The 115343-nt window shown below is 61.7% G+C and carries 84 protein-coding genes (1 of these 84 running past the window's edge); 50 read left to right on the top strand and 34 right to left on the bottom strand.

The annotated features are described in order from the left end of the window. Nucleotides 1–461: the 3' portion of a pyridoxine 5'-phosphate synthase gene (gene pdxJ, locus MC381_RS04030; RefSeq protein WP_251976450.1), read on the top strand. Its footprint begins 361 nt before the window's first position; 461 of the gene's 822 nt are visible here — the last part of the coding sequence; the start codon falls outside the window, past its left edge; it ends in the stop codon at nt 459–461. On the opposite strand, the gene MC381_RS04025 is transcribed toward pdxJ, so the two are convergent. After that, a complete protein-coding gene (locus tag MC381_RS04025) occupies nt 449–3049 on the bottom strand; it encodes a response regulator (protein ID WP_251976449.1) in 2601 nt (866 codons plus the stop codon). The two genes, pdxJ and MC381_RS04025, sit on opposite strands and share 13 nt — an antisense overlap. A gap of 272 nt (nt 3050–3321) precedes the next feature. Here MC381_RS04025 and cysM point away from each other — a divergent pair, with 272 nt between their 5' ends. The 9 genes from cysM (at nt 3322) to MC381_RS03975 (ending at nt 15815) form a co-directional block, all read left to right on the top strand. After that, on the top strand, nt 3322–4218 hold the full coding sequence (gene cysM / locus MC381_RS04020; RefSeq protein ID WP_251976448.1) for a cysteine synthase CysM: 897 nt from the start codon (nt 3322–3324) through the stop codon (nt 4216–4218). A gap of 2 nt (nt 4219–4220) precedes the next feature. After that, nucleotides 4221–5630, top strand: coding sequence for a TRAM domain-containing protein (locus tag MC381_RS04015; RefSeq protein WP_251976447.1), 1410 nt, complete (start codon nt 4221–4223; stop codon nt 5628–5630). A 1-nt stretch (nt 5631) separates the two neighbouring features. Next, nucleotides 5632–7890 (top strand): GTP diphosphokinase, encoded by a 2259-nt coding sequence (relA, locus tag MC381_RS04010; protein ID WP_251976446.1) that lies wholly within the window; start codon nt 5632–5634, stop codon nt 7888–7890. Then, nucleotides 7890–8777, top strand: a complete 888-nt coding sequence (mazG, locus tag MC381_RS04005) for a nucleoside triphosphate pyrophosphohydrolase (RefSeq protein WP_251976445.1) — start codon at nt 7890–7892, stop codon at nt 8775–8777. Before relA ends, mazG begins: the two co-directional genes overlap by 1 nt. Before the next feature lie 378 nt (nt 8778–9155). Further along, on the top strand, nt 9156–11834 hold the full coding sequence (ppc, locus tag MC381_RS04000) for a phosphoenolpyruvate carboxylase (RefSeq protein WP_251976444.1): 2679 nt from the start codon (nt 9156–9158) through the stop codon (nt 11832–11834). Nucleotides 11835–11980: 146 nt separating this feature from the next. Beyond that, nucleotides 11981–12991 (top strand): DnaJ C-terminal domain-containing protein, encoded by a 1011-nt coding sequence (locus MC381_RS18245; RefSeq protein ID WP_286009640.1) that lies wholly within the window; start codon nt 11981–11983, stop codon nt 12989–12991. Next, nucleotides 12988–13305 (top strand): chaperone modulator CbpM, encoded by a 318-nt coding sequence (locus MC381_RS03985; RefSeq protein ID WP_251976443.1) that lies wholly within the window; start codon nt 12988–12990, stop codon nt 13303–13305. The genes MC381_RS18245 and MC381_RS03985 overlap by 4 nt, the downstream gene beginning before the upstream one ends. A gap of 349 nt (nt 13306–13654) precedes the next feature. Then, a complete protein-coding gene (locus MC381_RS03980; RefSeq protein WP_335342003.1) occupies nt 13655–14335 on the top strand; it encodes a nucleoside/nucleotide kinase family protein in 681 nt (226 codons plus the stop codon). A 58-nt stretch (nt 14336–14393) separates the two neighbouring features. Further along, the gene (locus MC381_RS03975) at nt 14394–15815 is read left to right on the top strand and encodes a sugar porter family MFS transporter (protein WP_251976442.1); all 1422 of its coding nucleotides are present in this window, start codon (nt 14394–14396) and stop codon (nt 15813–15815) included. A gap of 93 nt (nt 15816–15908) precedes the next feature. Here MC381_RS03975 and MC381_RS03970 read toward each other — a convergent pair whose 3' ends face one another. From MC381_RS03970 to MC381_RS03960, 3 genes are read right to left on the bottom strand one after another with little or no spacing between them, the layout of a single operon-like run. Continuing rightward, nucleotides 15909–16820, bottom strand: a complete 912-nt coding sequence (locus MC381_RS03970) for a ketopantoate reductase family protein (protein ID WP_251976441.1) — start codon at nt 16818–16820, stop codon at nt 15909–15911. Then, nucleotides 16817–18868 carry a DNA topoisomerase III gene (locus MC381_RS03965; RefSeq protein WP_251976440.1) on the bottom strand — a complete coding sequence of 684 codons (2052 nt, stop codon included), beginning with the start codon at nt 18866–18868 and terminating at the stop codon, nt 16817–16819. Before MC381_RS03965 ends, MC381_RS03970 begins: the two co-directional genes overlap by 4 nt. A gap of 4 nt (nt 18869–18872) precedes the next feature. After that, nucleotides 18873–20786, bottom strand: a complete 1914-nt coding sequence (locus MC381_RS03960; protein ID WP_251976439.1) for a hypothetical protein — start codon at nt 20784–20786, stop codon at nt 18873–18875. Between the two features lie 121 nt (nt 20787–20907). On the opposite strand from MC381_RS03960, the gene MC381_RS03955 reads away from it, so the two are divergent. Continuing rightward, complete coding sequence (locus tag MC381_RS03955; protein WP_251976438.1) at nt 20908–22728, top strand: tetratricopeptide repeat protein; 1821 nt, start codon at nt 20908–20910, stop codon at nt 22726–22728. 28 nt (nt 22729–22756) lie between these two features. Here the strand turns inward: MC381_RS03955 and MC381_RS03950 are convergent, their stop codons facing one another. Then, complete coding sequence (locus MC381_RS03950) at nt 22757–24148, bottom strand: AmpG family muropeptide MFS transporter (protein ID WP_251976437.1); 1392 nt, start codon at nt 24146–24148, stop codon at nt 22757–22759. Nucleotides 24149–24440: 292 nt separating this feature from the next. Between MC381_RS03950 and rfaH the strand changes: the two genes are divergently transcribed. Then, entirely contained in the window at nt 24441–24977 is a 537-nt protein-coding gene (gene rfaH / locus MC381_RS03945; protein WP_251976436.1) for a transcription/translation regulatory transformer protein RfaH, read from the top strand. 69 nt (nt 24978–25046) lie between these two features. Further along, complete coding sequence (locus MC381_RS03940) at nt 25047–25553, top strand: FKBP-type peptidyl-prolyl cis-trans isomerase (RefSeq protein ID WP_251976912.1); 507 nt, start codon at nt 25047–25049, stop codon at nt 25551–25553. Nucleotides 25554–25668: 115 nt separating this feature from the next. On the opposite strand, the gene MC381_RS03935 is transcribed toward MC381_RS03940, so the two are convergent. Beyond that, on the bottom strand, nt 25669–26271 hold the full coding sequence (locus MC381_RS03935) for a transglycosylase SLT domain-containing protein (protein ID WP_251976435.1): 603 nt from the start codon (nt 26269–26271) through the stop codon (nt 25669–25671). Nucleotides 26272–26293: 22 nt separating this feature from the next. Next, nucleotides 26294–28003: a proline--tRNA ligase gene (locus tag MC381_RS03930; protein WP_251976434.1), complete on the bottom strand. Its 1710-nt coding sequence runs from the start codon at nt 28001–28003 to the stop codon at nt 26294–26296. Nucleotides 28004–28430: 427 nt separating this feature from the next. On the opposite strand from MC381_RS03930, the gene MC381_RS03925 reads away from it, so the two are divergent. The 3 genes from MC381_RS03925 (at nt 28431) to MC381_RS03915 (ending at nt 30891) form a co-directional block, all read left to right on the top strand. Next, the gene (locus MC381_RS03925) at nt 28431–29036 is read left to right on the top strand and encodes a Yip1 family protein (protein WP_251976433.1); all 606 of its coding nucleotides are present in this window, start codon (nt 28431–28433) and stop codon (nt 29034–29036) included. A 197-nt stretch (nt 29037–29233) separates the two neighbouring features. Continuing rightward, a complete protein-coding gene (locus tag MC381_RS03920) occupies nt 29234–29668 on the top strand; it encodes a hypothetical protein (protein ID WP_251976432.1) in 435 nt (144 codons plus the stop codon). 167 nt (nt 29669–29835) lie between these two features. Continuing rightward, complete coding sequence (locus MC381_RS03915) at nt 29836–30891, top strand: zinc-binding metallopeptidase family protein (protein ID WP_251976431.1); 1056 nt, start codon at nt 29836–29838, stop codon at nt 30889–30891. A gap of 129 nt (nt 30892–31020) precedes the next feature. Here MC381_RS03915 and MC381_RS03910 read toward each other — a convergent pair whose 3' ends face one another. Both MC381_RS03910 and MC381_RS03905 read right to left on the bottom strand, forming a co-directional pair. Next, nucleotides 31021–32019, bottom strand: a complete 999-nt coding sequence (locus MC381_RS03910) for an alpha-E domain-containing protein (protein WP_251976430.1) — start codon at nt 32017–32019, stop codon at nt 31021–31023. 4 nt (nt 32020–32023) lie between these two features. After that, entirely contained in the window at nt 32024–33478 is a 1455-nt protein-coding gene (locus MC381_RS03905; RefSeq protein ID WP_251976429.1) for a circularly permuted type 2 ATP-grasp protein, read from the bottom strand. 390 nt (nt 33479–33868) lie between these two features. On the opposite strand from MC381_RS03905, the gene MC381_RS03900 reads away from it, so the two are divergent. The 3 genes from MC381_RS03900 (at nt 33869) to MC381_RS03890 (ending at nt 40898) form a co-directional block, all read left to right on the top strand. Beyond that, nucleotides 33869–37222, top strand: coding sequence for a transglutaminase family protein (locus tag MC381_RS03900; RefSeq protein WP_251976428.1), 3354 nt, complete (start codon nt 33869–33871; stop codon nt 37220–37222). Between the two features lie 222 nt (nt 37223–37444). Continuing rightward, entirely contained in the window at nt 37445–39976 is a 2532-nt protein-coding gene (locus MC381_RS03895) for a circularly permuted type 2 ATP-grasp protein (protein ID WP_251976427.1), read from the top strand. A 58-nt stretch (nt 39977–40034) separates the two neighbouring features. Further along, nucleotides 40035–40898: a transglutaminase family protein gene (locus tag MC381_RS03890; protein ID WP_251976426.1), complete on the top strand. Its 864-nt coding sequence runs from the start codon at nt 40035–40037 to the stop codon at nt 40896–40898. Nucleotides 40899–41018: 120 nt separating this feature from the next. On the opposite strand, the gene MC381_RS03885 is transcribed toward MC381_RS03890, so the two are convergent. Continuing rightward, nucleotides 41019–42200 (bottom strand): benzoate/H(+) symporter BenE family transporter, encoded by a 1182-nt coding sequence (locus MC381_RS03885; protein ID WP_251976425.1) that lies wholly within the window; start codon nt 42198–42200, stop codon nt 41019–41021. 460 nt (nt 42201–42660) lie between these two features. On the opposite strand from MC381_RS03885, the gene MC381_RS03880 reads away from it, so the two are divergent. Next, a complete protein-coding gene (locus MC381_RS03880; RefSeq protein WP_251976424.1) occupies nt 42661–43239 on the top strand; it encodes a helix-turn-helix domain-containing protein in 579 nt (192 codons plus the stop codon). Nucleotides 43240–43307: 68 nt separating this feature from the next. On the opposite strand, the gene MC381_RS03875 is transcribed toward MC381_RS03880, so the two are convergent. From MC381_RS03875 to MC381_RS03860, 4 genes are all read right to left on the bottom strand, one after another. Further along, on the bottom strand, nt 43308–44234 hold the full coding sequence (locus MC381_RS03875; RefSeq protein WP_251976423.1) for an N-acetylmuramoyl-L-alanine amidase: 927 nt from the start codon (nt 44232–44234) through the stop codon (nt 43308–43310). Then, nucleotides 44231–44977 (bottom strand): DUF3307 domain-containing protein, encoded by a 747-nt coding sequence (locus MC381_RS03870; protein ID WP_251976422.1) that lies wholly within the window; start codon nt 44975–44977, stop codon nt 44231–44233. The genes MC381_RS03875 and MC381_RS03870 overlap by 4 nt, the downstream gene beginning before the upstream one ends. Continuing rightward, nucleotides 44974–45573: a hypothetical protein gene (locus tag MC381_RS03865; RefSeq protein WP_251976421.1), complete on the bottom strand. Its 600-nt coding sequence runs from the start codon at nt 45571–45573 to the stop codon at nt 44974–44976. Before MC381_RS03865 ends, MC381_RS03870 begins: the two co-directional genes overlap by 4 nt. A 366-nt stretch (nt 45574–45939) precedes the next feature. Continuing rightward, the gene (locus tag MC381_RS03860) at nt 45940–46875 is read right to left on the bottom strand and encodes a GGDEF domain-containing protein (protein ID WP_251976420.1); all 936 of its coding nucleotides are present in this window, start codon (nt 46873–46875) and stop codon (nt 45940–45942) included. A gap of 633 nt (nt 46876–47508) precedes the next feature. On the opposite strand from MC381_RS03860, the gene MC381_RS03855 reads away from it, so the two are divergent. The 18 genes from MC381_RS03855 to MC381_RS03770 all read left to right on the top strand — a co-directional run bounded on the left by MC381_RS03855 (nt 47509) and on the right by MC381_RS03770 (nt 75677). Continuing rightward, nucleotides 47509–47889 carry a histone-like nucleoid-structuring protein, MvaT/MvaU family gene (locus tag MC381_RS03855; protein ID WP_251976419.1) on the top strand — a complete coding sequence of 127 codons (381 nt, stop codon included), beginning with the start codon at nt 47509–47511 and terminating at the stop codon, nt 47887–47889. A gap of 806 nt (nt 47890–48695) precedes the next feature. Beyond that, nucleotides 48696–49025 (top strand): hypothetical protein, encoded by a 330-nt coding sequence (locus MC381_RS03850; RefSeq protein ID WP_251976418.1) that lies wholly within the window; start codon nt 48696–48698, stop codon nt 49023–49025. Between the two features lie 326 nt (nt 49026–49351). Then, nucleotides 49352–51118: an SLC13 family permease gene (locus MC381_RS03845; RefSeq protein WP_251976417.1), complete on the top strand. Its 1767-nt coding sequence runs from the start codon at nt 49352–49354 to the stop codon at nt 51116–51118. 97 nt (nt 51119–51215) lie between these two features. Beyond that, a complete protein-coding gene (gene cysN / locus MC381_RS03840) occupies nt 51216–53129 on the top strand; it encodes a sulfate adenylyltransferase subunit CysN (RefSeq protein ID WP_251976416.1) in 1914 nt (637 codons plus the stop codon). A gap of 22 nt (nt 53130–53151) precedes the next feature. Further along, on the top strand, nt 53152–55008 hold the full coding sequence (gene glmS, locus MC381_RS03835; protein WP_251976415.1) for a glutamine--fructose-6-phosphate transaminase (isomerizing): 1857 nt from the start codon (nt 53152–53154) through the stop codon (nt 55006–55008). 108 nt (nt 55009–55116) lie between these two features. Next, nucleotides 55117–56190 (top strand): non-hydrolyzing UDP-N-acetylglucosamine 2-epimerase, encoded by a 1074-nt coding sequence (wecB, locus tag MC381_RS03830; protein ID WP_374708159.1) that lies wholly within the window; start codon nt 55117–55119, stop codon nt 56188–56190. Nucleotides 56191–56226: 36 nt separating this feature from the next. Further along, a complete protein-coding gene (wecC, locus tag MC381_RS03825; protein WP_251976413.1) occupies nt 56227–57510 on the top strand; it encodes a UDP-N-acetyl-D-mannosamine dehydrogenase in 1284 nt (427 codons plus the stop codon). A gap of 29 nt (nt 57511–57539) precedes the next feature. Continuing rightward, nucleotides 57540–60905 (top strand): glycosyltransferase family protein, encoded by a 3366-nt coding sequence (locus tag MC381_RS03820; protein ID WP_251976412.1) that lies wholly within the window; start codon nt 57540–57542, stop codon nt 60903–60905. After that, nucleotides 60898–63051 carry a glycosyltransferase family protein gene (locus tag MC381_RS03815; protein ID WP_251976411.1) on the top strand — a complete coding sequence of 718 codons (2154 nt, stop codon included), beginning with the start codon at nt 60898–60900 and terminating at the stop codon, nt 63049–63051. The genes MC381_RS03820 and MC381_RS03815 overlap by 8 nt, the downstream gene beginning before the upstream one ends. Nucleotides 63052–63071: 20 nt before the next feature. Then, nucleotides 63072–64709: a heparinase II/III family protein gene (locus MC381_RS03810; RefSeq protein ID WP_251976410.1), complete on the top strand. Its 1638-nt coding sequence runs from the start codon at nt 63072–63074 to the stop codon at nt 64707–64709. Between the two features lie 62 nt (nt 64710–64771). After that, nucleotides 64772–65674, top strand: a complete 903-nt coding sequence (locus MC381_RS03805; protein WP_251976409.1) for a hypothetical protein — start codon at nt 64772–64774, stop codon at nt 65672–65674. Between the two features lie 186 nt (nt 65675–65860). Then, nucleotides 65861–67573, top strand: a complete 1713-nt coding sequence (locus MC381_RS03800) for a hypothetical protein (RefSeq protein ID WP_251976408.1) — start codon at nt 65861–65863, stop codon at nt 67571–67573. Between the two features lie 20 nt (nt 67574–67593). Next, nucleotides 67594–68844, top strand: coding sequence for a glycosyltransferase family 4 protein (locus tag MC381_RS03795; protein WP_251976407.1), 1251 nt, complete (start codon nt 67594–67596; stop codon nt 68842–68844). Further along, on the top strand, nt 68841–70052 hold the full coding sequence (locus MC381_RS03790; RefSeq protein WP_251976406.1) for a glycosyltransferase family 4 protein: 1212 nt from the start codon (nt 68841–68843) through the stop codon (nt 70050–70052). The genes MC381_RS03795 and MC381_RS03790 overlap by 4 nt, the downstream gene beginning before the upstream one ends. Beyond that, nucleotides 70042–71313, top strand: coding sequence for an exopolysaccharide biosynthesis polyprenyl glycosylphosphotransferase (locus MC381_RS03785; RefSeq protein WP_251976405.1), 1272 nt, complete (start codon nt 70042–70044; stop codon nt 71311–71313). Before MC381_RS03790 ends, MC381_RS03785 begins: the two co-directional genes overlap by 11 nt. Continuing rightward, nucleotides 71310–72659, top strand: coding sequence for an O-antigen ligase family protein (locus tag MC381_RS03780; RefSeq protein WP_251976404.1), 1350 nt, complete (start codon nt 71310–71312; stop codon nt 72657–72659). Before MC381_RS03785 ends, MC381_RS03780 begins: the two co-directional genes overlap by 4 nt. An 81-nt stretch (nt 72660–72740) precedes the next feature. After that, nucleotides 72741–74096 (top strand): UDP-glucose dehydrogenase family protein, encoded by a 1356-nt coding sequence (locus tag MC381_RS03775; RefSeq protein WP_251976403.1) that lies wholly within the window; start codon nt 72741–72743, stop codon nt 74094–74096. A 165-nt stretch (nt 74097–74261) separates the two neighbouring features. Next, complete coding sequence (locus tag MC381_RS03770; RefSeq protein ID WP_251976402.1) at nt 74262–75677, top strand: mannose-1-phosphate guanylyltransferase/mannose-6-phosphate isomerase; 1416 nt, start codon at nt 74262–74264, stop codon at nt 75675–75677. 38 nt (nt 75678–75715) lie between these two features. Here the strand turns inward: MC381_RS03770 and MC381_RS03765 are convergent, their stop codons facing one another. From MC381_RS03765 to MC381_RS03755, 3 genes are all read right to left on the bottom strand, one after another. Further along, a complete protein-coding gene (locus tag MC381_RS03765; protein ID WP_251976401.1) occupies nt 75716–77173 on the bottom strand; it encodes a mechanosensitive ion channel family protein in 1458 nt (485 codons plus the stop codon). A 160-nt stretch (nt 77174–77333) separates the two neighbouring features. Next, nucleotides 77334–78317: a Bug family tripartite tricarboxylate transporter substrate binding protein gene (locus MC381_RS03760; RefSeq protein WP_251976400.1), complete on the bottom strand. Its 984-nt coding sequence runs from the start codon at nt 78315–78317 to the stop codon at nt 77334–77336. A 142-nt stretch (nt 78318–78459) separates the two neighbouring features. Further along, nucleotides 78460–79425, bottom strand: a complete 966-nt coding sequence (locus MC381_RS03755) for a LysR family transcriptional regulator (RefSeq protein ID WP_251976399.1) — start codon at nt 79423–79425, stop codon at nt 78460–78462. 184 nt (nt 79426–79609) lie between these two features. On the opposite strand from MC381_RS03755, the gene MC381_RS03750 reads away from it, so the two are divergent. Together MC381_RS03750 and MC381_RS03745 are read left to right on the top strand one after the other, a co-directional pair. Beyond that, nucleotides 79610–80884: a CaiB/BaiF CoA transferase family protein gene (locus tag MC381_RS03750; protein ID WP_264297422.1), complete on the top strand. Its 1275-nt coding sequence runs from the start codon at nt 79610–79612 to the stop codon at nt 80882–80884. Further along, nucleotides 80884–81831: a hydroxymethylglutaryl-CoA lyase gene (locus MC381_RS03745; protein WP_251976397.1), complete on the top strand. Its 948-nt coding sequence runs from the start codon at nt 80884–80886 to the stop codon at nt 81829–81831. The genes MC381_RS03750 and MC381_RS03745 overlap by 1 nt, the downstream gene beginning before the upstream one ends. A gap of 34 nt (nt 81832–81865) precedes the next feature. On the opposite strand, the gene guaD is transcribed toward MC381_RS03745, so the two are convergent. The 4 genes from guaD to xdhA are packed head-to-tail and all read right to left on the bottom strand — an operon-like array spanning nt 81866 to nt 88290. Continuing rightward, complete coding sequence (guaD, locus tag MC381_RS03740; protein WP_251976396.1) at nt 81866–83179, bottom strand: guanine deaminase; 1314 nt, start codon at nt 83177–83179, stop codon at nt 81866–81868. Continuing rightward, a complete protein-coding gene (xdhC, locus tag MC381_RS03735) occupies nt 83176–84150 on the bottom strand; it encodes a xanthine dehydrogenase accessory protein XdhC (RefSeq protein WP_251976395.1) in 975 nt (324 codons plus the stop codon). The genes guaD and xdhC overlap by 4 nt, the downstream gene beginning before the upstream one ends. Continuing rightward, nucleotides 84147–86702, bottom strand: coding sequence for a xanthine dehydrogenase molybdopterin binding subunit (gene xdhB, locus MC381_RS03730; RefSeq protein WP_251976394.1), 2556 nt, complete (start codon nt 86700–86702; stop codon nt 84147–84149). The genes xdhC and xdhB overlap by 4 nt, the downstream gene beginning before the upstream one ends. Further along, entirely contained in the window at nt 86686–88290 is a 1605-nt protein-coding gene (xdhA, locus tag MC381_RS03725) for a xanthine dehydrogenase small subunit (RefSeq protein ID WP_251976393.1), read from the bottom strand. The genes xdhB and xdhA overlap by 17 nt, the downstream gene beginning before the upstream one ends. Before the next feature lie 457 nt (nt 88291–88747). Here xdhA and MC381_RS03720 point away from each other — a divergent pair, with 457 nt between their 5' ends. Next, nucleotides 88748–89401, top strand: a complete 654-nt coding sequence (locus tag MC381_RS03720; protein ID WP_251976392.1) for a TetR/AcrR family transcriptional regulator — start codon at nt 88748–88750, stop codon at nt 89399–89401. A 454-nt stretch (nt 89402–89855) separates the two neighbouring features. Here MC381_RS03720 and modC read toward each other — a convergent pair whose 3' ends face one another. From modC to MC381_RS03690, 6 genes are all read right to left on the bottom strand, one after another. After that, nucleotides 89856–91019 carry a molybdenum ABC transporter ATP-binding protein gene (gene modC / locus MC381_RS03715; protein WP_286009648.1) on the bottom strand — a complete coding sequence of 388 codons (1164 nt, stop codon included), beginning with the start codon at nt 91017–91019 and terminating at the stop codon, nt 89856–89858. A 5-nt stretch (nt 91020–91024) separates the two neighbouring features. Continuing rightward, nucleotides 91025–91720 carry a molybdate ABC transporter permease subunit gene (modB, locus tag MC381_RS03710; protein ID WP_251976390.1) on the bottom strand — a complete coding sequence of 232 codons (696 nt, stop codon included), beginning with the start codon at nt 91718–91720 and terminating at the stop codon, nt 91025–91027. A 13-nt stretch (nt 91721–91733) separates the two neighbouring features. Next, complete coding sequence (gene modA / locus MC381_RS03705) at nt 91734–92528, bottom strand: molybdate ABC transporter substrate-binding protein (RefSeq protein ID WP_251976389.1); 795 nt, start codon at nt 92526–92528, stop codon at nt 91734–91736. A 76-nt stretch (nt 92529–92604) separates the two neighbouring features. Then, on the bottom strand, nt 92605–93069 hold the full coding sequence (locus MC381_RS03700; RefSeq protein ID WP_251976388.1) for a winged helix-turn-helix domain-containing protein: 465 nt from the start codon (nt 93067–93069) through the stop codon (nt 92605–92607). Nucleotides 93070–93211: 142 nt separating this feature from the next. Beyond that, complete coding sequence (locus MC381_RS03695) at nt 93212–94633, bottom strand: PepSY-associated TM helix domain-containing protein (RefSeq protein ID WP_251976387.1); 1422 nt, start codon at nt 94631–94633, stop codon at nt 93212–93214. A gap of 129 nt (nt 94634–94762) precedes the next feature. Next, entirely contained in the window at nt 94763–95185 is a 423-nt protein-coding gene (locus tag MC381_RS03690; protein ID WP_251976386.1) for a DUF2946 domain-containing protein, read from the bottom strand. 251 nt (nt 95186–95436) lie between these two features. Between MC381_RS03690 and MC381_RS03685 the strand changes: the two genes are divergently transcribed. After that, on the top strand, nt 95437–95958 hold the full coding sequence (locus MC381_RS03685; RefSeq protein ID WP_251976385.1) for a 2-thiouracil desulfurase family protein: 522 nt from the start codon (nt 95437–95439) through the stop codon (nt 95956–95958). Nucleotides 95959–95967: 9 nt separating this feature from the next. On the opposite strand, the gene MC381_RS03680 is transcribed toward MC381_RS03685, so the two are convergent. From MC381_RS03680 to MC381_RS03650, 7 genes are all read right to left on the bottom strand, one after another. Beyond that, nucleotides 95968–96660 (bottom strand): response regulator transcription factor, encoded by a 693-nt coding sequence (locus tag MC381_RS03680; RefSeq protein ID WP_374708160.1) that lies wholly within the window; start codon nt 96658–96660, stop codon nt 95968–95970. A gap of 437 nt (nt 96661–97097) precedes the next feature. Then, nucleotides 97098–98792: a methyl-accepting chemotaxis protein gene (locus tag MC381_RS03675; RefSeq protein WP_251976383.1), complete on the bottom strand. Its 1695-nt coding sequence runs from the start codon at nt 98790–98792 to the stop codon at nt 97098–97100. Between the two features lie 245 nt (nt 98793–99037). After that, nucleotides 99038–99571, bottom strand: coding sequence for a methylated-DNA--[protein]-cysteine S-methyltransferase (locus MC381_RS18240; RefSeq protein ID WP_286009638.1), 534 nt, complete (start codon nt 99569–99571; stop codon nt 99038–99040). After that, entirely contained in the window at nt 99568–101019 is a 1452-nt protein-coding gene (locus tag MC381_RS03665) for an AlkA N-terminal domain-containing protein (RefSeq protein WP_319022832.1), read from the bottom strand. Before MC381_RS03665 ends, MC381_RS18240 begins: the two co-directional genes overlap by 4 nt. A 41-nt stretch (nt 101020–101060) precedes the next feature. Further along, nucleotides 101061–103196, bottom strand: a complete 2136-nt coding sequence (locus tag MC381_RS03660) for a YjbH domain-containing protein (protein WP_251976382.1) — start codon at nt 103194–103196, stop codon at nt 101061–101063. A gap of 9 nt (nt 103197–103205) precedes the next feature. Then, a complete protein-coding gene (locus MC381_RS03655) occupies nt 103206–104030 on the bottom strand; it encodes a capsule biosynthesis GfcC family protein (protein ID WP_251976381.1) in 825 nt (274 codons plus the stop codon). 135 nt (nt 104031–104165) lie between these two features. Further along, nucleotides 104166–104849: a YjbF family lipoprotein gene (locus MC381_RS03650; protein WP_251976380.1), complete on the bottom strand. Its 684-nt coding sequence runs from the start codon at nt 104847–104849 to the stop codon at nt 104166–104168. A gap of 1171 nt (nt 104850–106020) precedes the next feature. Between MC381_RS03650 and MC381_RS03645 the strand changes: the two genes are divergently transcribed. The 8 genes from MC381_RS03645 to MC381_RS03610 form a co-directional block, all read left to right on the top strand. Beyond that, nucleotides 106021–107190, top strand: a complete 1170-nt coding sequence (locus MC381_RS03645) for a polysaccharide export protein (RefSeq protein WP_251976379.1) — start codon at nt 106021–106023, stop codon at nt 107188–107190. 1 nt (nt 107191) lies between these two features. Further along, complete coding sequence (locus MC381_RS03640; protein WP_251976378.1) at nt 107192–107629, top strand: low molecular weight protein-tyrosine-phosphatase; 438 nt, start codon at nt 107192–107194, stop codon at nt 107627–107629. A gap of 19 nt (nt 107630–107648) precedes the next feature. Continuing rightward, entirely contained in the window at nt 107649–109853 is a 2205-nt protein-coding gene (locus MC381_RS03635; RefSeq protein WP_251976377.1) for a polysaccharide biosynthesis tyrosine autokinase, read from the top strand. A gap of 73 nt (nt 109854–109926) precedes the next feature. Further along, a complete protein-coding gene (locus MC381_RS03630; protein WP_251976376.1) occupies nt 109927–111687 on the top strand; it encodes an SLC13 family permease in 1761 nt (586 codons plus the stop codon). Between the two features lie 15 nt (nt 111688–111702). Continuing rightward, a complete protein-coding gene (locus MC381_RS03625; protein ID WP_251976375.1) occupies nt 111703–113043 on the top strand; it encodes a lipopolysaccharide biosynthesis protein in 1341 nt (446 codons plus the stop codon). Between the two features lie 34 nt (nt 113044–113077). Further along, nucleotides 113078–113908: a 3'(2'),5'-bisphosphate nucleotidase CysQ gene (gene cysQ, locus MC381_RS03620; protein WP_251976374.1), complete on the top strand. Its 831-nt coding sequence runs from the start codon at nt 113078–113080 to the stop codon at nt 113906–113908. Between the two features lie 54 nt (nt 113909–113962). Beyond that, a complete protein-coding gene (gene cysD / locus MC381_RS03615; protein ID WP_251976373.1) occupies nt 113963–114913 on the top strand; it encodes a sulfate adenylyltransferase subunit CysD in 951 nt (316 codons plus the stop codon). A gap of 186 nt (nt 114914–115099) precedes the next feature. Then, nucleotides 115100–115343, top strand: a 244-nt coding sequence (locus MC381_RS03610; protein ID WP_251976372.1) for a GTP-binding protein, incomplete at its 3' end; no start/stop codon positions are given.

Here is a 115343-nt window from a genome sequence, read left to right as displayed (position 1 = left end):
CCTGCCGCCGTCTGCGTGCGGCGGGCTGCCGTGTGTCGCTGTTCATCGACCCGGACCCGGTGCAGATCCAGGCAGCCTGGGAAGCCGGGGCGCCGGTGGTCGAGCTGCATACCGGTGCCTATGCCGACGCGACGGGGGACGCGGTCGGCGTCGAATACGAACGTCTCGCAGCCGCAGCGGAGTGCGCCAGTGAATTGGGGCTGGTGGTCAATGCCGGTCATGGCCTGCATTACCATAATGTGGAAGGGATCGCCGCCATCGCCGGCATCCACGAACTCAACATCGGTCACGCCATTATTGCTCGCGCGCTATTCGTCGGGCTCAAGGACGCCGTGGGGGAAATGAAACGCTTGATGATCGCCGGGCAAGAGTCGGGATTGGTGGCGCAGATCGAGTCCTTCGAGCACGATCACGAACATCCTGACGCCCATGACGCGGACGGCTGCGATCACGGGCACTGAGCTTCGGTCAGGCGCCGATCCTCGATCCAGGCGGCCAGACGATCGCAAGCGGCCAGGGTTTCACGCAAGGCCTCCGCGCAGCGCGAGATATCATGGGCATGACAGCCCTGCTCGAGCTGCTCGCAAGCGGTCGATAGCTGCGGTACGCCGCAGTAGCGGCAACCGCCGGCGAGCTGGTGTGCCGTCTCGGCCAGCGCCGCCAGGTCGCGCGCCTGCCAGTTCTGCTGCAGGCGCTCGCGATGGCTGGGTAGCTCGGCGAACAGCAGCTCGCGCATCTCCGCGATCAGCGCCTGTCGGCCGCCGGCGATGCGCCAGGCCTCGGCTTCGTCGACGACGGCGAGGTCACTCAAGCGCGTTGGGGTGTCGGGCGCGGTCGGGACGTCGGCCGGCGGCGTCCCGGCGGCCAGCCCTGGCGTTGTCCCCGCGGGTGTTGCGTGTTCCGGCTGAGGCGGCGTCAGGTCTGGCGAGACCGCCGGGGCAAGCCCGGTCGGCAGGTAGTGTCTCAGGAGGTCACGCAGACGCTGGGCATCCAAGGGTTTGATCAGCAGCTCGGCGATGCCGTAGGTGGCCAGTGGCTGCGGCGGGCGTGTATCGGGGCTGGCGGTCATGGCCACCAGGGGGACCGCCGGCCAGTTACCTTCCAGCCGCGTCAGTCGCTGAGCGAGCTCGAAGCCGTGAGCATCGGGCAGGTGGAGGTCGAGCAGCACGAGGTCCGCCGGCGCGCGCGCGGCTTCAACGAGCGCTTCGGCGGCGTTGGCCGCGACCAGCGTCTCGGCGCCCGTGAGCGATAACAGGGCATCGAGGTAGCGCTGGGAGATCTCGTCATCGTCGATGATCAGGACTCGCGGACGACGTGGCTGATCGGGGCGTTGGTGAGCCAGCATGGTTGCCAGTGTTCGACCGAACATATAGCGGGACATCGGCAGTCGTAACACGCGGCTGCCCGGCGGCAGTTGCCAGGGCAGCGCGTGCGTCGGGCTGGCGTCCACCAGCAGCAGGCAGGGCCTGTCCACCGCATCGAAGCGCGCCTGCCAGATTTCCCGCATCGCTGGCGCCAGGGCATCTCGATCAATCCCCACGATCACCAGGCGGTCGCTGGCTGCGAGCTGCGTCATGCCATCCGCATGTTTGAGCGCCCGAGGGCGGGCATGCCAGCGGGCGAGGGCATGATCCAGCAGGTAGGCGAGCCGTACGTGTGGCTGCCAGATCGCGACACCGGCCCCCTCGAGATCGAACTCGGCCGGCCGTACGAAGGGCGGTGACGCTTGCAGCGTGAGATTGGCGACGACGGTGTTGCCGCGGCCTTCTCGCCCGGCCAGTGACAGCGTGCCGCCGAGGCGGGCGGCGAGGCGATGGCAGATATCGAGCCCGAGGCCGTGTCGGCCCTCGCGGCCCTTGAGCGCGTCTTCGCAGCCAGCGGATGCGTCGTTTTCAGGGGCGCACGGGCAAAGCGCCTGGCGCAGGCGTGCATGGTCGGCGGGGTCGCGGCTGCCGGGGTCGCTGACACTCAGGCGCAGGCGAATCTGGTTTTCACAGCGTGCGTCGAGCACGGCACGGACGACGATATCCCCCGGTTGGCCATACTTGATCGCGTTGTTGACCAGGTTGGTCATCAACTGGCGCAGTACCACCTTGGGGCCAATCAAGCGCGGCGGCACATCGTCGTAGACAATCGACAGCAACATGATGCCACGGGATTGGGCCAGCGGCGCCTGCACGCAGAGCACTTCCCACAGCAGATCGGTGATATCGAAGACGCTGTTGCTGTCGTCGCCGCGGGTATCACCGAGGATATGGTCGACGGTGTCCAGCAAGCCGTTGGAAGCGAGGTGAATATGATGCAGCCACTCGCGCTGCTGCGTATCCAGCGGTGTGTTTTCCAGCAGGCGACAAAACCCTAGCACGCCGGACAGCGGGGCTCGCAGCTCGTGACCGACCTGGGCGACTTCGCCGAGGGGGGCGGGGTGGGTTTCCGGGACGTCGGGTTCGGCCGGTGGCTGCGATGCGGCAGCTGTCTTGTTGGGATCGGGCGAGACAGGCTGGGATGCCGATCCACTGGGGCGTCGACGGCCGAACCAGAGCGTCGCTGGGGTGGCCAGTGCAAACAGGAACAGTGCCAGTGGCAGCAGTTCACGCCGCCGTTCGCTACCTTCGGCAGCGCGACTCGGGTCCAGGCGCAGGTCGAGCCAGTAGGCCGGGGTCGTCTCGCCGTCATGTGCCGCCAGTGGCTGCAACCAGCGTCGGTTGTCGCCCTCGCGACGGCTGGTGGTGGCCGTCGGCAGCTCCCGCGGCGGTGGCGAAGGTGCCGCACCGGCGTGTGCCTTGACCCGGCCATCGGCATCACGCAGCGTGGCATTGAGGATGGCCGGGTCGCGCACGAGGCGTGCGAGCAGCTCGTCGATGTCGGCGGTGGTCATCTGCCGCGTCGCCGCGACCAGAGATGGCGTGAAGACGCGGTTGATGCTCTGTAGCCGCCGCTCCAGCATCTGGTCACCATCCTGACGCCACTGCCAGGTTTGCCAGCCGGTAAACGCCAGCAGCAGCGTGGTGACCAGAAGCGTCAGGGTTGTCAGCCAACGTAGGGCCATGAAAACTCCGGAGCGGTACGAATCAGCCGGAACTATCGGCGGGTGGCGGAAAAACCGTAGGTCAATCCGGTCTGGACCGACTGCCCGGACACGTTATCAGAGTTTGTGGGCGTTTGGCTCTCTGTTCCGCTTGCCGTCCGCGCGATTGATCGGCGCTGTCACCTCCCCCGATGGCTTCGATATACTAGATAGATTCTCTTCGGTCTTCGCCGGTCGTGGTGGTGTGGATTCCCCACCGCGACCGGACCGGCCTCGGCATTAGGAATTTCGCTATGGCATTTCCCACGCTTGCGCAAACCGTCGGTCATACGCCGCTGGTTCGACTCGCCCGTATCAACGCCGGACGTGACAATACGATCCTGGCCAAGCTGGAGGGCAACAATCCCGCCGGTTCGGTCAAGGACCGGCCGGCGTTGTCGATGCTGCGCGAAGCGGAAGCGCGGGGGGATATCGCCCCGGGTGACACGTTGATCGAGGCCACGTCCGGCAATACCGGCATCGCGCTGGCGATGGCCGCGGCCGTGATGGGCTACCAGATGATTCTGATCATGCCCGAAAATGCCTCGAGCGAGCGCAAGCAGGCAATGGCCGCCTACGGTGCCAAGCTCATCGGCGTCAGCAAGGAGGCAGGCATGGAAGGGGCCCGCGATCTGGCCGACGACATGATCGCGCGTGGTGAGGGCAAGCCGCTCAACCAGTTTGCCAATCCGGATAACCCGCTGGCGCACTATCGCTCCACCGGCCCGGAGCTTTGGGAGCAGACGGCGGGGCGTATCACTCACTTCGTCAGCGCCATGGGCACCACCGGTACGATCATGGGGACCTCGCGCTATCTCAAGGAGCGCAATCCGTCGATTCAGATCGTCGGTCTACAGCCGGCCGATGGTGCCAGTATCGCCGGCATCCGACGCTGGCCGGCGGCCTATCTGCCGGAGATCTTCGAGCCGGCGAGAGTCGACCGCGTGCTCGATATCGATCAGGCGGAAGCGGAAACGCACATGCGGCGCCTGGCGCGTGAAGAGGGCATCCTGGCAGGCGTTTCCTCGGGCGGCGCCCTGGCCGGTGCGCTGCGTGTCGCCGAGCAGGTCGACAATGCGGTGATCGTGTTCATCGTCTGCGACCGCGGCGACCGCTATCTTTCCACCGGTCTCTATGCCCCGGACGCCTGACCATGGCCATGCTGGGAAAACGACGCGTGCCGCGCGAACGTCGTGCCAACGAGCGCGGCGTGCCGCGCTCGTCGCGGCCGACAACAGATGAAGCACTGCTGATCGAGCGCCTGGCCCACGATGGTCGCGGCGTGGCGCGCAGCGCCGAGGGCAAGACGGTTTTCGTCGAGGCCGCCCTGCCGGGGGAGCGGGTCGAGGTAGCGATTCATCGCCAGCGGCGGCGGTTCGACGAGGCGCACGTGCGCCAGCTTCTCCAGACGGCCGAGACGCGTGTCACGCCACCCTGCCGCTATGCCGCCCGCTGCGGCGGCTGCGATCTTCAGCATCTCGACGTGCACGAACAGCGTACGCACAAGCGGCAGGTGCTCATTGAGCTGCTTCGGCGCCAGTCGATCACCCCGCCCGAGGACATACCGATACTGTCCGGCCGTGAGGGGGGCTATCGCCGTCGGGCCCGTCTAGGTGTCAAGTGTGATGCCAGCGGCCAGGTTCACCTTGGCTTTCGCGCGCGTGGCAGCGATCAACTGGTGGATATCGACGACTGCCATGTACTGGCGCCGGCGTTGGCTGCGCTGCTCGCGCCGTTGAGAGCCCAGCTCGAGGCGCTGGAAGCCCCGCGTCAGGTGGGCCATCTGGAACTGCTCGAGACCGAGGCCGCCATGCCGGTTGTCGTGGTGCGTCAGCTGCGAGCGAACGCCGCTGACGCCACCCGCTGGCGTGAATTCGCCCGCGCCCGGGGCGTTGCGGTGGCCCTTAGGGTGGGGAGGGAATCGCCGACGCTCGAATGGCTCGACACGCCGCCGGCGCTTGCTACCCATATTCAGGCCGGTTCCCGGTCCCTCTCTCTGGCCTTCGAGCCGGGCGATTTTCTGCAGGTCAACGCCGAGGTCAATCAGCAGCTGATCGATACCGTACGCGCCTGGCTGGCGCCGACCGGCGACGAGCGGTTGTTGGACCTGTTCGCCGGGATCGGCAATTTCTCGCTGGCGCTGGCGCTGGCCGTTGACGTTCACAGTGTCACGGCGGTCGAAGGTAGCAATGCGATGGTCGAACGACTCGCCGATAATGCTCGTCGCAACGGGCTCGAGGTCACCGCTCTGCAGGTGGATCTGGCGCGCGTCGGCGCGTCACTCGCGACGTTGTTGGCCGAGCATGACAGCGTGCTGCTGGATCCGCCGCGAGAGGGCGCGGAGGCGCTCTGCCGGCAGCTCGCATCGGGCGGCGCCGGGCGTGTCCTGTATGTCTCCTGCGATCCCGCATCGCTGGCGAGGGATGCCGTTCATCTGCTCGAGGGTGGGTTTTCACTGACGCGGTTGGCGGTGGCCGACATGTTCCCGCACACCGCGCATCTGGAGTCGCTGGCGCTGTTCGAGCGTGCGAAGCATCCGGTTCGCAAAGGAGGCGAGCAATAGCATGGTCAAGGTGCGCGAGGATCAACCGAGGATCGATGCCGGTGGCATCGATCTCGATCTCTGGCTGCAGCGCTTGCAGGAAGAGGTGACGCTGAAGTCGCCCGAACGCATGCGCCTGGCCTGCGACCTGGCGCTGCGCGCCGGCGAACGGGCGGCGCCGGGCGCGGTCGAGGCGTTGGCCGACAAGACACTGCTGACCGGGCTCGAGATGGCGGATATTCTCAGCCAGCTCAAGCTGGACCAGCCGACGCTCGAAGCGGCGGTGCTCTATCGCAGCGTGCGGCGTGGTCTGCTGAGCCTGGAGAGTGTCGCCAAGCAGATGGGGCGCGAGGTCGCGCAGCTGATCGAGGGCGTGCTCAGTATGGCGGCGATCAGCCAGCTGCAGGCACCGAAGCACGGGCTTTCCCAGCACAATCAGCAGGAAAATCTGCGCAAGATGCTGGTGACCATGGTCGACGACGTGCGCGTGGCGTTGATCAAGATCGCCGAGCGGACCTGCGCGCTGCGCCAGGTCAAGGATGCCTCGCGCGAGAAACGCCTGCGCGTGGCGCGCGAAGTCTTCGACATCTACTCGCCGCTGGCACACCGGCTTGGCATTGGCCAGATCAAGTGGGAGCTCGAGGATCTGGCATTCCGCTACCTCCATGAGGAGGAGTACAAGTCGATTGCCAAGCAGCTGGCCGAGAAGCGCCTGGATCGCGACCGTTACATCCATGACGTGGTCGGCACGCTGGAAGCGCTGCTCGAGCAGCAGGGTATTCTGCGCTACCAGGTCGACGGTCGGGCGAAGCATATCTATTCGATCTGGCGCAAGATGCAGCGCAAGCAGATCGACTTCTCGCAGGTCTACGACGTGCGGGCGGTGCGGATCCTGGTTCCGGAGATCGCCGACTGCTACACCACCCTTGGCGTGGTGCACTCGCGCTGGCATCACGTGCCCAACGAGTTCGATGACTACATCGCGAATCCCAAGAAGAATGGCTACCAGTCGTTGCACACTGCGGTGATCGGCCCCGAAAACAAGGTACTGGAGATCCAGGTGCGCACCTTCGCCATGCACGAGGAGGCAGAGCTCGGCGTCTGCGCTCACTGGCGTTACAAGGGCACGGACATCGATCCCAAGAGCCGCAGCTACGAGGAGAAGATCGCCTGGCTGCGTCAGGTGCTCGAGTGGCAGGAGGAAGTCGGTGACGTCGGCGACTTTCGCGAGGGCCTGGCCAGCGACGTCGCGCCGGATCGTATCTACGTGTTCACGCCGGACGGCCACGTCATCGACATGCCGCAGGTCGCGACGCCGATCGACTTCGCCTACCGCGTGCACACCGAAATCGGACATCGCTGCCGCGGGGCCAAGGTCGACGGTCGTATCGTGCCGCTGACCTATCTGCTGCGCACGGGCCAGCAGGTGGAAATTCTCACCGCGACCAAGAGTGCGCCCAGTCGTGATTGGCTCAATCCCAATCTGGGCTATGTGCGCACTTCGCGTGCGCGCTCCAAGATCCAGGCGTGGTTCAAGCAGCAGGCCCGTGAGCAGAACCTCGACGACGGCAAGGCGATCTTCGATCGTGAGTTTCGCCGTCTCGATATCGAGGGGGTGGATTTGCCGCGACTGGCCGAGGCGGTCAATTATCAAAGTGTCGACGACATGTACGCGGCGATCGGCGCGGGCGACCTGCGGATCGGTCAGGTGCTGCATCAGGCGCAGCAGCTGTTCGGCGAGAGCGACGATCAGGAGCAGCTCGATCGACTGCTGACCCGACCCAAGCGGCAACCGTCGCGGGAGTCGGACGACGGCATTACCGTACTCGGTGTCGGCAACTTGAAGACCACCATGGCCAACTGTTGCCACCCGGTGCCGGGCGATCAGATCATCGGCTACATCACCCAGGGGCGTGGCGTCACCATTCACCGTCAGGACTGTTCCAACGTGCTGACCCTGCGCAGCGACGAGCCTCGGCGCATCGTCGATGTCGAATGGGGCCAGAAAGCGCGGGCCCAGTATCCGGTGGATGTCGAAGTCGAAGCCTGGGATCGTTCGGGGTTGCTGCGCGATGTCACCCACGTGCTCTCCAGCGACCGGGTCAACGTCACCTCGGTCAATACCACGACCAACAAGCAGGACAATATCGCGCGCATGCGCATCACGCTCGAGGTCGAGGGGCTGGAGGCGCTCGAGCGCATCTTTTCGCGTATCCAGCAGTTGCCCAACGTGATCGACGTCAAGCGACTGCGCCAGGGGCAGCACGGGAGCGGCGTCTGATGGCCGATACGTCACGATCCGGTCTGGCAGCCTCGCCGGCGGCCGGCGGGGAGGGGCGTTACGCCCTCGACGACCTGCTGACGCTGATGGCGGTGCTACGCGACCCTGAGGCCGGTTGCCCGTGGGACCTGCGCCAGCGCTGGGAGACGATCGTCCCGCATACGCTTGAGGAGGCCTACGAGGTCGCGGATGCCATCGAGCGACAAGCGTTCGACGAACTCCCGGGGGAACTGGGCGACCTGCTCTTCCAGGTTATCTACTACAGCCAGTTCGGCCGCGAAGAGGGGCGGTTCGACTTCGACGATGTCGTGCACACGCTGACCGCCAAAATGCTGCGACGGCATCCGCATGTCTTTCCGGATGGCACGCTCGCCTCACGCCGCAGCGACGGCGAACTGCCCGAGTCGGAGATCAAGGCACGCTGGGAAGCGCTCAAGGCGGAGGAGCGGGCGGCGCGTGGGGCGGAACCGGTGGCTGCCTCGGCGCTCGATGATGTCCCCGTGACGCTGCCCGCATTGAGTCGTGCCGCCAAACTGAGCAAGCGGGCGGCGAGCCAGGGCTTTGACTGGCCGGACGAGCGCGGCGTGATCGACAAGATTCGCGAGGAGCTCGGCGAGGTCGAAGCCGCGCTGGCCGAAGGGGACCGTGAGCACGCACAGAGCGAAATCGGCGATCTACTGTTTGCCACCGTGAATCTCGCTCGCCGTCTCGGCTGTGACCCCGAGCAGCAGCTACGCGGGACCAACGCACGCTTCGAATCGCGCTTCCGCCACGTCGAACGCGAACTGGTTGCCGCCGGTCTGACGCCGGTCACGGCCTCGCTCGAGACCATGGAAGCCCACTGGCAGGCAGCCAAGCGCCGCGAGCGCGAGGTGGATCAGGACTGAGTTCGGCCGACAAGCCGCCGCCGTGGCCCAAGGGCTTCTTCACCGAGGCTTATTTTCCAAGGGCCTCTCTTCCAGGGCTTCTCTTCAACAACGCCTTATCGATGGCGCCTCTCCAGGGCGTGTCGTGACCGCCCTGTCCCGGCAGCGCCGCTGGCTAGGGCCTGATATGTCAACGATTCATCGCCGGAAGGCGCGTTCGCGCAGTTGCTTTGCCCCTTTCTTCACGATCTCCTTTTCTCGCAAGTAGAGTGTCGCTGAGGCGATGCTCGCGGGCGCGTTGCCGTTCGACGCCAGTGCCAGGCTCGCTATGCTGAAACCTGAATCATCTTTCGCCGGCTCGCGCACGGGGTCGGCTTCATCTCTTTTTGGGAGAGCGCCATGAGCCCGGAACAGGCCTCCGCTTTGCACGACTCCTCCTTGCATGAATCGCTGCGCGACAATGTCCGGCTGCTGGGTGATAGCCTCGGTCGCACGATCGCGCGAGATCTGGGCGATGCCTTCGTCGAGCGTATCGAAACGATACGCGCGCTGGCCAAGCAGGGGCGACAACAGGCCGAGGAGGCGGACCGGAGAGCGCTGATCGATTACCTGCGTGCGCTGCCGGAGTCCGAATTGCTGCCAGTGACGCGCGCCTTCAACCAGTTCCTGAACTTCTCCAATATCGCCGAGCAGCACTACCGGGCGCGCTATCGGCGCGTCGAGGACTACAAGCCAGGTCTGCAGCCGGACCTCTCCGAGCTGCTGGCGCGGATCGCGGATGCCGGTCACGGCCCTCGGCAACTGGTCGACGCGATAGCCGGCATGCACGTGGATCTGGTGCTGACCGCGCATCCGACCGAGGTCATCCGGCGTACGCTGATCCAGAAATACGACGCCATTGACCACTGCCTGACACAGATCGAGAACAGCGAGGATCACCCCGAGATGCGCCGTCGGGCCCAGGGGCGGCTGGAGGAGCTGATCGCCCAGTCCTGGCATACGGACGAGATCCGCCACGAGCGGCCGACGCCAGTCGACGAGGCCAAATGGGGCTTCGCGGTGATCGAGAATTCGCTGTGGCAGGCGGTACCGACCTTTCACCGCGATCTCGACGCGCTGCTGCTGGACCAGACCGGTGAGCGACTGCCGCTGGACGCCTCGCCGCTACGTTTCGCCTCCTGGATGGGCGGCGACCGCGATGGCAACCCCAACGTGACCGCCAGTGTCACCCAGGAGGTTCTGCTGCTGGGACGCTGGATGGCGGCGGATCTCTATCTGCGCGACCTGGAGCAGCTCAAGGCCGAGCTGTCGATGTGGCGTGCCAGCGCGGCCCTGCACGAGGCGACCGGTGATCAGCCGGAACCCTACCGCGCGCTGCTCAAGCAGCTCTCTACGCGGCTGGAGTCGACCCGCGCCTGGGCGCGCGCGCGTCTCGACGGTGAGCCGGCGAGCGATGATGCGGTGATCGAAACCCGCGAGCAGCTGTTCGAGCCGCTGCTTACCTGCTATCGCTCGTTATGCGATGTGGGGCTGGAAACGATCGCCAACGGTGTGCTGCTGGATACGCTGCGTCGTGTCGCGGTCTTCGGTGTAACCCTTGCCAAGCTCGACGTGCGTCAGGATGGCGCGCGCCATGCCCAGTTCTTCGAGGAGCTGACCCGCTATCTCGATATCGGCGATTACCGGGCCTGGGACGAGCGCGAGCGTCAACGCTTCCTGCTCGACGAGCTGGCGTCGCCGCGTCCGCTGATCCCCGTCCACTGGGCCTGTTCCGCCGAAGCGCAGGAGGTGCTGGATACGTTCCGCGTGATCGGCCGCGAGCATCGCGAGGCGTTGGGGACCTATATCATCTCGATGGCGCAGCAGCCTTCGGACGTTCTGGCGGTCGCGCTATTGATGAAGGAGGCCGGGGAGGGACTGCGTCTGCCGATTGCGCCGCTGTTCGAGACACTCGACGATCTCGACCGGGCGGGCGATGTCGTCGAGCGGTTGCTGACATTGCCGGGCTATCGCGAGCGGATCGGCGAGCGCCAGGAGGTGATGATCGGCTATTCGGATTCGGCCAAGGACGCCGGACAGCTTGCGGCGGCCTGGGCGCAGTATCGCGCGCAGGAGCGGCTGGTGACGATCTGCCGTGAACAGGGCGTCGCGCTGACCCTGTTCCACGGCCGGGGCGGTACCGTCGGACGCGGTGGCGGCCCGGCCCATGCGGCGATCCTGTCGCAGCCGCCGGGGTCGGTCAACGGCAGTCTGCGGGTCACGGAGCAGGGCGAGATGATTCGCTTCAAGTTCGGTCAGCCCGATATCGCGGTGCGCTCGATGGAGATCTATCTCTGCGCGGTCCTGGAGGCCACGCTGTTGCCGCCGCCCGCGCCGCGTCCGGCATGGCGAGAGGAGATGGATCGACTGGCGGCGATTGCACATCGCGCCTACGTCGGGGTGGTACGGGAGACGCCCGAGTTCGTGCCTTACTTCCGCGCCGTCACGCCAGAGGGCGCCCTGGGGCGGTTGCCGCTCGGTTCGCGACCGGCCAAGCGCCGTCAGGAGGGCGGTATCGAGACGCTGCGCGCCATTCCCTGGATCTTTGCCTGGACCCAGACGCGACTGATGTTGCCAGCCTGGCTGGGGAGCGGCGAAGCCTTCGCCGAGCGAGTCGGCGAGCCCGGTGGGCTGGCGCGCCTGCGCGAGATGCGCGAGCAGTGGCCCTTCTTCGGCACCTATCTGGATATGCTCGAGATGCTGTTGGCCAAGTCCGACCCCAGTATTGCCGCCTACTATGAGGAGCGGTTGGTCGATGAGCCGGCACTGCAGGCGCTTGGCGCCTCGCTGCGCCAGCGGTTGCAGTCGCTTGAGTCGGTATTGCTCGATATTCTCGACCAGCGCGAACTGCTCGAGAATACGCCGCTGATCCGCCAGGCGATCGAGGTGCGCAACCCTTACATCGATCCGCTGCATGGGCTGCAGGCCGAACTGCTGCAGCGCAACCGGGACGCCGAAGGCGAGATCACGCCCGAGCTGTCTCGCGCGCTGATGGTGACGATGGCCGGCATCGCCGCCGGCTTGCGCAACACGGGATAAACGCATCGGCTGCCGACGCGCGACGATACGGCGCAGGCCAAGCGGCGCGCCGTCTCCCACACGCGCTCCTACGGCTGCTATATAAGATGAGGTAGGAGCCACGGTGTTGGGACGGCGCCTTTTCGATCCAGTTGCGGGAGCGCGGCATGGAGTTCAAGGATTACTACGAGGTACTCGGCGTCGAGCGCGACGCGACTCAGGAGGAGATCAAGCGGGCCTATCGGCGGCTGGCGCGTAAATATCACCCCGACGTCAGCCAGGAAGCCGACGCCGATGCGCAGTTCAAGTCGGTCGGTGAGGCTTACGAGGTGCTGAAAGATCCCGAGAAGCGGGCCGCCTATGACCAGTTGGGGCATAACTGGCAGGCCGGCGAGGACTTCCAGCCACCGCCCGACTGGGATACTGGCTTTGAATTCAGCGGTGGCGGCTATACCCAGGAGGACGCGGCCGCCTTCAGCGATTTCTTCGAATCGCTGTTCGGTCAGCGGCGCGGGTTTCGGCAGGATGGATTCGAGGCGCGAGGTTTCGACGCGAGCGGGTTTCGGGGAGCGGGGGCCGGCAGACGGCAGGGACAGCGTCGAGCCATGCGTGGCGACGACCATCATGCACGGGTATCGATCACGCTGGAGGATGCCTATCGGGGCGCCACGCGAACGCTGACGCTGCACTCCGCCAACTGGGATGCATCGGGGCATCTCGCGCCGCATGAGCGCACGTTGAAGGTGCGGATTCCCAAAGGTGTCCGGCAGGGGCAGCGTATTCGTCTGACGGGGCAGGGCGGGCCCGGCTTCGGCGGCGGGCCGGCGGGCGATCTGTTTCTCGAGATCGACTTCGAGGCCCACGAGCGTTATCGCGTGGAGGGGCGGGATGTCACCCTGTCGCTCCCGGTCGCGCCCTGGGAGGCGGCCCTCGGCGCGACCGTGAGCGTACCGCTACCGGACGGTACGGTCGATCTGAAAATCCCGCCGGGGTCCGCCGCCGACCGCCGGCTGCGGCTCAAGGGGCGGGGGATTCCCGGCGATCCGCCGGGCGACTGCTATGTGGCGTTGAAGATCGTCTTGCCGCCCGCGGACAGTGATCGCGTACGCGCCGCCTACCGTGAACTGGCGGAGGCCAGCGCTTTCAACCCACGTGCGGAAGGGGAGCCACGACCATGACCGCCAAGGACCTGACCCACCTGCACGCCGAGACGCTCGACGATTTGCCGACGCTGACGCTCGCTGAACTCTGTCGAGCCTGTACCGTCCACGCCGAATGGGTGATCGAACTGGTTGACGAGGGGATCATCGAACCCGCCGGACGGCGACGAGAGCAGTGGCGTTTTTATGGCTACAGCCTGCAGCGGATTCGAGTGGTTCAGCGCCTGCAGCAAGATTTGGGCGTCAATCTCGCCGGTGCCGCGCTCGCGCTTGAGTTGCTCGATGAAGTCTCGACACTGAGGCAGCGCCTTGCCGCGCGCGAAGATCACTGACCGCCGACAGCGATCAAGTCACTGGCGTTGTTCGGTATGGTCATGTCCTTGATTCCCAGTGGCCGTTTTCGCCGATTAGGGTGTTCCCTGGCCGCTGTCGATCCGCACACCATTGATTGCCACCCAACAATCAGCAGGGGTGGTTGTCTGGGTTAGACTTTCGTCGATTATCTCGTTTTTGATGTTGTCATTTAAACATTGAAAAACAAATTGCAGTGGCTTTTGGGCAATGACTAGTGCGTTATCTTGTAATATTACAACACTTCGAAAGTCTTATTAAAAAGACACTTATCGCGAAATATAAGCGTGCTACGCTAGTATCCTTCAATACCACTCAATGTAGTCACCGATGCGTCAGACAGTCATGGAAACGCGCGCGCTATCCGTGGATATTGCGCCTGAAATTCTTCACGCGGCTCAACGCTTAATCGATTCAGCGCCACGGCAAATTCTGGGTCTCGTGGGTGCGCCCGGGTCGGGCAAGAGCACACTCTCGGAGGCGCTGGTCTCGGCGCTGGGGGCTCGTGCCCAGGTCGTGCCAATGGATGGCTACCACCTTTCGAACCGTCAGCTGGCGCAACTGGGTCGGTCCCAGCGTAAAGGGGCACCGGATACTTTCGATGCCGGCGGCTACCGTGACCTGCTCGGGCGATTGCGCGCCAGTGACGACGAAACGATCTATGCGCCAGGCTTCTATCGCGAGATCGAAGAGCCGATCGCGGCCAGTATTGCCGTACCGCCCGCCACGTCGCTGGTGATCACCGAAGGTAACTATCTGCTGCTGCCGGACGCCCCCTGGCCCGCGGTGCGTGCGGCGATCGACGAGGTCTGGTTTCTCGATGTCGATCGTGAACTGCGCGAGCAGCGGCTGGTGGCGCGTCACATGCAGTTCGGGCGCAGCGAGCGCGAAGCGCGCGACTGGGTCATGAATACCGATGCCCCCAACGCCGAGCGGATCGAAGCGGCGGCCGCCAGCGCCGACCGTCGCCTGCGCTGGCACGGCAGCTCGATTCACTTTCAGACGCCGTGACAGCGGCGCGCCGTACCGGCATCGGGATGCCGGCTTTTCATCATTCAAGGAGTGAAACATGACGACTCGCGCAGCGGCCAGTCGCGGTCCCAAGGGCAAGGGGTTGGTGGTACTGGTCTCTATCGTAGCCGCGCTGGGCGGCCTGCTGTTCGGTTACGACACCGGCATCATCGGCGTGGCGCTGCTGGGGCTCTCCAAGCAGTTCGCGCTGGACGATACGTTGAAGCAACTGGTCACGGGGGCGATCATTCTCGGTGCCATCTTCGGCTGTGTCGGCACCGGCCGGCTGTCGGATCATCTGGGGCGACGCTGCACCATCGTTCTGATCGGCGCCGTTTTCATTGTCGGTTCCCTGCTGTCGGCGATGTCCACCAGCGTTGGTGTGCTGATCGCGGCGCGCTTCATTCTGGGTCTTTCCGCCGGGAGTGCCACGCAGATCATTCCGGTCTATATCGCCGAGGTCACGCCGCCCCAACATCGTGGCAAGCTGGTGGTGATGTTCCAGTTCATGGTCGTCTTCGGCATCCTGGTTGCCTATCTCGTGGGCTACGGGCTCGGTGAGCAGTGGCGTTGGATGTTCGGTCTCGGCGTGGTGCCGGCGGTGATCTTGATGCTCGGGATGCTGGTACTGCCGGAAAGCCCGCGCTGGCTGGTCGGCAAGGCGCGCGAGTCCGAGGCGCTGGCGATTCTAGAGCGCGTTCGCTCCTCCCGCGAGGGCGCCGAGAACGAGATGCGCGAGATCAAGGAGGTTTCCGCGCGAGCCGAGGGTACCTGGCGTGACCTGTTCCAGCCCTGGATCCGACCGGCACTGGTCGCCGGCGTGGGTATCGCCATGTTCTCGCAGATCACCGGCAACAATGCCCTGATCTACTACGCGCCGACGATTCTCAGTCAGGCCGGCTTCGGCGACAGTGCCTCGGTACTGGCGGCAATCGGCGGGGCGGTGCTGATCAACCTGGCAACGGTACTGGGGATCTTTCTGGTCGACCGCATCGGTCGCAAGCGCTTTCTGCTGTGGATGGTCCCGGGGTCGGCCGTGGCGCTGGTGATCATGGGGATTCTGTTTATCGGCGGTGCGCCGGAGGATACCTTCAGCCAGTGGCTGCTGGTGGCCTGCCTGGCGATCTACATGGCGCTCAACTGCAGCTTCGGCGTTTGCCTATGGCTGATCAACGCCGAGGTGTATCCGCTCTTCGTACGCGGCAAGGGGGCGAGCATGGGGGCGCTCAGCCATTGGGTCTTCAATCTGCTGGTCACACTGACCACGCTGTCGCTCATCAGTGCGCTGGGTACGTCCGGCACCTTCTGGCTGTATGCGGTGATAACCACCCTCGCCCTGGTGTTTATCGTGCGCTACGTGCCGGAGACCATGGGGCGCTCGCTCGAAGAGATCGAGAGCGATCTCAAGCAAGGCGTCTTCTTTCCGGCGGATAAAGCCCGTACGGGCCACGATGGCAAACCCATTAGCGCGCTCGACTGACGCGCGTGGCAATGGCCTCGACGACGGCCGACGCGATAAGCGTCGGCCGTCGTCGTTTCAGGAGCGTCGTCACCAACGCGGCGTCGGGGCTATTCAGCGCGGCGTGGCGTGATAGAGGGCTGTCAGGGCCGGTACCAGGAGGCAATGGTCCCTGGCAGCGTCCAGCAATGGGCCGAGTATGGCCTCGCGTTCGGTGGCCCGGCCGGCCAATACATCCTGCAGCATCGAGGAATGATTCGCCGCCGTGGCGTGGATGACGTCGTCGATCAAGGTCGTCCAGCCCGCGGATGGTGCGGGAATCGACTCAAACGCCATGATCTGGTCGATTTCGTCAACCAGTCTGCCGATCTCGTCGTGATAGTCGGGTGCGGCCAAGGCGCCGTTGGGGACCCGGTCGCGGGCGGTCAGGGGGTTGATCACGGCATTGATCGCCAGCTTGTGCCACAGTCGCAGGCGAATATCCGCGCAGGCCGTGGCGGCAAGGCCGGCCGCGCGTAACGCCGTCGCCAGTGTTTCGGCCAAGGCCGCGTGACGCTGGTGCAGATCGCCGATCCAGGTATGGCCGCGAGCGGCATGGACCACCTCGGTGGTCGCCGTCGGCGGATCGGGACGATAGGCCGCTTCCGTGGTACTGGCGCAAATCACCGCCCCGGGCCACTGATCGGTGAGACGTGGCTGCAGGCGGAAACCGTTCTGCAGCAGCAACAGTGGGGTATCGGCCGCCAGACGCGAGCGCAGCGGCTGTAACGCCGATTCGCCATCGTGCGCCTTGGTGGCGAGCACGACCACGTCCGGTGATTGGGGCGGGTGCCAGGTATCGACTGTGACGCGTTCGATATCGGCCCGTGCGGGCTCCTGTTCGGGCGTCATCAGAGACAGCGAGCCAGTGGAGGCCGTCGCGCGGCCGAGCAGCGTGACCGAGTGGTATCTTGCGAGACGCGCGGCGAACAGCATGCCGAGCGCCCCCGCGCCGATCACCAGCCAGCGATCGCGTTCACCTTTCATGAGTTGCCGCTCGGAGTGCGGCGGCGACGCGTTGACGTTCCCGAGCGCTTGCCGGTTTTGGCCGTCGGACTATCGCCCGAGGTGGCATTCGGCGACGTGCGACGGCTCGTGCCGCGTTGGCGCGCGGACGAACGGGTGCTGCTGGACCCGCGCTTGTTCGATCGGCCCTTGCCTGATGGTCTCGCCGGCGCTTGCGGTGCTGCACTCTGACGCGCGTCGGCGAGCGCCTGGTTGAGTTTGGCGGCGCTGGCCGCGCCAAGCAGCGCGCGCAGATCCTGAACCAGTGCCTCGATGAAGGGGCCCGGCGCGTCGCGGTTCTCGGCAATGGCCGAGAGGCGCTGTTCCCACAGGGCGGTACGCTCCGGTTGGCTGGCTGCCGCCGGCAGGGAATCGATCAGCGCCTGTCCGGTGCGCGTGGCGCGTAGCGCCTTCTTGTCGCGTACCAGATAGCCTCGAGTCAGCAGGGTTTCGATAATTCCGGCACGAGTGGCTTCGGTGCCCAGACCGTCGGTCTCGCGCAGCGTCTGACGGACAGCCGGATCCTCGACGTAGCGGGCGATATTCATCATGGCCTTGATCAGGCTGGCGTCGTTGAACGGCTCCGGCGGACGGGTCTCGCGCTCCTCCACGCCCACGTCTTGCACCGTGGCGCGTTCGCCCTGGGTCAAGGCTGGCAGCGTGGGGGTGTCGTCGCGCGTGGTGAATAGCGGCTTCCAGCCGGGCTCGAGGATTTCGCGGCCTTTGGCCAGAAAGCGTTCCTCGAGGATCAGGAAGGTCGCCTGCGTCTCGAAGGTCTCCAGCGGCGGGTAGAACTGCGCCAGCACGTTACGGGCGATCAACCGAAACAGGTTGGCCTCGTCGCGGCTGAGCTTGCCCAGGTCCGCCGGTCGGCCGGTCGGCGCCAGCGCGTGGTGGGCGCCGACCTTGGCATCGTCCCACGCCTTGGAGCGGCGGGTGAAGTCGGCGGCTTCGGCCCAGCCGCGCAGGGTCTCGTCTTGCCGGCACGCCTGGCGCAGCGTCTTTTCGGCCTCGCCGTGGTGGGCTCGTGGCAGGTAGCGGCAATCCGACCGCGGGTAGGTGATCAGCTGATGGCGTTCATAGAGTGACTGGCAGACATCGAGCACGCGCTTAGCGGACAGGCCGTGGCGTCGCGCGGCGTCCACCTGGAGCGCGGAGAGCGAGTAGGGCAGCGGCGCGGCCTGACGCTTGCGGCGCTGTTCCAGCTCGGCCAGATGACCGTCTGCACCTGGCAGGCGTTCGGCCAGCGCGTGCGCCGGGCGTGGATCGAGCAGGCGTCCCTGGTCATTCAGGGAGCGGCCATCCAGCGTGTGCGGTTCGCCGGGTTGCCACCAGGCGCGCAATGTACCGCTGGCGACGGTCAGATCGGTCCAGAGGACATAGAAGGGTTTGGATTCGAAGGCCGCGATATCCCGGTCGCGGCGAACCACTAGCCCGAGCACCGGCGTCTGCACCCGACCGACCGAGAGCAGGCCGTCATAGCCTGCCTGACGACCGATCAGCGTCCAGGCGCGGGTGAGATTGATGCCGTAGAGCCAGTCGGCGCGGGCGCGGGCTTCCGCCGCCGCGTAGAGCGGCTGGAAGCGCCGGTTGTCCTGCAGCTCGGCCAGGGCGCGCGCCACCGCCGGGCGATTGAGATCCTGCACCAGCAGCCGCTTCACCGGGCCGCGCCAACGCAGATGCTCCAGCACTTCCTGGACCAGCAGCTGGCCTTCGCGGTCAGGATCGCCGGCATGGACAATCTCGCTGGCGTTTTTCATCAGCTTGCGCAGCACGGCGATCTGCGAGCGGCCCTGGCTGCGCGGCACCAGCGCCCAGCGCTGAGGCAGGATCGGCAGGTCATCGAGGCGCCACTGCTTGTAGCGCGGGTCGTAGTGCTCCGGCGGGGCCTGTTCAAGCAGGTGGCCGAGACACCAGCTGACAACGGTATCGCCGGCCTCGAGATAGCCCTCGCGCCGCTTGGCGGGCACGGGCAGGGCGTCGCCGATGGCGCGGGCGAGACTGGGTTTTTCGGCAACGATCAGGCGCATGCGCTCATTTTTCCAGATGACGGCGCGCGCGCACCAGTGCCCGATACCACTGCCGATGCGGCGAGCCTACCGCCGGCGGCGCCAGGCTGAGGTAACTGACGTTGGGTGTTTCGCTGCGCTCGAGGTTGAGATTCGTGAGCATATTGAGCGTCGCCTCGCGCGCGCCGTACTGGCGTTTGAGAAAGTCGATCGCTGCGGGTTCCAGCGCCACGCGGTAGTGGCGCACAAGCGCCAGCGCGAGCGACTCCGCGGTGCGCGAGAGGTCGGTCTCGATCTCGCGCACCATCGCCGAGCCCATCGCCGCCTTCGCGGCCGCGGAGAGGTTGGGTTCGAGCTGGCCGAAATCGGCAGCGTTGGAGCTGTTGATGGCACGCTGCACGGCGGGCTTGGAGAGATGCACGTGGGGCTCCAGCGCCAGGAATATCTCGACGGCCAGCCGCTTGGCGCTGTCGACACCGACGCTCAGGCGTGTATCGCGTTCCGCCTGACGAAGACGCTCGCGCAGCGAACCGATATTGGCGTTTTCCAGGTAGCGGCCAAGGTGCTTGCAGACGACGGCTTTGGCCTCGTCGTCCAGCGCGATGCGGCTTTCGCGAATCCGCAGGCCGCGCCGACCGGGGCCGAGACGCAGTCGCGTGGTGCTATCGGAGAGGCCCGCGCTCAGCGTCTCCCAGCGCTCCGCCATGCGCAGACGGTGGGCGTGGGTACGCCCGACCTCCTCATAGGCGCTGGAGACACTCTTGTAGAGCTTGATCGCGTTGGTCAGTACCTCGGCCTGCTGACGCAGAGTCTGGCGGTCGTCGCTGCGCCCGGTCTGGATCGCGTACGCCAGTGTGTGAATGCGCTCGCTCAGCTCGTCGATGGCCGCCACGCTGTGGGCCAGCAGAGCGTCGGCACGCTGACCGGAGACACTCTCTTCGCTGGAGGTAACCGCCTGTTCCATCAGGTAGGTGTTGAGCGCCTTGAGGCGAGAGAGGCCGGTGGCCTGGGCGATACGATGGCGCGCCCGCGCCTCTTCGAGCGTGTCGAAGGCGCGCGCCAGCTTCCAGCGACCGCGATACTCGAAGGAAAGTACCGGTATCTCGCGGCCACTGATCAGCTCAAACGCCAGAATGACCATCTCCTCGACGTCCTGCAGGGTCATCAGCAGGTCGTTGTCATTCTCGATCGCGGCCATGACGCGTTCGATGAAATGCTCATCGCGCGGCACGCCGTAGCGCGGATCCGGCGCATGCCCCTCGAAGCGCTCGCGCAGCAGCGTGATGGCCTGTGGCGAGAGATCGTAGAGCTCGGTAAAACGCGGCTCGATCTGATCGCGATAGATCTCGACCAGGTCGCTCACGCGGGCGTGCAGGCCGACCCGACGGTAGACATCGATCTGTCCGATCAGGCGGGCGCTTTCGCGATCCTCGAGCAGCTCCAGCGCCGCCAGTTCGACGCCTTCCGGTGAAAGGTCCTGCTTGCGCAGCAGCATGGCCGCGGCCTCGCGCCGGCGGGCATCGCCCTCGAGGCTATCGACGATCAGGTTGCGCGTCGCCAGCAGGAACTCGGGCAACGTCTTGATAACGCGTTCGATGCGTCGCGAGGTCCGCGCCAGTCGGCCGCCACCGGTCAAATGGTGCAGCAGATTGGCAATGATCCCCGCCGCGCCGGTGATCACGGTGAAGGAGATGAAAAAAATGTAGTTCTCGAGCGTCGGCGCCTTGCCGTAACCGAGCAGGTAGCCGCCCCAGGCGCCAAGCAGCGTGACCGGGCCCGCCGTCCACAGGATCTGCAGCAGACTGATGGTCCACGGCACCTTCTCCACGGCGGCGGTGATGCGGCGGATTTCGTCGCGACCTTCCCGCTCGAGACGCACCTGTGGGGTATCGTTGGCGGTCGAGTGGGTGCGGCGGCGAAACGGAAGCGGCAACAGCACGAGCGATCCCTTGTAGCAGGTGTCGAGAGGGCGGGCGGCGGCTAACTTAGCACCCCGGCGCGGCGCTCGCCAGCGCTCTTGTCGTGCGTGCTACGATGGGGGCAATCAACGGAGGATTGCGATGCTGACCGCTTGGGTCGAACAGCTGCTGGGCTACGCCAGCGGCGCACTGGAGGCGATTCGCGCCAACGAACATTACCCGGCGATGATGGCATGGGCGCGTGACGAGGGCGCCGAACACTGCGGCGGCAGTCTGGACCTGGCGCAGGCGCTGGCGCCCATTATCTGGAACCAGACGCCGCTGGTGCGGCGTGACTTCGACTACGAACCGCTGGCGGAGCCGCGTCTCGAAGAGCCCTGCTGGTGCGATTCCGGTAGGGCCTATCGTGACTGCTGTGCTCGGGTGGAAATGCCGAGCGTCGTGCCGGGGCACCTGATGTGGATGCTGTCGCTGCGCGAGTGGCGCGGTGACACGCTGAAGCGGGCGCTGGAAAGCGGCAAGGCACCGGCCCAGGCGCTACTCGAGGCCGGTATCGTGTCGGCGGAGAGCGGCAACAACGGCCGGGCCCAGCAGATTCTGGAGTCCCTGTTCGCCGGCGATCGCGACTGGCAGGCGTTGGCCGAGCAGATCGAGCCGGCGTTCGAGATTCTGGTCGATCTCTATCAAGAGCGCGGATTTCATCGCAAGCGGGGCGCGCTGCTCGAACGTGTCATCGGCGAAGGGCCGGATTTTTTGCGCGGCGCGGCGCTGGAGCGACAGTGTCTCATGCACCTCGACAGCGGCGATCTGGCCAGCGCGCGCGAGGCTTTTCAGCGCGCCCAGCGGACCCTGCCGGATTCTCCTTCCCTGGCCTACGTGGAAGCGATGGTGCTGCTGCACGAGGGCAATATCGGCAAGGCGCGCCAGCGTGCTGCCTTCTGGTGGCGGCGGCTGTCACGCCAGCACCATCTCGACCCCGACCAGCTCGAGTTCATTGCCGAGCTGGCCGACGATCCCGAGGCGGCGCTGGCAGAGCAGGTGATTCACTCCGAGGAGGCGCTGGCCGGACCGCTGACGGCGCTGCAGGCGCTGCTGCATACGCATCACCAGCCGCCGCGGCTGTCGCTGACGCGGGCCGATGATGGCTCGCTGCACTACGAGCCCAATTCGCGGGAGATCTCGCTCTACAACGGCTGGGTCGAGGCTTGTGAGGTGGAGATCGATGAAGACGCGGCGCTCGGCTTTCTCGGCGACCCCTGGCAGACCGCACCGCAGTGGCTGCAGGCGCTCTGTGCCAATCCGGAGTGGCTCGATGCGCCGCGCGTCATGCAGGCGTTGACGCTGGCGCTGGCGAGCCGGTTCGGCAGCCTGCCGTGGATGGTCGATACCTTCTTTACGCCGCTGGCGGCACGCTACGGTGTGTGGCTCAACCAGTTGGAGGACGCCGGCGGGACATTTTCCTGGCACGACGCCGACAACGCCACGCTGCTGCGCACCGGATTGGCGCTGGTGATCGGCATGGAGCGCGGCGCCGGCCCGCAGGCACGCGAGCTGGCCCAGCGTCTGCTGGCCCTGGACGAGGAGGATAGCCTGGGGCTGCGCGAGCTGGTGATCGACCAGCTGCTGCGCGAAGGGCGCGATGACAAGGTGTTGTCGGTCAGCGAACAGGGGCCGGAGGGCGCCGACATGCTGGGCGTTCAGATGGGGCGCCTGCTGGCGCTTTATCGGCTGGGACGGCACGACGAAGCGCTGGCGCTGTTGCGCGATATCTGTGCCGCCAACCCGTATGTGGTCCCGGTGCTGTGCCAGGACCGGCCGCGACCGGCGCGCCTGGGCGTCGATATGCCGGAGCCAGGCTCCCGCGCCGAGGCCTGGCAATACCGGCAGCTGATGCGTGATCAGTGGGTTGCCGCCGACGGCGCGCTGGCCTGGCTGGCGAGCCAACCCACCGCCCGGCGCTAGGTCGCCGGGCGCGCGGCGCGGCGGCCGATCAGCGGGCGCTGGCGGTTTCGGTCGGGGTCTCCTCGGCGGTGGTCATCTCGTTGCCAAGGTCGGGCATGCGGCGATTCAGCCAGACGGCCAGAGCCACCGCCGGCAGCCCGAGCAGGCAGCTCAACACGAAGAAGCTGGCGTAGCCGAAGTCTGATACGACGATGCCCGAGAAACCGCCGATGAACTTGCCGGGCAGGGTCATCAGCGAAGAGAACAGGGCGTACTGCGTGGCGGTGTAGGCGCGTGACGTGAGGCTCGACAAAAAGGCGATGAAGACAGTGCTGGCGAGGCCGTTGGCGAGGTTGTCGCCGGTAATGGCGATCACCAGCAGCGGCAGGCTGTCGCCGCCGAGACTCAGCATCACGAACAGCAGGTTGGTCAGCGCCACCATCAGGGCGCCCGTCACCAGCATGCGCCCAAGTCCATAGCGCACGACCAGCAGGCCGCCCAGCAGGCCGCCGCCGATCGTCATCAACACGCCGAAGACCTTGGTGACACTGGCGATATCGCTTTTGCTGAAGCCGAGGCTGAGATAGAGCGGGTTGGCCATGGCGGCCATCGCGATATCGCTGATGCGATAGATGCCGATGAACAGCAGCAGGGCGAGCGCCAGACGCCCATAGCGATGAAAGAAGTCGCCGATCGGGCAGAACACCGCCGCCAGGAGCCAGACGCCGGTATGGCGCTGCCAGTGGGCTCGGTGGCGGCTTCGATGCAGAAACTGGCGGATACGCGGATGGAACAGCACGGTGCGAAGCCCTTGCGGGCGCGGTGGCTCGGGACGCAGTAGCACGGTGATGACGCCGACCGAGACCAGTACCGCCATGCTCAGGTAGGCGGCCGACCAGGAGGCGGCGTCGGCGATATAGAGTGCGCCGGCGCCGGCCATGACGATTCCCACGCGATAGCCGATGATATAGGTCGACGCCATGGCGGCCTGGATTGCCGGTTCGCCGGACTCGATACGATAGGCATCGATGACGATATCCTGGGTCGCGGCGCCGAAGGCCGTGATCAGGGCGAAAAGGGCCACCAGTGGCAGGTGTCCGACCGGATCGACTCCCGAAAGCCCGACCAGCCCGCCGGCGATCAACGCCTGCCCCAGCAGCATCCAGCTACGTCGCTGCCCCAGCCAAGGGCCGATCACCGGCAATCCCACGCGATCGACGATCGGCGCCCAGAACAGCTTGACCGAGTAGAGCATGCCGACCCAGCTGAAGAAGCCGATGGCGGCGACCTCCACGCCACTGTCTTCCAGCCAGGCGGTCAGCGTCGAGAACACCAGCAGGTAGGGCAGGCCGGCAGAAAAACCGAGAAACAGCAGGGTCAGTACCGGCGCCCGCAGATAGACGCCGATGGATGTCAGCCAGGCGCGTGGCTCGCGTTGCATGCAACCTCCAGAAACGGATTCGACGCGGCGCGGGCGGACGCGTCGTCGCCGAAATGGTACCCTAGCGGATCGCGCCGTGTCTGGGTCGTCGTCGTTAACGAGCCTGTCTCGTTAACCGAAACTGGCCGAGACGGCGTGGGGAATTCAGCTTGCCGTGGCGTCGGCCAGCGGGCGCCGCCACCAAGAGCCGCAAGAGTGGCCGATATAGAGCGAGCGAACCCGGTAGCGGCCGATGACTGCAGCGCGCTGCCGGGTCTTTCGAATTGCCAAGCATGAATAAGGGATTGAGGCGATGACGACAGAGTCGACATTGGATGGCGATTCGTTGCCGCGCTGGTATGTCATCCAGTGCAAGGGGGGCGAGTCCTTTCGCGCCAGCGAGCATCTCGACAATCAGGGATACGATGTCTTTCATCCGGTACTCGAGGTGCAAAAGCGTCGCCGGGGTAAATTGACCTGGGTGGCCGAGCCGCTATTTCCGCACTATCTGTTCATCCGGCTCGACCGGATGGAAAGCAACTGGCGACCGATCCGGTCGACCCGAGGCGTGCTGCGCCTGGTCAGCTTCGGTCAGGAGCCGGTGGCGGTACAGGATGCGCTGGTGGAGACCCTGCGTGATCGCGTGGCGGGCGATGCCAGCCGGGATCGCGCCAACGTCTACTATCGCCAGGGAGATATGGTCGAGATCACCGAAGGCCCCTTCCGCGCGCTGAAGGCCATCTTCGAGACGCAGAAGGGCGAAGAGCGAGCCATCGTTCTGCTCAACCTGCTGCAGCAGACACAGCGCCTGGAGCTGCCGATCGACGCGCTGCGCAAAGGGCAGTCGTAGGTCGACACTCGGACCGACCCACCCGATTCATTCAGTTTTTACGTCAGACGGGAGCGCTACATGAGCCAAATCGCCATCAAGCCGGCCCGCGTCGCCACGCTGCACTACCGGCTTCAGAATGCCGAGGGGCGGACGCTGGACGACTCGCGTGCCCGGCAGCAACCTCTCGAATACCTGCATGGTCACGGCAATCTCTTCACCGCGCTGGAGTCGGCCATGGCCGAGCGCGAGGCGGGCGATACGCTAGCCGTCACGCTGTCGCCGGCAGAGGCCTACGGCGAACGCGACGAAGCGCTGGTCAGCGAGTCGCCGCGCTCGGCATTTCCCGAGGCCGCGCCCCTGACGCCTGGGCAGCGATTCCAGGCGCAGGGGCCGGAAGGGCCGCGGACGGTTACGCTCGTCGCCGTCGGTGACCGCCAGGTGACCGTCGACGCGAATCACCCGCTGGCGGGCGAGACGTTGACCTACGAACTGGCCATTCTAGCGGTGCGTGAGGCGACCCGTGCCGAACTGGCCAAGGGGCATCCGTTACCGCCCGGCACGTCGCACACCGAGGTCGAAGACCGCAAGCAGTAGCGCCGGTAACGGGCGTTTCGATCCGTCACCGGTGTGGGGAAAGCCCGGTTATCGCGGTGACAAGGAGAGCGATTGCCGAGAGGAAAAGGCTATCATCGCCCGTTCACCTCGTGTCTCAATGACGAACCCACCAACGTCCTGACCACGCTGCCATCACCCGTTCTGGATAACTGGTTGCGCCCAGGCTGCCGTTGTAGCGCGCCAGCGCCCGGGTCCAGTCGCCGTTCTCGCGTGTTAGATAGTGGGCGAGGATGGTGCAGCCGTAGCGCAGGTTAGTGACGGTATCGTAGAGGTCGTCCTGTGGCCGGCCGATCTCCGCCTTCCAGAACGGCATCACCTGCATCAGGCCGCGTGCGCCGGCCGAGGAGATCGCGTCCGGCCGGAAGCGGCTTTCGACGTCGATCAAGGCCAGCACCAGCTCCGCGGGCAGGCCCGCACGCTGCGCCTCGGCGTGGATGCGTTCGAGCAGCGTGAGGCGTGACTCACGGGAAGGAAAGGCTTGGGGGGAGCGCCTGGCCAGCCGCGACTGCATATCGAGCAGCCAAACCTGACCGTCGAAAGTGTCGCCGGCGGCGTCGGGCGATGCCATGGCACGGGCCAACGTTGCCAGCAGCGCTGGCGACGGGGCCTGCTGGGCGCCCTCGGGCCCAGCCAGCGCCGAGCCCGACAGCCACGCGACGACGAGGGCGAGCGCTATCCGCTCCGTCACGCGCGCCATTATCAGTCCACGCGGGGCATCATCAGTCGAAGCGAGCATCCAGGAAGGCTTGCAGCTCGTCGATCGCGACCATGGTGACCTCGCTATCGCGGCGACCCTTGTACTCCAGCTCGCCATTGTCGAGACCGCGGTCGCCGATCACCAGCCGATGCGGAATGCCCATCAGCTCCTGGTCGGCGAATTTCACGCCCGGACGCAGATCTCGATCGTCCAGCAGCACGTCGATGCCGGCATCGCTTAGCTCGCGATAGAGGCGCTCGGCGGTCTCGCGTACACGCTCCGACTTGTGGGCATTCATCGGTACGATCGCCAGCCGGAACGGCGCCAGCGCGTCGGGCCAGATGATGCCCCCGGCGTCATGGTTCTGCTCGATCGCGGCGGCCACCACGCGGGTGATCCCGATGCCGTAGCAGCCCATGTAGAGGGTCGCCGGCTTGCCGTTGTCGTCGAGGACGGTGGCATTCATCGCCTTGGAATATTTCTGACCGAGCTGGAAGACATGGCCGACTTCGATCCCGCGGGTGATCGAGAGCGTGCCCTGGCCGTCCGGCGAGGGATCGCCCTCGACCACGTTGCGGATATCCGCCACGTCGGGCAGCGGCAGGTCGCGTTCCCAGTTGATCCCGAACAGGTGCTGGTCGTCGACGTTGGCGCCGGCGCCGAAGTCGCTCATCAGGGCAACGCTGCGGTCGATGATCAGCGGCAGCGGCAGGTTGACCGGGCCAAGCGAGCCGGGGCCGGCGCCGATGGCGGCACGGATCTCGTCTTCCCCGGCCATGGTCAGCGGCGAGGCGACAGCGTCGAGGTGCTCCGCCTTGATCTCGTTCAATTGATGATCGCCGCGCACCATCAAAGCCACCAGGCCGCCTTCGTTGCCGTGGACGATCAGCGTCTTGACGGTCTTTTCGATCGGCAGACCGAAGCCTTCGACCAGGGCGGCGATGGTCTTCACGCCCGGCGTGGGCACCTGGCGCATGGTCTCCTGCGGCGCGGCTCGCTCGGCGCCGGTCGGCGGCAGCGCCTCGGCTTTCTCGATATTGGCCGCATAGTCGGAGCCGGTGGAAAAGACGACCGCGTCTTCGCCGGAATCGGCCAATACGTGGAATTCGTGCGAGCCAGTGCCGCCGATCGAGCCGTTGTCGGCGAGCACGGCACGGAAGTCCAGACCGAGACGCTCGAAAATCCGCATGTAGGCGTCGTACATCACCTGATAGGAGGCCTTGAGCCCGGCTTCGTCACTGTCGAACGAGTAGGCGTCCTTCATGATGAACTCGCGCGAACGCATGACGCCGAAGCGGGGGCGGATCTCGTCGCGGAACTTGGTCTGGATCTGATAGAAGTTGGTCGGCAGTTGCTTGTAACTGCTGATTTCACGACGAACCAGATCGGTGATCACTTCTTCGTGAGTCGGGCCGACGCAGTAGTCGCGCTGATGGCGATCCTTGAGGCGCAGCAGCTCCGGGCCATATTCGTCCCAGCGACCGGATTCCTGCCACAGTTCGGCGGGCTGGACGGCAGGCATCAGCACTTCCTGGGCATGGGCGCGATCCATCTCCTCGCGCACGATCCGCTCGACCTTGCGCAGGGTGCGCAGCCCCACCGGCAGCCAGGTGTAGAGTCCCGAGGTCAAGCGACGGATCATGCCGGCGCGCAGCATCAGCTGGTGGCTGACGATCTCCGCGTCCGCCGGCGTTTCCTTGAGGGTCGAGATCTGAAGTTGGCTGGCACGCATGGGATGTTCTGTCCTGTATTCAGCGGCGTGAGGCAGTGCGCGGCATATCGCCCGGCATGGCCTCGCCGGCAAGGTTTCGTAGGCCCGCCAGTATAGAGATGGCAGCCGCCGACGGGGAGGGGCGGGCGGTAAAAACCTGTACGCCGGGGTTGGCGCCAGGTGACCGTCAGGACCTGCGCGCTGGCCTCGCCGGATTGATGAGCCCGCTCTCTCGACAAGCTCCGCCCGAGCGGCGGACCCTACCATAGTCTTACCGCCATGGGGCCTTGCATGGCGCTGTCCGGCTTTCACGAGTCGCAATCTTTTCTATAGTGAAGTCAGGGCGCGTCGCGTCCAGGGCCGCAACCGGTACTGGCATTACGCCGAGCCGGCGTTGCAGACCATCGACAACCGTCGTTGGCGGCCCGCGGCGGCGGGGAGGTGTGTCATGATCAACCACGTCTGGGGGTTGTTAACGCATCCCGACCGCGAATGGCAGCAGATTCGCGGCGAGAACGAAACCGTCACTCATCTCTATGGTTCCCACGTCCTGATATTGGCGGCCATCCCGGTGGTTTGCGCCTTCATCGGTACCACGCTGGTGGGTTGGCACTTCGGCACCACGGAAGAGGGGCTGGCGAGAACCATCAGCGTGGCACCTTCCACCGCCGTGCTGCTCGGTATCATCTTCTATGCGCTGATTCTCGGCGCCGTCTGGCTGATGGGCAACGTGATCTACTGGTTGGCGCGGCGCTACGATTCGCGGCCCGAGCTCAACCGGTGCGTGGTGTTTGCCGGCTACATGGCGACACCGATGTTTCTGAGCGGCATCGTGGCGCTGTACCCGTTGGTCTGGCTCTGCCTGCTCGCGGGCATCGTCGGGCTTTGTTACACGGTTTATCTGGTCTACGCCGGCCTGCCGGGATTCCTCGGCATCGATCGCCAGGAAGGGATGCGCGCCTCGAGTGCGGCGCTGGCGATCGGTGTATTGGTTCTGGAGGCGCTGCTGGCGGTCACTGTGCTGCTATGGGGCTACGGCGCTTCGCTGGTCTAGGGGGCAAGCCAACGCTCGATCCGGCCCGCGACCGCGCAGACGGTGGCGGGCCTTTCGATGGTCTTCGTATCGCCGTTGTCACGTTCTCGAGCGGGTCTGCGCTCATCATCGGGGCCGCGCTAATCAATGTATCTGGACGGCGGCCGGCGCTTTGCATTAGGTTACGTGGCGTTCGACAAGCCATGGAATGTCCTTAGATGCCTTTTTCCGCTCGACTTTCCGCCCGACGCTGCCTATCGGCCCTGATCGTCGCCTCGCTCCTGGTCTCGACCAGCGGCTGTGGCACGCTGTTCTATCCCGAACGCAAGGGCCAGCTGCCCGGGCGTATTGACCCGGGGGTGGCGGTTGCCGACGGCCTGGGGCTTCTGCTGTTCATCGTACCGGGGGTCATCGCCTATGCGGTGGATTTCTCCAACAACACGATTTATCTGCCCGGCACGCATCAGGCAAGCGTCGACCGTGTCGAGTTTCAGGGCCGCTTGGAAAGTGCGCGTCTCGCCCACCTGATCGCGACCCATAGCGGGCATCAGGTCGATCTCGCTCACGAGCTGGTCCGCGTCGAGCAGCTCGATTCCGTGGAAGACGCCCGTCTTGCCATTGCTCGTCTGAATGCCGCCGATAGCGGTTCCTGACCGCGTCCGATGCCCCAGCCTGCCATCCGGCGTTGGCGATTCTGAACGCTGACGACGCCCGATCCCCGTCAATGACACCGCTGCTCCTTGGCTCTGCTATGCTCTGATCTCCGGTGCCCGTCGCGAGCGCGTCAGTGGTGCCCTCTGCTCCAGTGAGGTAGGTCGTCATGCGCACGTTCGAGTGTCATCACTGCCAGCCCCCCAGCCGGCTTTTTTTCGATAATACGCGGTGTCTGGTCTGTCAGGCCGACGTTGGCTGGTGCCCGGTGTGCCGGTCGATCAATGCCATGCTGCCGGATCGCGAGGTCGGCTATCGCTGCGCCAATCCACGCTGCGGTGCCGCGCTGGTCAAGTGTCACAACTACGCGCACGAAAGTGTCTGCAACCGGATGCAGACGCCGCAGGCGCATGCCGACCACGGTGGGCTCTGCGATTGCTGTCGGCACAACGTGGTCATCCCCGATCTCTCCATCGATGGCCACCGCGAGCGCTGGGCCGCCCTGGAGGCCGCCAAGCGGCGGCTTTTCTACACGCTGGATCTGGTGGGGCTGGCGCACCCGGCGCCGCAGGATGACGTGGCGCTGCCGTTGTCCTTCTCGTTCATGGCCGATGCGCTGCCCGATGCGGGGCTGTGGCGATCCACAGGCGATGGCGAGAAAGTCTATACGGGCCACGCCAGCGGGCATATCACGATCAACCTGGTGGAAACCGATGAGGTCGAGCGAGAACGCCTGAGGGTCGATCTCAACGAGTCCCATCGCACCCTGATCGGCCACTTTCGCCATGAGATTGGCCACTACTATTGGGAACGGCTGGTTCAGGGCCACGATGAGCCGGGTTTTCGCGCGCTGTTCGGCGATCACGAGACCCCCACCTATGCCGAGGCGCTGGAGCGCTACTATGCGCAGGGCCCGTTGCTGAACTGGGAGAATACGCATGTCTCGGCCTACGCGACCATGCATCCGTGGGAAGACTTTGCCGAAACCTTCGCCGCCTATCTCGATATCGTCGCGGTGCTGGACACGGCCGACCATCTCGGCCTGCAGCAGGCCCGTCATGCCGGTGGCATCGATGAGATGATCCTGGCCTTTCAGCAGGTCGGGCTGACGCTCAATGAACTCAATCGCGAAATGGGGCTTCTGGACGTGGTGCCCCATATCATCACGCCGACGATCCGCGACAAGCTCGATTACATCCATGTCCGCGTGGCGTCAGGAGACTAGCGCGCTTTGTCCTTGGTGCTCGGTTCTTTCTGACCGTTAACCGTTAACTCTCGACCCTCGGACTTGGCGCCGCCGGGGGCCGGGACGAAGACCCAGGCCATCGTTGACGGCGGCGCGCCAGCTCGAGGGTCAGTCCGTTTCATCATCGACGAGCGCCGTCTGCTCCTGCGTCTGCGTTACCTTGAGCGGGCGCTCACGCACCGCGAAATAGGCCGTCGCGATCGCCTCGTGCAGATTGTTGAAGCCGATCTGAAACGCATCGATCAACTGGTGCAGTTCGTCGGGCGCACGAGCCAGCGCCTGGACATCGGCTTCCGCGACCTCGGCCCGAACCAGGGTCGCCACAGCCAGTGCCCGGTCATGGTTGGGCAGTGACTGCAGTTCCCAGCTGACCTCCTCCAGGCTGCGCAATACCGAGCGAGGTAGGGCGCGATCCTGCAGCAGGAAGCGCAGTACGTCGGGACCGCGAACGCGCAGGCGTACTTGCTGGCGGTACATCTGGTAGGCGGTCAACGACTTCAGCACGCTCATCCATTGCAGGTGCTCGAACGGGATTAGTTCCTCGGGATTGCGTGGCAGCAGGTTGCCGGAGCGCACATCGAGGATGCGGGTGGTCATGTCGGCGCGTTCCAGATGGCGCCCAAGTGACAGGAAGGTCCGGGCTTCGGTGTGGCTCAGCGTACCCTCGATCAGACCGGTCAGGGTCTGGCAGGCTCGGGTGACACCCTTGAGGAAGCCGTCGCGCGTGCGCGGCTTGAGACCGCTCTGGGCCTGTTCGCTGATCTCGAGGTAGCACTGGTTGATCTCCTCCCAGATCTCCCGGGGGACCACGTCGCGGGTGGTGCGCAGGTTCTCGCGCGCGTTGGCCAGCGACGACAGGATCGAACTGTCGTGTTCGCGGGAAAGACACAGGAAGTCGATGACATTGCGCTCGTTGCGCTCGTCGAAGAGTGCGTCGAACGTTTCGCCGCTGCCTGTGATATCGATCAACGTCGACCAGCTCAGCGCTGCCCGCCCGGGCATATCCAGCAGCAGGTTGCTGTTGACGCTGATGAGGCGCGCGGTGTCCTCGGCGCGCTCGACGTAGCGTGCCATCCAGTAAAGATTGTCGGCAACTCGTGACAGCATGGCGTTATTCCCCCTCCGTCTCGACGATCCAGGTGTCCTTGCTTCCCCCGCCCTGAGAAGAGTTGACCACCAGCGAGTCCTTGACCAGCGCGACCCGGGTCAGGCCGCCCATGGTCACGTGTGTTTCAGGTCCGGAGAGAATGAACGGTCGAAGGTCGACGTGGCGCGGTTCCGGCGCGCCCTCGAACAGGGTCGGTGCGGTGGAGAGCGCCAGCGTCGGCTGGGCCATGTAGTTGCGCGGATCGTCCTCGATACGCCGGGCAAATTCGCGTCGCTCCTCAGCGGTGGCGCGTGGCCCGATCAGCATGCCGTAGCCGCCGGATTCGTTGGCTGGCTTGACTACCAGCTCATCGAGATGGTCAAGCACGTAGCGCCGATCGTCGTCGAACATGCAGAGATAGCTGGGTACGTTTGGCAGCAATGCTTCCTGATCGAGGTAGTAGCGAATCAACTTCGGCACGAAGGCGTAGACCACCTTATCATCGGCGACACCGGCGCCCGGCGCGTTGGCCAGCGCCACCTTGCCTGCGCGCCAGGCACGCAGCAGGCCGGGCGTACCGAGCATGGAATCGGGGCGAAAGGCTTCGGGGTCCAGAAACAGATCGTCGACCCGGCGATAGATGACATCGACCCGCTGCAGACCATCGACGGTATGCATGTAGACGATATCGTCATCGTCGACCAGCAGATCCGAGCCCTGCACCAGCTCGACGCCCATCTGTTGGGCCAGATAGGCGTGTTCATAGTAGGCGGAGTTGTAGATACCCGGGGTGAGAATCACGATCTGCGGATCATCGCCGGGCCTTGGCGACATGCTGGCCAGCATATCGTAGAGCTGGGCGGGGTAGTCATCCACCGGCAGGATGCGACCGGTCGCGAACAGTTCCGGTAGCACGCGTTTGGTGACGTTGCGGTTTTCCAGCATGTAGGAGACGCCCGAGGGAACGCGCAGGTTGTCCTCGAGCACGTAGATCGTGCCATTGCCGTCGCGGACCAGATCGGAGCCGCAGATATGGGCCCAGACGCCGTGGGGCGGGTCGATCCCCATGCACTGGGGACGGAAATTCACTGACTGCGCCAGAATCTCGCGCGGCAGTAAGCCGTCGGCGATCACTCGCTGATCGTGATAGAGGTCATCAATGAACAGGTTCAGTGCATCCACGCGCTGCTTGAGCCCGGCCTCGACGGCTCGCCACTCGGCGGCGGGAATGATGCGTGGCACGATATCGAAGGGCCAGGCACGGTCGATGGTGCTGCCTTCGGAGTAGACGGTGAACGTGATCCCCATGGTGCGGATGGCGATCTCGGCGGCAGTCTTGCGTTCACTGAGCTCTCTGGGCGTGAAGCCGGCGAGGATGTCGCAGAGCGGGCGAGCCGCTTCGCGCGGGATACCGTGGCTATCGAGAAGTTCGTCGTAGAACTGCTGGCTCGGGTACTGCTTCCAATCCACATTGCCCATGAGAAGACTCCTGTCAGCGGCAGTGGGCGCCGGATGCCAGCGCTCGGCCTCGCCTATCGGCGAGAGGGCGCTGCTGTTGTTATAGCGACGGGTATAGCGACCGTCATCGCGACTGCCACAGAGACCGTCATCGCGACAGTGAGGTGACAGTGGTGGCAGCGGGTGTGGCGTCGCTGACCGGCGCGGTCGACGCCTGGTATCGCCTCATTCGGCGTGGCGAGATCGGCAAACGGTCACCGATACCAGGCAGGGCGCGCCTGTTCAGCATAGTGAGGCGGGCAGGCGCTTGCCATATTCGTCACCTACGCTATTAGCGTGAAATTGCTCACACCTGGCCTCGCATCATCCGGCCTCGGTACAGGGCCCTGTCTCCACTGTGCAGAGATCGCCATGACTCTACGCGTTGCGCTGTCTCACCGAACGACCTATCGATTTGACCGTCCGGTACGGCTCTCCCCGCATCTGGTACGACTGTATCCCGCGCCGCATTGCCGTACGCCGATCGACGCCTACTCGCTGGCGATCTCCGCCAAACCGCACTGGCTGCACTGGCAGCAGGACCCCTTCGGCAACCATGTGGCGCGCGTGGTCTTTCCCGAACCGGTGACGCATCTCGAGGTGGCGGTCGAGGTGATCGCGGCGATGACCGTGATCAATCCGTTCGATTTCTTTGTCGAAGGCGAGGCCAGCCACTTTCCGTTTGCCTATCCGCAGACGTTGCGCAAGGAACTGGCGCCTTATCTCGAGACCGAGCCGCCCGGCCCGCGTCTGGGCGCATGGTTGGCCGAGGTGCCGCGAGCTTCCATGGCGATCACCGAGTTTCTGGTGGCGCTCAATCGCCGACTGCAGGCAGGTATCTCTTATCTCGTGCGAATGCAGCCGGGAGTTCAGGCGCCCGAAGAGACGCTCGAACAAGGTCAGGGGTCGTGTCGAGACTCCGCCTGGCTGCTGGTTCAGATACTGCGACATCTGGGGCTGGCCGCACGCTTCGTCTCCGGCTATCTGATCCAGTTGAAGGCCGATGTCCCGGCGCTGGAGGGGCCGTCCGGTACCGACAGCGATTTTACCGACCTGCACGCCTGGGCCGAGGTTTTCATTCCCGGCGCGGGCTGGATTGGTCTCGACCCGACCTCAGGGCTGCTGGCGGGCGAAGGCCATATTCCGCTGGCGGCAACGCCGGAACCCTCGAGTGCGTCGCCGATTGTCGGCGCCTCCGAGCCCTGCGACGTCACGTTCGATTTTTCGATGACGCTGACCCGTTTCGACGAGACGCCCCGCGTCACGCGCCCCTATACGGATGCGCAGTGGCAGGCGATCGACCGACTCGGCAGGCAGGTCGATGCGCGTCTGGCAGCGGGGGATGTGCGCCTGACCATGGGGGGCGAGCCGACGTTCGTGGCGATCGGCGACCCGCAGGCGCCCGAATGGAACACGGCGGCGCTGGGGCCGACCAAGCGCGGGCTGGCGGGGGAGCTGATGTCGCGCCTGCGGGATGCCTTCGCCCCCGGCGGCCTGCTGCATGATCGCCAGGGCAAGTGGTATGCCGGCGAGCCAATGCCGCGCTGGGCGCTGGCCTGTTACTGGCGCCATGACGGCAAGCCGATCTGGCGAGAGCCACGGTGGCTGGCGGATGTCGGGACCGCCGCGGACGCCGGCCCGAGGGAGGCGAGACGTTTCACCATCACGTTGGCCGAGCATCTCGGCGTTGATCCCGAGCATGTGCTGCCCGGCTACGAAGATGCCCTGTATTACCTCTGGCGTGAGCAGACGTTGCCCGAGGAGATCGACCTGCGGGCGTACGACCTCGGCAGTGGGGCGGAGCGCCACCGGCTGGCCACGCTGCTGTCGCGGGGGCTGAACGAGGTGGTCGGCTATGCGCTGCCCCTGCGCTACGACACAGCCCAACAGCGCTGGCGCAGCAGTCACTGGCCGCGGCGTCGCGAGCCCCTCTGTCTCGTACCTGGCGATTCGCCGATGGGGTTACGGCTACCTCTGAGTGCCTTGCCGCACGCTGCCTTTGAGGATACGGAGCAGCCAAGGTCCCTGTGGGCACCGATCCAGACGCTTACCGAGCCGCATGAGTCGGTAACTCGCCGCTTTCACGCGACGCGTCGGATATCGCGCGATTCAGTCATCGATGGCCGGCAGGAAAACGCCGATAGTCTGCCTTACGACGCCCTCGCGGCCGAGGTCCGGCAGGGGGATCGCACCGCGGACGACCCGCGTGACGACCTCGTTGCCACCAGCCTCTGCGTCGAGCCGCGCGATGGCCGGCTACATGTCTTCGTGCCGCCGCTGACATGGTTGGAGCACTATCTCGAACTGATCGCGGCGATCGAGCTGACCGCCGCAAGCCTCGAGAGGCCAGTGGTTATCGAGGGGTATCCGCCCCCCGCGGACTCGCGACTGGCGCAGTTTCTCGTCACCCCCGACCCCGGCGTGATCGAGGTCAATATCATGCCGGCATCGACCTGGCCGGCGCTGGTCGCGCAGACGGAGACGGTCTACGAGGCGGCGCGTCGAACGCGCCTTGGCGCGGAGAAGTTCCGGCTCGATGGTCGTCATATCGGCACTGGCGGCGGCAATCACGTCGTGCTCGGCGGCGCGACGCCGGCGGATTCTCCCTTCCTGCGCCGCCCGACGCTACTGGCCAGCCTGGTCAGCTACTGGCAGCGCCATCCGTCGCTCTCGTACCTTTTCTCAGGGCTGTTCATCGGTCCGACCAGCCAGGCGCCGCGCGTGGACGAGGCGCGCCATGAAGCGTTGCACGAGTTGGAGATCGCCTTCTCGCAGCTACGTGACGAGGAGGACGCACCGCCCTGGCTGGTAGATCGTCTCTTTCGCCATCTCCTGACCGACCTGACCGGCAACACGCACCGTGCCGAGTTCTGTATCGACAAGCTGTTCTCGCCCGATAGCGATACCGGCAGACTGGGGCTGCTCGAGCTGCGTGGTTTTGAAATGCCGCCGCATCCACAGATGAGCCTGATGCAGGGTTTGCTGGTGCGGGCACTGGTCGCGCGCTTCTGGGAGCGACCTGCCTACGGCGGCCTGGTGCGTTGGGGCAGCGCACTGCACGATCGTTGGATGCTGCCGCATTATCTCTGGGCCGATCTCGAGGCCGTTCTCGAGGAGTTGACCTTGGACGGCCTGGACTTCGATCCGATGTGGTTCTCGGCGTTTTTGACCTTTCGCTGCCCGTTGATAGGGCGTGTCGACTACCAGGGGATCGGCCTCGAACTGCGCCAGGCACTGGAGCCTTGGCCCGTGTTGGGCGAAGAGGCAGGCGGCGGGGGCACCACGCGATACGTCGATGCCTCCGTCGAACGCCTGCAGGTTCGGGTCGAGGGTATGAGCGACGACCGTTTCATCGTTACCTGCAATGGCCGGCGCGTGCCCCTGCGGGCGACGGAGCGCAACGGTGAGGCGGTCGCCGGCGTGCGCTTTCGGGCCTGGCAGCCAACTTCGGCACTACATCCGCAGATTCCCGTTCATGCGCCACTGGTGTTCACTATCATCGATACGTGGAATCATCGTGCGATCGGTGGCTGTACCTATCACGTCACGCATCCCGCCGGGCACCACTACGAGCATGTTCCGGTCAATGCCAACGAAGCGGAAGGGCGGCGGCTGGCACGCTTCTGGGCTCATGGCCATGCGCAGGGGCGCTGCGAGATACCGCCTTTGAAGCTCAGTCGAGAGACCCCGTGTACGCTCGACCTGCGGGAGACGCCGTCCGATTGAGGAAGAATCGCGCAAGCGATAGGTGAGTGAACCGCGCTCGCTTATCATCTATATCAATTATCGCCGCGGCGTGCGCCGGGCTTGCCCGACCAACGTCGATCCTCGGACAGTTGCAGGTCTGGCCGTGAGCGCCGATAGACAGGAAGAACACGCCTCTCCAGCCGGGAAGCTGGCTTCGACACGGGCAAGGTATGCCCTCGACAAGGTGAAACCGATACGGCCATGGCAGCGATCGAGACGCTCTCCACTCCCTGGCTTGACGCCTACCGCCCCGCGGGGGGACACGATGCGCTGCTGGATGGGCAGGGCGAGGTACGCCAGCACTGGCGCCTGTTGCTCAAGGCGCTGGAGTCACTAGGCCATGCCTCTCTGTCGTCGCGAGCCGACGAGATCCAGCATCTGCTGCACGACAATGGGGTCACGTTCAATCTGCCCGCCGACGAGAGCGGCAGCCTGCGCCAGTGGCGGCTCGATCCGCTGCCCTTGCTGATTACGCCCTCGGAGTGGCGCTTTCTCGAGCAGGGGCTTCGCCAGCGGTCGCGCCTGCTGGCGGCGGTGCTGAAGGATATCTATGGTCCGCGGCGCATGATCGACGAGGGCGTGCTGCCCGCCGATGCGCTCTACGCCAATCCCGATTTTCTCCTGGCGTGCGATGGGCTGCTGCTCGCCGACGATCCGGGTATCTCGCTGCATGGTATCGATCTGACGCGGGATGCCGAAGGTCGCTGGCGTGTCCTGGCCGATCACCTGCAGGCCCCGGCAGGCATGGGCTTCGCCCTGGAAAATCGTATTGTCATGGCGCGGGCCCTGCCGGATCTCTATCGCAACGCACCGCTAAAGCGGCTCGCCGGGTTTCTCGACCGCCAGCAGCAGTCGCTCGCCGCGCTGGCCCGCCTCAATCGCGATCAGCTGTCGCTGGCGCTGCTGGCGCCTGGCGCCGATCACGAGAGCTATTTCGAGCACGCCTATCTCGCGAACTACCTCAATCTGGCCCTGGTGGAGGGCGGCGATCTGGTCGTGCGCGACTCGCGGGTGTGGATGCGCACGCTCGGGGGGCTCAAGCCGGTCGATGTCCTGCTACGCCAGATCGGCGATGCCTGGAGCGATCCGCTCGAGCTGCGCGGTGACTCGCTGATCGGTGTGCCGGGCCTGCTGCAGGCCATTCGCAGTGGTGGCGTAGGCATCACCAATCCGCCCGGGGTCGGGGCGCTGGAACATCCGTTGATCGCGGCCTTTCTGCCGGACCTGTGCGAACGCCTGCTCGGCGAGCCGCTGTTGATCGAAGGGGTCGAGCGTCACTGGTGCGGGCGTGGTGATGGCCTGGCCTGGGCGCTGGGCGCCTTCGAATCGCTGGTCTTCCAGCGTCTCGACGGGGATCTGCAGTGCATCAGGCCGGGAACGCTCGATACCGAGGCCAGGGAGCGGTTGCGTCAGGCGCTGGTGGCAGAGCCCGCCCGATACGTGGCGTCGCGCGTCCCGGCCGGTGCCAGCGCCCCGTTCCTGGACCGCGACTGCACCACGCTACTGCCGTCGACCTATAACCTGCGCTGCTTTACCCAGGCGGGTTTCGACGACGAGCGCAATTTTCACGGCTACGAGGCCATGCCGGGCGGGTTGGCGTGGCAGGGGGCGCCGGGGTTGGCGATGCAGGCGAGCCAGTGCGTCAAGGATCTGTGGGTCATGGCGGATTCGCCGCAACCGCATGTCAGCCGCTTGCGTCGCTCGCGTCTGCCGTTGGTGGTCACTCGTGACGGCATGGACCTGCCCAGCCGCGTCGCTGACAGCCTGCTCTGGATGGGGCGCTACGGCGAGCGTCTGGACGGACGTCTGCGCCTGTTGCGCGAAGCGCTCTACCGGCTGATGGATCAGGACCAGGAGGGGATCGCGGATGAAACGCTCATCGACCTGCTGCCGCTGCTGGGGCTCGACCGTGATGACGAGACTGGCGCCACGTCACGTTTCGCCGCCGACCGCGAACGGCTTATGACCCTGTTCCAGGACGGCCACCCGGACGCATTGCCCGACCTGATCGGCCGCATGATCAATAACGGTCGGGCGGTGCGCGACCATCTGGGGGACGATGCCTGGCGCGTGTTCAACCAGCTTCGTCAGGAGTCGGCAAGGCTGTCGCAGCTCGGCCCGGTCGGCGGTCGACGCGCGGTCGATACGCTGATGACCCAACTGGCAGCATTCTTCGGTTTCTGCAACGAGACCATGCCACATCACTACGGTTGGCGCTTCATGGATATCGGGCGGTTTCTCGAGCGGGCTCAGGCGACGCTGGCGCTGCTGCGCTTTGCACTGCTCGATGCCGCGCATGCCGGTGAGGCGCTATGGGAGGTGGTGCTGTCGAGCAGCGACAATGCCACGGCCTACCGTCGCCGTTATCGCAGTGAGCTGCACCCGGCGGCGATCCTCGATCTGCTGCTGTTCGACGAGGGCAATCCGCGCTCGGTCGGCTACATGTTCAAGCGTCTGGAACGTCAGATCGAACATCTGCCGCAGCCGAACGATACGCCATACCGCAGCAGCGAGGCGCGCCTGTTGATTCGTGCCCGGGCAGCGCTGCATCTAGCGGACCTGGAAGCCCTGGCTCAGGTCGAGGAGCCGGCGGCGCGCGCGGCGCTGGCGGCGCTGCTGGAAGCCTTGGAAGTCCCGCTTGCCGAACTCTCCCAAGCGATCGAGAACAGTCATTTCAGTCATGCCGAAGTGCCGCGACAGCTGGTGCCCATGCAGGCCCAGGGTGACGCCTAGTCTTGGGCGGCTAGAGTGAAGGAAGATAGTCGACAAGCGGGGAGGATAAGGACTGCCGATGCGCTATCGCGTTTGTCACACCACGCGCTACGAATACGCTGCGCCGGTCTCTCTGTGCCATAACGAGGCGCGATTGACGCCCCGACCACTGGCGTGGCAGGAAGTTGGCGAGACGGCGCTCGAGGTCTCGCCGAATCCGAGCGTGCTGCAGTCGCGTCGAGACTTTTTCGGCAACGAGGTGAGCTTCTTTTCCGTTCAGGAACTGCACCAGGTCTTGCAGGTGACCGCGTCGACCGAAGTCGAGACCCGACCGCGTCCTTCGCCACCTGCCAGCGCCAACCGCGACTGGCAGCAGGCGGTGCGTCACGCGCGTGGCAAGCCCGCGCTGCGCCAGTTTCAGCTTGATTCCCCCTTCGTGGCGCGCCATGCGGCGCTCGCACGCTTCGCCACGCCGAGTTTCCCCGTCGGTCGCGGCCTGCTGGATGCCGTTAACGACCTCAACCAGCGCCTCTTCGACACGTTCGCCTACGACCCGGAATTCAGCACGTTGGCGACGCCGGTACTCGATGTGCTGCACGCCCGGCGTGGCGTGTGTCAGGATTTCGCTCATCTGATGATCGCCTGCCTGCGCTCTCTGGGCTTGGCGGCGCGCTATGTCAGCGGTTATCTGGAGACGTTGCCGCCTCCCGGGCAGCCGCGCCTGGTGGGGGCCGATGCCTCGCACGCCTGGCTGGGCGTTTATCTGCCGACCTGGGGCTGGCTGGAGCTGGACCCGACCAACGGCACGTGGCCTGACGAGCGTCATCTGGTGTTGGGGTGGGGGCGGGATTACGGTGATGTGCCTCCGCTCAAGGGGGTGATGAACGGCGGTGGGTCGCATCAGTTGGCCGTGGCGGTGGACGTCGAGCCGCTGGGGGCGTAACCGGGTAACCGCGACAGCGCGTTGGCGCGAACGACGTGCCGTCAGTACCACTAAGTCAATTAGACATCGGTATGAATTAAGTAGAATGATTCGTTACGTTGTGTAATATTCCGAGAAATGTTACCGGTTACGTTGCCAGTAGCCGGAGATCGCGAGCGACAGCATGCCGGCGATCAGCCCCCAGAAGGCGGCGCCGATGCCGAACAGGGTGACGCCGGACCCCGTCACCAGAAATGTGATCAATGCCGGCTCTCTTGGCCCGGGTTCCTGCAGCGCACGCTGCAGGCTACCGGCGATGGTCGGCAGCAGGGCCAGGCCGGCTATCGCCAGGACCAGCGCGGGTGGCAGTGCGTTGAACAGTGAGCCGATGGAGCCGCCGAACAGCCCGGCGAGTAGATAGAAGCCACCGGCACAGATGGCGGCGGGATAGCGCTTCGCCGGATCGGCATGGACGTCAGGCCCCATGCAGATGGCAGCGGTGATCGCCGCCAGGCAGACCGTGAAAGCGCCGAAGGGGGCCAGCAGCAGGGCTGCCAGGCCGGTCCAGATCATCAATGACGAAATCGGTGCATCGTAGCCGGCAGCGCGTAGCGTCGCGACGCCGGGCGCGTTCTGCGAGGCCATGGTCACGACGAATAGCGGAATGCCGATCCCCAGCAGGCTGGAGAACGAAAAGGCAGGCCAGGTCGGCTGGGGCAAGGTAATGGCGAGCTGGGTCTGAGCGGTGTCAATCTGGCCGCCGAATGCGGCATAGGCCAGCCCGGCCGCCAGCACCAGCAGGACAGAGAAACGCGGCAGCCAGCGTCGGGTTATCAGATAGGTGAGGAACATCGTCAGCACGAGGCCGGTATTGCTCTCCAGCGACGCGAAAGCCTGGAGGCCAAAGCGCAGCAGGACACCGGCCAGCATGGCGGCGGCCAGCGGTTGCGGTATCAGCTGCATGAGGCGAGCGAACCAGCCGGTCAGGCCGCAGACGAGAATCAACAAGGCGCAGAAACAGAAGACGCCGATGGCTTCTTCGAGCGGTACGCCGGGCAGACTGACGGCTAGCAGGGCCGCGCCGGGCGTCGACCAGGCAGTGAGGATGGGTTGACGATAGCGCAGCGACAGGCCGATCGATGTCACGCCCATGGCGAGGCCGAGTGCCGCCAGCCAGCCGCCAATGGCCTCCGGGCTGGCACCGGCAGCCTCAGCAGCCTGGAAGATGATGACGGCGGAGCTGGTGTAGCCGACCAAGACGGCGACAAAACCGGCGCTGAGATAAGACGGCGCGAGCCAGCGCCAGGCGGCCGGGCGAGGCATACAGAAGCTCCTGGACCAGAGGGCGAAAGAAAACCGAGGGTGAAAGGGAAAAAAGAAGCGTGCGTTATAACGCACAGCAGCAAGGCTGACAACGTCTGGCAGCGTTCGCTCACCGCCTCTCTGATACGGGGCGGGTGTCGACTGCCCGCAGCGCGGATGGCCAGGGTCGAGATGCAATACCGGCAAAGCAAAGATAGGTATAGTAGGAATATCTAAATAAAAGCGCTCTGGTCGTCGCGCTTTGGTCGTCGCGCTTGAGTCATCGCGGTTCGCTCACGCGGTGTCGTGATGAGGGGCCGTGATGTGAGTGCTGTTATGGGACGGTGCCTTGATGGGACGGTGCCGACAATGGGTCTCTAACCGTTGGCGAATAACTGGCGCATTCGGGATAGAGACACGCAGGACCCAAGATCAGGGATAGACAATCCGCGACAGGCGGATTCGGGGAGAGAGGGGATTCATGGAAGCGAATATGGCGGCCATTGGCGGCCAGCTGAAACGCTTGCGTCAAGAAAGAGGCTGGAGCCTGGATCGGTTGGCGCGGGAGAGTGGTGTCAGCAAGGCCATGCTAGGCCAGATCGAGCGGCACGAGTCGACGCCGACCATCGCCACACTGTGGCGCATCGCCAGTGGGCTGCATGCGCCGATCTCCTCTTTTCTGCAACCGGTCTCCGACAGCCTGCCTCAGCGTGGCGCGGCGCCGGCGTGGCATTTCGACGCCTCGGGCATGATCGTCATGTCGATCTTTCCGTTCGACCCGGCGCTGGGTTTCGAAATGCTGTTGATCGAGATGCCGCCAGGCACCTTCAGCGAGTCCTCTCCGCATGCGGCCGGCGTGGTCGAGCACGTCGTAATACTGGAAGGCAGCATGGAGCTTTGCATCGGCGGAGAGTGGCAAGTGTTGAAGGCGGGCGACCGCGTGCGGTTTGCCGCCGATCGTCCGCACGGCTATCGCAACCATGGCGAGCGTACCGCCAAGCTTCACGACATGATCCATTACCCCCGGCTACCCACTTCGCCCGTCCCGAGCACTGTCTGAGGTCATTCTCCGCGTTCACTGATGTCGGGCGAGTTCCTGTCCATGCCTGCCCGACGCTCGCGAGCGCTTCAATCCGCTTGGCTGTCGCGACCGGCTCCACAGTCCGGCGATAGCGTGGCGTCATGATCGAGGGCTTCCGGGCGGTAGCGCGACAGTAGCGCCCAAAGGCGTGCGTCAGTCTCGTCATCTCGCCAGCCAGAGTAGGCCTCGGGACGAAAGTGCATCTGAAAGGCGCGAGTCACGTCGCGGGTCTTGGCATCTTCCTGCCCGCTGATCGACAGGACATAGCCGTAGGCACGCAGCGCTTGTTGATACTGCGCGGTGGTTGGCGAGCACTGCCGAAACCGTTTCCGATAGTGGCGGACATCGCTATCCCGGGGCCAGGCGCCGATGCCGGCTTCGTAGAGCTTGCGCCAGGGGAAGCGCGGCCCCGGGTCGATCTTGCGTGAAGGGGCAATGTCCGAGTGGCCAAGCACGGCGGTCGGCGGCAAGCCGTAGCGCGTCACGATATCCTTTGCCAGCGCGATCACGGCATCGATTTGAGAGGGCGGATAAGCCTGCCACTGACTGCCGCGTGGCAAGCCGATGGGGCCGGCATTGACGATCTCGACGCCGATGGAGGTGTCATTGAGCTGGGTGCGTTCCCGCCAGGCACTGACGCCGGCGTGCCAGGCGCGATCCCGTTCATCCACCAGTTGCCAGACGATGGGTGCTTCGTCGTCACGGATCGCGTGGCGGGGAATCAGATAGTGGGCGCTGACGTGGGGCCCCATCAGTGTCTTGAGGGCGCGCTGCGCTTCGGAATCAGTGTAGTGCAGCACCAGGTAGCGTATGCGCTGGTTATAGGCGCTGGAGTGATGTGTCCGGTCGGCGATATAACCGTCTCGGGCTTCCCGCTGGCTCGGCGTGGCGCAGCCAGCCAGCAGGGCCAGCGATAGGACGATGCTCAGCAGCGTAGCCAGCCTGCGGCAGCGCCTGGGTGGGTTGCCTGTCATAACCTCTCCAGCAGATAGCGTGTCACCAGCCCCAGGGTCAGCGTGATCGAAAAGCTGAGCATGGTGCCAAGCAGTACGTACTCGGTCAGTTTTCGATCCCGATCCTCGTAGAGATCGCCGAAGCGCAGCACCGATTTGGCGGTGAGCAGAAATCCGATGGCGGCCATTTGATGGCTCAGTACGAAGGTCAGGATCAGAAATCGCTCGAGCATGCCGATGCGAGCGCCAGCATCCGCCAGCGTACCGCTGGTGTCCACGCCCCGGCTCCAGCGCTGCATGATCAACGCGATCAGGATCGAGGCCGGCTTGAGGGCGACGAGATACGTCAGCACGATCAGCAACGTCTGTGGCTGCCAGAGCGCGTGCCAGGCAAGCCCGAGCCGAGACAGTTCCGGCGAGACGAGCCATGTCCACAGCAACACGAGTACGCCAAGATGCAGGCTCTGGTCGAGCAGGAAATAACGAATCGGACGGTGGGTGGCATAACTCTTGAGCGCGTCCACCAGCCAGTGGCTGCCGGCGATGATCAGTACTGCCGGCAGACAGTCTCGTACCGGCACGCCGAAAGCCAGCAGGGCGACCAGGCTCAATAGCGCGTGAATACCCACATGCCAGTAGAGCGAGGGCGAGGCAAAGTGACGAGCCTGTTTTTCGGCGGCCCAGGCGCTACTCTGCAGCACGAAGTCGCCGACCACATGCACCAGCAGCAGCGATAGCAGCAGGGAGAGATCGAGATCGCTCATGCGAGCGTCTCCAGCCGTTGGCGGGTCAGGGCGAGAAAGTCTTCGATGAGTGACCAGCGGGCGGCGCCCAGTCGGCGGTTGATGGTCGGCTGGCTGCGCTCGAGTCGCCGGGCCAGTGCGCTCTGCGAGAGCTTCGTGGTCAGGCTCAGTCGTACTACCTCGGCGGCATTGTGGCTCCAGTGACTGATAATGTCGTCAGCGAAACGCACCAGCAGATCGAGTTCTTCCCGGGGCGAGGGTAAAAATAGGCCCAGGCGCTGTTGTGCGTCGTCCAGCTGGTCCAGCCCCTGGCCGGAGCGAACGAATGGCTCGCCATCCGCATCGACGAAATCCATCGAGGAGGGGAAGGTACCCTCGCCGATACCGATGGCGATGCGGGCGTCCCACATCTGACGCCGAGAGGGAGAGTGTTCGATCAGGCAGGCGCGCATCAGGATGGCTGCGGCCATGGCATCGCGAGTTCGGGGCAAGGCAAGTTGAAAGGCGTCGCCACGATAGCGCATGCCGGTAGCGCCGGCGAAATCGGTCAGGCAAGCAATACCGTTGTCGATGGCCCGTCTGAGTGCACGCTTGTCCTCGATATCACGAGATGCCACGACATCTCCGCTGAGAACGGCGATCATCGGCATAGCGAACCTCCCCCGCGCCTGGCTGATAGCGAAATGAACGGATAACGACATTCTATAGCTAAAAAAAGCTATTTCCGCAATTATGCGTAAAATAAGCTATAAATCAGAACGGGAGGCAATCATGAAAGCCATGGAGCAGCCGCCCAACCATACGGACTCGCTAATCAAGCGATGAGACATACAATAAACAAATACTGTACGTATATCCAGTACCCAGTACCCAGTACCCAGTACCCAGTACCCAGTACCCAGTACCCAGTACCCAGTACCCAGTATCCAGTATCGGAGGAGGGCAAAGGAGGGTCGAGGTTCTTGCTGAGGCGCCGGTGGTGCTCAGGAAGCGGAAGCCCCGGGCATACGGCAGTCGTTCGGGGTGTCCTGTGTGCCGATCAGGCGAGCCGAGACGCGGTTTCGCCCCTGTGCCTTGCAGTCGTAGAGGGCCTCGTCGGCACAGGCGATCATATCGTCGATATTGACCAGAATGCCGTTGGGGCTGGTCACGACACCAACGCTGACCGTCACGACCGGTGCCACCGGTGAGTAGTCGTGCGGCAAGCCGAGTGCCTGAATCATGCCGCGCATCGCATCGGCCAGCGCCCAGGCCTCTTCTTTACCGGTGTTGATCAACAGCACCAGGAATTCCTCGCCGCCTAGCCGCACCACGACATCGGTTTCGCGCCGGAAGGTATCGCGCAGTACGCCGGCGATCTCCACCAGGCAGACATCCCCGGCGGGATGGCCGTAGTTGTCGTTGTAGGCCTTGAAGTGGTCGACATCGATCATGATCGCGGACACGGTGCAGTGCAGCCGACGGCTCAACGGTACGATCATGTTGAGTCGGTGCTCCAGCATGCGCCGGTTGCCCAGGCCAGTCAGCGGGTCGTTGAGCGTCTGCTCGAGCAGTGCGGCATTGTGGTTGCGTAGCTCTTCGATCAGCTTTTCGAGCTGACGTGCCAGATAGCCGGTCACGTCCTCACGGTGGGTCAATGTTGCCGGCAGCGAACGGGCGGTATGGCCGAACTCCTGCTCCAGGCGGATCTGTTCGGCCAGCTGGCGTAGCGGCGAAAAAATTTCTTTCTGCAAATAATGCCGGCAGATCAGGAAGCCGCCCAGAGAGGTACCGATCCCCAGGGCGATCATGGCCTGCCACGAAACCAGCAGTTGGGTGAAGCACCAGGCTCCAACTAGCAGGACGGCGGCCATGCCGGCCAAGATCAGCCCAATTGGCCACAGCAGCTTGACTCGCGATTTATTGATCGATTTCAGCATGTCTCATCGTGAGTCTGGTGAAGTCAATGTGACAAAAGTTGTCGGGAACAAATCGAACACGGCGCTGTCTCAGGCGGCAAAAGCGCGCATCCGGCTCATGGTTGGTATCGGCCTTGGAGAGAATAACTGTAGACGCTTGCGAGGCTATTTCGAGCCGTGAAATGCAATTTAGCGCTGTCTCAATTAGGCTTGTCAGAGAGATTGTCCGCCGTGTGACCGGGTAAATGGTCAAAAAGGTTGAAAGTGATAAGAAAGTGATAAAAGGGGGGAGCGTCAGCATGATCGTCAAGTCTAGGCCTGTGAGTGTCGATAGTCGACCGGCGCACGACGCTCGGATGCTGCACCTCTGCCAGCATGGGGTCGGCTGTTGAGGTATTGGCCTTCGACTGGCTGCTTGGATGATTGCCTTTCTTCGATAGCGGCTCGATGTCACGTTTCAGGCTGACTTTCTTGTCAAACTAATCGCGAGCAACGGCTTTTTGAGAAAGCTTCTCTGTTGGATGGGCTATTCCAATATGAGCTCAATAAATCCTTTCAATCGATCAATCCTAAAAATATCATCATTGCCGTACTTGCAAATAAAACATATCTGGCAATAATGTGCTTGCCAATCATTCTACAACGGAAAACCTGATGTCCTTACTGAGTGACTACGTCAAGAAAGAGCAGCTGCTCAAGCAGCTCGAGGAAGAGCTGAAGCGCATGGAAGGCGACCAGCGCTTGAAAGACGAGCTCGAGTTCAAGGAGAAGCTCGAAGCCCTGATGTCGGAATACGGCAAGAAAGCTGCCGATGTCATTGAACTGTTGAGCCCAAAGCCTGAATCCGGCGCTTCCGCGACGACAGCCGCCACGTCCGCTAGCGGTCGTCGCAAGCGCAAGCTCAAGATCTATAAAAATCCGAACACGGGCGAAGTAGTCGAAACCCGTGGCGGTAACCACAAGACGCTGAAAGCGTGGAAAGACGAACACGGCAGCGATACCGTCGAATCCTGGGTGGTTCGCACCGAAGACTGAGAGCCGTCGACGAGCGGTCCACCGTTATTCGGGATTTTCTCCGTATCAGACCGCTTCACCGACTCGGTTGACACAACACCTCGCCTGCTCGCAGGCGGGGTGTTTTCGTTTAGGGTGTTCTGTCGTGTTGCCCTGTTTGGTGGTTGCTGGCTTGGAACCGGATACTGGTGCGATGCTTTTCGTCGGTCTCTTTGTCGTGGAGCCAACGACCTGATTGAAAAATTTGGAACATGGATAGGGCCGAACTGAATTATCTCCTAACAATGACCCTATAAGATCGCGCACACTCATCAAGAGTAGAAACATTAAGTAACGTTTAAACATTAATACACATTGAAGTAAGCTTTTTTGATGCCTTGTTTTTGGGTATTCATTGGATAGGCAATGGTGGCACCTGTGCCCACGCCGTTGGCGATGGGCTGGCTGGTGGCATGATATTGGCCGCTGCCAATAGCGAATGCTATTCGACACCTTTTTACCCCCGTAGAAAGAGGCATGGTGCGGCTAGTTACCCCCGTAGAGAGGCATGGCGCGGCTTGGTCTTACCGCCCCGCGGCGGTGCCAGGATCCGGCGAACCGGAATCGTAACGGTAATCGCTTGAGAGAAAGTGGATTGCTTTGACCCATGGCCCGCCTCGCAGCGGTTGTTTTGCCGAGCCCGCCGCGCCGCATGGATGATTTTCCCCTACCGATCGGCTATCCTGCAGGTCACCTAGCGGCGAGCGCACAACAGCGCTAGCTGGAACGGGCCCCTCATTTCGTCGGTTATCACTCTTTTCTTTAGCAACTGCCGGCGGAGTAGATGAGTGCCAATCTTCACTCCGGTTTTGTCGTCGCTCGGCTTCCCCGATCCATTTTGTCGAGATGTGAACGAATATACCCCTATGCCACGCCATATGAACGAGCGCGATAAACTGCGCAAATTTCGAGAGCTGGATGACGCCTTCGCCCAGGCGCTGAGAGAGCTCGACGGCGGCGCCAGTCGCCACGAAAAAGAAGAAGAAAAGGAAGAAGTTGTCGCCAACTCACCGGGCTTTGAAGATCGCCTGCATTCGCTGATGAATGAGTACGCGCTGACGCGGGTGAATGTACACGAGATGCTTAGCACTCTTATTGAATACCGACGAATTTCCTAGCCGCCTGTTCCAACCATTGACGTTTTTCTACCGCAATGTCTCTCCCCAGGCGCTCTCACCGTGGTTTTGCCGTTCGAGTTCTAGGGTGTCTGCCGTCGCCGACATCGTCGCAGGCATGACAACAGAAAAATCATCGCCTTAACGGTGGGATGGCCTGCGTCACTCGCTTAGAATGAATGTGGGCCCAACATGCCGCGATAGGTGTGTTGCGATGAGACCAGGATCGTCCATTTGCCCTACACCGTTGTTATAAAAGGGCCATGGGAATCCGTCCGTCGATAATCCTCGGGCGGTAGCATGCCTGTTTCTCCTGACATGAGTATTTCATGACCCTTCCGGCCATCGTCACTTTGGTCCTGATCGTTTCCGTACTCGGCACGCTGGCATTCTCCCGTATTGCGCCCGATGTCATCCTCATGGCGGCATTGGCGTTTCTGGTCGTCTCCGGCATTTTGACGCCGGGCGAAGCGCTCGAAGGGTTTGCCAATCCCGGCGTGATGACCATTGCCACGCTCTATGTCGTGGCCGCCGGTCTCAAGGAGACCGGCGCCATTCAATGGATCGCCCGCAGGCTGCTCGGCAGCCCCGGCCAGCTTCGTCAGGCGCAGCTTCGGGTGCTGTTGCCGGTTTCCGGGCTGAGTGCCTTCATGAACAACACCACGGTGGTGGCCATGTTCATCCCGGCGATTCAGGAGTGGGCGGCGCGGCTCAAGCTGCCCCCGTCCAAGCTGCTGTTGCCGCTCAGTTACGCGGCCATTATCGGGGGCACCTGCACGCTCATCGGTACCAGTACCAACCTGGTAGTGGATGGCCTGCTGCAGAGCCGCATGGGCGTGTCGCTCAGCATGTTCGAGCTGGCCTGGGTGGGGGTGCCGCTGGTGCTGGTCGCGGGCACCTTCATCTATTTGTTCGCGGCGCGCCTGCTGCCGGACCGCCAGAGCGTGCTGGAACAGCTCGAACAGGCGCGAGAATACTCAGTTGAAGTGGTCGTGACCGCGGCGGGGCCGCTGGTCGGCAAGAGCATCGCGGATGCCGGCCTGCGCAGTCTGGCGCACGGCTATCTTGCTGACATCGAGCGCGGTGGCGATCTGATGACGGCGGTGCCGCCGGAGACGCGCCTGGCCGCGGGGGACATCCTGATCTTTATCGGCGCGCCGGAGTGTGCGCGCGAGCTGCGTCGAATTCACGGGGTACAACCCGCCAACGGCGACGTGCGCAAGCTGAATATTGCGAACCATCGTCGCTGTCTGGTCGAAGCCGTAGTCAGCCCGGATTTCACCGGTATCGGCCAGACCGTCAGGGCATCGCGTTTTCGTTCGCGCTATCAGGCGGTCATTCTATCGATCTCGCGCCACGGCCAACGGCTCGATGGCAAGGTTGGCGATATCGTGCTTCAGACCGGCGACACGCTGCTGCTCGAGGCGGACCAAGAGTTCGTCTCGCAGTATCGCTACCGCAAGGACTTCCTGCTGGTCAGCGCGCTGAACGACTCCACGCCGCCAGATTTCCGCAAGGCGCCCTGGGCGCTGTCCATCCTCGGTATCATGGTCGTGACCAGCGCTACCGGCTTGCTGAGCATTTTGGAAGCGGCCTTTCTGGCCGCCGGCGCGATGCTGGCGACGCGCTGCGTGACCGCCAGCAAGGCGCGTCGTTATCTCGAGCTCTCCGTACTGATCGTCATCGCGGCATCCTTTGCCCTCGGCGCCGCGATGAGCAAGACCGGCGCCGCTGCACAGATCGCCCAGTGGCTCCTGCTGACGGATGATCTTTCGCCCTGGCTGGCGCTCGCGCTGGTTTACCTGATGACGGTGATCTTTACCGAGCTCATTACCAACAACGCCGCCGCCGTGCTGATGTTTCCGGTGGCGGTCTCGATCTCGCAGCAGCTCGAGGTCGATTTCATGCCGTTCGCCATTGCGATCATGTTTGCCGCCTCCGCTAGTTTCATGACACCGCTCGGCTACCAGACCAACCTGATGGTACTAGGGCCCGGCGGCTACCGGTTTGTCGACTATCTCCGGCTCGGCGCGCCGCTGAGCGCGATCGTTGGGGCGTTGGTGATTGGGCTCGTGCCGCTAGTTTGGCCTTTCTAATCGGATTTAACGCGGTGTTATACGTGCCATAACAATCAACCTGAGTCCATTGGAAATAGTGGATTCAGGTAATGGAAGTTGGGTTTTAGGGGGAAGGATGTCTCACCAATCCGAATTGATCGCAGAAAACATCGAAGCTTATCTCAAGGAGCACGAGAGCAAGGATCTCCTGCGCTTCATCACCTGCGGCAGCGTCGACGACGGCAAGTCGACCCTGATCGGGCGCCTGCTGCACGACTCCAAGATGATCTACGAAGATCAGCTTGCCGCCATCACCCAGGCCTCGAAGTCCAGCGGCACCACCGGCGACAAGGTCGACCTGGCGCTGCTGGTCGACGGCCTGCAGTCGGAGCGCGAGCAGGGCATCACCATCGATGTCGCCTATCGATTCTTCTCGACCGACAAGCGCAAGTTCATCATCGCCGACACCCCGGGCCACGAGCAGTACACCCGCAACATGGCGACCGGCGCCTCGACCGCGAGCCTGGCGGTGATTCTGATCGATGCCCGCTACGGCGTGCAGACGCAGACCCGTCGCCACAGCTTCATTGCCGATCTGCTGGGCATCCAGCACCTGGTGATCGCGGTCAACAAGATGGATCTGGTCGACTACTCGCAGCAGCGCTTCGACGAGATCGTCGCCGAATACGGTGAAGTCGCCGAGCGGCTCAAGGCGCGCGACATTCGTTATGTGCCGATGTCGGCGCTGGAGGGCGACAACGTCGTCAACAAGAGTGAGCACATGGGCTGGTATGCCGGACCTGCGCTGCTCGAGCTGCTGGAAACGGTCGAGATCGCCCATGATTCGAACCTTTCCGACCTGCGCCTGCCGGTGCAGTACGTCAACCGCCCGAACCTCGACTTCCGCGGCTACTGCGGCACGCTGGAAGCGGGCATCCTGAAGCCCGGTCTCCGGGTGCGTGCATTGCCTTCCGGCAAGACGAGCGAAATTGCCAGTATAGTGACCTATGATGGCAATCTGGAGGCGGCGTATCCCGGTCAGGCGATCACCGTAACGTTGCGTGATGAGATCGACATCTCTCGCGGCGACTGGCTGGTGGGGGAAGACGAAGCCGTGCCCATGGCCTCCGCCTTCGAAGCGGATATCGTCTGGATGCACGAGAGCCCGCTGGAGCCCGGCAAGCTCTACGATCTCAAGCTTGCCACGCGGGAGCTGGCCGGCAAGGTCGCCGCCATCGACTATCAGGTCGACGTCAACACGCTGGAACAGCGTCATGCCGACCAGCTGGACCTGAATGCCATCGGCCGCTGCCGGGTCGAACTGACCGCGCCCGTACCGATCGACGACTACCGCACCAGCCCGGGTACCGGCGCCTTTATCGTGATCGACCGCCTGACCAACGTGACCGTCGGGGCGGGCATGATTCATCGTAGCGATGAGAGCGAGCTGCCCTACGAGTACCGCACGCACGACAGCAAGGCGGATGTGGTCTGGAATCGTTCCAGCGTGACGCCCGCCATGCGCGCGCAGATCAAGGGCCACACGGGCAAGTGTATCTGGTTCACCGGTTACTCCGGCTCCGGCAAATCGACCTTGGCCAACGCACTGGACGTCGAACTCAACCGGCGCGGTTATCACACCATGCTGCTGGATGGCGACAATATCCGCCATGGGCTGTGCAAGGATCTCGGCATGAACGATACCGATCGCGCCGAAAACATTCGTCGTGTCGGGGAAATCGCCAGGCTATTCGCCGAGGCCGGTATCATCGTCATCACCGCGTTTATCTCACCGTTCCGCAAGGATCGCGAGGAGGTGAGGGCGCTGTTCGACGAGGGCGACTTCATCGAGGTTCACGTCGATACTCCGCTGGATATCTGCGAGCAACGCGATCCCAAGGGCCTCTACCAGAAGGCGCGGGAAGGCAAGATCCAGGACTTTACCGGTATCAGCAGTCCCTACGAAGTGCCGACAGGCGCCGAGGCGACCCTGAAAACGACCGAAGCCAGTCAAGCCGAGTTAATTGCCGGTTTATTGAAAAAAATCTAAGTCTTCAGGAAACATAATCTTTATGTGCGGAATTGTTGGCGCCATTAGCCCTCGCAACGTAACTCCTATCCTGCTGGAGGGCTTGAAACGGCTGGAATATCGTGGCTATGACTCTGCGGGCGTCGCGGTAATTCATCAGAACCGACTACAACGAGAACGTGAGATTGGCAAGGTGGCCGGGCTTGAAGCCAAGCTCCAATCCAGTGAGCTCAGTGGTCAGATCGGTATTGCTCACACTCGATGGGCAACCCATGGTAAACCGAGCGTGGACAATGCTCACCCTCAAATGTCCGGTACGGATGTCGCTGTCGTTCATAATGGTATCATCGAGAACCACGAACGGCTCCGCGACCAATTGGCGGCGCATGGTTATGTATTCGCGTCAGATACCGATACTGAGGTAGTCGCCCATCTCTTTCATTATCATTACCAACTAGTCAATACGGAACCGAATGACGAGCGTTTAATACGGGCTTTCCGCGAGACACTTGAAGCACTACAGGGAGCCTATGCACTGTCGATTTTACATACAGAACATCCTGGAGCTCTCTTGTGTGCCAAAGTGGGAAGCCCACTGGTGATTGGTGAAGGGAGTGAAGAGCACTTTATTGGTTCCGATCCTCTCGCGTTGCTCCAAGTGACCGATCGCTTTATCTACTTGGAAGAGGGGGACTACGCGCTAGTCACGCGGGACGAAAAGCGTATTTACTCGCTCTCTGAGTCCGGCATGGTAGAAGTCGAACGTCCTATCGTTCGTTACGAGCATGGTGATCACGCTGCTGACAGGGGGGAATTCCGGCATTTCATGCTCAAGGAAATCCACGAACAGCCCCGGGCACTGCGCGACTCTCTAGCCGGTAAATTCGGACAGGCCGGCGAGCTGCTTGCCTCCAGTCTTGGGCCGAATGCCGAAAATATACTGAGGTGCGTCAAGCAGGTTCAGATCGTTTCGTGCGGGACGAGCTATCATGCGGGGCTCGTCGCCCGTTATTGGCTGGAAGCGTTAGCAGGCGTGCCATGCTCAGTCGAAGTCGCCAGTGAGTTTCGGTATCGCCAAGTGGTGGTACCCGAAAACACCCTATTTGTGACCATTTCGCAATCGGGCGAGACGGCGGATACTTTGGCGGCCCTACGCTTTGCCAAGACGAAGGGCTATCTGGCTTCACTGGCGATTTGCAACGTTCCTGGCAGTTCACTGGTCAGAGAGTCTGACTACCGGTTATTGACGAACGCCGGCCCGGAGATCGGCGTTGCCTCGACTAAGGCCTTTACGACTCAACTGGCTGTATTGCTATGGCTTACCGCTGTTATCGGCCAAGCACAAATGCCAGCCGCGAGCCGAGTCGAGCTCATCAATGCCTTGAGATCATTACCGGATCACGTGGCCAGCGTGCTAGCGCTCGAGCCGGCCATTGAACGCCTGGCCGCGTATTTCGCCAATAAGCACCACACACTGTTCTTGGGCCGGGGCACCCATTACCCCGTGGCAATGGAAGGGGCGCTCAAGCTCAAGGAAATTTCCTACATTCACGCCGAAGCCTATGCGGCGGGGGAGCTTAAACACGGCCCGCTGGCGCTCGTCGATGAAGAAATGCCCGTCGTCACAGTGGCACCGAGCAACGAGCTACTGGAAAAGCTGAAAAGCAACCTGCAGGAAGTACAAGCGCGAGGCGGGCAACTGATTAATTTCGTCTGTGAAGAAGCCCACTTTAAAGATAATGACAACGTGACGAATGTCTGCCTACCCAAGGTGGACGATTGGATCGCACCCATCGTCTACAGCGTACCCCTGCAGTTACTGGCTTATCATGTTGCCTTAGTGAAGGGCACCGATGTCGACAAACCTCGGAACCTTGCCAAATCCGTGACCGTCGAATAGCTTTTGCGATAATTTAACTAAAGAAGTTTTCTCTACATAAATAATGCTCAAGGGATTATGACCATTAAGACACTATGCGTATTTGGTACTCGCCCGGAGGCCATCAAAATGGCGCCACTCGCGCTCTCGCTGGCCTGTGATCAACGTTTTGACGCCAAGGTTTGCGTTACCGGACAGCACCGCGAAATGCTTGACCAGGTACTGGATCTGTTTTCTCTCGTTCCCGACCACGACCTCAACATCATGAAACCCGGTCAGGACCTTACTGATGTCACAACGGCAATCCTGCAAGGTATGAAAACCGTTTTGGCCGAGGTTAAGCCGGACATCGTACTGGTCCACGGGGATACGGCGACGACCTTGGCGACAACGTTGGCTGCCTATTACCAGCAGATTCCCGTGGCGCATGTGGAAGCAGGGCTTAGAACCGGCAACATTTATTCACCCTGGCCGGAAGAGGCCAACCGCAAGTTGACTGGCGCCCTGGCCGAGCTTCACTTTGCGCCGACCGAGCGTTCGCGGCAGAACTTGCTCGAAGAGGGAGTGCCGACAGCTAAGGTGCATGTTACCGGCAATACCGTCATCGACGCCTTGCTGGATGTCGTGCGCAAACTCGAGACGGAACCGGCGTATCAACAACGTTTCTCACAACAGTTCGATTTCTTGCAGCGGGACAAGAAGCTGATACTGGTAACTGGGCACCGACGCGAAAGTTTTGGTGGTGGGTTCGAACGGATTTGCAAGGCGCTGCATGATACGGCGGTCAGTAATCCTGATACGCAGATCGTTTATCCAGTCCATCTGAATCCAAATGTCAGAACACCGGTGAAAAAGTTCTTAAGCGACGTCGATAACGTACATCTGATCGAGCCATTGGATTATCTGCCTTTTGTGTATCTGATGAACCAGGCCGATATCATCCTGACGGATTCTGGCGGTATTCAAGAAGAAGCCCCTTCTCTTGGCAAACCAGTGCTGGTGATGCGCGAGACCACTGAACGTCCCGAAGCGGTACAGGCTGGCACGGTCAAGCTCGTGGGTACCGATGTAGATACCATCGTCGGCGAACTTCAGAGCCTGCTGACCGATCAGGATGCGTATGAAGCGATGAGCTATGCCCATAACCCGTATGGTGATGGCAAATCCTGCCAGCGAATTCGTGACATTCTTGCCCAGCGTTGAGTATCTATCTTTAAATTATTGCTAGGAGTTGTTCCAGTGGAATTTGATACTATTTCAGTTGTTGGTCTCGGCTACATCGGCTTGCCCACGGCAGCTGTTATCGCTTCTCGCCGGAAAAAAGTCATTGGCGTCGATGTGAACGAACAGGCCGTTAATACAATCAACAAAGGCGAGATTCACATCGTCGAGCCCGAACTCGACATGATCGTTCATGCTGCCGTTAAGCAAGATTATCTCAAGGCAACGACGACACCCGAACCGGCAGATGCTTTTCTGATTGCTGTGCCGACCCCATTCAAGACCAACCCCGAACATAGCAGTCACGAACCGGACCTGACCTATATTCGGGCCGCCAGTCAATCTATCGCGCCCGTACTCAAAAAAGGTGACTTGGTCATTCTGGAATCGACCTCGCCGGTGGGCGCGACAGAAAGCATGGCTGGTTGGCTGGCCGAGGCGCGGCCAGACCTGACTTTCCCGCAGACACACGGCGAGGATTCGGACATTCGCGTTGCCCATTGCCCCGAGCGTGTATTGCCGGGCCACGTGATTCGTGAGCTGGTGGAAAACGACCGTGTAATAGGGGGCATGACCGCCAAGTGTTCCCTAGCGGCAACAGATCTCTACAAGATATTCGTGGAAGGTGAGTGCATCACCACCACGGCGCGCACTGCAGAGATGGCCAAGCTCACCGAAAACAGCTTTCGTGACGTGAACATCGCCTTCGCCAATGAGCTTTCTATTATCTGCGATAAGCTGGATATCAACGTCTGGGAGCTGATCCGCCTCGCGAATCGCCACCCTCGTGTCAATATTCTGCAGCCTGGCCCCGGGGTTGGCGGCCACTGCATCGCCGTCGACCCGTGGTTCATCGTCAGCGAGACGCCAGACGAGGCTCGGCTGATTCGTACGGCGCGCGAAGTGAACGATGGCAAGCCACAGTGGGTGGTCGACAAGGTAAGCGAGGCAGTAGGCAAGTTCTTGTCGGCCAACTCCGATAAAACCGCAAAAGAAGTTTCCATCGCCTGTTTCGGTCTGGCTTTCAAGCCGGATATCGACGACCTGCGTGAAAGTCCGGCACTTGCCATTACGCAGAAAATCGCGGCTTCCAACCCGGGCCAGACGCTGATTGTTGAACCTAATATAGACGCGCTGCCTGCTGATAAACTAAATGGATGCAGACTGGTTACCACCGCGTATGCGATTGAAAGTGCTGATGTCATCGTTCTGCTAGTAGATCACAAGCAGTTCAAGAACATCGAACCGCAATCGCTTGATGAGGGCTACCTTATCGACAGCCGTGGTATTTGGTCCGTCTGACATATAAATCATAATTGGGCAGGGTTGTAATGGAGAATTTGAGTCTAGAAAATGAACTGTGTGAATTTCTTGATGAGCTAGGGCTGGGTGGGCACTATTGGTTTGTTGGCGACAATGAATTTTTACTACAGTTGTTGTCTAAGAAAGTCCCGCCTGATGCTCTTCACACAGGTGTATCTGATACGAATAATAATCTAGGCCAGTGTAGTGTACTTATTTTGTGTTCCGGCTGGAGCGAAGTAAGTGAGAAAGTTATAGACAGGCTGGCTAATGCTGGTGTGCGCCCAATCCTCATCTTGGAAGACGGGGCACTGCCTGAGTCAATACAGGATAGTCTATATGCTATTGGTTATAAATTACCACCAAGGCAGCCGAAGCAACGTCCGTTTTATGTTGTCGAACACATTGAGCTAGGCCACAAAAAATATTTCGATGTCGCAGGGTACTGGGAGAGTCGATACGCATCGGGAAGGAACAGTGGAGCTGGCTCATACGGGCGTCTGGCTCGTTTTAAAGCTCATTTTCTGAATCATTTTGTCAAAAAAAATGATGTTCACTCGGTGCTGGAAATTGGCTGCGGTGATGGGGCTCAGCTCTCCCTGGCTGAGTACCCACAGTATACTGGATTGGATATTAGCCCAACGGTCATTGAACAGTGCTGTCAAACGTTTGATAACGACCCTTCAAAGAGTTTTTATGTCTACAAGCCTGAGAGTTTTGATCCTATTTCAATGCAGTCGGATCTGTCGCTCTCTTTGGACGTGGTTTATCATCTTTCCAATGATGAAGTATACGAATACTATTTGAAGCATCTTTTCTCTACCTCTAAAAGATTTGTTATTGTTTACAGTAACGCTTTCAGTGAAGAAGGGAGCCGTAAAGGAATAAATGAGTCTGCTGCATACGTCCGTTTTCGGAATGTGCTAGACGATATTAAGAGATGGTATCCGGACTGGTTTTTAGTTGAAGCTGTGCCCAATAGCTATCCATTTTCAGCGGTAAATCCAAATAATACGTCTTTTGCAGATTTCTTTGTTTTTGAGAAGCAGGCTAAAAACAAGACGGCCGATTTTGATCGATTCAGCTCCAATAAGATTATCAATACATTGATGGTGTTTGATGAAAATGCCAAGAGTCTTGCCGACGACGTAACATCAGTCAACAGAAAAATTGCTGCGCTGACGAAAGAAATTCGCAAGCTGGATGACGCTCACAAGCTACAGGAGAGCCTGAACGAGGCGAACCAGAAGATCTTGGTGCTCCAGGAAGAGCTTGGCACTAAAAGTGTAAGGTTTAACGAACTGGAAGCACAGTATAGCAGTAACCAACAACAGGCTTCAGAACTGGAAGCTACACTGAAAGCTGTTGAGGCTGAGCATAATAAGTTGTGGGAACAGTACCAAGAGTTGAGTGCACGTCATGATGACATTACCGCAAGGTATCGTGCTGCCAACTCAAAATATCGTGCTGTTTGCCGACAGCTTCATGCCCTGAGATCTAGTCACGCTTATAAGGCGGGCCTATACGTAAAAGCCGCATCTGGATCTGCGGTCGATGCAGTGAAATTACCTGTACGGTTGTGGCGCCTCAAAAGGCCGAGCACAATCGCCTCGAATTGGCGGATTAATGTGCGCCACGGGCTACGCTACATCAAGTGGAACATCGTGGTTCCTGCCGCGACACGGCTAGGAGTTCCGTATCATCGAGTTGCACATCTGACGCTACCGCAAGCCGCTCAGCGTCGTCTTGATCGGGCTGCGTCGGGATCTGCGCGACAGAGCCACGGCGTCAAGGCCAGCCCGGGGTCGGCCAGCGCCCCTGAAGTGCTGTTCACTCCACCATCTCCGGCCGCACAGGAGATCAGCATACTGGGTTGGCCTGTCCCTCCCGACAACGGCAAACCATTCGTTCTGGCGGTGATGGATGAGTTTACGGAAGGTTGTTTCAGCAGTGATCTGCGGTTGCTTCAGCCTCGTCCCGATAACTGGTATGGGCTGGCAAAAAAATACGCCCCGTCCATGGTATTCATCGAGAGCGCCTGGAAGGGGAATGGTGGAAGTTGGCAGTACCGAGTCGGTACCTACAGCTCCAAGCCCGGCCAGGAACTTCAACAAATGGCAGGTTGGGCGCGACAGGAGAAGGTTCCAACGGTTTTCTGGAACAAGGAAGATCCGGTGCATCATGACAAGTTCATGGAAGCCGCAGGCCTTGTGGACCACATTTTCACCACCGACCAGAACATGGTCGACTCCTACCGCAAACGGACAGGCAATCAATCAGTCCATGCCTTACCGTTTGCTGCTCAACCGGCACTGCACAAACCCGCTCCCTTGAGTGGCCGCTTGGCCAGGTCCTGCTTCGCCGGAAGTTGGTACGGAAATCGACATGCCGAGCGTGGCGAGGCCATGAAGTGGCTTCTTGCCAGCGCAAATCAGCATGGCCTCGATATCTTTGATCGTAACCATGGCACTGGTATTTTCCCATTCCCCGAGGAGTACCAGGATGGCATCCGTGGAAGCCTTCCTTATCTCGAGCTCTGCAAGGAATACCCCCGTTACCGAGTATTCCTTAACGTCAACTCGGTCACCGATTCGCCGACCATGTTCTCACGTCGAGTGTTCGAGCTGATGGCTTGTGGTACGCCAGTGGTGAGCACCTATGCTCGTGGCATTGCCGAGCTGTTCGAATCCGACGCTGTATGGTTGGTGAATAGCGAGAAGGAAGCGGAAGAGGCTATTCATACCCTGCTCAACGATGATGCTGAATGGCGGCGCAGAAGCCTTGCTGGTATTCGTGAAGTGTTCTCCGGCCATACCTATGCTCACCGCCTCAATAGCGTGTTCGAGACCATTGGTTCAGATGAGCGTATCGAGACGACGCCCCAGCTTTTACTGATAGCTCGCGCCGATCATCGTGCGGAGGTCGACCAGTTGTTGAGCTTTGCAGAAGGCCAGTGCTACAGAAACTTCCGGTTATTGATCGAGTCTCCAGCTGCCAGTTCCAGTGACATGGGTTCTACTCCGGAAAAGGTGGAGCTAGTGACAGCCGACCAGCTGGCGAAGATCGTTCAGCACAGTGAGGAGAATGGTTATCAGGCAGTAGGCAGGATTTCCGTCAGCCATAGCTATGGTACTTACTTCCTTCAGGATCTGGTTAACGCCATGAGCTATCAGCCTGAGGCTGATGGATGGGCGAAAGCCTGCCATGAGGATGCATTTGCCTTTGACGTCGAGACTAGGCTATCCGCAGCGATCTGGCGGCCAAACGCATTTCAGCGGGAATGGCTGAGTTCGGACGATCGTTCACTATCGTCAAATAGCCTGTTCTGTACGGATACAGATGAGTTCTCCGCCGAGTATCCACGAGGAAACCGGGGGATACTGCAAGATGTCTGAGTTGAAACGTGTTCTTGTCTGTGCCAATCCAGACCTCAATTACATTGATGGCTCATCTATTTGGGCGCAAACCATTGCTCTAGTATTTGCCGAGACAGGACTGGCGACAGTCGACTTTCTGGCGAAAAGTACTCCGCATAGGGACGAGCTGTATCAGCCTCTTTGCAAGCACCGGAATATCAATGTTGTCAATGGCATTCGCGAGATCGGTAGTGCCAGTAGCATGCTTGCCAAGCGGCTTACGCACAGTGAAATGGCCGAAGTCGCAGTCAAGCTCGAACAGAAGAATGATTATGATGTAATCATTGTACGTGGCTACGCTATTGCAAAAGAATTGCTTGATAGCCCTGATATTTTCCGGAAATGTTGGATCTATCTCACGGACATTCCTCAATCCGTCGAAGCCTATAGCGAAGCCGAGCGTGAGGAAATCTCCGAGATTGGCCAAGGATGCGCCCAGCTCCTCTGTCAGACCTCGGGCTTCCGGGACCTGTGGAAGGCGCTTGTACCGAGCTTGCCCGATGAAAAGTGCAAGCTGTACCCACCTGTTATTCCTGACATTGCAGGCGAGCCTCGTCCAGTGGCTTCGCGACAGAAGCAGGTTGTTTACGCGGGCAAGTTCAAGCCCGACTGGATGACGTTGGAGATGGCTGAAACATGGCCGGAGCTCTACAGTAATCATCCAGATGCTGAACTCCGCATGATCGGTGACAAGATTCACTTTGACTCTGAAGGCTTCCAGCAACGCATGAAAATTGCGCTGGAGCATACGCCCGGGCTGAAGTGGTTGGGAGCAATGTCCCGGGAGGGCGTTCAGGCGGAGCTTCACCAGGCCCGTGTGGGACTTTCCTGGCGAGACGAGGTGATGAACGATACGCTGGAGTACTCCACCAAGATTCTCGAGTACGGTGGAGCGGGGTGTGGTGCCATCCTCAACCGTAACCCGCTGCATGAAGAGCTTCTGGGCGAAGACTACCCCCTCTTTGCAAATACTCAGGAGCAGTACATCAACGCCCTTGATGCGGCTCTGACTGATGATGAACTCGCACAGATTGCCGCCGATCAGCTTATGGCAGTTGCCAAGTCACATACATTCGGTACTCGTGTGGGTGAAGTGAGTGAGTGGCTGAACCTGCTTCCTGATAGAGGAAATATTACTCGGACAGAAGAAACTCGGAAAATTCGTGTTCTAGTGGCCGGGCATGACCTTAAGTTCTTTACTCCTCTGCAAAAACGGCTCGAGGAAACAGGAAAGTTTGAATTCCTTGTCGATCAGTGGGCTGGTCACAATTCTCATGATGAAAAGAAAAGTCTAGAACTATTACCTCAAGCTGACGTGATTTTTTGTGAGTGGTGCCTGGGCAACCTCAAGTGGTATTCACATCATCGCCTGCCACATCAGCGGCTGGTTGCACGGTTTCATCTCCAGGAACGAGAGCTCCCGTATGTCTCAGAGTCGGATTGGAATCGGGTCGATCATATTGCTTATGTTAGTGAATTCGTTCGTCGTGAGGGTCAGGAAGCCTTCGATTTTCCGCATGAAAAAACTTCAGTAATTCCCAACTTTTTGGATGAGAAAAAATTCACACCCAAGAAGAAAGCCGGAGATGCTCGCTATACTCTGGGTATTATAGGGGTTGCCCCATCTCGCAAGCGCCTGGATCGTGCGCTCGATCTACTGGAAAGTCTACTTGAAGAAGATGATCGGTACTGCCTTCGTGTCAAGGGGAAGCATCCTTTGGATTATGGTTGGTTGCTCAATCGGAAGGATGAGTTAGCATACTATCGAGAGGTTTTTGATCGCATTAATAATAATCCGAAATTGCGATACAAGGTTATTTTTGACCCCCCTGGAGATGATGTTAATGATTGGTTCTCCATGGTTGGTTTTATACTATCCCCCTCGGATTATGAGTCTTTTCATATGGCGATAGGAGAAGGGATATTGACCGGTACCATGCCGGTTATCTGGAATTGGGACGGAGCTGCAGACATTTGGGGAGAAGAATGTGTTGTGGATGACTTAGACGCGGCACGTAAATATGTTATTGAATCTTCATCTGAAATTTTTGAGCTTCCTGATAAAATGCGTCCAAAAAAGGTAGTTTCATCATGGGACGAGCAACTTCTGGCACCCTCTAAGTGATACTAAAGGCATAGTTATTCATGAGTCTGGGAAATCCATTAAGCTCCTATTTGACAGAGGTGCTTGAGCGAGATTCAGCGCACGCTTACAGCAACCTTAATGACGCGGTAAATGGGAAAATAGTATTCAATGACTTTGAAGATGCCTCTCTCGACCTTGAAACATTTGACTGGAAGAGTGGGCCTGTTAATAGAAATTGGTGGTGGCAGTTGCAACAGTTTCCATTTGTCAAGTGGTATACGCAAGCTGGACGCTGTCTAGAGGATGGAACTGCGAACGATGATGTGCTGATCGATTTTTTGTGGAATGGATTAAAGCAGTGGAAAGCATGCGCTGAAAAATATCCTGAAGAGTCTCCCCTGATGTGGCATGATCATGCTACAGCACTAAGGCTAAGACATTTGACAGATTTATATGTGGTACTGTTCGGGAGGAAAAGCTCGCACCACGCATTAAAGAAATTTTTAGACCAAGAGATTGTTTGCCATGCTCATTGGCTTGCCAAAGATAAAAATTATAGCAAGAGAACCAATCACGGCTTCGAGCAAGCGGATATCCTGTTGAGAGCTTCACTTATATTTCCAGAGTGTGAGGACCTAATAACCGCAAGGGAAATATCCAGAGAAAGACTACTTGATGAAGTGGGTTTTGCTTTTACTAAACAGGGTGTGCATAAAGAAAATAGCCCTGGCTACCATCAATTCATGATAGGTAAGTTAGTTGCTCTTTCTGACTACGAGAGGTTAGGTGATAATCAATTATCTAAGGTTGGTGAAGAGTATTTAGATAATGCGAGGTCGTTCCTAAGTGCTCTAACGCTTCCTGATGGAACCCTACCTTTGTTAGGGGATACGAGAGGGGGGATGAAAGTAAAATTTTCTGAGATCGAAGATGTTAATTCATCTCCGCTTCAACTTTCAGGAGTGTGTATTTGGGATTACTCCGAATCAGGATACATAATTGTTGGTTATGAAGATGAACTGACCAATAACTGGTCGAAGCTCATTGTCCGCGCGGGTCAGTTTTCACATTACCATCGTCATGATGATGATTTGTCAATTTATTGGCAGATTGGGGATAAGTTGATTCTTGGTGACGGTGGCCTTTATTCTCACAATGAGAAGGATTTGAAGCGTATTTTTGTCAGGTCTCCTATGGCTCATAATACGCTGTATGTTCCTGGGGTAGAAGCTGAGAGGAAGGTCAGTAGAACGCCTCGTAAAGCTCGCCTTGGTTTAAAAAGTGATCCACTTAGAGTTGTCGCCGAAACTTTTTGTTATAAGGGATGGAGGCTTCGGCGTGTTATAAACATAGAAAAAATAACAAAAGGAGAGGTTTTGATTGAAGATCAGGCGCACTCTGATTTCTACTCTGGTTTCTTAGCAACAAATTGGTTTTTAGGACCTGGTTACAATCATTGTATCCAATCAGAAAAAGAGGGGGTGAAGTACAGTTCTGAAAAAGGGGGGGCTGTGGCGATTAGGCCAGGTTCTACTAGGTCTTCGGTTGTCACGTACAGTGGGTGGTCAGGGGATATGTGTAATTCTGCTATCTCTTCAAGTGAATTTGGAGTATACAAAAAATCATCTCGTATGACTTCGTATTGGGAAGGTCCAGGAAAGCATAAAACATATTTAAAAGTCAATGCCTTCGCTTAGAAAGTTTTAATCTTTCCGCTGTTTTTTATTATATGTTTTAGGTTTGAGTAACAGGAGTTGTTATGGACAAAGAAGAGTCTGTCGATCTGATTCTTGATTACGTTAGTAATATGGGCCGACATTGGGAGGGAAATTCTAGACAAGAAAAGAAAAGCATTAATCGACTAAAGGCAATAAAAGATCGATATGGATGGGAAAACGAGGCATTACTATCTATCCTATCTAAAATAGCCGAAGAAAGGATTAAATGTGCTCGGAAAACAGTCTTTTTGTCCAGCTTTGGAGCGTCAGGCTCACATTTGATTCAACACATTATTAGTTTAACGTCGCCCTCTATTGCTCTTGGTGAAGTATATATTGCACCTGAAACAGAAAGAGCGTTAGGGAAGCTGTCTCCTAAGCAAAAAAATAAATTTATGGAAATGTATCATTTGATCAATTCGACATCACCTGAAAATATTTTTTCTAAAGCAATAATAATTAATACGGCACACAAGGCCAAGCTTCAGACTTTTTCTGATTGCACTGAAAATTTTTCGTCTGCATTCATTGTTAGGAATCCTGTTGATTTGGTGATGTCAAGAACGTTTAGGAAGGACGAATATAGAGAGTATTTGGGAAAGAAAGATATTAGTGATCGAGATTATTTGCAAGAAAATATCAAAAAAACAACTAAATTTTATAATGCCGCCTTTTCGTACGAATATGACGAGTATTTGATTTTTGAGGACCTTTTTTCTAACCCGCACTCTTTGTCTGATGCTATTTTTAATTTGCTTGGTGGGGGGGTGAGTCGTAGTGTTTTATCATGCAATGTGGAAACTGCCATCTCTGACGGGCACGCGACAAATAAGTATCATGGAGCGGCTAAGGAAATTCCAGATGAACTTTATGAGTTTGCACGAGAGAGCTTTTCCGATCTTTTTGAGAAGATTAGTGAAAAAACAGGAAGAAAATATTGCTAATGCTTTCTATCTTTGAGCGAGAGAAAGTGTGTTGATATTTCAACGTGAGAGGTGCTCATATGGCTTGGAAGGAGGGGGCATGGTACTTTTTGATATCATGTCGTCGTTCTTTAAACCTTCTTCTTTGGTTGGGGAGGAGTCTTCTTGCTTATAAAGGTTAAGTCATCTTTGCGATGGTCGATATCTGTGGGTAACAAATTTTTTAGAGTGGTTCCTAAGTTCACTCTTATTGTTGTTTTAGCAACCTTGGTATCGCAGTTTTCAGTCGTGGTGGCTTCTTTACTTCCTCTGAAAGTTGTTATGCTGTTAGGGTCAGAAAAAATTCCCCAATATTTTCCGTCTTTTTTTTGGGGAATAGATCGAGATATTTTGATTGTTTTTCTTAGTTTGTTGGCTGTTGGTTTTTATATTCTTCATTTTCTGTCAGAGAAGATAGTCTCTTATGGGGCTATGAAAGGTGCTAATCTTCTTCTAGAAAAAAGCCAGAAGATGGCTTTGTTTGAGAATCAAGATGTGATAGCCAACCAAGGCTATCAACGCTACTCGAGAAGTCTAGCGACTAGTATTCTTCTTTTTTTTATTTCGTTAAGTATTTCTCTTATTTATCCGTATCTTGCCTTGGTTTTGATGGGCTATGCATTCGTTGTTTTTCTCGTGCTTCTTTTTTTGTATTCTAAAGAGGGGCAGGTTAAAGAAGATTTAGAAAATTCTCCCGGAAAAGTTTTAGGCACAGCAACAAATATAGGTTTTCTGATAGCATTTTTTTTCATGGTGGGACATTTTTTATGGGGAGACCCACCTGGCTTATTGGTTGCTGTAGTTGCTCTAATATTGATGCGACAAGGTTTTTCTCGGATAACTGGGCTGGTTAATGATTTAAAAGGACTGTATGATCAGAGAACAAAGATAAATGCATTGTTCTTTCATGGGCATGTTCTGGTAAAAGAGATAAAAAGACATGAAACTGCATTTTGGAGCCTTCTTCAAACTGCGGACTGTAACGGGTGGATCGTCGCTGTACTAAGAAATACTGTTGATGAATTGATTGAGAAAGTCAAAGTTGAGTGGGATCAATTGGGGATTCCGGATGTTGCCGCGTTCAAAATTGAAGCATTTGGAAAAGCTGATGAAAAGAAAGGAAGATACATAATAAAGCTTTTTGGTTCAAATAAAAAAGCTCAAGCTCGGCATGAGGCGACTTTACTCCTTGGGAATCGAGAGCTTCCTGCGCTTTCTCTTTTGGGGGTTGACGAAATACATGGTTTAAATTGCCATGTTTTTAAGTGGTGTCCAATCGAACAGTTTCTACCTAAACAAATAAAAGCTATCAAAAATAATATCTTAAAACGTCTGATGATAATTGAGCCAAGTCAAGACTTGTCTTCAAAGTATAGCCGATCACGGCCACTGCTTTGGCAGCGTGTAGATGAAAAGCTAGTTGAGCGGTTGATGACTATTTCAAGAATGACAGAAGGAAGTTCTGATTCCTATGTCTACGAATTCTCTAATAAGTATATTGAGATAATGGAACGCGTGCAGAAACTGCCTTTAGTTATCGTAAATCCCGAGATTTCCCAAGACTTGATCTATAAAGACGGAGAAGATGAACTTCTGTTAATCCATTGGGTAAGATGGAGCCTAGAGCCTGTTGGCGCCGGTTGGTCTATTGAGTCTGAACAGCTTGATCAACTTCACAATGCGATACAGGAAGCGCAGGCGAGTAGAGCAATCTTAAAGGATGTCAACATAAACGATGCAAAGCTCGCTGCGTTCTTGTTTGAGGTCGAAAGATTGTGTAGAAGGCAACAGTTTATTCAGGCACTTACGTTGATACCGGAAATTCTCGGTTGTTGGGACAGGGAGTCTGAAGATGGTCCACTGGCCGAGTCCAAGGCTTAACTACGTTCAGGAATTTCGATTTGTCTACTATTTCCATGATTGTATGGAACGACTTTCTTAACGACGCTCGTGTCCTGAAGGAAGCTCAGACTCTCCAGACAGCAGGTCATCAGGTTGTCGTTCATGCGCTGCATGCTCCGGGAAAGACGTTACAGAGAGAAACGCTAGAGTCAGGCGTCAAGGTTGTGCGTGTGGCGCGCAGTCCGCTCTGGAGATTTCGCAAGTGGCGGGCCTACCCGGATGCGGCTGAGACAGCAGAACTAGCGGTGGCCAATGGGGCTGGCTCGAGGAGACGCCTAGTTGGGCAATTGCTTAGCATCTTTGCGCGAACCTGGGCGCATATTGAGCTGACTTACCAACTGGTCCGTTCTCGTCCTGCGGTGATTCACGCTCATGACGTGAATGTACTTCCGACGGCGTGGCTGGCTGCCAGACTGTCCCGAGTGCCACTCGTCTATGATGCCCACGAAATCAGCACGGATCGAGAAGGCTACCAGGCCTTTCGCGGGCTAGTGGGCTGGATTGAAAAGAAACTCATGCCTAGGGCCGCGGGCACCATCACCACCACCGATGCTCGTGCGAAGTTTTTTTCACGGGCTTATCGCATTCCACGCCCGGTGGTACTGCAGAATCGTCCGCGTCTCGTCGAGACCCAAGGCTCGAACCGTATTCGTGAGGAACTTGGGTTAGCCGAGTCTTGGCCTATCGTGCTGTACCAGGGTGGGTTGCAGCCGGGCAGGGGGTTGCCAAGGTTGGTGGAAGCTGCCGCAAGCGTACAGCATGCCTATTTCGTTTTCCTAGGAGGAGGGCGCCAAGCAGCAGAGCTACACGAACTCGTCGAGAAGTTGGATCTGGGCGAACGGGTTCGCTTCATCCCTACGGTGGCGCTGAGCGAGCTGCTGTCCTACACGGCATCGGCCGATATCGGCGTCCAGCCTATCGAGAACACCTGCCTTAACCATTTCACGACCGACTCCAATAAGTTGTTCGAGTATGTGATTGCGGGTCTTCCGGTGGTGGCGAGCCGGTTGCCGGAGATCAGCAAGGTCGTTCGAGAGAATGATCTCGGCGTGCTGGTAGCTCCGGGGGATACACAGGCATTGGCCGGCGCCATCCAGAGCCTGGTCGAGGATCCTGAGCAGCGCGGTTACTATCGTGAACAGGCGACAAAAGCTGCTAGGTCACTCAACTGGGAAGCTCAGGAGCAGGAGTTGACCGAGCTCTATGCCCGCATCTTGCCAGAGTCTGGCGCGGGTATGGCGACGCGATGATGGTGGTCCGGATCTTGGTGCTCGGCTTCTACTATCCTCCCGATATCAGCGCCGGCGCCTTTCGTTGCGAAGCACTAGTGAAGGCGTTATCGAATCAACTTTCCACTGACAGCGAGCTCGAGGTGCTCACGACGGCGCCCAATCGTTTCGGTAACCGCATGGAAGGTGCTGTGAATGATGATGTGTCGGGTGATAAGAAAGTACGGATTCACAGGTTCGACGTGTCTAGCGATGGACGGGGCATGGTTTCCCAGGCAAGAGCTTTCGCGTCTTATGCTGCTCAGGTCCGTCGGTTGACGCGCGATCGACACTACGACTTAGTAATTGCCACTTCCTCGCGCTTGATGACTGCCGTTTTGGCTCGTTGGGTGGCGATGCGTAGTGGAGCGCGGCTTTATCTGGATATTCGAGACAACTTTGTCGATAACCTACCCTCGATAATGCCATTCGGAGTTGGATATCCACTTGCTGCGTTATTTTCCATTATGGAGAGATGGTCCCTGGCAAAAGCAGATCGAATAAATTTGGTTTCTGGTGGCTTCGAACCCTACTTCCGCTCGCGCTATCCCGAGCAATCCTTCTCCTGGTATACCAATGGAATCGACGCACCTTTCATCGAGGCATTCGAAACCGGTGTTTTTGCTAAAGAAGGTCGGCGGCGATGCGGTACTTCCTTAAAGGTGGTGTATGCAGGCAATCTCGGGGCCGGACAGGGGATAGAGCATATATTGCCTCAATTAGCCATTCTCTTGAGGGAGCGTGCGACATTTCTGGTCCTAGGTGATGGGGCAGGTCGAGAAAACCTTGCGCATGCTATTAGGGATAAAGGTATTACTAATGTGGAGCTACGTTACCCAGTCCCTCGCGAAGAGCTTTTGGTTGCATACCAACAGGCAGATGTCTTGTTTTTACATCTCAATACGTTGCCTTCCCTCGATACGGTGTTACCCTCAAAACTGTTTGAGTACGCGGCTACCGGGAAGCCAATACTTGCCGGATTGCATGGATATTCTGCTACATTCGCTAATGAAAAGATTGAAAATCTTGCACTGTTTAATGCTGGCGATGCGAAGGATGCAGTGGATGCACTTTATCGCTTGAAACTCGTCCATACTCCCAGGGAAGAGTTTGTCGAAAAATGGCGGCGTGACAAAATCATGGAAAGAATGGCATCGGATATCTTGAAGGTATTGAAGCATGGAAGCTAAATACGAACGTCGCCATTCCAGATGGTATGAGCGCTTGTTATTTGGTCTCCCCCTACAGTTTCTGGTGGGCTTGCCGATTGTAGCGCTGACTCCTGCAGTCCTACGATGGGGGTGGCAGTTCTGGGAGTACATGCCAGATGTGCGCGGTAATACGCTTTTGGCTATTATCCTTTCCTTCACGGCCATCGTTTTTACGCTTAGGCGCATTATGCGCTACCCTGGTGTCCAAGTCGTGTCATTCATTTTGCCGGCGGTGTCCATCGCTTATCTAATAGTTGTGGCGGCACTTTTCTTTACTCGAGAAGGTTATACACGACAAGTCCTTTTTTACGGCTATGTGCTATGCCTGGGATGGTTTTTCCTTGGGTATCTTGTGGGGAGAAGGTACCGTTCACAAAAGCTGGCTGTCGTGCCTTTGGGGCAAGCTCTCATGATGAGAGGGGGGCGGCAAGTGGAACTGCGATTCTTGACAGAGCCTAATTTAGAAAGCGTGAGATTTGATGGCGTGGTGGCTGATTTCTACGCAAAGGATATGACGCCAGAGTGGGAGAAGTTCATTGCAAAATGCACGTTGTTTCATATCCCAGTCTATAATGTTAAGCAAATTGAAGAGTCGATAACGGGTAGGGTGCAGATAGAACATCTGGCAGAAAATGAATTTGGCACATTGCTTCCCTCGTCTTTCTATGCTGCTGTTAAAAGATCTCTCGATATTGTTGGGGCAGTGTTGTTTCTTCCCCTTCTTCTTCCGCTGTTAGTGGGTGTGGCTTTCTTTATTAAAAAAGAAGATATGGGCCCCGTTTTTTTTGTTCAACAACGAATGGGGTATCGTGCGCGGCCTTTTAGAATGTACAAGTTTCGAACAATGAGATGTGGCGAAAAAGGTGCCGAATTTACGCATGGGAATGATCCCCGTATTACGCGTATTGGTAAGTGGCTAAGAAAGTATCGTTTCGATGAGTTGCCGCAAATTATTAATGTTTTAAAGGGGGAGATGAGTTTCATAGGCCCTAGGCCAGAGACAACACGGTTGTCGATTTGGTACGAACGGGATGTGCCTTTCTTCAGTTATCGCCATGTAGTGAGGCCGGGAATTTCAGGCTGGGCGCAAGTTAATCAAGGCTATGCTGCTGAGGTCGATGGAATGCGCGCGAAGCTACAGTACGATTTTTATTACATCAAGCATTTTTCATTGTGGCTAGATCTTTTGATTTTTTTAAAAACATTCAAGACAATGCTGACAGGGTTTGGTTCACGGTGAAAAAATCGATCGGTTTTTCTCTAGCCCGGATGCGGCGTGTTGATATATTGATGGGTGTGCTGGCTGTAGCTTACGCTTTTTTCTGGCTGGTAAATCTGGAAATTTCAAGGTCTGCAGAAATTCTCCTACTGTTGTCCTTTCTATTTTCTTGGGTAGGGGAGAGTGATAGGGCGACGAAATATAGTTGGATTTTCCTGCTGTTAGTCGCCTTTGTCGTTCTGCAGATATCTGTGCATCAGTTTTCAGTCGCGCGCTTTCCGGCTGATGACTCCATTACAAGCGAGCGTCATTATACGAAGCTTTTTCTATGCTTGATGATTGCCTGGTGGGTCAAAGGGAGTTCTTCACGAGCGTTAACGATTTTGATAGCGACACTGGCGGGGTTTTGGGTGTCGCTTATCTGGCAAGGAGATTGGCAAAGTTGGTGGGCGGGTGTTCAGGGGAAGCGTGTCGATTTTGATTACCACAATGCCCAACATACCTCGGTCTATTTTGGCTGGGCTTTGATCGCCGCGCTGACCTGGCTAGGGCATTTAGTGTCATCCCATGGGCGGGCGTGGCAACTGAGCTTGAGCGTGCTTCTGTCTCTAGTCGCCTTGGTTGGCGTTATTGTAACTCAAACGCGGGGCGTGTGGTTGGCGCTTGCCGTTGTCTTTGTGCTGATCGCTCCTTATCTCTGTTATCGGTTATTTCGTGTTCATCATGGGAAAGCCACAAAGCCTCGAACACTGTTTGTAATGGTCGCTATTGTCATGGCGTTTCTGGCATTTGGCGCAACGCAGTTTGATCGTTTGATCGAGAAGCGATTGGACAAGGAGGCTAGCGTAATGCAAACGGCGGCTGAGCTGGATTGGGATAGTATCCCTTATTCTAGCATTGGTATCCGTCTCCATACTTGGCGCTATGCGCTCGAAAAAATTGCCGAACGCCCTTTGACCGGTTGGGGAGCCGATAGTCGAAAATATCTCATCGACGAAGGCCCGTTCCCGCAAGCCATTCGTGATCGTTTCGGGCATTTCCACAACTCCTATATCGAAATCACCTTGGCCTATGGACTGATCGGCCTGACCATATTGGGCATCTTATGCGGAGCCATGTGGGAAGGTGTCCGTCAGGCCTATAAGCGGGGCCATCGATATCTGGCAACCGGATTGGCGTGTTCGTTTGTCTTTTTTGCCATCGCCAATCTGACGGAATCCTATTTTATCTTCCGAACGGGAATCTATTTCGTGACTATTGTGGGTGGCTGCGCGTTGTCATTTTATCTATTTCGCCCGCATGTCAAAGGCACCGAGATAGCGTCACCCGACGCAGAGTTGGTCGACCACGGGCAGGGTGAGTCTTGAGATTGATCAGCCGCGCATCCCTGCAGGTTGAGTGGTATCGTTTGCGCATCTGTAATGAGTCAATGAGTCTGGAACACTGACATGCGAATCACGGTTTTCGGTACGGGGTATGTAGGGCTGGTGACGGGCGCCTGCCTGGCGGACGCCGGTCATGAAGTCATGTGCATGGATATCGATGCGCAGAAAGTCGCCCGGCTGAAGCAGGGCGAGATTCCGATCTACGAGCCGGGGCTCGAGACCCTGGTGACCGAGAACGTGGCCCAGGAGCGGCTGCTGTTCACTACCGACGCGGCCGAGGCCGTGGCCTTCGGTACGCTGCAGTTCATTGCCGTGGGCACTCCGCCGGATGAAGACGGCAGCGCGGATCTGCAGTACGTACTGGCGGTCGCCAATACCATCGGCACGCATATGGACGAGTACAAGGTCGTCATCGACAAGTCCACGGTGCCGGTCGGGACGGCGGATCGCGTGCGCGAGGCGATTGCCGATGCGCTCGCGCAGCGTGGTGCACAGGTGCCGTTCGATGTCTGCTCCAATCCGGAGTTTCTCAAGGAAGGCGCGGCCATCGAGGATTTCACCCACGGCGCGCGCATCGTCGTCGGTACGGATTCCAGGCAGGTCGAGTCGTTGATGCGGGAGTGCTACGCCCCGTACAACCGCCGCGCCGAAAAGCTGATGTTCATGGATATCCGCAGCGCGGAGCTGACCAAATACGCCGCCAACGCCATGCTGGCGACCAAGATCAGCTTCATGAACGAGATCGCCAATCTGGCCGAACGGCTGGGCGCGGACGTGGAGCAGGTGCGCCGTGGCATCGGCAGCGATCCGCGTATCGGCTACAGCTTCATCTACCCCGGCTGCGGCTACGGTGGCTCCTGCTTCCCCAAGGATGTGCAGGCGCTGGCCCGCACGGCCCACCAGATCGGCTATGAGCCGCGTCTGTTGAATGCGGTTGAAGCGGTCAACGATCGCCAGAAGACGACCCTGTTCGCCAAGCTCAACCAGGCCTTCGATGGCGCGCTGCAGGGCAAGACGATTGCCGTCTGGGGGCTGGCGTTCAAACCGAACACCGATGACATGCGCGAGGCGCCGAGCCGGGCGCTGATGGAGGCCCTGTGGCAGGCCGGTGCGCGCGTTCGGGCGTATGATCCGGAGGCGATGGAAGAGTGCCGTCGTCTCTACGGCGAGCGAGACGATCTCGCGCTAATGGAAACTCGTGACGACGCCGTCGACGGGGCGGACGCGCTGGTGATCTGCACCGAGTGGAAATCCTTCCGCACCGTGGACTTCTCCGCGCTGGCCAAGGCGTTGACGACGCCGGTGATCGTCGACGGTCGCAACCTGTTCGACCCCGCGCAGGTGCGCACGGCCGGGCTGCTCTACTTCGCCGTGGGGCGGGGGGATTCGCTCCAGGTGAACCGCCGGCAATCGCACTGAGGTGCAACGTTAGCGACACCGTTGCGCTCGAAATGCCCGATTGACTCGCTCAAGGCTCGGTACCGACAGGTATCGGGCCTTTTGGTTTTGGGGCGGCGACCCGCGCGATATCGTGGATTGGGCTAGGCTATCGAGGATCGATCGACTCTGCAGAAGGACATGCCCATGCTGATCCCCGTGGTACTGGCCGGCGGTGCCGGAACGCGCCTGTGGCCGGTTTCCCGCGCGAGTTACCCCAAGCAGTTCCTGTCGATGGGCGGCGAGCGCAGCATGCTGGTGGAGACGCTGGCACGGCTGGGGGAAACGCCCCACGACGCGCCGATCGTGGTGTGTCAGGAAGCGCATCGCTTTCTGGCGGCCGAGCAGCTTCGCGAGGCGGGGTGGCAGGCAGAGATTCTACTGGAGCCTGAGATGCGCAACACGGCGCCGGCGATTGCCCTGGCAGCGCTACAGGCGATGCATCGCGATCCGGAGGCCGTGATGCTGGTCATGCCGGCGGATCACGCGGTTGCCGAACCGGCCGCGTGGCGGGCCGCGCTGGAACCGGCGCTACAAGGGGCGCTCGACGGCGAGCTGGTGACGTTCGGCGTGACGCCGACCCATGCCGAAACCGGCTACGGCTATATCGAAGCCGCTGAAATGCCCCGGACTGCGGGAACCGTGCCGGTGGCGCGTTTTGTCGAAAAACCCGAGGCCGAGACGGCGGCGGCTTACGTGGCCAGTGGTCGCTATCTCTGGAACAGCGGCATGTTCGTGATGCGCGCGGACCGCTATCTCGAGGAGCTGGAAACCGCGAAGCCGACCATGCTGGCGGCGGCCCGCGAAGCCTGGGAGGGGCGCCGCGCCGATCTGGATTTCCTGCGGGTGGCGGCAGCGCCGTTCGCCCGCTGCGAGTCGCTCTCGATCGATTACGCGGTCATGGAGCGGACGCGGGCCGCCAGCGTGGTGCCGCTCGCGGCCGGCTGGTCGGATGTCGGCTCCTGGCAGGCCGCCTGGGAGGTCGCCGAGCGGGACGCCGAGGGCAATGCGTTGCAAGGCGATGTCCTGGCACAGGCGGTGCAGAACACCCTGGTTCGTAGCGAGAGCCGCCTCGTCGCGGCGGTGGGCGTGCGCGATCTGATGATCGTCGAAACCCCGGATGCCGTGATGGTCGCGCATCGCGATTCCGCCCAGGCGGTCAAGCAGATCGTGGAGACATTGAAGCAGCGCGAGCGCCCGGAGTGGGACCAGCATCGCCGGGTGCATCGGCCCTGGGGTAGCTACGACAGTGTCCACGCCGCCGAGCGCTATCAGGTCAAGCAGATCAGCGTGGCGCCGGGCGGGCGGTTGTCGCTGCAGCGCCATTTCCATCGCGCCGAGCACTGGATCGTGGTGCGCGGGACCGCTCGGGTCACGCGAGGCGAAGAGACCTTCCTGCTGGAAGAGAATCAGTCGACCTATATTCCGCTCGGCGTTGTCCATCGGCTCGAGAATCCGGGCCGGATCGAGCTGGCGCTGATCGAGGTGCAGAGCGGCAGCTACCTCGGCGAGGACGATATCGAGCGTCTGGATGATGTCTATCGCCGCGAGGACGCCGAGTAGCCGTGACGCTGTTCGAAACGCCGATCAGGTAGTCCGTCTCATCCGTGCTTTACCCGTGCCTCGCCGGCCGTCACGCCGTTGGCCATTTGCCTGTCATCCTCGGTCGGTGACGTGGCGTCGTCAGCCTGCGATTCGGCATCATCGGTCAGTGATTCGGCCAGTGGCGGCTGCGGCAGGTTGCCACCATCCCGCTGCGGCAGATCCAGCCGGACCGTGGGTAGATGCTGCGGGTAGTGCTGGCAGATGAAGTCGATCAATCCTTCACGAATCTCGCAGCGCAGGTCGAAGGTGTTCGGCCCGCCGCTGCTGCTGATCAGCACGCGCAGCTGCTTGTTGCGATCGGTCATTTCCAGCATCTGCACCTTGCATACGCGGCCGGTCCAGAACGGGGATGCCTCGGCGATACGCTGGCACTCCGCGCGCAGGGGGGCCATGGGCAGCTGATAGTCGACGTAGAGGATCACCACGCCGATCAGGTCCTTGTCGCGGCGTGTCCAGTTCTCGAACGGGTGATCCACGAAGTAGGTGATCGGCAGCACGACGCGGCGCCAGTCCCAGGTGCGCACCACGGCGTAGGTCAGCGTCAGTTCCTCGACCCATCCCCATTCTCCCTCCACGATGACCGAATCGTTCAGCTGGATCGGCTGTGTCAGCGCGATCTGGATGCCGGCGATCAGGTTCCCCAGTACCTTCTGCGCGGCGAAGCCGAGCACCACGCCGAGGATCCCCGCCGAGGCCAGGATGCTGGCCCCGAGCTGACGCACCTTCTCGAACACCATCAGCATCGAGGCCAGGGCCAGAATCACGATCACGAAGTTGATCAGCTTGCGCAGCACGGTGATCTGCGTGTGCACCTTGCGCGCTACCGCGTCCTCGTTTTCCTCAACGTCGAAACGGTAGCGTTCGCTGAGCGCGCGCTCGCTGATATTGACCCCGTGAATCAATACCCCGGCGATACTCCCGATCAGGATCAGACTGGTCAGGTTGTGCAGTGCCGTATCCAGGCTGGCGGAGGTGACGAAGACAGGGAAGATCGAAAACAACACGAAAATCGGGATCAGCGCCGCTAGACAACGCGCCATGAAAGGCACCAGAAAACGCTCTAGCATCGTCGTGCGGCCATCGCCCCAGCGGTCCATCACTTCGACCAGACGCCGACAGACACGAATCAGCAACCAGACGCCGAGCAGGGCGGCGAAGAAGTGGGCGGCTGTCAGAATCAGGGCATGCCCCTGAACATCGGTCGGTATCAGATAGTGAGCGGCACCGAACAGGCCATAGACCCAGAGCGCACCGACCAGCGGTGGATGCACGGCCTTGGCGGTGGCGCTAAGCAGATGCAGCCGGCTGTCGTTGAGCCGGCGGAGACGATAGTGCAGATATTTCAGTGCCGCGTGAGCGAGCGCGGTGGCGCCGATGATCACGGCGGCCATCATCCAGAACGGCAGCGCGTCGATACCGCCGCTGATCAGGGCGTTGATACGGGTGGCATTCATGGGCAATTGGGTCTTGTTGCTGTTGTATCCCTCTCTCAGCGTAGGCGCTTTGGCTGCAACTTTCGTCGTGTTCCTGTCATTGGCGGGAAAAGACCGGGCGTCAATCGCTCGCGCCCGCGATGGTGGCGGGCGCGATAGACAAGAAGGTGGTGGGCGTTTTTTACGGCGAGAGCCCGATCTGGCGTGAAATATCGGCGATCTCGCCAATCTGGTCGTTGACGAAGGTCGTGAACGCTTCGCCCTGCATCTCGAAGGGCATCAGCCCGTTCTGCTGCATTACGCCTTTCCATTCGTCGCTGTCGTACAGCGTGTCGATCGTGTCGACCCACCAGCGGTAGGCGTCGTCGGAAACGTCTGCCGGCATATAGAATCCGCGCCAGTTGGGGGCGATCGTGTCGATACCCTGTTCCTGCGCCGTGGGCCACCGTTCGAGCTCACCGGGCAGGCGCTCGTCGGAAAGAATCGCCAGCGGGCGCAGGTCGCCGGACTCGACGAAGCTCACGACCTCGGAGATATCACCGACAAAGACGTCGACATGTCCGCCTAGCGTCTGCGTCACCGCTTCGCCGCCGCCGTTGTAGCCGAGATAGGGAATGCGCGCGAGTTCGTCGACGCCAGCGCTGTTGGCGGTCATCAGCAGCTTGAGGTGGTCCCAGCCGCCGGTGGCTGTGCCGCCAGTGAAGGTGACCGCCCGCGGGTTTGCCTTGAGCGCTTCCATTACCTCTGGCAGGGATTGGTATGCCGAGTCCGCTGCGACGGCGATTACGCCGTAATCCGCGCCCAGCGTCCCGATCCAGTTGACCATGCTGGCATCCATGCCCGGAAACTGGCCGCGTGCCAGGCCGGTGGTGGTGACCGTGCTGGCGGCGACGATGAGCGATTCCTGCCCCGCGCGCTTCTGGACCACATGGGAAAAGCCGACACCGCCGCTGGCGCCCGGCATGTTGGTGGTCTGCACGTTGCCTTCCACCAGGTCGAGATCGGAGAGCACGCGACCGACGGAGCGACAGGTGAAGTCCCAACCGCCGCCCGGGTTGGCAGGGGCGATGCAGTCGACCTTGCCGCTCGGTTCGAAGGCCTGGGCCGTGCTGAAACTGCCGACTATCAGCGCTCCGGCGACGAGCGTACGGGGAATGTGGCGCATGGCGTGGCGTCCCTTTCGGTTATTGTCGAATGTCGGTGGCTCGACAGTCTGGGCGTCGAAGCCACGAAGGGGACTCTAGCCAGCGCGCGTGCCGGGCAAAATTGGTGATTCGGCAACCGAGCCTTCGCGCATGCCGAACGCTTCAACCCTTGGTCGTAGGTTGGGTCGCGCGGGCGCCGCGATCCCGTCTATCGGCGTGGGTTTCGCCGGTATCGCGCTCGGCCGCGCTTTCGAGATGCTCGACCAGCTGCCGGGCGATCAGCGGCAGCGCGTCAAACTCTCGCATGCCGATGACCAGTTCGCGCTCGGCCCAGGCATCGGAGAGCGCCACCGTCGCCAGGTCCAGGCTGGCGCGATACGTGGCCACGGCGCGTGCCGGAAGAATGCCGATCCCCATGCCGCGATCGATCATGCGGCAGATACCTTCGAAGCTGCGAACCTGTATGCGCATGCGCAACGGCCGTTCCAGGCGCTGGGAATCGGTCTGCAGCAGCGCGTGTAGCGAGGAGTCCTGCTCGAGCCCGATGAAGTCGTAATCCAGCGTGTCGGCGAAGGCGAGCCGGGCGTGCTGGGCCAGCGGGTGCGAGCGCGACGTCACCAGTACCAGACGGTCGTGTCGATAGTGGCGCGTGATCAGCCCGGGCGCGGGGATATGTGCGGAAAAGATGCCGATATCGGTCAGGCCGTCGCGCACGGCGGCGATGATCTCGTGGCTCAAGCGTTCCTGCATATCGATGCGGATCTGCGGATAGCGCCAGGTAAAGTCGCTCAGGTCGTCGGGCAGGAACTCGATCACCGCCGAGGTATTGGCATGCAGGCGGACATGGCCGCGAATGCCAATGCTGTACTCGCTGAGATCGGCGTTGAGATGATCCAGGCTGTCGAGCATATGGCGAGCGTGGTGTAGCAGGGCGTGGCCCGCCGGCGTGAGCTCGACCCCGCGCGGCCGGCGATAGAGCAGCGTGGTCGATAGCTGGCTCTCCAGGTCGCTGACGCGCTTGCTGACTGCCGCCAGTGCCAGGTGTTCGCGCTCGGCGGCTCGGGTCAGGCTCTTGAGATCGGCGATCGCGACGAACAGTTTCAGGGTGACGAAGTCGAGTCGTTTCATGCCGCGGCGGGTTCCTGGTGAGCGTCGGTCCAGCCTATCCCAGCTTTCGCGAACAGCGAAGCCTCGCTTGGCGATTGTCCAATTGTGGGCCGGGGGGGCCTGAAGGCAAGCTCGGCGCACCAGGCTTTGTCGCGAGTCACCGCATTGACCGCGTCCCACCGAGTTCATGAACAGGAGACAGCGTATGGCCGCCGAGGCATCTTCATCTCAAGGGTCGTCGTCTCAACGGTCGTCATCTCAAGAGCCGTCATCACAAGGGGCGTCATCCGCGAACGCGCAGGCGCTCTCCGGGCTCAAGGTCGTGGAGCTGGGGCAACTGATCGCTGGTCCGTTCGCCAGCAAGCTGCTGGGGGAGTTCGGGGCCGACGTCATCAAGATCGAGCCGCCCGGTACCGGCGATCCGCTGCGCAAGTGGCGCGTGTTGAAGGAGGGCACGTCGCTGTGGTGGCACGTGCAGACCCGCAACAAGCGCTCGCTGGCGCTCGACCTGCGCAGCGAAGACGGGCAGGAGGTCGTGCGTCGGCTGGTCGACGAGGCGGATATCGTGATCGAGAACTTCCGCCCCGGCACGCTGGAGAAGTGGGGGCTGGGCTGGGAGGCGCTCAGCGCCCGCAACCCGCGGCTGATCATGGTCCGCATCTCCGGCTACGGACAGACCGGGCCGTATCGGGATCGCCCCGGCTTTGGCGTCATTGGCGAGGCGATGGGCGGTCTGCGCTACCTCTCCGGACATCCCGAGCAGCCATCGGTTCGCGTGGGTGTCAGCCTTGGCGATTCGCTCTCCGCGCTCTACGGCGTGATCGGCGCGCTGCTGGCCCTGCAGGAGCGCCAGCGCAGCGGCCAGGGGCAATACATCGACGTGGCGCTCTACGAATCCGTGTTCGCTATGATGGAGAGCCTGATCCCCGAGTACGACGCGGCGGCGGTAATCCGCGAGCCCAGCGGCAGTGCGCTGCCGGGCATCACGCCTTCCAACGCCTATCCCTGCGCCGGCGGCGACTACGTGCTGATCGCCGGCAACGGCGACAGCATCTTTAAGCGTCTGATGGGCGCCATCGGCCGCGAGGATCTGGCCGAGGATTCACGCTTTGCGCACAACGACGGCCGCAGCCACCACGCCGGGCTCATCGACGACGCCATCGCCGAGTGGACCCGGCAACACCCGCGCGACTATGTGCTTGACGTGCTCGAGAGTGTGCATGTGCCGGTGGGCTATCCCTACACGGCGAAGGATATCGTCGCCGACCCGCACTACCTGGCGCGCGACATGATCGAGACCATTCGTACCGCCGAGGGCGATTCGCTCAAGGTGCCGGGGGTCCTGCCCAAGTTGAGCCGAACGCCCGGGCGCATCGAGGGTGGTGGCCCGGCGCTGGGTCAGCACACCCAGGACGTGCTCGATGAGCTCGGTATCGACCGTGAGACCCAGGCTCGCCTGCGAGAGAGAGGAGTGATCTGATGACGCCTTCCCACGATCGGTCCCGCGTATTCATCAACGAGGTCGCCCCGCGCGATGGCCTGCAGATCGAATCGCGGTTCGTCCCCACCGAGGAGAAGATTCAGCTGATCGATGCGCTGTCGCAGACAGGACTGGCGAAGATCGAAGCGACCTCCTTCACTTCGCCCAAGGCGATCCCCAACCTGCGTGATGCCGAGGCAGTCATGCAGGGCATCGGGCGGGTGCCAGGGGTCGGCTATGTCGCGCTGGTCCCCAATGAAAAAGGCGCCGAGCGCGCCCTGGCCTGCGGTGTCGACGAGATCAACCTGGTGCTGTCGGCCAGCGACAGCCATGGGCTCGCCAATCTGCGCATGACCGCCGACGCATCGCTGGTCCGCTTCGCGGGTATTGTCGAGCGGGTTCGCGGCAGCGGGGTCTTCATCAACGCTTCGATCTCCACGGCGTTCGGCTGCCCCTTCGAAGGCGAAGTGCCGTTCAAGCGCGTGCTGGCGATCACCGAAAAGCTGCTGGCGCTGGGTGTCGAGGGCATCTCGCTGTGCGATACCACGGGTATGGCGAATCCGCGTCAGGTGGCGGATCTGTGTCGCGAAGTCCGCAGCCGCTGGCCGTGGCTGCCGGTCACACTGCACGTGCACAACACGCGCGGCATGGGGCTGGCGAATGCACTGATCGCCTGGCAGAACGGCATCACGCGCTTCGATGCCGCGCTCGGTGGGCTGGGCGGTTGCCCCTACGCCCCCGGCGCCACGGGTAATGTCTGCACCGAGGATCTGGTTCACATGTTCGCGCAGATGGAGGTCGAGACCGGCGTCGATCTCGAGCGCCTGGTCGCGGTGGCCGAACGCCTGCCAGCGCTGGTCGGGCACGACGTACCCGGCCAGGTGGTCAAGGCGGGGCTGGCGACACGGCGCTATCCGCTGCCGTCGTCCCTGTCGGAGGCAACCTGAGCCGGATGCCGTTTGCCGCGACGGCGGCCGGTTGTCAGTCCCGGTTGTGCACGCGTTGCCCGTTGGTCCAGGTGGCGGCCACCGTGCGGTCATCGCCGAGCATCATCAGCGCGAAGAGTCGCTCGGCTAGAGTGGAAGTCTGGGAAAGGCGGCGTGACAGAAGCGGCGTGGCGTCCGGGTCGAGGACCACGATGTCTGCCTCGTAACCTGGCTGCAGCGAGCCGATCTTGTCGGCCAGATGCAGCGCGCGGGCGTTGCCGAGCGTGAGCCGATAGAAACCCTGCCAGCCGGTCAGCGGTTGGCCAAGTAGCGCGCCGACCTGATAGGCGCCCTGCAGCGTGCCAAAACCGGAGAGCGAGGTGCCGCCGCCGACGTCGCTGGCCAGCGATGTCGCGACACCGGCCTCGCGGCAGGCCAGGCGGTCCATCAGGCCACTGCCGAGAAACAGGTTCGAGGTCGGGCAGAAGGCGATGTTCGCACCCTGCTGCGCCAGCCGTCGGCGCTGACCATCGTCGAGATGGATGCCGTGAGCGAAAGTGCTGCGCGGGCCGACGAGATCGTGGTCCTCGTAGACGCCCAGGTAGTCTCGGCTCTGCGGAAAGAGCTCCGATACCCAGGCAATCTCGCCTCGGTTCTCGGAGAGGTGAGTTTGCAGATACAGGTCAGGGGCGTTACGCAGCACGCCGCCGACGGCGTCGAGCTGCGTGGACGTGGACGTCGGCGCGAAGCGGGGTGTCAGCGTGTAGGCGAGCCGGTCACGGCCGTGCCAGTCGGCGATCAGGCGTTCGCTGTCGCGCACGCCGCCGAGCGTGTCGTCGGTCAACTCGGCGGGCGCGTGGCGATCCATCAGCACCTTGCCGGCGATCATGCGCAGCTGACGGCGACGAGCGGCAGTGAAGAAGCTGTCCACCGAGACGGGATGCGACGAGCAGAAGACCTGGGCCGTGGTCGTACCGGCGCGCAGCATCTCGTCGAGAAAGCGCTCGGCGGCGGTCTCCGCGTGGGCGCGCTCGGCGAACCGGCATTCGGCGGGGAAGGTGTAATCGTTGAGCCAGTCGAGCAGTTCGCGGCCGTAAGATGCCATGATATCGAGCTGCACGTAGTGCACGTGGCTATCGATGAAGCCTGGCATCATCAGCTTGCCCCGATAGTCGACGTGCTCGGTGTCGGCCGGCACGCGCGCGGCGAGGGCAGCATGGTCGTCGACGGCGTGGATATGACCGTCGACGATCCAGATCGCGCCGTCCTCCCGGTACAGGGTGGTGTCGGCCAGCGGCGTATTCTCTTCGCCGGGGTCGTCCAGACAACTGAAGAGCGGGCCGCGCAGCAGTCGGTGAGTGGCGGTCATGGCAGATCTCGGTGGCGTGGGTGGTGGCATCTATCGACGTCGGTCGTATCGGACGCGGCCGCCGGGCTCGTGGGGGGCAGCGGGACAAAGGCATCGCGCAGACGCGCTGGCGGCACGCCGCGCCGGTCGGCCAATGCGGCGTCGTCCCCCCGCGGAGCACGCGGTGTCTCGCGACACAGCGTAAACAGCTCCGCGGCGACGCTGATGGCAATCTCCTGCGGGCGCTTGCCGTGGGCGCCGGCGATGCCAATCGGGCAGCGGACTCGCGCCAGCGCGGGCTCGCTGGCGCCGGTTTCCCTGAGGCGGCGGCGGAAACTGGCCCATTTGCTGTCGGAGCCGATCAGCCCGAGCGAGGCGAGGTCATCGCGCGCGATCAGCGCCGCGATCAGGTCTCGATCCTGCGCATGGTCGTGGGTCATGACACAGACATGGCTGCCGGGCGCGACGGCCGCGATGGTGTCGGCCAGCGAGTCGGCGTCGTGCCGCCAGCGCCGGGGGCGAATGCGCTCGGGCAGCGCCTCGGCCGAGGCAAAGGCTTCGTCGCGGGTATCGAACCAGTCTATGCGCCAGGGCAGCGGCCGCAGCAGGGCGACCAGCGCCTGGCCGACATGGCCGGCACCAAACAGCGCCAGGCGCTGTTCCGCACCGGGGAACACTTCCAGCAGCACGTGGACGAAACCGCCGCAGCACTGCCCTGAGCGCCCGCCGAGGGGGAAGGCTTCCAGCTGAACCCCGGCAGCGATCGGCTCGCCCGTCAGTCGCTCGCGCGCCAGGTCGATGATCTGCTGCTCGAAGTGGCCGCCGCCCAGGGTGTCGGCGACAGTCGTTCGCGTGATCACCAGGCGCGCCCCCGGTTCGCGTGGGGTGGAACCTGCGGCTCCCACCACGGTGGCCAGCGCGTGAGGCTCGCCCGCCTGTTGCAGCCGATGCAGCGCGGCGTGCCAGGTTTCGCCGGTAGCGTTGGCGCTCATGACGACGAGGCTCCCGGGCCAGCTGGCATCTGGCGCAGCGCCTCCGCGGCCATCAGCACGCGCTCGGGCGTCGCCGGGGTATCCAGCGCGGGGCTGACGCGATAGTCGACAAGACTGGAAAGGGCATCGCGCAAGGCCGACCAGACTGACATGCAGAGCATGAAGGGCGGCTCGCCCACGGCCTTGGAGCGGTAGATGCTCGCCTGCGAGTTGGGATGTCCCTCGAGCAGTTCGACGTTGAAGACCTGCGGCAGGTCGCCGTAGGTCGGGATCTTGTAGGTCGCCGGACCGTCCGTCATCAGGCGGCCGGCGTCGTTCCAACGCAGTTCCTCGCTGGTCATCCAGCCCATGCCCTGGATGAAGCCGCCTTCCACCTGGCCACGGTCGATTGCCGGATTGAGCGAGTCGCCGACGTCGTGAAGGATGTCGACTCGCTCGACGCGGTATTCGCCGCTCAGCGTGTCGACGCGCACTTCGCTGACCGAGGCGCCGTAGGCGAAGTAGTAGAACGGTCGGCCCTGGCCGCTGTCGCGGTCGTAGTGAATCAACGGCGTGGAGTAGAAGCCGGTTGCCGAGAGCGAGACCCGGTTGAGGTAGGCGGCCTGGACCAGCTCGCCCCACGGCAGTGAACGGGTGACCTCGCCGACCCCGGCGACCAGTTCGCCATTGAGCAGCCTCAATCCTTCCCGGTCGAGCGCATAGTGCTCGGCGGCGAAGTCGAACAGACGCTCGCGGAGTTGGCTGGCGGCATCGCGAGCGGCCATGCCGTTGAGGTCGGCGCCGCTCGAGGCCGCGGTCGGTGAGGTGTTGGGCACCTTGTCGGTGCGCGTGGCACTGATGCGTACCGTATCGAGATCGAGCCCCAGCTCCCGTGCCACGACCTGACATACCTTGGTGTGCAGCCCCTGGCCCATCTCGGTACCGCCGTGGTTGATCATCACGCTGCCGTCGGTATAAACGTGCAGCAGTGCGCCTGCCTGGTTGAGGTGCTGGGCGGTAAAGGAGATGCCGAACTTGACCGGGGTCAGTGCCAGCCCGCGCTTGATGACCGGGCTGTGACGGTTGAACGCGGTGATCGCCTCGCGTCGTGTCCAGTAGTCGCTGCTCGCTTCCAGGCGTTCGATGATCTCCGCCATCAACGGGTGCTGGTCGACCGCCTGCCCGTAGTGGGTGGTCTCGCGCCCGGCGCGGTAGAGATTGCGCTTGCGTACGGTGAGCGGATCCAGCCGACGATGACGCGCGATATCGTCCATCGCCCGCTCGATGATCATCATGCCCTGTGGGCCGCCGAAGCCGCGAAAGGCGGTATTGGAGGCGGTGTGCGTGCGGGCGCGATGGCCGGTCACACGGGCCGCGCCCAGCGAATAGGCGTTATCGGCGTGAAACATGGCGCGATCGACAACCGCCTCGGAGAGATCCGGCGAGTGGCCGCAGTCGCCAATGAGCGTGATGTCGCCGCCAAGCAGCACGCCGTCGTCGTCGAAGCCGAGGCGATAGCGGTTCTGGAACGGGTGGCGTTTGCCGGTGGCGCGGGTGTCCTCGGCGCGCGGCAGGCGCAGGCGCACGGCACGCCCGGTCCGCCGTGCGAACAGCGCCGCCATGCAGGCCCAGGGCGCGGCCTGGGTCTCCTTGCCGCCGAAGCCGCCGCCCATGCGTCGATTTTCCACGGTGACCGCATGAAAGGGGATGTCGAGCACCTCGGCCACCAGCTTCTGGGTCTCGCTCGGGTGCTGGTTCGAGGTATGAACCACGACGCCTTCATCTTCGCTGGGCAGGGCGAGACACGCCTGCCCCTCGAGATAGAAGTGTTCCTGCCCGCCGACGAACTGTTCGGCCGTCAGGGTATTCGGCGCCTCGGCGAGCGCCTGATGCCAGTCGCCGCTGACCTGCTCGTGACTGGGGCGGGCGAACTCGCCGGCGTCGGTCGCGGCGACGGGGTCGAGCTGCGCGGGCAAGGGTTCGATCTCGACCGAGGCTGCCTGTACGGCAAGCCGAGCGGCACGGTAGCTGGTCGCGGCGACCGCGAACAGCGGCTGGCCGACGTAGCTGACGATCTCTTCGGCGAACATCGGATCGCCGGGGAATACCGGGCCGATATCGCGATGGCCGGGAATCTCGGCGGCGGTGATCACATCGATCACGCCGGGCGCGCGACGAACGGCTTCAAGATCGAGACGTGTAAGGCGACCGTGGGCGACCGGGCTCAAGCCGGCGATGGCGTGCAGGGCATCGCCCGGGGCCGGCAGGTCGTCGATGTAGCGGGCGCGGCCCGTGACGTGCTTGATCGCGCTTTCGTGCCGGTGGGCATGTCGATGCCTGTGCCGGTCAGGGGCGTTATGTGACGGTGTTGCCGTCGTCTTGCCGGGTACGAGACGCTCGCGCGCGACGGGCTCGTCGCCTTCGAGACGGCCGACGGTCGCGCCGTGTTCGATCTCTCGGGTCAGCACGTCCTGGTCGCCGGCCGCGGCGGTCTCGTGACTTGGGGTGGTCTCGGAGCTTGAGGCTGTCTCGGGCCTCGCAGCGGAAAAGGGCCGCTTAGTGAGCGTACGCATCGAGCATCACCTCCATCGCGTTCTGGATGACGTGGCCGGCGTCCGTCGCTATATCGGCATCGCCATCGAGCGTCAGGCGCCAGCGTTCGAGCAGGTTGGCGGCGGCGGCTAGGCGATAGTCGGCCGAACCGCGCGCATCGGTCATCGGCGTCAGCGACGTGTGTAGCGCCTGCTTGGCATGGGTAAAGGTGTCCCGCGTAGCCGATTGGCCCTCCAGCGTCGCCTCGATGGCCGGTACGCGCAGGGGGATCGCCGCCATGCCGCCAAAGGCGACGCGGACGTCACGCAGTCGATCGCCATCCTTCCGCCAGCGGAACACACCCAACAGAGTGGAGATATCGTCCTCGCGACGCTTGGAGAGCTTCCAGACACGCAATCTGAGATCGGCGTCAGGGCGTGGCAAAAAGATCGACGCGATCACCTCTCCGGGCGCCAGCGCGGTACGTTTGTAGTCGAGGAAGAAGTCTTCCAGGGCCATCTCCCGCTCGCCCGCGGTACTGACCAGTCGCAGTCTGGCGCCGAGGGCCAGCAGAACCGGTGGCGTGTCGCCGATCGGTGAGGCATTGGCGATATTGCCGCCGAGTGTGCCGCGGTGGCGAATCTGGGCCGACCCGAGTCGTGTCAGCAGATGGGCGAAGGCGGGATAGTGCGTTGCCAGCAGCGGCTCCAGCTCGTGATAGGTGAGGGCGGCGCCGATCCACCAGCCATCGTCGGCGGCATCGAGCTGGCGCAGTTCCGCCACCCGCGTCACGTCGATCAGATCCTCGAGCGGCTGCAGGCGCTGCGTGGTCTCCAGCCAGAGATCGGTGGCGCCGGCAACGAGTCGCGCCGCGGGGCGTTCGCGCAACAGGCGTATCAAGGTCGCGAGATCCGCCGGCATGGCGTAGCGCCCGGCGGTTGCCGTGCCGTGCGGCGCTTCGCTCGGGGTATCGCTCGGGGTATCGCGCAGGGCGTCGTGCGGAGCGTCGGCCGTTGTCTGCACTTCCGTCGAGGGAGCAGACGTGGCGCTCTCGGCCGGAGTGGTCGCCGCCAGCGCGCGCAGCCTCGTCGCCAGCGTGGCGTCGTCCGCCCAGGGCGGCCGCGTATCCGGCTGCGAGGCCATGGTCAGGGCCGCGTCACGAATCGGGCGATAGCCGGTGCAGCGGCAGAGGTTGCCGCCGAGCGCGGCTTCCAGTCGGTGGTCGTCGAGTTCGCGATCCGGATGGGCGCGTTGCGCTTCGTGCAGCGCGAACAGCGACATCACGATGCCTGGCGTGCAGAAGCCACACTGACTGGCGTGGCAATCGACCATGGCCGATTGGGCCGGGTAGAGTGCGTCGCCCTGCGCCAGCCCTTCGACGGTGACGAGATGGCAGCCCTGTAGCTGATGAGCGGGTGTCATGCAGGCATTGGCGGTACGGTAAACCAGGGTGTCGCCGGTCGCCGCTTCGGGCTGTGCGATCGCTACGGTGCAGGCGCCGCAGTCGCCGCAGGCACACCCTTCCTTGGTGCCGCACTGGCCCAGGTGGTTGCGCAGCAGCTCCAGCACGCTGGTGTCCGGCGTCGCCGCTTCCCGCCGGGGTTCGCCGTTGAGATAGAACTCGATCATCACGAAATCCGTCAGTCGCTTTTCGGGTTTGTCATTGTCTTTTTGTGGTTCGACTCGGCAGTCCGGTCCCAGCACATCGCTTATCGCCACCGAAGCCGAACGGCAGGTCGTCGAGCGTCGGGTCATCGAAAGGTCCGCTCAAGATCCTGACCGATCGGTCAACTTCTGCATAGCGTCTGTGATGTTGGTGTCGTTGGCAAGTCCCTGGTGGACCGATGTCACTGCTGAGATGTTGCGCCTGGATTCTCAGCATAGCAGCCGGGTGCTTCAGGTCGGTGGACGTACGATATCCTCGTGCAGATGCAAACATTCTGCTCGCCGCCGGCCTGGCAATGCTACCGTAGAGGCGGAAGACCCCGGCGTTGGGCGGGTCGTGACAGCAGGCGACTGTCGTGGCTTGATCGGACCGTTGTCCGGGGGCACGCGGGGGAGTCTGGAAGTCATCGAGGGAGAAACGATGAATGATCTGAAACTGCCCGAGAGCAGTGTGAGAGTGCGCAACGAACAGCGTATTCTGGATGCGGCGGAGTCCGTGTTTGCCTGTCATGGCTATCGCGGTGCCAGCTTGCAGGCGATTGCCGCCGCGGCCGGTCTGCCGAAATCCAATGTTCTCTATTACGTCGGCAGCAAGCGCAAGCTCTATATTCAGCTGCTGGAACGCACGATGATGCGTTGGAACGCGGTGCTTAGCGACATCAGCGTCGATGACGACCCGGCCGAGGTGCTGGAAGCGTTCATTCGCAGCAAGATGGCGTTGAGCCGCACGCATCCGCAGAGTTCACGGCTATTTGCCAACGAGATATTGCAGGGTGCGCCGTTTCTTCAAGCGTCGCTCAAGGGCGAGATGCGCGATTGGGTGCTGTCCCGCGCGGCGATCTTCGATCAGTGGGCCGCGCGAGGGCTGATGGACCCGATCGATCCCGTCTGGCTCATCTTCCTGATCTGGTCCGCGACGCAGCACTACGCGGATTTCGAGGCGCAGATCGTCGGCATCACCAACCGGGCCGAGCTGGACGACCGCGATTTTGCTTCGGCGACGGATTTTCTCTGTCAGGTGATCCTGAAAGGTTGTGGCGTGACGCGTGTCCCGTCGCGCCTGCCCGAGGCGTGAATCGGCGCTGCGAGCTTGGGCAAGGCAACCATCGCAGTCAGGATCTCGACGACCGGAAGACGCCGCTGAATGTCTATACCGAAGGAAGAAAATGAGAAGGGCGTGATTGGCGTCGGTGAGATGAGGGCTGCGTGACCGGCGGATGGCCTATCGCGGACCCGATATTCGGAAGCGAGTCCTTTCGCGCTCGACCTCCTGTCGAGTCTCTACCATGAGGGCCGGCAACGTCCTGTTGCTCTGCTGTCGATCCTTGGGCCATTCCCTGTGCAATCCTTGGCTCGACGCTCGATCCCTGAGGTCGCTTTCCTGCTCGTTGGCGTCCTGCCTGCTTCATCATATCTGACCGATGGGTCAGATATCGATGCTATTTCGTGCAAAAACCTGCACGTTTACGCAACGCTACGTGTCCCGCGTTAGCGCCTTGGTTAGCGCCCGCACAACACCTTGATTCGATTCAGGTTCGCGGATCGAATGCGACGCTACGAATCAGGGCGATAACTCGATCGCCCTCGGCCAGTTGCAAATCATCACACGCCTCTCGCGTGAGGCGGGCCCGCAGGCGCTGCCGACCGACGCTGAGCCTGACTTCGTTGATGCTTGGGGACTGCGTCGAGCGGGCGATGGCCTCGATCCGGGCGCTGACGCCGTTGCGATAGCTGGTGCCCCGGGGCATCTCGCGCGCCAGGGCGACATCGCGCACGCCGATGCGCAGCGAGACCGCGCTGCCCGGTGGCTGCGCGACACGCGGTATCTTCAATGGCTGGCCATCATCGAGCATGACCCGGGTCAGGGCGTAATGATCGTCATGATCGACCACGCTCGCCTGTAGCCGGGTGGCGGCATCGAAGCCGCCCAGTCGATCGGTCAGGTCCAGGCGCATCATCAGGTCGTCGAGCGCGCCGTGGGCGACGAGCCGGCCGCTGTCGATCAGCGCGAGGTGATCGGCGACCGCGACGATCTCCGCGGGATCGTGACTGACGTAGACCACCGGAATATCGATCTCCCGGGTCAGCCTCACGATATAGCGCAACAGCTCCTGCTTGCGCTCTCCATCCAGCCCGGTCAGCGGTTCGTCCATCAGCAGCAGGCGCGGCGCGGTCAGCAGTGCCCGACCGATGGCGACGCGTCTCGCCTCGCCGCCGGAGAGCGTGCCGGGTAGCCGGTCCAGAAGAGGCTCGATGCCGAGCAGATTGACGAGGCCGTCGAAGCGCCCCCGGGCCGAAGCAGGCATACCGTAGGTGAGATTGCCGCGCACGCGATAGTGCGGAAACAGGCGCGCCTCTTGAAAGACGACGCCCAGCCCGCGGCGGTGAGCCGGCACATGGAGACGGCGCGAGACGTCCGTGAGCTTACGCTCGCCGAGCTGGACCCGACCGTCGTCGGGGCGGTCGAGGCCGGCGATCAGGCGCAAGAGACTGGTCTTGCCGCTGCCCGATTGGCCGAACAGCGCGGTGACGCCGCTGCCCGGCACACGGAGGGAGAGATCGAGCGTGAAGTGGCCCAGACGCTTGCGCAACTTGCAGTCAAGCGCACGCGCGTCGGCCTCGGGCGCTGTCGGTTGATCGTCGGGCACTGTCTGTTGATCGTTGGGTGTCGGCTGCTGCGGCGTCGGTGTCATCGTCGTCACTGGTCGCGCTCCTGCAGGCGCCGCCGGGCGCGGCGCGCCAGCCATTCCGAGGCCAGCAGCGAGAGCATGGCGATCACGATCGATAGCACGCAGAGGCGGGCGGCGGCGGCTTCACGGCCGGGCGTCTGAATCAGTGTATAGAGCGCCAGGGGGAGTGTCCGCGTCTGTCCGGGGATATTGGAGGCGAACGTGATGGTAGCGCCGAACTCCGACAACGCGCGGGCGAAAGCGAGCACGGCGCCGGTCAGCAGTCCGGGTATGGCCAGCGGCAAGGTAATGGTGAAGAGCACCCGTAGCCGATTGGCACCGAGGGTGGCAGCGGCCGCTTCCAGTTTCGGATCGACCGCTTCCAGCGACAGCCGCACGGCACGCACCAGCAGCGGGAAGGCCATCACACCGCCGGCAACGGCAGCGCCCTGCCAGGTAAACGGCAGCGAGAAACCGGTTGCCTGGTAGAGCCACTGGCCCAGCCAGCCGCTGCGGCCGAGGGACAGCAGCAACAAGTAGCCGACCACCACCGGGGGCAGGACCAGCGGCAGATGCAGCAAGCCATCCAGCAGCGATTTGCCCCGAAAGTCGTGGCGCGCCAGCAGCCAAGCCACGGCCACGCCGGGGATCAGAATCCAGCCGACGGCGCTACCGGCGATCTTCAGGCTCAGCGCAATGGCCTGCCACTCGGCGTCGGAAAGCACGGCTAGCGACGTCTCATTCGTCGTCGGCCGGTGTGAAGCCGTAGTCGGCGAAGATCGACAGGGCGTCGTCACCGCTTAGCCAGTCGCGAAAAGCCTCGGTGGCATCGCTCGGCGTTGGCGAGATCACCGCCAATGGGTAGGTGATCGGATTGTGGCTGTCGGCGGGGAACACGCCGACCTGGCGTACCTGATCGCTGGCCTTGGCATCGGTCTCGTAGACGATGCCGAGCGGGGCTTCGTCGCGTTCGACCAGCGCCATGGCGGCGCGCACGTTGTCGCCGTTGGCCAATCTCGGCTCGAGCGTCTCCCATTCGCCGATCGCCTGCAGCGCCTGCTTGGCATAGATGCCGGCGGGCACGTGGCTGGTCTCGCCGACCGAGAGGCGGCCTTCGTCGCCGAGCTGCGAGGCGATCGTGGTCTCACCACCGGGGGTGAAGTCGGCGATTTCGCGCTCCGCGGGCGCGATCAGCACCAGGCGATTCTTGAGCAGGTCGGTGCGCTGGCTGACCGGCATGTCCTGATCCTCCAGCCAGTCCATCCACTGCTCGTTGGCGGAAATGTAGACATCCGCCGGCGCGCCGCCGGCGATCTGCCGGGCCAAGGTGGAGGATGAGGCATAGACCGGCACGATATCGACGTCGTGGTCGGTTTCGTAGGCCGCGATGGCGGCGTCCATGGCATCGGTCATCGAGGCGGCGGCGAACACCTGCACGCTATCGGTGGCATGGGCAGTGAGTGCCGTGGCGGAGAGCGGTAGGGCAACGAGCAGCGTTAGCAGGCGGTGCGGTAACGGAAACGGTGAGGGCACGACTTTCTCGCTATGTCTGAATGGAAATAACGGGAAGTCACTATAGCCACTCCGGACAGTGAGGTCGAGCCGGGGATCAGTCGTTATCGGTTGAGGCCGCGTCTTTTGCCGCGCTGGTTTTTGAAGCGCCGGCGTCCCGAACGCTGTCAGCCGAGGTGCCACGATTCGAGTCGCCGTCGGGCTGCTCGATAGGCGTCAGGGCGGCCATCAGCGCCTCGCCTGCTGGATCGCGAGCGAGGGTCGCGGTCAACTGGCGGTAGTGGGCGATCAACTCGTGTCCCAACGGGGTCAGCTCGGCGCCGCCGCGCCGGGTGCCGCCGATAGCCGTGGTGACGACCGGCGTGGCGCAGTGGCGGTTCATGGTGTCGATCAGTTGCCACGCTTTCTTGTAGCTCAGGCGCATTTCGCGGCAGGCGGCCGAGATAGAGCCATGCTGATCGATCGCCGCGAGCAGGTCGATCTTGCCCGGGCCGATTACGATTTCGCTGTCGGCGACCAGGCGTACCTGAAAGCGTGGCTTGGGGTGGTGAGTGCGGGTCATGGCGGCCTCTGTCGATATCGACTCCGTTGTAACACGAGAAGCGGCGCGATGGCGTGTCGAACGGTCCTGCGTTGCCCGGTAGTCCGTTAGCCCGGTCAGTGCCCCGGGTCGATGCGACGACACGGGGCGCGGCGGGGCTAGCTCAGGTCGGTTCGACGACGGCACTGGCCGGGCGGCGGTGCCAGCGAACCGCGTCGATGGCGAGAAAAGCCAGCAGGCTGATCCCCATGACTGGCAGTGCGATCCCGAAAGCCAGTGCCACCAGGCCGATCCCGAGCCGCAGGCGCCAGCCGAGCTGCCGGTAGATCTCGAACAGGGTCCGAGAGGCCGTCGGGCCAGCCGGTCGTCGTCGCCACCACATGGCGTAGCCCCAGCACACCAGCGTGGCGAGGGAACCGGCGAAGGCGATCAATACCAGCTGATTGGGCAGGCCGAAGAGCACGCCCATGTGCAGATCGATGCCCCAGCGGGTCAGCTTGGCGGCCATTGGAAACGTGGTGAAGTCCGTGCGGTCGGTGACCGAGAAGTCACGCGGATCGAGCGCAAGCTGGTCGACCTCGGTGGGCCATTCGCGGCCGATCTCGCGGATTTTCCAGGCCTGCCCGGGTCCAGTGGGTGGTGTCATTTCGATCTTGTCGGCCGTCAGTCCCGCGGCGCGCGTCGCGGCGTAGGCTTGGTCGTAGGCGGTCAGTGCAACGGTCTGTGCCGGGTCCATTGGCATGGTGGCATGATGCCCTGCGTGCGGATCGGTCGACTGCGCCGCCTGCGCGGACAGATCGGTAGATACGCTTGGCGTGCCCCAACCCCAGAGATGGCGCAGTTGGGCGATATTGCCGCCAGCGTGCTGCGACCAGGTCAGCCCCGTTGCCGAAAAGAAGAGCAGGCCGACGAGAGCCACGAGCCCCAGCGTGGCGTGGCGGCGACGCAGACGTGGCGCCTTGGGCTCGGAAGGCAGACCGGGCCTGGCCTCTGATACGGCATCGAGGTGGCCGCTCGCGCGTCGTCCCCGGCGCCTCTGCCACCAGAGGAAGCCACCACCGAGGGCGGCGACCCAGAGCCAGGAGGCGGCCAGTTCGCTGTAGAGTCGCCCGATATCACCGAGCAGTAGGCCGCGGTGAAACTGATCGATGGCGGTGCGCAGCGGCAGCACGCCGCTGGTGCCGTAGACCGGCATGTCACCCCGGATCGCCAGGGTGACGGGGTCGACGAAGAGGGCGAGATGCTCGGACGCCCCATAGTCGTCTCCGGCGAACATCACGCGAGTGGTCTGGCCTGGCCCCGGCGACGGGCGGACGGCGGCCGCGGGCTGGTCCAGACCCGATGCCGCCTGGGCGGCGGCGATCTGGCGGGACAGGGCTTGAGGAGAGCCCTGGCTATCACTGGTCAGCGCCTCATGGTAAAGCCAGTTCTCGAGCTGCGGTGTCAGCGCGTAGGCGATGCCCGAGAGCGCGGCGACCAGCAGGAAAGGGCCAACGAACAGGCCGATATAGAAGTGCAAGCGCGTTATCAGGTCGGCGAGCAATTGCCGGGTGGGGCAGCGCGCGTTAGCGGCGTCGTTTGTCATCTGAGGCTCCGGTGTCACGACGTCGGATATCGGCCCGCGTTGGCGGGGCGATACCGGGAAGGCGCTCGATCGCCTCGGACGTTTCGGGGGAAAGCGTCGCGGCAGGTGCTCAGCGATCGGCGCCGGAAATCAGGCGAGCGATACCGGTCGGGGAGGGGGGGCGCGGGTTGCGTAGCGGGGATAGGCGGGTGCCGTCACCACGGCGCTCGGCGCGGCCGGCGTGGCAGCGTGGCGCGGCGGTGGCACGACAGGCGGGATGACGCGAGGCGGCGTCAGCCCTGGTGCGTGCAGGAACAGCTCGCAGTAGCTGCAAGCCGCCATGTGCCAATGGTGGCTTGCATTCAGGCCGCTGTGGGTTGCGTCAGCCTCTTTGGCGCTGTCGTGGGCGATACCATGAGACGTGCCAACGGTCATCACGCCGCCATGAGTAGGCGCCTCGAGCAGGCGCTGCGTCTGGCTGATCAACGGCCCGACGAACGCCATCGTCATCGCGAAAAGCGCGACAGCGGTTAGCGTGCGATACCATCGATGCAGCAAACGTGACAGGGTCATGACAAAGTCTGAAAAATGCCCAAGTACGAGAAACGGTGAATCGGAAATGGCGCTGGCCGCCCGGTGGGCCGCATTAGCGACGCACTGCGATGCATTCAGTCATCGATAGGTCGTAGCCGCGATGCCTCAGTCATGCGTCGGTGATGCGTTGACCATGTTGCCAAACGCTGACTGTAGCGTTCGTTCCGTACTAAACCAATGCCCGGTCGATCGCGGGCCAAAACCGCTCCTATAGAAAAGAGGCTTCATCAATGCCATCGAACCCTCGCAAGATACTGATCAGCGCCTGTCTGCTTGGCGAGGCAGTGCGCTACGACGGTTCCCACAAGCGCGTCGAGCATGCGGCTATTTGCCGCTGGCGGGACGAGGGGCGACTGGTACCACTTTGCCCGGAAGTTGCCGCGGGGCTACCGACGCCGCGTGCGGCGGCGGAGATCCGCCATGGGGATGGGGCGGCGGTCATTGCCGGTGACGCGGCGGTCTTCGACGAGGCTGGTAAAGACTGTTCGGTGGCGTTTCTCGAGGGGGCGTGGCTGGCGGTCGAAACCGCGCGTCGTCACGGCTGTCAGGTTGCCCTGTTGACCGAATTCAGCCCGTCCTGCGGCAGCCGGGCGATCTACGACGGCCGCTTCCGAGGCGAGCGGGTCGCGGGGCAAGGCGTGGTGACGGCAGCGCTGGAGGCTGAAGGGGTAGACGTCTATTCGCAGTACGAGATCGAGGCGTTGCAGGCACGGCTGTCACAACTGTCGGATGAACCGAACGACGTGCCGTGATGGTCTGTCTCAGCTTGCCTGCGCCTGCACGTCGAGACGATAGCCGTGCTGGTAGATGCTCTGCAGCCGGATCCCTCGGCGGCCATCGAGCTCAAGCTTGCGTCGCAGGCGGCTGACGTGGGTGTCGACCGTCCGCGTCGAGAGATCTCCCTTGTGGCCCCAGACCACTTCCAGCAGATGGGCGCGTGACAGGAGCTCGCCGGTGTGTGCGAAAAACAGGCTGACCAGCCGATATTCGCGCTCGGTGAGTTCGACGGGGGTCCCCGCCAGCGAAACCTGGCGTCGAGTGGTGTCGAGCTCGTAGTCGCCCAGTTGCTGTTGCACCGGCTCCTGGCGATGGCCGGTACGGCGGGCGAGAGCGTTGACCCGCGCGACCAGTTCGCGTGGCCGCAGCGGCTTGCCGAGAAAGTCGTCGGCGCCCAGTTCCAGCGCCTGCACCACGCTCTCCTCTTCCTGACTGGCAGTAATGAACAGGATTGGCCCTTTCCAGCCGTCATGGGTACGCAGGTGAGAAAGCACGTCCATGCCGCTGGCATCGGGCAGGTACCAGTCGAGAATGATCAGGTCGAACTGGTGCTGGGTCAGGCCGCGGCGGAACTCGCTGGCGCGCGAGAATCCCGTCATTCGGTGGCCGGCATCATCAAGGCAGATTTCGAGGAAAGCCTGTTGGTCCGGATCGTCTTCCAGCACACCGATGTGCATGGGGGCCGTCATGGTTGTCTCCCTGCCTTGAAGGTTTGCCTGGGCGCGGGTCCGGAAAAAGGCACCGCCGAGTGGCTGATTGCTGAGTGGTCCAACGTGTCAAGAGGGTGCGAGGCTGAACGCCATGGTGACACAAAGGTTCACAATTCGCCGCCTCGGCAATGTAGCGTGTTTTGGCGTCGAGGCAATCGTCGAAATAGCGAAGGCAAAGCGGGTATTTACGGTATTGCTGCGGTTGTCGTGTGCGCTCGCTAGCGATCCGCGCCGCTGACGGCAAGGCTCGGCTTGGCTCGGATGTTGGGTAATACCGGAACGAAAAAGGCACCGCGCGAGGCGGTGCCAGGGATGGCGAGAGGAACAACAACAGAGACAACGAGAGGAACGATGGCCGGTAGGGAAGCTTGTCACTGCTCAGGAGGCCACCACCCAGGCGGCGGTTAGAAGGCCTCCCACTCCTCTTCCGCCTCGCGAGATCGAGCGGCCGGGGCGCGTGGCGCCGTCGGGGTCGAGGTCGTAGGCGGCGTTACGCGGGCGCTGGCGGCGAGCGAGGTGGTGGCCGGTGCAGAGGTCGGTTCACCGCTGAGCTTGAACAGGCTGAGCAGGCCGTTGAGCTGTTTGACCTGGTCGCGCATTTCGGCGGCGGCGGCACGGGACTGCTCGACCATGGACGCATTGTGCTGGGTCATGCTGTCCAGGTCGGAGACCGCGATATTGACCTGGCTGACGCCGAGGCTCTGCTCCTTGGTACCGGCGGTGATTTCGGCGATCACATCGTTGACGCGCTGGATGCCGCCGACGATCTCCTGCATGACAGTTCCGGCCTTGTCGACCAGCTCGGTGCCATTACGGGTTTTCGTTACCGAGGCGTCGATCAGCGTGCGAATCTCGCGGGAGGCGTCGCTGGAGCGGCTGGCCAGCGTGCGGACTTCCTGCGCGACCACGGCGAACCCGCGGCCATGTTCGCCGGCGCGCGCTGCCTCGACCGAGGCGTTGAGCGCGAGGATATTGGTCTGGAAGGCAATGCTATCGATCATGCCGATGATCTCGCTGATCTGCGTCGAGGCATCGCGGATTTCGGCCATCGTGCTGACGACCTGCTGCATGGTGCTCTGCCCGGTCTTCACGGTATCGACGGCGTCATGGGTCAGACGGCTTGCCTGCTGGGCGGCTTCGGCGGTGTTGGTGACGGTGGCCGAGATCTCTTCCATCGAGGCGGAGGTCTCCTGCAGGTTGGAGGCCGACTGTTCGGTTCGACTGGCCAGGTCGTCGCTGCTCTGGGCAATTTCGGTGGCGGCGACGCCGACCGCGCCGGAGCTGGCCCTCACCTGCAGGAGCAATTCGTCGATTCGTGCGATAAAGGCGTCGAACTGGTCGGCGAGTTCGCCTATCTCGTCGCGTCGCTTGCTGGCGATGCGGGCCCGCAGGTCGCCGTCGCCTTCGGAGATCTCGCGGATACGGGCGGTGATGGCACGCAGGGCGCGGGACATCAGCAGCGGGCCGGCCAACGCGAGAGAGAGGGAGGCGATCAGCACGATCAGGCTGAAACCGAGCACCAAGGTTTCCTGCGTATTGGCGCGCGCCAGACTCTGCTGCTCGAGCTGTGCGACTTGATCGGTCACGTTCTGGCCGGCGATATCGTAGACGTCGCGCAGGGCAGAGAAAGTGCTCAGCGATTCGCCCTCGAGGTGGTCAACGGCCGCCTCGAGATCGCCACTGTCCCGATAGGCGAAAGTGGCCTCCGCCGCTTCATGCCAGGCGTCGTAGAGGGCCGAAAAGCTGTCGGTTCCCGCCGTGACTTCGGGGTGTCCCGACATCAGGCTTTGGAACTGCAGCAGGCGATCACGCGCCTGTTCGGCGTTGTCGCGGAAGTCCTCTTGGGCCTGGCGCGCGCGCGCGGAGTTCGGGGTGGCCAGCAGATACGCCTGCTCGGCGACGCGTGCCTGGTAGAGATCGCGATCGGCATTGAGCACCTCGCTGCTGGCGACATTGAAGACGCCCCCGAATTCCTGCATGCGCTGCTTCAGCGACTCGATCAGCCGGTAGTCCGCGAAGACGACGACCATCAGCGCTAGAGGGATGGTGAGAAACGCGATCGCGTACTTTACGCGGATCTGGCGAAAATGGTTCAGCATGATGGTCATCTCCGTGGGTGTTGAAGCGGAAAATACGACCGGAGATTGACGGCGTCGAGCCAGCGAAGCGGTTTGTTACGTTTGTTAACAAAGGGCGTCTCAGCGCCCTCGACTTTGGTTGAAAAACCTTCTTATGCCCCTGAAGTTCGGCGAGCGTTGGCCGATATCGACAAGTTATTCCGCGAAGATATCGGCCCGGCGATGTAGCTGGGCTTGCAGGTGGGCGGTTCGTTCATTCGTCCCTTTCATTCGCTCCTTTCATGCGTCAGCAGCCAGACCTTGCGCGTCAAACCGCCCGCATAGCCGGTCAGCTTGCCGCTGCTGCCGATCACGCGATGACAGGGCACGACAATGGCCAAGGGATTGCGTCCATTGGCAGCGCCGACCGCGCGCACGGCGCGGGGCTGGCCGATATCGCTAGCCAGTTCGCCGTAGCTGCGGGTTTCGCCGTAGGGAATTGCCTCTAGTGCGTGCCAGACCGCCCGCTGGAATCGCGTTCCGCTCGTCTCTAAGGGCAGGTCGAATACCTGCAGCCTGCCCTTGAAATAGGCGTCGAGTTGAGCGATGCACTCCCGGATCAGGGCGTTAGTCGGCGAGTTCTGCTTGTCATGCAGCGTATCGCGGAAGGCGATACCGGTGATAGCCGTGGCGTTCGCCTGAATGGTCAGGGCGCCGAGCAGGACATGGCGCGGCGGCTGATAGATCGTGCGATAGCCGTCATCGCTCGGGGGCAGGTCGGGGAGTGTCAGCGGTGCGTTCATGGTCAACGGGGCGTTCATAGTATCTGGTCCCAGAGATGTAACGTGAGATAGCTGCGCCAGGGCGAGGCCTGGCCCGGGTCGAGTGGGGCGTCTAGCGAGGCGATCGCGCGCTTGAGACCGACATCGCCCGCCAGCCAGACATCGGGTTCGCCAAGCCCGCGCAGGGCGGCGGTACTGACCGTCCAGGGGCCGATGCCCTTGAGTGCGAGCCACTGCTGTACGTCGTCACCGACCGTGGCATTGTCGTAGGCGATGGCCAGTCGCCTCAGTGTCTGGCGGCGGCTATCCGGCAAGCCGAGAAAGTCGAGGGGGCTGGCCGCGATGGCAGCCGCTGTCGGAAAGCGACGCCGACCCTCGTCGTCGGTCTCGCCCAACTGATCCACCAGCTGCTGCAGTAGGCGAGTGGCGGCGGCGACAGAGACCTGCTGGCCGAGAATGGCGCGAACACCGGCCTCGAACAGGCTCCATACGCCGGGCAGACGTAGGCCGGGTGTCAGCGCCAGCGCCGGTGCGCTGCGGGCCAGATGCGCCTCGATGGTGGCGGTATCGGCATCCAGGTCGAGCAGTCGTCGGATACGCCGCACGACCGGGTTGAGCTGGCGCAGATCGCTTAGTGTCAGGGTGATCCGAAATCGGTAGGCGTCGGGTTCATGGGTCGCGCTGAACGCGCCGGTCGTCTTGCCCAGCCGAAAGGTGCGCCCGAACGTCTTGTCGTCTATCCATTCGAGTCCCTGCAGGCGGTGCAGCCAATGAAAATGACGCAGGCGCTCCCAGGCGTACGGTGGGCGGTAGGCAAGCTGCAGGGTGAGTGTGCTCGTGGTGGCGGTGGTTCGCCGGCGACGGATGGCCGAGGGCGTCAGTGACATCTGGCGCTGGAAGGCGTCGTTGAAGCGTCTGACGCTGCCGAAGCCGCTGGCATGGGCGATATCGGTGATGGGCAGTGTAGTCTGGTGCAACAGTTGCTTGGCGAACAGGCACTGGCGGTAGAGCGCGTAGGTCTTCGGCGAAACACCGAAGCGATTCTGGAAGAGCTGGCGCAGATAGCGCTCGCCGATGCCCAGGCGCTCGCAGAGTGCCCCCAGGCTGTCGTGCTGCAAGGCGCCATCGTCGATCAACCGCAACGCGCGCTGGAGCGTGGTCGCCGGCCCTTGCCAGGCCGGCGACTCCGGTGCACTGTCCGGGCGGCAGCGCAGGCAGGGGCGAAATCCGGCGCCGGCCGCCGCCACGGCGGAGTCGAAATAGCGCACGTTGCGCTCCTGCGGCAGGGTCGCGGGGCAGATCGGCCGGCAGAAGATGCCGGTGGTTTCGACGCCGATGAAGAAGTGGCCATCGAAACGCGCATCTCGGCTCAGGCGCGCTTGACGACACTGTTGCGGGTCCAGCATGACGGGGTCCTGGTGCATGACGATGTCGCCATTGTAGCGCCCCACGTCGTCTTGGCTGGCCGGATTCGGCAGTGATGTCATGCGCGCCGGCGGTGCGACTCGGCAGGACGCTCCGAGCGTGCCTAGGGCATCACGTCATCGTAATCTTGCCAGTAACGCCCCATCTCCCGGTCCTGTGTCAGCCCGTAGAGGGTGTAGCGGCGGGCCAGGCGCGCGCCGCCGTCACGGGTCAGGGGCTGCCAGGCGATCGTCGTGCTGCCGCGGCTCGACGAGGTGAAGAAAGCATCGAACGGTACCGAGACGTAGAGTCCCTTGTCGAAGCTGCCTTCGCCGTAGTCGTCGCCCGCGTCGGTGAACGTGGCCCAGGCGCCGACCCGTACGCCGGAGTCGAACGAGCGCGACAGGTCCACGGTGGTGCCGATATCGCCGGCCAAATAGCGGCCGACGCTGACCTGGGCGAGCACGTCTTCGATGCCGGTATCGACGTACGCCGTGGCATGCCCGGTCCAGGTATCGTAGTCGCGCATGTCGAAGCGCTGATCGAAGTCGCGCTGCTTGACCCAGTTGAGATCCACGCCGAAGGCGAAGGCGCTGTTGAAGGGGCGGTAGAGCATTTCGCCCCCGGCGCCGGCATACATCATCTCGAGCAGGCCGCCGTAGGCCATGCCGTACCAGTTCTGACCGAACCGGGCCGTGCGGGTGTACTGCAGGTTGTAGATGCCCAGGCTGGTCTCGTCGAGATAGTTGCCGATGTTGGTACGCACGCGAGGCAGCGCCGAGCTGGCGATGTAGTCGTACTTGTCGAAGTTATCGGCAAGGTTGAGCGCCGCTTGGCCGCTGAACCAGCCGTTGGCATCGGTGCGGTACTCCGCGTCGAGCTTGGCATAAAGCTGGTAGAGATAGCCGTCGGGGCCGCCCATGTTCTGGTTGAGGCCGGGCGAGAGATTCCAGCTGAAACTCTCGAGATCGTCCTCGTAGAGGCGCTCGCCGCTCGGTGCCGTGTCTTCGGGGCGCGTGATCGCCGCGGCATAGAGACCATAGCGGTACTGCTGGTCGTAGCGGGTGGACTGAGAGGCGTTGACGAAGGCCTGGCGATCGTGAACGTCGTCACGCAGGCCCATGCCGACGCTCTGCCAGCGATAGCGGAAGGTCTGGATATCATCGTCCGCGCGATTCTGCAGGATACGGTTGGCGCGGTTTTCGCTCTCCTGCAGCGAGCGGTACTTGGTAGCTTCCGCCTCGACGACCAGCTCATCGTTGTCGCGGGTGATGCGGCGTACGCGCATGCCGGCATTAGCGGCCAGATCTTCGCTGACGCCGTGCCAGTCGTCGGTGCCGCGCGTCGGTGCCGGTTCGATCGGCTCGGGGCGAGGGTCCGCCGTCTTCGGCTGCGACAGGCCGGCGAGATTGCCGCGCAGGGTAATCCCGACCATGGCGGTGTTGCCTCGCTCCCAGCCGGCGCTGAGCGCGATATTGTCGTTGAGATCGAAGCGCGCACCGAGATTGATCGGGGAGTCCTGGGTTTGCGGATTGTCCAGCGGCTCGCTGCGATAGTCGTTGCCGTCGTACTCGAGCTGCAGGCTAAGCGGGTCCCAGGGTGTCTGGTATTCGACGCCACCGAACAGCCCGATATCGCCGCTGAACAGGTCGGTGAGGTTGAAGTCGCCCGTATCGTCGCTGGTCTCGCTGGGGCGTTCGTCGAAGCGGTCCGAGATCGCCGACAGCGGGTTGCCGATACCGCCGCCGGCGCCCAGATAGCCCCAGCCCAGGCCTAACGAAAAGTCGAAGTCGTACCAGCGTTTGCTGGCAACGAAGTACTCGCTGCTGAACAGGCCCGTACCGCCGAAATCCCGAAATCCGAGTGCCAGGGCGGGGGTGCTGCGATCTTCCTCGAGCAGGCGAAACTTCACGTCGATCCCCTTATCGAGGTAGTCACGGTCGCCGGCGATCGTTTCGTTGAAGTTGCGGTTGGCCACCGAGGTATAGCGGAAGCCTGCCTCTAGCCAGTCAGTGGCCTGGACACTCACGTTGTAGCGCGAGTAGGGCGAAACATGGCTGTAGTTCAGCGAGATATCGCCGAGGGGCGCCATGCGCGCGCTTGGCGTCTGCATCAGGCCGACGCCGCCGAAGTCGGTGCGTGCCTGGCCGAGCTCGGCGTGAATGGGCGGCGCGTGAGCAAGCAGCATGGGCAGTGAGATGCCCATGATCGGCGTCACGCGGCGCAGAGTAGACGAGCGGCGATCTGCAAATTTCGTCATGAGCTTGACTTAATGATAGAGAGAATCGGTATCGACGAGAGTGCAATCGTCACCGGGAAGCCGACTGGCCAGAAAATGGGGGAGTGCATCGTCCACCCAGCGGGCGCCGACGCTGTCGAGCGGTACGGCAACGATCAGGCGTGAGCCGGGGATCAATGGCGCCTGTTCGTGATTCCAGGCTGCGATACCGATCTCGCGTACCTCGCCCTGGGGCGATATGACCTGCAGCGTGTCGGCTCGCTCGGTGGCCGCCGACGGCAGTGCTGCCAGCAGGTCATCGGTGGTCATCTCCGGCAGCCAGGGTAGGCGCTCGATGCCCAATGGCGTCCATGCTTCGACCCAGTCGGGTGTCGCACACCAGCCGATGCGATCGATGTCGGTGACTTGGGGCACATCGCGCAGGTTGGCCATCAGCCAGGTGGGGTCGACACGACCGGGCACGCGCCCCTTGTCGAGGCGATCGAGCGCCTCTCGCCACGCACTCAATCCCTCGGCAACGCCCGGGGCGTCGAGAACGCGGGCCTGCAGAGACAATCCTTCCAACTCGGCCTGCAAACGCCGTTTTTCCTGTTCGTTCTCCGCTTGCAGGTCCTGGCGCACGACAAAGGCGCGCATCCAGTTGACCGTCGTATGCGCCTCGATGCGAGACCAGGCGTCCAGCAGTGTCGGTGACTCCGGTACCGGCGTCCCTTCGATATCAATCGTGAAAGTCGTGGCGGGTTCGACGTCGTCCTGCGCCAGGGCGACGCTGCCGACCAGCGTCAGTACGCCGGCCAGCAAGCCAGGCAGCCAGCCGTGTCCGGTGCTGCGGTGTGTTCCGATCGGGGTCACCATGTGTCGATCACATCCTTGCCTGAGTTCACGGAAATCCCTGTCCCGTCATCCGTTCTGTCACCGGCTACCACGAGCGTTGCCGCGAGCCCTCGCGGGCAACTGCCCGCAACGCTATCGGCATTGTCGGGGCGATGATCACCAGGGCCGCGCGATGCGCCACGAAAACGTAGGGGCATCCGGCCATGGCTGGGTCTCCACGGCCCACAGTCGGCCATCACGCGGCGAGCGCCAGAGCGTGCTGACCGTGGTGTCGCCGCTTTCCCACTCGAGCGTTTCTCGGCAGGGCTGCAATGCGGCGTCGGTCAGGGGCAGCGACATCTCGACGGTCTCGCTATCGCAGTGCAGCGACGCTTGTGCCTCACCGCGCGTCTCGAACCCGTCGGCCGAGCGCCATTCGCGAATGACGCGATAGTCAGCACTGTCGTGGCCGCGCCGCCACGGTATCGTCGGCTGTCCACTGTCCGTGACGACCTGGGTGTCGATCAGGTCGGACGTCAAGCCGGCGGTGCTTCTGAGATAACCCTGCTCGAGCGCAATGGTGGCGTTGTCGGCGAACTGCCAATAGGTCATGTCGCCGGTGGACTCGGCCAGGATGACCAGCCCGCCCGCACCCGCGACCTCGAGGTCCAGCGAGGCGTACGGGGTCGCAGCAGCCTGTTCCTCGATAGCCGCCGTATCCGGACCACCGGTCAGGCTGCCGAGGGAAGGGCCGCGGTCGAGTGCACAGCCGCTCGCCAGCAACCCGGTCGCCAAGGCGGAGAGACGAAAGAAGACCGCCCGAAGGCGGCCTTCCAAGCCGTAATGACGGACTGCTGTCATTACCGCGTACCGGTCGTACCGGTCGTACCGGTCGTACCAGTGGTGCCATCGCTACCACCTGCGACAGCCAGGGCACCGATCGACGACGCTGCCGGGCTAGCGGCAACAGCGGATGCTGCCGTAGCACTGGCGGCGCTGCCTGCACCGGCTGCCCTGCCTGCCGCCACTTCCTGCGCGGTAGCAAGTGAAGAGACAGCCATTAGAGCGACTGCCAAGATGGCTAGTTTCTTCATAGGTACCTCCTGCTTGTTGGTTAAACCAACGGTTGTGGTCCGAAGACCACGTTTATTCTTACCAATATTATGCGTCCGAGCAATTACAAGTTGTCAATTCTCTCAATAAAAGCGGTTCGCGAGCGTGAAATCGGAAACTACCGAAATGGGTTGCACCGTGATTGAACGGGTTTGGGGTTAAAGAGACATGCTGGTGCAGTGGTGGATGAGCGCGAGCGGTCAGCGCAAACTGTATCTTTATGAAACATTATTTTCCTGTACTGTATTAGATAAAAATAATCTGTCAGCAAATGGCGACGCGAATTTAACTTAAGTATTAGAGGGATTGGGTCGGTAGGGTCGATATCGGTTACCCAACAAGGCTATGGAGGGCGATGGCGCCAGTACGGGGTGTGGAGCCAGTGCCATCTGTCTCGCCGGCCGATGTCGTAAGCTCATGATAAAAAAGAGATATTCTGAAAACTCTCGGGGTTTGTGTCGTTAGGTAAGTTGTTGCGGGTATGAGAAAGTTAATGTTTTTTAGTGTGTCAAGTGGCGTAGGAAATGGTTCTTGCCTGTCGCGGAAACGTCACACCTTGCCGCTATCAATTATTGGTTGTCAGCGTCGGATAGAAGCCAATAAGAGGTTTTTGCACACTGTTTGCACTGGTTGTGTAAGGGGATGGTTATTGTTTTGTTGTTTTTTTACAAACCTGGCACGCCCTTCGCATTGCTTGATTTGCGTCGCAACGGGGTCAAGGATTGAACACCCTTATAAGACAAGTCTGAAAAGCCTTTTGGTTGTTAAAGGTGGAAGCTCATGGCCTCGGAGAATGCCGTTAATATTCCGGGGCGGTAGCGTGTTTAAAATTTATTTATTGAGCTGGCTCGATAATCAAGGTCGAGAATGGTTGAGTAGTGGGGCTCCTCATGGACGAAAAACAGGGTGAACGGCAGGGATGAAGATGACTCTTGATAGATGGCGTGCCATCTGGCTATGCATGTCACTTGGCGTGGTTCTCTCCGGTTGTGCCTTCGCGCCCGGCGGCAATATCGGCTATGAGACGGATTCGGCGCCGATCGACGACCTCGTGGACGTCGAGCCGATCACCTTGGGGCTGGTGCGCAGTCAACAGATGGCGCCGACAGAGGAGGCGGCAGGTGGCACAGGTGACGATGCCGCGCTCGCCAGAGCGCTGTCGGGTCCGCAACATGACGCTCTCGACGCGCGCTATCAGTACCGCATCGGTGTGGGGGATGTGCTCTCGATCATTGTCTATGACCATCCTGAGCTGACCATTCCGGCGGGCAGCGAGCGCCCAACGGAGGAGTCGGGCAATACCGTCTATAGTGACGGCTCCATCTTCTATCCCTATGTCGGACGTATCCAGGTGGCTGGGCGTACGGTCGAGGACGTGCGAGATCAGCTGCAGCGCAGTCTGGCGACCTACATCACCGAACCTCAGGTTGACGTCAAGGTGGCCGGCTACAACTCACAGAAGGTCTACGTGACGGGGCAGGTCGAGCAGCCCGGTGTGATGCCGGTGACCAATGTGCCGATGACCGTATTGGACGCCGTCAATCTGGCCGGGGGGCTGAATGGCGAGGCCAACTGGCATGATGTGGTCCTGACGCGTGGCGACGAAGAAACGCACATCGACGTCCATGACATGCTGCAGAACGGTGATCTCGAGCAGAATCGACTGCTGCAGGATGGCGACGTGCTGCATGTGCCGGATCTGGGCAACCAGAAGGTGTTCGTGATGGGCGAGGTCGTCGACCCGGCGACGCTGCCGATGGGCAACACCCGTCTGTCGCTGACCGACGCCCTCTCGCAGGCGGGTGGCATGGACGAGGCGCAGGCCGACGCCAACGGCATCTTCGTGATCCGGCAGGCAGCGCCCGACAGCGGCAAGCTGGCGACGGTCTACCAGCTGGACGCGCGCAATGCCACGGCACTGGTACTGGGCACCCAGTTCATGCTGCAGCCCACCGATATCGTCTATGTGACCGCTGCGCCGTTGAGCCGCTGGAATCGCGTGGTCAACCAGCTGACGCCGACGATTACCTCGATCTACCAGGTGACGCGAGCCACGCGTGACTTCGATGAGCTGCGGGACGGCAACTGAGATGTTTGACCGCATATTGGTGCTGTGTACCGGCAATATCTGTCGTAGCCCGGTGGCCGAGGCCCTGTTGCGCGCTCGCTTTCCCGAACGACAGATCGCTTCCGCCGGCCTGGGCGCCCTGGTCGGGGAAGGCGTCGAGCCAACGGCCCGCGCGCTGGCCGAGGCGCATGGCCTCGATCTCTCCGCCCATGTCGCCCGGCAGGTCGATGATTCCATGTTGCAGGCGGCGGACCTGGTGCTGGTCATGAGCGAGGGGCAGCGCCATGCCGTGGCCGAGCGCCACCCGGCGGCTTCCGGCAAGACGATGCTGTTTGCGCGCTGGATCGAGCCACGAGAAGTGCCGGACCCCTACCGCAAGAGCGAGAGTGCCTTCGAACACGTTCATCAGTTGCTGGTGCAGGCCGCGGACGCCTGGATCGGCAAGATGCCGGACCGCTGAAAGGATGCAAGAGTCCCCCATGAACACGAGCAATACATCGATGACGCCCACGGCGCGCAGTAATCACGAAGAGATCGACATTCGACGACTGCTCGGCATCCTGCTGGACTATCGCAAGTGGGTCCTGGCCAGCGTGGCGGTCTTTGCCCTCATTGGGCTGGTCTACGTGAGTCTGGCGACGCCCATCTACCGGGCCGACGCGCTCGTTCAGATCGAGTCGAATGCGCCTGACAACCCGCTGCGCGAGGTCTCCTCGTTACTGGGAGAGAAGCCGCCGACGCTGTCGGAAATCGAGATCATTCGGTCGCGGATGGTGTTGGGTCAGGCGGTGGATCTGCTCAATCTCGATATCAACGTGACGCCGGTCACGTTGCCGGTGATCGGTGGCTTCCTGCGCAGTCACGGCATCGGTCGGCCCGACTTCGCCCAAGGATGGGGCTACGCCTTCGGCGGAGAGAGCGTGGTCGTCAGCGACATGCCGATGGCGGATGCCTATCGCGGCAAGACATTTACCCTCGAGGTGGAAGACAGCTATAGCTACCGGCTGTTGGATGCCGATGGCACTGAAGTCGGTAGCGGCAAGGTGGGGCAGATGAGTACCTTCCTTGGCGGTGACCTGTCGCTACGAGTGACCGCGATCGATGCCGCACCCGGCGCTCGCTTCACGGTGCAGCGCACGCCGGAGCTGGCCGCGATCAATGGTCTGCGGGGACGCTTCGAGGTCGTCGAGGCCGGCAGCGAAACCGGTATCCTGAGCTGGAGCCTGACCGGCACCGACCCGGATGAGACGCAGAGGGCGCTGAATACCATCGCCGACATCTACTACTCGCAGAACGTGCAGCGCCAGTCCGAGGAGGCGCGCAAGAGCCTGGAGTTCCTCAACAGCCAGGTGCCGGAGATTCGCGAGCAGCTCAACCAGGCCGAAGACAAGCTCAACCAGTACCGTGAATCTCGCGATAGCGTCGACCTGTCGATGGAGACGCAGTCGGTGCTCGATCGCGTGGTCAACCTGGAGTCTCAGCTCAACGAGCTGGAGATGAGCGAGGCCGAGATCTCTCAGCGATTTACCAAGTCGCACCCGACCTATCAGGCGCTGCTGGAGAAGAAAGCCCAACTGCAGCGTGAACGCGACAACCTCAACCAGCAGGTGAAGAATCTGCCGGAAACGCAGCAGGAAATCCTGCGCCTGCAGCGCGACGTCGAGGTCAACAACGAAATCTACGTGCAACTGCTCAACAAGGTGCAGGAGACCAAGATCGCCGAGGCGAGTACGGTCGGCAACGTCCGTATCCTCGATAGCGCGGCGGCGTTGCCGGCGCCGGTCGCGCCCAACAAGGTACTGATTCTGGCAGTTTCGATCATCCTCGGGTTGATCGTCGGGGTGGCGGGAGTCTTCCTGCGGGCGCTGTTCAATCGCGGTATCGAGACCCAGGAGCAGATCGAGGAGCTTGGCCTGCCGGTCTACGCGACGATTCCGCTTTCCGAGGAGCAGGGCAAGCTTGACCGGCGCATCAAGCGTTCCCGCCGTGAGCAGGAGCGCAGCGTGCCTGCCGGGCTGCTGGCGATGCGGAATCCGGCCGATGTGTCGATCGAGGCGTTGCGTGGTCTGCGTACCAGCCTGCACTTCGCCATGCTCGAAGCGAATGACAACCGGTTGATGATTACCGGTCCGAGCCCCGGCGTCGGCAAGAGCTTCGTCAGCGTCAATCTGGCAGCGGTCTGCGCCCAAGCTGGTCAGCGTGTCCTGGTGGTCGATGCCGATATGCGCAAGGGGCAGGTTCACAGCGTTTTCGGTGCCGCGTCCGGTCAGGGGCTGAGCGATCTGCTTGGCGGCAAGCTCTCGTTGGAGGAAGTCGTGCGCGACGTTGCCGACGTCGAGAACCTGCAATATGTCGCCCGCGGCATGGCACCGCCGAACCCCTCTGAGTTGCTGATGGGGGCGCGTTTCAGTGAATTCTTGCGCGCGGTCAGCGAGCGCTATGACCTGGTGATCATCGATTCTCCGCCCGTTCTGGCGGTGACCGATGCTGCGGTGGTTGGGGAGCAGGTCGGTACGACGCTGATGCTGGCACGCTTCCAGCTCAATCCGGCGAAGGAGCTCGAGCTGGCGCTCGGCCGACTGCGCACGGCGGGCGTGGAGCCGCGCGGTGCGATCCTGAACGCGGTGGAGCGCAAGGCGGCCACCGAGTACGGGTATGGTTATTATCATTACAGCTACAAGTGACAGGATGATTGGCGCAAGCTAGCGACCGGCAGGTCACGCGGTCACGATCTGGAACTCTTTCGGCGCTGAATGCATGTCTCTTGAAGCCTATTTTTCCCTAGGGTTGGTGGTCTGTGTGCTGTTGGCGCTGGCCACCAACCGGTTTCCCACCGACGCGATTCTGGTGGGAGCAATGGCGCTGCTGATCATCAGCGGCATCCTGTCGCCGGCGGCGGCACTGGCCGGCTTCGGCAACAGCGGTGTCATCACCATCGCGGTGCTGTTCGTGGTGGCCGCCGGACTCAAGGAGACCGGCGCGGTGCACTGGATCGTGCAACGAGTGCTTGGCCTGCCCGACAGCGAGCGCGTAGCGCAGCTGCGAATGATGGTGCCGACGGCGGTGCTCAGTGCGTTCATGAACAACACCACCGTGGTGGCGATGCTCATCCCGGCGGTTCAGGAATGGTGCCGGCGTCTGCAGATGTCGCCCTCGCGTCTGCTGTTGCCGTTGAGCTACGTGGCGATTCTCGGCGGTACCATGACGCTGATCGGTACCAGCACCAACCTGGTCGTCAACGGCTTGCTGCAACAGAGCGGGCAGGGCCTGGGGATCTTCGATATCACGCCGCTGGGGGTGATGGTGGCGCTTGCCGGTGGCGTGGTGCTGTTCCTGATGGGCGGGCGCATGCCGGATCGCCAGGGTGCCCGCGGTCAACTGGCCAAGATGCGTGAGTATGGCGTCGAGTGCGTTGTCGAGGCGCGCGGCCCGGTGGTCGGCAAGCCGATCGCCGAGGCGGGCCTGCGTCGCCTGGCGCACGGCTATCTGGCTGAACTGGAGCGTGACGGCGAGCTGTTCAGCGCGGTCAGTCCGGATACCGTGCTCAAGGCCGGCGATCGCCTGTTCTTCGTCGGCTCGCCGGAGTGTGCTCAGGAGCTGCGCGCGCGCAATGGCCTCAAGCCGGCCAATAGTGACGTCGATTCGCTGCCCATGGCACATATCCACCGCAGCTTGACCGAAGTGGTGCTGTCACCGGAGTTTCCCGGCATCGGACAGACGGTCAAGGCGGTGCAGTTCCGGACCCGTTACCACGCCGCCATCCTGTCGATTTCGCGTCACGGCCAGCGTATGCAGGGCAAGCTTGGCGACGTCAAGCTGCAGCCTGGCGATACGCTGCTGGTCGAAGGGGGTCGCAGCTTTGCCAACGTGCACCGTAACAACCGCGATTTCCTGCTGGTCAGCGCGCTGACCGACTCCAATCCGCCCGATCACCGCAAGGCGCCGCTGGCGATGGGGCTATTGCTGCTGCTGGTGGCAAGCTCGGCGCTCGGCTGGCTGTCGATTCTGCAGGCGGGCTTTCTGGTCGCCGGTCTGATGATTCTCACGCGTTGCCTGACGGCGACGCAGGCACGACGCTCGGTCGATTTCAGCGTCCTGATCGTGATCGCCTCGTCGTTCTCCCTGGGCAAGGCGCTGGAAGTCACCGGTGCGGCCCAGGGGATCGCCCAGGCCTTGTTGACGCTGGGGCTCGATAGCCCCTGGGTGATGTTGTTGGCGATCTATCTGTTGACCACGCTCTTCACCGAGCTGATTACCAACAACGCGGCGGCGGTGCTGATGTTCCCCATCGCTCAGGCGGTGGCGACATCGCTGGGCGTGTCACTGATGCCGTTCGCCATCGCGGTGATGTTCGCGGCATCCGCCAGCTTCCTGACGCCGCTCGGGTATCAGACCAATCTGATGGTGCAGGGCCCCGGCGGCTACCGCTTTACCGATTACCTCCAATGGGGATTGCCGCTGAGCCTGACGGTCGCGGCGGTAACGCTCATCGGTATTCCTTTTGTCTGGCCTTTCTGACCTGCGGATCCTGCCATGAATCAGACACAGCGCCTCGGCGGCATGCCGCGTCAGTGGCTGGCCCGATTTCGCGGCGAGTTGTTTCTCTCTCTCTGCCGGACCTTCGTGGCGCGGGGTATTGCCGCGCTGGGCACCTTGATGCTGGGCATCGTGCTCGGTCGGCTCTACGGTGCGGCGGGTGTCGGCGTCTTTGCCCTGGCGCAGAGCGTTATCCTCGGCGCGGGCATCATTGCGCGCTTCGGGCTGAACGGCACGCTGATGCGCTATGTCAGCCAGGATGCCGCCAGCCCCAACATTCCGGTCTATCTGCGCTGGTCGCTCTACCGCGCCGGTGGCTTGAGCCTGGCCGTGGCCTTGCTCATCGGGCTATGCCGGATGCCGCTGGCGCGCTTCTTCGATTCGCCGGATCTCGCGCCAGTGCTGGTCGGTATTGCGGTGGCCGTGCCCGCTTTCACACTCTCTTTTGTCCTCGCCGGCTTTCTCAAGGGAATTGGCATGCCGGCGCGAGCCAGCCTGCAGGAGAACGGCGCCATTTCGCTGCTGGCTGCGGGCTGCATTCTGGCGATGGTGCTGGCGACCGGTTCGCGTTCGCTGGTGCTGGCCGGCTGGGGTTTCTGTCTGGCGGCCTGGTTGGTCGGCCTTCAGGGGGCGCTGCAGAGCGGGTGGTGGTTGCGCCGGCACCCTGAGGTGATGAACGGCAAACCGGATGGTGAGCTGCCGACGCGCGGCGAATACTTCGCGACCGCCCACAGTTTCATCGTGCTCAATCTCTCTCAGTTTCTGCAGCAGGTACTGGGGGTGCTGATTGCCGGCGCGTTGCTGACACATGGCGACCTGGGACTCTTCAAGTCAGCCGAGCGTGTGGCCATGGTCATCAGCTTCATCCTGTTGGTGATCAATGCGGTCTTTCCGCCGCGCTTCGCGCGTCTGTTTCATCAGGGCAAGCACCCGCAGCTCAAGCAGCTAGCCCAGCGCAGCTCCCTGGCGGCGACGGTGCTGGCGCTGCCGCCGGCGGCCGTCTGCTTCGTCTTCCCGGAGTGGGTACTCGGCTGGTTCGGTGACGAATTTCGCCAGGCAGCCGATCTGCTGCGTATCATTGCGGTGGGACAGCTGATCAACGTGATGACCGGAGCCGTCGGTTTCCTGCTGACGATGACCGGACGCGAGAAGCTGATGCGCAATATCACCCTGATTTGCAGCACGCTGGGCACGGCATCCTTCTTCGTGCTGATCCCCGTATTCGGTGCCACGGGGGCGGCGTTGTCGCTGATGCTGGTGCTGGTGCTGCAGAACGTGGTGGCAGCGTTTTTCGTATGGAAGAAGATGGGGATCGTCATGCTGCCCATGAGGGCATGACGGTCAAGGTGATCCACACAAAAGGGACGACCCAATGGATATGCACGAGACGTGGATCGAGCCACTGCTGATCGCGGTCAAGGCGGCCGGCGAACAGGTCATGGAGATCTATCGGACCGGTAGTGAAGTGACACTCAAAGACGACGACTCGCCGCTGACCGAGGCGGACATGGCGTCGCATCGTGCACTGGTCTCGGCGCTGGCTTCCCTCGAGCCGACGTTGCCGGTGATCTCCGAGGAGTCGGCGGATATCGATTACACGACGCGGCAGGGCTGGGATGCCTATTGGTTGATCGATCCGCTGGATGGCACCAAGGAGTTCATCAAGCGCAACGGCGAGTTCACGCTCAATGTTGCGCTGGTTAGCGGCGGGGTGCCGGTTTTCGGCATTGTGCATGCACCGGCGCTGCCGGAGGGGCCGACGACCTGGTGGGGCGGTCGCGGGTTCGGCGCCTTCAAGCAGGTAGCCGACGCGGCGCCGGAGACGATCTCGGCCCGCGCACTGCCCGATCCGGCGGTCGAGACCTGGCAGGTCGTCGGCAGCCGCTCACACGGGGCGGAGACGTTCGAGGCCTTCTGTGCCGCGTTGCCGTCGCACGAGCGCGTCAGCATGGGAAGCTCGCTGAAGCTGTGTCTGGTCGCGGAAGGGCGCGCGGATCTCTATCCCCGGCTGGCGCCCACCTGTGAATGGGATACGGCGGCGGCTCATGCGGTGGTCACGGCGGCCGGTGGTGAGGTATTGGATGCCGAGACGTTGGCGCCGCTGCGCTGCAACCAGAAGGAGAGCTATCTCAACCCGTTCTTCATCGTCTGTGGTCAACGCGACCCGCGCTGGGAGTCGGCTCTGACCCAGGCGTTGCGCTGATCAGACCGGTTTTTTCGTCAATCTGGATAGATACAACATGGGGTGCAATTGACCATGACCGTACCGAACACCAATCAACCGAGTCCTGACGTGGCGCTGAGTCCCGAACGCCAGACCCACTTGAAGCAGCTCGAAGCCGAGTCGATTCACATCATCCGCGAAGTGGCGGCCGAGTTCGGCAACCCGGTGATGCTCTACTCGATCGGCAAGGACTCCTCGGTGATGCTGCATCTGGCGCGCAAGGCCTTCTATCCCGGGTCGCCGCCGTTCCCGCTGATGCACGTCAACACCACCTGGAAGTTCAAGGAGATGATCGAGTTCCGCGACCGCATGGCGGCGGACGTGGGCATGGAGCTGATCGAGCATATCAACGAGGAAGGGCGTGCCGCCGGCATCAACCCGTTCGATCACGGCAGCGCCAAGTACACCGACATCATGAAGACCCAGTCGCTCAAGCAGGCGCTGGACAAGTACGGCTTCGATGCCGCCTTCGGCGGGGCGCGCCGCGACGAGGAAGCCTCCCGCGCCAAGGAGCGCGTCTACTCCTTCCGCGACAAGCACCACCGCTGGGACCCCAAGAACCAGCGCCCGGAGCTGTGGAATCTCTACAACGGCAAGGTTAACAAGGGCGAGTCGATCCGTGTCTTCCCGCTCTCCAACTGGACCGAGCTGGATATCTGGCAGTACATCTACCTCGAATCGATCCCCATCGTGCCGCTCTACTACTCCGCCCCGCGTCCGGTGGTCGAGCGCGACGGCATGCTGGTGATGGTCGACGACGAGCGCCTGCCGCTGGAACCGGGCGAAGTGCCGGAAGAGAAGTGGGTGCGCTTCCGTACGCTGGGCTGCTATCCGCTGACCGGTGCGGTGGAGTCGGAAGCGGCGACGCTGCCGGAGATCATCCAGGAGATGCTGCTGACCCGCACCTCGGAGCGCAGCGGTCGTGCCATCGACAAGGATCAGGCCGGCTCGATGGAGAAGAAGAAGCGCGAAGGCTACTTCTGAACCCGCGCTGCGGCGGGCCGAGAACCCCAATGTTCCGGTCCGCGCCACGCCGATAACAGGCCTTCGATTCGGCGATATGCCGAATTCCCTTGTCCTGACCTTTCATGATTTCCGGATGCCCGTGCCGACGCCTCTCGCGAGACCGTCGCGGCTTCGTGCATCCCAATGACCCCGGGAGATACGATCATGTCCCATCAGTCTTCATTGATCGCCGACAATATCGAGCAGTACCTCAAGGAGCACGAGAGCAAGGATCTCCTGCGCTTCATCACCTGCGGCAGCGTCGACGACGGCAAGTCGACCCTGATCGGACGGCTGCTGCACGACTCCAAGATGATCTACGAAGATCAGCTTGCCGCCATCACCCAGGCCTCGAAGTCCAGCGGCACCACCGGCGACAAGGTCGACCTGGCGCTGCTGGTCGACGGCC

It is taken from the genome of Salinicola avicenniae (assembly GCF_023736115.1).
Lineage (GTDB): Bacteria > Pseudomonadota > Gammaproteobacteria > Pseudomonadales > Halomonadaceae > Salinicola > Salinicola avicenniae.
The sequence above is the reverse complement of the archived record's forward strand: the minus strand, read 5'-3'. Positions and strand labels throughout refer to the sequence as shown.

Coding starts and splice junctions, on each gene's coding strand:
- MC381_RS04025 (WP_251976449.1), bottom strand. CDS start 3,049: ATGGCCCTACGTTGGCTGACAACCCTGACGCTTCTGGTCACCACGCTG.
- cysM (WP_251976448.1), top strand. CDS start 3,322: ATGGCATTTCCCACGCTTGCGCAAACCGTCGGTCATACGCCGCTGGTT.
- MC381_RS04015 (WP_251976447.1), top strand. CDS start 4,221: ATGGCCATGCTGGGAAAACGACGCGTGCCGCGCGAACGTCGTGCCAAC.
- relA (WP_251976446.1), top strand. CDS start 5,632: ATGGTCAAGGTGCGCGAGGATCAACCGAGGATCGATGCCGGTGGCATC.
- mazG (WP_251976445.1), top strand. CDS start 7,890: ATGGCCGATACGTCACGATCCGGTCTGGCAGCCTCGCCGGCGGCCGGC.
- ppc (WP_251976444.1), top strand. CDS start 9,156: ATGAGCCCGGAACAGGCCTCCGCTTTGCACGACTCCTCCTTGCATGAA.
- MC381_RS18245 (WP_286009640.1), top strand. CDS start 11,981: ATGGAGTTCAAGGATTACTACGAGGTACTCGGCGTCGAGCGCGACGCG.
- MC381_RS03985 (WP_251976443.1), top strand. CDS start 12,988: ATGACCGCCAAGGACCTGACCCACCTGCACGCCGAGACGCTCGACGAT.
- MC381_RS03980 (WP_335342003.1), top strand. CDS start 13,655: ATGCGTCAGACAGTCATGGAAACGCGCGCGCTATCCGTGGATATTGCG.
- MC381_RS03975 (WP_251976442.1), top strand. CDS start 14,394: ATGACGACTCGCGCAGCGGCCAGTCGCGGTCCCAAGGGCAAGGGGTTG.
- MC381_RS03970 (WP_251976441.1), bottom strand. CDS start 16,820: ATGAAAGGTGAACGCGATCGCTGGCTGGTGATCGGCGCGGGGGCGCTC.
- MC381_RS03965 (WP_251976440.1), bottom strand. CDS start 18,868: ATGCGCCTGATCGTTGCCGAAAAACCCAGTCTCGCCCGCGCCATCGGC.
- MC381_RS03955 (WP_251976438.1), top strand. CDS start 20,908: ATGCTGACCGCTTGGGTCGAACAGCTGCTGGGCTACGCCAGCGGCGCA.
- MC381_RS03950 (WP_251976437.1), bottom strand. CDS start 24,148: ATGCAACGCGAGCCACGCGCCTGGCTGACATCCATCGGCGTCTATCTG.
- rfaH (WP_251976436.1), top strand. CDS start 24,441: ATGACGACAGAGTCGACATTGGATGGCGATTCGTTGCCGCGCTGGTAT.
- MC381_RS03935 (WP_251976435.1), bottom strand. CDS start 26,271: ATGGCGCGCGTGACGGAGCGGATAGCGCTCGCCCTCGTCGTCGCGTGG.
- MC381_RS03930 (WP_251976434.1), bottom strand. CDS start 28,003: ATGCGTGCCAGCCAACTTCAGATCTCGACCCTCAAGGAAACGCCGGCG.
- MC381_RS03925 (WP_251976433.1), top strand. CDS start 28,431: ATGATCAACCACGTCTGGGGGTTGTTAACGCATCCCGACCGCGAATGG.
- MC381_RS03920 (WP_251976432.1), top strand. CDS start 29,234: ATGCCTTTTTCCGCTCGACTTTCCGCCCGACGCTGCCTATCGGCCCTG.
- MC381_RS03915 (WP_251976431.1), top strand. CDS start 29,836: ATGCGCACGTTCGAGTGTCATCACTGCCAGCCCCCCAGCCGGCTTTTT.
- MC381_RS03910 (WP_251976430.1), bottom strand. CDS start 32,019: ATGCTGTCACGAGTTGCCGACAATCTTTACTGGATGGCACGCTACGTC.
- MC381_RS03905 (WP_251976429.1), bottom strand. CDS start 33,478: ATGGGCAATGTGGATTGGAAGCAGTACCCGAGCCAGCAGTTCTACGAC.
- MC381_RS03900 (WP_251976428.1), top strand. CDS start 33,869: ATGACTCTACGCGTTGCGCTGTCTCACCGAACGACCTATCGATTTGAC.
- MC381_RS03895 (WP_251976427.1), top strand. CDS start 37,445: ATGGCAGCGATCGAGACGCTCTCCACTCCCTGGCTTGACGCCTACCGC.
- MC381_RS03890 (WP_251976426.1), top strand. CDS start 40,035: ATGCGCTATCGCGTTTGTCACACCACGCGCTACGAATACGCTGCGCCG.
- MC381_RS03885 (WP_251976425.1), bottom strand. CDS start 42,200: ATGCCTCGCCCGGCCGCCTGGCGCTGGCTCGCGCCGTCTTATCTCAGC.
- MC381_RS03880 (WP_251976424.1), top strand. CDS start 42,661: ATGGAAGCGAATATGGCGGCCATTGGCGGCCAGCTGAAACGCTTGCGT.
- MC381_RS03875 (WP_251976423.1), bottom strand. CDS start 44,234: ATGACAGGCAACCCACCCAGGCGCTGCCGCAGGCTGGCTACGCTGCTG.
- MC381_RS03870 (WP_251976422.1), bottom strand. CDS start 44,977: ATGAGCGATCTCGATCTCTCCCTGCTGCTATCGCTGCTGCTGGTGCAT.
- MC381_RS03860 (WP_251976420.1), bottom strand. CDS start 46,875: ATGCTGAAATCGATCAATAAATCGCGAGTCAAGCTGCTGTGGCCAATT.
- MC381_RS03855 (WP_251976419.1), top strand. CDS start 47,509: ATGTCCTTACTGAGTGACTACGTCAAGAAAGAGCAGCTGCTCAAGCAG.
- MC381_RS03845 (WP_251976417.1), top strand. CDS start 49,352: ATGACCCTTCCGGCCATCGTCACTTTGGTCCTGATCGTTTCCGTACTC.
- cysN (WP_251976416.1), top strand. CDS start 51,216: ATGTCTCACCAATCCGAATTGATCGCAGAAAACATCGAAGCTTATCTC.
- glmS (WP_251976415.1), top strand. CDS start 53,152: ATGTGCGGAATTGTTGGCGCCATTAGCCCTCGCAACGTAACTCCTATC.
- wecB (WP_374708159.1), top strand. CDS start 55,117: ATGGCGCCACTCGCGCTCTCGCTGGCCTGTGATCAACGTTTTGACGCC.
- MC381_RS03820 (WP_251976412.1), top strand. CDS start 57,540: ATGGAGAATTTGAGTCTAGAAAATGAACTGTGTGAATTTCTTGATGAG.
- MC381_RS03815 (WP_251976411.1), top strand. CDS start 60,898: ATGTCTGAGTTGAAACGTGTTCTTGTCTGTGCCAATCCAGACCTCAAT.
- MC381_RS03810 (WP_251976410.1), top strand. CDS start 63,072: ATGAGTCTGGGAAATCCATTAAGCTCCTATTTGACAGAGGTGCTTGAG.
- MC381_RS03805 (WP_251976409.1), top strand. CDS start 64,772: ATGGACAAAGAAGAGTCTGTCGATCTGATTCTTGATTACGTTAGTAAT.
- MC381_RS03790 (WP_251976406.1), top strand. CDS start 68,841: ATGATGGTGGTCCGGATCTTGGTGCTCGGCTTCTACTATCCTCCCGAT.
- MC381_RS03785 (WP_251976405.1), top strand. CDS start 70,042: ATGGAAGCTAAATACGAACGTCGCCATTCCAGATGGTATGAGCGCTTG.
- MC381_RS03775 (WP_251976403.1), top strand. CDS start 72,741: ATGCGAATCACGGTTTTCGGTACGGGGTATGTAGGGCTGGTGACGGGC.
- MC381_RS03770 (WP_251976402.1), top strand. CDS start 74,262: ATGCTGATCCCCGTGGTACTGGCCGGCGGTGCCGGAACGCGCCTGTGG.
- MC381_RS03765 (WP_251976401.1), bottom strand. CDS start 77,173: ATGAATGCCACCCGTATCAACGCCCTGATCAGCGGCGGTATCGACGCG.
- MC381_RS03760 (WP_251976400.1), bottom strand. CDS start 78,317: ATGCGCCACATTCCCCGTACGCTCGTCGCCGGAGCGCTGATAGTCGGC.
- MC381_RS03755 (WP_251976399.1), bottom strand. CDS start 79,425: ATGAAACGACTCGACTTCGTCACCCTGAAACTGTTCGTCGCGATCGCC.
- MC381_RS03750 (WP_264297422.1), top strand. CDS start 79,610: ATGGCCGCCGAGGCATCTTCATCTCAAGGGTCGTCGTCTCAACGGTCG.
- MC381_RS03745 (WP_251976397.1), top strand. CDS start 80,884: ATGACGCCTTCCCACGATCGGTCCCGCGTATTCATCAACGAGGTCGCC.
- guaD (WP_251976396.1), bottom strand. CDS start 83,179: ATGACCGCCACTCACCGACTGCTGCGCGGCCCGCTCTTCAGTTGTCTG.
- xdhC (WP_251976395.1), bottom strand. CDS start 84,150: ATGAGCGCCAACGCTACCGGCGAAACCTGGCACGCCGCGCTGCATCGG.
- xdhB (WP_251976394.1), bottom strand. CDS start 86,702: ATGCGTACGCTCACTAAGCGGCCCTTTTCCGCTGCGAGGCCCGAGACA.
- xdhA (WP_251976393.1), bottom strand. CDS start 88,290: ATGATCGAGTTCTATCTCAACGGCGAACCCCGGCGGGAAGCGGCGACG.
- MC381_RS03720 (WP_251976392.1), top strand. CDS start 88,748: ATGAATGATCTGAAACTGCCCGAGAGCAGTGTGAGAGTGCGCAACGAA.
- modC (WP_286009648.1), bottom strand. CDS start 91,019: ATGACACCGACGCCGCAGCAGCCGACACCCAACGATCAACAGACAGTG.
- MC381_RS03700 (WP_251976388.1), bottom strand. CDS start 93,069: ATGACCCGCACTCACCACCCCAAGCCACGCTTTCAGGTACGCCTGGTC.
- MC381_RS03695 (WP_251976387.1), bottom strand. CDS start 94,633: ATGACAAACGACGCCGCTAACGCGCGCTGCCCCACCCGGCAATTGCTC.
- MC381_RS03690 (WP_251976386.1), bottom strand. CDS start 95,185: ATGACCCTGTCACGTTTGCTGCATCGATGGTATCGCACGCTAACCGCT.
- MC381_RS03685 (WP_251976385.1), top strand. CDS start 95,437: ATGCCATCGAACCCTCGCAAGATACTGATCAGCGCCTGTCTGCTTGGC.
- MC381_RS03680 (WP_374708160.1), bottom strand. CDS start 96,660: ATGCACATCGGTGTGCTGGAAGACGATCCGGACCAACAGGCTTTCCTC.
- MC381_RS03675 (WP_251976383.1), bottom strand. CDS start 98,792: ATGCTGAACCATTTTCGCCAGATCCGCGTAAAGTACGCGATCGCGTTT.
- MC381_RS18240 (WP_286009638.1), bottom strand. CDS start 99,571: ATGAACGCCCCGTTGACCATGAACGCACCGCTGACACTCCCCGACCTG.
- MC381_RS03665 (WP_319022832.1), bottom strand. CDS start 101,019: ATGACATCACTGCCGAATCCGGCCAGCCAAGACGACGTGGGGCGCTAC.
- MC381_RS03660 (WP_251976382.1), bottom strand. CDS start 103,196: ATGACGAAATTTGCAGATCGCCGCTCGTCTACTCTGCGCCGCGTGACG.
- MC381_RS03655 (WP_251976381.1), bottom strand. CDS start 104,030: ATGGTGACCCCGATCGGAACACACCGCAGCACCGGACACGGCTGGCTG.
- MC381_RS03650 (WP_251976380.1), bottom strand. CDS start 104,849: ATGACAGCAGTCCGTCATTACGGCTTGGAAGGCCGCCTTCGGGCGGTC.
- MC381_RS03645 (WP_251976379.1), top strand. CDS start 106,021: ATGAAGATGACTCTTGATAGATGGCGTGCCATCTGGCTATGCATGTCA.
- MC381_RS03640 (WP_251976378.1), top strand. CDS start 107,192: ATGTTTGACCGCATATTGGTGCTGTGTACCGGCAATATCTGTCGTAGC.
- MC381_RS03635 (WP_251976377.1), top strand. CDS start 107,649: ATGAACACGAGCAATACATCGATGACGCCCACGGCGCGCAGTAATCAC.
- MC381_RS03630 (WP_251976376.1), top strand. CDS start 109,927: ATGTCTCTTGAAGCCTATTTTTCCCTAGGGTTGGTGGTCTGTGTGCTG.
- MC381_RS03625 (WP_251976375.1), top strand. CDS start 111,703: ATGAATCAGACACAGCGCCTCGGCGGCATGCCGCGTCAGTGGCTGGCC.
- cysQ (WP_251976374.1), top strand. CDS start 113,078: ATGGATATGCACGAGACGTGGATCGAGCCACTGCTGATCGCGGTCAAG.
- cysD (WP_251976373.1), top strand. CDS start 113,963: ATGACCGTACCGAACACCAATCAACCGAGTCCTGACGTGGCGCTGAGT.